The sequence below is a fragment of the Halpernia frigidisoli genome (genome assembly GCF_900113805.1).
Lineage (GTDB): Bacteria > Bacteroidota > Bacteroidia > Flavobacteriales > Weeksellaceae > Halpernia > Halpernia frigidisoli.
This window is the reverse complement of the sequence record NZ_FOQT01000001.1, coordinates 173,015-288,357: the sequence shown is the minus strand read 5'-3', so window position 1 is coordinate 288,357 and position 115,343 is coordinate 173,015. Positions and strand designations below refer to the sequence as shown.

Genomic DNA, 115,343 nt, shown 5'->3' with positions numbered 1-115,343 from the left:
TAATTAATTGTATTTAAAAGATAGCCGTTTAAAGCAAAATCAGATTTTCCATAAGTTGCATTAAATTTCCTGAACCACATTTTCTCATTCTCAAACTGAAAATTTCCTTCTTTTATGTAAAATGATTTCGGTAGATATTCTGTGGTGGCTTTTATATCTTTTAAAATTAATGTCCCTTTGTTATTAAGTTTGCTGTATTGACCGGTTGTTGCATAACTTTGTTTACCATCTAAAAATAAATTTGCCATAATTAAACCCGAAACATCGAGGCCTTTTTTGGCAAAAACCTTATAAATTCTTCCCACGTTTAGAGTTCCTTTCGCAGTAACTTTATATAAAAGATCTTCAAAATTTTGCAAATCTGCGGTTACAAAGACGGGATTTCCTTCAAAATCAAACTTAAAGGGATTTAGATTTACACCCAGACTTTTAAAAGTGCCATCCGTGTTATTAATTTTCGCATCGATATTGATATTCTGAACGGGATTTGGATAATATTTTGTTTTAAGAAAACCTTCTTTTAATGTTATAAATCCTTTTGTAATGGGAAACAATTTTTTATCTAAATTAAAAATACCATTTGATTGGATATTCGTATTTATAAAACCTTTCATCTGAATATTTTCTAAACCTAAAGTCTGCTGCAATGTTTGTAAATTTAAGGCACCTTTTATATCTGCATTGATCTGCATTTCTTTTAAACCCTTTGTTTTTACAACCGCACGGAAATTATTATTTTTTCCCAGATCGAACATTAAATTCTTTAAGTTTAAACCTAAATTGTCAGTATTTAAAGACGGCAAATCGACAGAAAGATCCATATTCAGATTTTTCATCGGAACCTGCGCACCTCCGCTGGAAACAAAACCATCTTTAACTAAAAGACTGGCTTTCAAATTCGGTTTAAGATTTTTTGATGGGATAAATTTTCCTTTCAAACTAAAGAAAAAATCACTGTTACCTTCAATTTTCGAATTTTTTCCCCAATCTAAGTATTGCGGCGGCAAAACGGAAATCATGTCACGAATGGTCGTTTTCTCGGAAGCTGCGTTGATATTAAGATCATATCCTTCTTTTAAAATACTAAAAAAGCCGGTAAATTTTAAAGGTAATTCGTTGATCCTCAATTCATTTTTTCTTAAAACAAATGTCAACGCGTTGGTATTAATTCTTGTAATTAAATCAGCGTGAATTTTTTTCTGCTGAGAATAATAAATTCTGTCTAAGCTGAAATCTAAAGTATTAATATCCAGATTTGTATCAAGATCAAAAACATCTTTACTAAAACCGCCTTTTCCGGTATAATTTAAACCTTTTGCATCGACTAAAATTTTTGCGGCTTGGTCGATGTATTTAAGATGGATATTTTCAAATTTGATAAGGTCGAGTTTAATGGAAGCGCCTTTGCCTGTGGAATCTGCCGGTTTATTGCTCGGTGTAGAAACGTAAACATTATAATTAGCCTGGCCTTTTGAATTTACAAAAACATTGGCGTAAGAATCTGTAATGTATATTTCATCGATCTTAACTGTTCTGTTAAAAATAAGATCTTTTAAGTTAATTCCTGCAGAAACTTCTTTTGCCGTTAATAAAGTGTCCTGCTGAAAAGGCGCGGAACCTTTTAAAAGCAAATCATCAATGGTGACCGTAAGCGAGGGAAAATGTTTAAAAAAAGTGAGATGCGTTTTCTTATAATCTAATTTTGCTGCAAGATGTTTATTGGCGATCAATTTTACCTGCTGAGAAATAGTTCCCGGAAATAAAAGAGGAATTATAAACATTAAAAATAAAACTGAAACCACAGAAATACCGATCCATTTCAGAACTTTTAATGTTAAATTTTTAAATTTATCCATAAAAAACTTTGGCTTTTAATTTTAGTTTGAGACTTTATAAAAAGCGAAAAGCATCTAAAATTAAGCCATTAAAATCATGAATTTTTTACTTATAGATTAAATGATAAATAAAACTATTACCTGATATTTTTTGTTTTAAATAAGTTCATTAAAATGGATCGGCAGGTTGTTCATTCTTTTACCAGTCGCGTGGTATATGGCGTTTGCAATTGCCGGCGACATAGAACAAAGACCAATTTCTCCCACTCCCTTTATACCAAGTTCATTTATGATCTCATCCTTTTCCTCCACAAAAATTACATCTAATTGATGAACATCGGCATGCGTGGGAATATGATACTCACCTAAATTAGTATTAAGATGTCTTCCAAAATTATGATCCGTAAGTGTTTCTTCAAATAAAACCTTGCTTATTCCCCAGATCATACCGCCCTTTATTTGGCTTGCAGCAGTTTTAGGATTTATTATTTTCCCCGCTGCGACCGCTGTTAAAGCACGCGTCACAGTAATAACACCCAATTCTTCATCCACTTCTACTTCTACAAAAGCGGCACTGTGAGCAGCACTGGTATATTTTTTTTTCTTTGAATTATTAAGTGAATTAAACTTTTTTTCTTTAATATTTTTTCCGCCATTAAAAGCGACAATATCTACAAATGCGATTTTTTTAGAATTGTCATTTTTTAAAAATATTTCAGCACCTTGAAATTCCACATCCTGAAACTTGCTGGATAAAAATGGTGAGTTGTCCATTTTTTTTGCAATTTTAAATAAGGTTTTCTGTAATTTATTACAAGCAGCTTTTACAGCCGAACCTAAAATTCCGGTTGTGTAAGAACCGCCTTGTATAGGCGATAACGGAAGCGAGCTGTCTCCGTAAATAAAATTTACATCTTCAATATCAACGCCCATACTGTCAGAGGCAATCTGTGTCATTACCGTTAAGGTACCCGTTCCAATGTCGGTCACAGCACTTTTTACCGTTAATTTTCCCTCAGCATCAATTTCTGCGGAAGCACGGGTTGGGATCGTCATAACTTCCCAAATTCCAGAGCTCATACCTGTTCCTACAAGTCTTTTCCCTCTTTTAGTAGATCTTGGTGCTGGATTTCTGTCATTCCACCCAAATTTGTCAGCGCCCTGAAGATAACATTGCATTAGTTCCTTGCTGGAGAAAGGCTTATCTGTACTTACATCACGTTCAGAATAATTAAGAATTCTAAATTCCAGAGGATCAATATTATTTTGATAAGATAGCTGATCAATAGTGGATTCGATGGCATGCATCGCCGTACTTCCGCCAGGAGCCCGCATATCCAATGGTGAAGAATTATCTAAAGGAACTAATTGATAATCTGTTTTGGTATTTTCTGCCGGATAAAGAATATTTCCCCAATTCACAATATTCTCTGAATAATCTTCATACTGAGAAGTTTCACATAACGCCTGATGATAAAGCGCCACCACTTTTCCATCTTTATCAGTCGCAAACTTTGTATTCTGAACAGATTTAGGACGATAACCAAATGTAAACATCTGCGCACGATCCATTGTAACGCGTACGTTTCTTTTTAATGCAATAGATGCCATTACGCTCATAAAAACCTGATATTGTGGGCGCAAACCAGAACCAAATCCCCCACCTACATAAGTTGAGATTACGCGTACATCTTTATAATGCAAACCAAAAACATTGCCGATATAAACCTGACAGTTATTTGTTCCCTGTGTTTTATCGTAAACGGTAATTTTACCATCTCCTTCATAAACTGTTGTCGTTGCAAATAATTCCAAAGGGTTATGATGTTGCTCCTGATGGATAAACTGACCCTGATATTGTGAATTTGAATTACTGTAAGACTTATCAAAATCTCCTCTTTTGATTTCCGGCGTAGGCATAATTAGTTGAAGAAGTCCCTTTTTTGGAGGTCTTGCCAAATCTAAATTTGTTATAAGATCAGTTTTAAAAGTCTCTTCTTCATATTTTACAACAATTAATGATGCTGCATAACGCGCGATTTCAAAAGTTTCTGCAACGACTAAAGCAATTGGTTGTCCATTATAAAAAATTTCATCGTTGTACAACGGTTTAAGTGGAACACCTTGTGGCGCATCCATATCAGAATACATAATATCAAACCATGCTAATTTTGGTCTTTTTTTGTGGGAAAATATTTCTATTACACCTTTCAGCGATCTTGCAGCTTTTTCATCAATTTCGATAATTTTTCCCTTAGTTATGGTGCTGTTAACAATGTAACCCTGCAATAAATTTGGCACATTATATTCGCCGGAATATTTTGCAGAACCTGTTACTTTTTGCACGCCTTCCAGTCTGCTTAGGGGATTTCCTATTTGCTTTAATTTTTCCATGGTAATTATAATGCAGGTTTAGCGCCCGGTCTTTGAGATTCTGTTGGATCTAATGCCATTAAACAGTTTCTAACAATAGCTTTTTTTGACAATTCTATTTTGAAATCATTATCACCGAAACCTTTTGCTCCTTTGATGATCATTTCTGCTGCTGTCCGGAAATTTTCTTCATCAGGTTTTTTATCGATAAGAAAATCTTCTGCTTCTTTCACTCTCCAGGGTTTATGAGCAATGCCACCTAAGGCAATTCTCGCTTTTTTTATAAGTCCGTTTTCCAGTTTTAAACCAGTTGCTACGCTTATTAGAGCAAATGCGTACGAAGAACGATCTCTTAACTTTAAATAAGAAAAATTTTCCGCAAAACCCTCTTTTGGTAAAATGATACCCGTAATTAGTTCATCTTCTGCCAATGTATTATCTATTTCCGGCGTTTCTCCTGGTAGAGTATGAAAATCTTCAAATTTTATAAGTCGTTCACCATTTAAACCTTTTACCTGAATTACCGCCTCCAAAGCAGCCAAACCAACACACATATCTGAAGGAAAAACAGCAATACATTTTTCACTGGTTCCTAAAATAGCGTGCATTCTGTTAGAGCCTTCTATTGCGGGACAACCAGAGCCCGGATTTCTTTTATTACATGGCAAAGCAGCATCATAAAAATAATAACACCTTGTTTTTTGGAGTAAATTTCCACCGTTTGTGGCACTGTTTCTTATTTGTGCGGAAGCACCAGCTAAAATAGATCTGGATAACAAAGGGTATTTTTCTTCAACTACAGGATGATGAGCTGTTTCTGCATTTGTAAGCAAAGCTCCAAGAAAAAAACTACCATCTGCAGTTTCATTTTCCGTGGTCAAGTCCTGCAATTCATTAATGTCTATTAAAGTATCAGGATTCAAAAGATCATATTTCCAAAGGTCTATCAAATTTGTACCGCCAGCTAAAAATTTTGAATTTTGCAGATTAGAAATATTATGAAGCGCTTCTTCAGAATTAGAAATCTTTAGATATTTAAAGTTGTTCATAATGATTTTTTTTAACGTCCATTATTGCATCGATGATATTACTGTTAGCTCCGCATCTGCAGAGGTTTCCGCTCATTGAATCCTGAATTTCTTCACGCGTTTGTGCCTTTCCTTCCTCAAGCATTGCAACTGCGCTGCAGATCTGACCTGGTGTACAATAACCGCATTGAAAAGCATCGTGCTCTATAAAAGCTTTTTGCACAGGATGAAGATCTTCTCCATTCGCGATTCCTTCTATCGTTTTTATTTCAGAACCATGCTTGCTAACAGCTAAAGTCAGACAGGAAAGAACCCTTTTTCCATCCACAATTACGGTACAAGCACCACATTGCCCATGATCACAGCCTTTCTTTGTACCTGTTAAATCACAGTGATCACGCAAAACATCTAAAAGACAAACCCACGGTTCTATCTCAATATTTTGTGGTTTTCCGTTTATCTTTAAATTTATATTATGGACTAATTGTTCGGTCTGCATAATTGAATTGAATTTTTATTAAATAAATCCTAAAGTTATCTACACAAAAATATTAAAAAAAATTATTTCTTAAAACGAATTTTTTCAACAAAATGAAAAAAAATTAGATTTTGAAAATGCAGTACAATTTTTAAAAATAAAATTTTTAAAACATAGTTTTATGACACTGACTATTTATCGGAAGAAGATAAAAATCTTAACAATCGATTTTTGAAATAGAATTTAAAGCAAAAAAAATCCTGAAAATTAAATTTCAGGATCTTCTTTTATTTTTTTAAAATTTTAAATTTTATATAAGAAGCAATCGACAGAGCGAGCATAAATCCAAGTCCGAGATAAACCCAAACCGGAACCGGAATCGGATCTCCCGTCGCATAAGAATGCAAACCAGACAAATAATAATTTACACCAAAATAAGTCATCACCATCGAGCAAAACGCAAACATTGCTGCTACGTGAAAAGCCCATCTGCTCCGCAAACCTGGAACTAAACGCATATGCAAAACGAAAGCATAAACCATAATTGAGATAAATGCCCAGGTTTCTTTCGGATCCCAGCTCCAATATCTTCCCCAGGATTCATTTGCCCAAATTCCACCTAAGAAATTTCCGACAGTTAAAGCAAAAAGTCCAACGGTAAGTGACATTTCAGAAACAATGGTTAATTCTTTTAAAGTCGTATCGTGGTGGAAATCGTAAAGTTTTTTGTTTGAAATAATATAAAAAACCAAAGTGATCACTGCAATGATCATTGACAAAGCAAAAAAGCCATAGCTTGAAGTAATAATTGCCACGTGAATGATCAGCCAGTAAGATTTTAAAACCGGAACAAGTGGCGTAATCTGCGGATCCAAAGCCGAACCGCCATGCGCAAATCCCATCATAATAACCGCAACCATAAATCCTGCTGCAGGAATTAAAGCATTTGAAGCGTTCGAAGTATCAATCAATTTTGCTGAATTTGCTGCGCTTATTTCCTTTAAATTTGGTCTTCCCAAACCGAAATAAAAGACCAAACCTACAGTAATTCCTACCCACGAAATAAATATAATAGCTTCGTAACCATTACTCCAAGGTGCATGTCCCGAAATATACCATCTTGCAATTAATCCCAAAAAGTGTAAAATATAACCTGCAACACCCAGATAAATAAATCCTTTTATTACTTTATTTAAAATTTTATTTGGTTTAAATAACTCTACAAAACCTAGAATCAAAAGCAAACTTCCAATAAGGGTATAGAAAATTAAAAGTTTAAAATTCAGATTCACTTTGTTCATAAAAACTTCCAGCTTAACTTTAGAAGCAGACGGCGAAACATTTTTACCCCATAACTGCTGATAATCTGAAAGCGTTTTTAATTCTGAATCTGCTTTACTCCAGTCTCCGGTCTGTTCGGCATCTAAAACCGAAGAAAAATAGGGTCCCATCACTTTTTGTGAAACTTCATCAGGTTCCATGGTTTTATCCAACCAGGAATGCCAGGTGTTATTTGGATCATTTTGAACCGGTACAATTCGCATGAACTGACCGCTAAAAAATTCATTAAATGCCTGAACGCGGTCATTTACTGCAATTACTTCTTTATCATAATTAGTTTGATCGCCCGGTTTTTTCCTAAAAGCTGCATTATAATCTTCTTCTAAAACATAGTGTAGATTTCCTGCGCCATCAGAAGGAAACATTGACATCAATGTCGTATAACCTTCTTCGTTGGCTTTTGTTTTTTTCTGCAAAAGATCGCCACCTTTAGGACCAACAAAAATCATCGGAACCATTGTCCAACTCGGTGTATCTGTATTTATGGAAAGAAACCATTGGTTTGCTGTCAAAGATTTACCGTCGCTCCCTTTAAATTCGTCTTTTTTGTATAATTTTCTTAAAACATCGAGTGCCTGAGTATTGATCGGAACAATTCGGCCTTCATAATTTTGAACTAATAAATAACCAAATTTATCCGCGTGGGCTTTATCAATGTGATTTTTGGAAATAATAGCATCTGCTGTAATGACCTGAGCTGTTTTTAATGGACCAACTACCCTTTGTTCAACATCTGGATTTTGAGAAGTTAATAGATCCGCTTCGCCATGATTATGTCCGTCTGCGCTTGAATGAATATTTTCACTGCTTCCATCGGTGGTGGAATGTGTTTCAATTTTCTGAGCATTTAAGCCAAAAGAAAAAAGTAACAGCACTAACATTGTCATTTTTTTTCTTTTTACCGCTTTAAGGTTTTTATGTAATTTCCAGAAGTGTGTTCCTTTCCAGAATAATGTTAAAAATAAACTTAAAAATAAAAGATTATATCCTAAATAAGTGACCTGAGTTCCCCAAAAATCATGATTTGCGGAAAGAATTGTTCCCTTTCTGTCAGGATCAAAACTGGACTGGTAAAAACGGTAACCGTCATTGTTTAAAACATGATTCATATAAATTTTATAGGGCTCAGATTTGCCTTTATCAACAACCTGAACGTGTGATTCATACGCTGAAGGTGAGGAACTTCCCGGATAAGTTTCCATTACAAATTTATCCAGTTTTAAGGAAAACGGCGTGTTGTAAATTTTTGGTCCATAACCTAAAATAATATTTAAACCGTCAATGGTAATTTGTTTGTAAGCATTAGGATTTCCCTTTTCCACAGAAAGCTGCACATTCTGTTTGGTTTTTGGCCCCTGAACTTCTACACTTAGCATATCGTTCAGGTTTTTATCTTTCATTTTATCACCTTCAAGCTGAATAAGTTTCCCTTTTCTTACCGGTTCTGGCAATACTAATTTAAGATCTTTTATGGTATATAAGCTTCGTAATACAAGTGGTTGAAATTCATTTTTCTTAGTAGAACCTGTTTTTTGCGTAAGCATCGTCATAAATGCCGCATCTTCAGGTGTTTTTATAAGCATCGTTCCGCTTGTATCATTAAATTCAATCGCACCGTCAATTGCTCTGTTGTAGGTAACTAATGTCCCATTTAAACTTTGTGCGTCACCAGATTTTAAGTATAAATTTTGTCTTCCGGTTTCACCAGCTGTGACGATATGAAGATAATCTGCTCCATTTGGAGAAATTAGCAAACTGTCTTTTTTCCGTTGTATGTATGAAAGCTGCTTTACTGAAACTTTTTTACCGTGGTAATCATAAGAGGCCTTAAAATTATGTGGCGAAATTTTACCAATATAAGAATTTTCACGCGCTGCATCCGGGATCATCATATAAGGAACTTCGGGATAACTTAAATCTTCGCCAAGCTCACCGATCTGTATCTTAAAAAAATTTTTATCTGTTATAATTTCATTGCTGGTTGCACCTTCACGAATATGCATTTGTCCTTCAAAACTCACATATCTCGTTAATGCACCGCCAATAAAGATAAAAACAAAAGCCAGGTGAAATCCTAAAACAGACCATTTTTCTCTGCGAAAAAGTCTGTATCGGAACATATTACCAATGAAATTTAAAATCAAAAGTACCATGATCAACTCAAACCACTTCGCCTCATATATCAAAGCCTTTGCTGCAGGCGTTCCGTAATTATTTTCAAGAAATGTAGCGTAAGCCATTGAAAAGGCATACAATAATAAAAGAACGGCCATTGTTCTGGTAGAAATCAGAATACTCTGGATTTTATTCATAAGAAAAATAATTGACAACAAAAATAAGCATGATAATTAAGATAGACTAATAATTTGCCTTTTTTAAGCTTGATATTAATCAGATAATTTAAGGATTTTCAGTAAAAAATATTAAATTTGCCCCACTTGCATTATGGAAAAAAAAACTAAAATCACCGGCCAAACCAATTCTCAATCTTCAAAGATCCTTTCAAAACCACGGATTTTTTTCGGTGTTTTATTTAGTGTAATCTCCATAGTTCTTACATTTTCATTCATTTCTTATTTAATGAAATGGAAAAGTGATCAAAGTCAGGCGGGAACTTTACTCGATAAAACGATAAAATCTACCAATGTTTTTGGTAAAATAGGTGACTGGCTCGGCAACTTTTTCATTTTCGAAAGTCTTGGTATTGCCGCTTTTATTGTGGCATTTCTCTGTTTGGTTACCGGACTTTTAATAATGAAAAAAAATTATTTTAAACCCTGGAAAACATTTGGCCATTCTTTATTTTTCATTTGCTGGATACCCGTTTTTATGGGTGCTGTAACCGGCGGTTCAGGTGTTTTAAGTGGTGTTTATGGTTTTCAGATCATGGATTTTTTAAATTCAATCATAGGAACTTTCGGTTTATGGATGGTACTTTTAGTGAGCATCGGTCTTTATTTTGTGCTTGAATTTAACCTGAATCCGACAAACGTTAAATCTAAACTTAATGATTTAAATGACAATACTTTGGGTCGGGTTAAAAGTATGATGCCAAAATCCTCAGAAAAATTTGAAGCAGACGAAGAACTAGAAATAGAAAATGAAGAGGAAAAATTAGTTGAGAAAGAATTTGCTGTTCAAAACACATCTTTTCAGACACCTTTAAATTTAAACGTAACGAGTGATATTGAACCAATTCAAACACCTAATCAAACTTCATTTACTTCTGCACCGGTTACTTTTGAAAAACCACAGATAACAGAAAAAGAAGACAATTTTAAATTTGAAGTGGAAATTCCAAAAGAAGATTTAAATGAATACGATAGAAAAGCGCAGGATTTAGTTCAAAAACATGGCGAATACGACCACCGTTTAGAACTAGCGAAATTTCAAATGCCAACTATTGATCTTTTAAAAGATTATGGACCGGAAGAAATCCACGTTAATCAGGAAGAATTAGAGGAAAATAAAAATAAAATTGTCGGTTTACTTAAAACTTTTAACGTCGGAATTGCTGAAATAAAAGCGACAATTGGACCAACTGTTACTTTATATGAAATCGTTCCGGAAGCGGGAATTCGCGTTTCTGCCGTGAAAAAATTACAGGATGATATTGCTTTAAATCTTTCCGCTTTGGGAATTAGAATTATTGCACCAATGCCCGGAAAAGGAACAATTGGAATTGAAGTCCCACGAAAAAATCCGACGATGGTTTCTATACGTTCCGTGATTGCTTCGGCGAAATTTCAAAATACGGATATGGATCTGCCGGTTGTTTTTGGCAAAACAATTTCCAATGAAGTTTTTATGGCAGATTTATCAAAAATGCCGCATTTGTTAATGGCAGGTGCAACAGGACAAGGAAAATCTGTGGGAATCAACGCGATTTTAACGTCGCTTTTATTTAAAAAACACCCGAGCGAATTAAAATTTGTAATGGTCGATCCGAAAAAAGTGGAACTGTCGCTTTATTCTAAAATTGAACGCCATTATTTAGCAAAACTTCCAGACGGTGAAGATGCAATTATTACTGATACACATAAAGTTATTAACACTTTAAACTCACTTTGCGTTGAAATGGATCAACGTTACGATCTGCTTAAAAATGCTTTTTGTAAAAATATAAAAGAATATAACAGTAAATTTTCCCAACGCAAATTAAATCCTGAAAATGGACACCGTTATTTGCCTTACATCGTTTTGGTAGTGGATGAATTTGCAGATTTAATTATGACCGCAGGAAAAGAAGTGGAACAACCAATCGCCCGTTTGGCGCAACTCGCAAGAGCCGTCGGAATTCACTTAATTGTGGCCACACAAAGACCTTCCGTGAATGTAATTACCGGAATGATAAAAGCAAATTTCCCGGCCAGAGCTGCGTTTCGTGTAATTTCAAGTGTTGATTCCAGAACGATTTTAGATTCTCCAGGCGCAGATCAATTGATTGGAAAAGGCGATATGCTTTATTTTAATGGAAATGAGATTTTGCGTTTGCAATGTGCGTTTGTAGATACACCTGAAGTTGAAAGATTGGCAGATTTTATAGGCGAGCAAAAAGGTTACGCAAGTGCTTTTATGTTGCCGGAATATTCTGCGGATGAAACTATTTCTACCGTTGGCGCATTTGATCCAAATGAAAAAGATGTGCTTTTTGAAGACGCAGCAAGAATTGTTGTTTCGACTCAACAAGGTTCAACTTCTATGTTGCAGAGACAATTAAAACTGGGCTATAACCGCGCAGGAAGAATTATGGATCAGTTGGAAGCGTGTGGAATAGTTGGTGGATTTAATGGTGCAAAAGCCAGAGAAGTTCAAATTTCTGATCTGCATTCGCTGGATAATTTCTTGGAAGAATTGAGGAAATAGGTTTAGATTTTAGGAAATTAAATTTTTTCTTAATTTCAAACTTAAAAATAATCTTCAAAAATAGCCCCGATTGAAGTGGAAATCCTTCTATAAATTTTGAAAAATTTTATAAAAGATTGCAACGGAAAGCGGGACGGACTTTCGGAAAATGCAAAATTGTGTTGCTTCTAAATAATGTCCTGATTTTCAAATTCATGATTTCTTGGCGTACTTTTTGAAATTGGACTGACAGATTTCACTAACATTAAACAATGGTTTAACTTATTGAAACTTTCCTAATCTAAATTATGAAACCAAAAATTATGAGATTTTTAAATAAAATAACGCTTTCAATCTTCGCGCTAAGTTTTGCAGGATTTGCTACGGCACAGAAAATTGATGCAAAGTCAAAATCACTTTTAGATGCTGTAACCAAAAATTACAAATCTGATCAAAATTCTTATTTTAAGTTTATTTACGGATCAGGCAACGGCAAGGTCACGAAAACTGAACCAGGGATTTTTTATAGCCAGAGCGATAAATATAAACTGAAAATAATGGGATCTGAACAGATTTTTGACGGAAGTAAAATCTATAATATCAGCGAAGCAGACCATGAAGTGACGATTGCGAAACCAAATGGCGACGAAGCAATGTTTTCTCCGCTAAATTATCTGGAATCTTACAACAAAAATTATAACGTGAAATATGTTGGAAAAATCGCAGTAAATGGAATCAGTGCGGATAAGATACAATTGACACCAACAAAAAACAATGGTTTAAAATACGTTTATCTTTATGTAAATTCAGGTAAAAATCAATTGGTGAAGCTTGAGCAATTTTCAAAAGATAACAATATTTCTGTAATCGCGATCACTGATTATAAAGAAAATCAGAAACTTGCTTCCGACATGTTTTCTTTCAATAAGAACAATTATAAAAATTATATCATTACAGAACTTTAAATTTTATAAATTCTGTTAAAAAATAAGCCTTAAAGTAAAACTTTGAGGCTTTTTGTTTAAATTTGGCGCATGTTTAAAAAACTGGATTGGTATATCATTAAAACTTTTTTCGGGCCCTTTATTTTTATTTTCAGTGTGCTGTTTTTTATCTTCATTGTCAATATTATATGGATTCAACTCGGTCAGTTTTTGGGTAAAGGTTTAAGCTACTGGGAAATTTTAAAACTCCTTTTTTATATGGGAGTTAGTGTAATAACGCTTGTTTTGCCTTTGACAATACTACTTTCTTCGATAATGACTTTTGGGACTTTGGGTGAACAGTATGAGCTTGCTGCGATGAAAGCTGCGGGTATTTCTCTGACCAGAATTATGCTTCCCCTATTTTTTACGGTCTCATTTTTAGCTGTTTTACTCTTCTTTTTTTCAAACAATATTATCCCCGATTTTCAGCGAAAGGCGAAAAATATGTTTTATAATATTGCTGCTACAAAACCTGCTTTAAACTTCACGCCGGGACAGTTCATCGATCAAATACCCGGTTTTCAAGTGAAATTTGACAAAATTACCGGTGAAAAAGGAGAAAGAATTGAAGGAGTTTTCGTTCATAAAAAAGCCAATTCATACGAAGATCAACAATCAATTGTTGCAAAACGCGGAAAATTCACACCTGGAAAAGATAAAAATTATCTGAAACTGGTGCTTTACGACGGTTATATTTTTGATGATAATATCAGCAATAAAGATTACCGTGAACGACAAAAACAGCCTGACCAGTCTATAAAATTTGACACTTTGGTTTCACATTTTGATATCAGCGAATTAATAAAAAATGCACTGGAAGATCAAAAAATTACAGATGATTATCGTTTTGAAAATTTTACCCAACTTAACAAAACAATTGTTCAAAACAGGAAAGACAATAAGGTGAATTTTAGCGGAATTGGCGATGAATTTGTTAGTCAGACAAATAATTATATCAGCTATGTTGATGTAGTAAAAAGTAAAAAACCTGTAGTTCAGCAAATAAAACTTGACACTGTAAAAGAAAAAAATAAGCTTGATGTCTTGCTTTCTGCTTATACCAAAATCCAGAATTTAAAAAATGTAAATGTTGGAAAACAGGATCAAATATTACAAACAATAAAATATTACAGCCGTGTTGTGATGTATCAGCAAAGAATTTTTGCCTATTCTTTTACCTGCATAATATTCTTTTTAATTGGCGCCAGTTTAGGTTCGATAATAAGAAAAGGTGGTTTGGGATTACCGGTTGTAATGGCGATTATAGTTTTTATAATCTTTTACGTAATAAATCTTACGGTAGAAAACCTCGCCTGGACAGGGAAATTTAACCCTTACACAGCGGCGTGGCTTCCAAATATAGTCTTATTTCCTTTCGGAGTTTGGCTTACTTATAAAGCTTTAACAGATTCACAGGTATTTGATGCAGAGAAGTATAAAAGTTTTTTCAAACCTCTTATTTCGTTTCTCTCCAAAAGAAAAGAACACGAGAGATACCAGTAAAATTTTTAAAAATAAAAAAAAACGCTCAAAATAATTTGAGCGTTTTTTTTTATTTTTGAATTTTAAGAATGCAAGTGATCTTTTGGCGCTGGTGGAAGTTTACCCCTGTCGAGTTCATCAACTTTCGTAGCTGAGATCATTGCTGTCATCATATCATTTAACATCGAAGTTCCGGTCGTCGGTGTGTTTGGAAGGAGAACTAAACTACTTCTGTTACTCGATCCGATCGAATGCAACGTATCATAATGCTGTGTAACCACTATTAATGCAGATGCTTCATGAGAACCAATGTTTACGCCGTTCAGCATTCTTACCGACTCTTCCAAACCTCTCGCAATCTCTCTTCTTTGATCTGCAATACCTTGTCCTTGCAATTTTTTAGATTCTGCCTCAGCTTTTGCAACAGCAACAATTCTAATTCTTTGTGCTTCAGATTCATATTCTGCGGCGGTTTTTTCACGTTCCGCGGCATTAATTCTGTTCATTGCGTGTTTCACCTGTTCATCAGGATCGATATCCGTTACTAAAGCTTTAATTATATCATAACCATAACTTTGCATCGCTTCCTGCAATTCATTTTTAACGGCGTTCGCAATATCATCTTTTCTTACAAAAACATCATCCAGACGGGTTTTTGGCACTTCCGCACGAACAACATCAAAAACATAAGATGTAATTTGATTTTCAGGATTTTCTAATTTATAGTAAGCATCTTTTACATTGGTTCTAATAACCTGATACTGAACAGAAACTTTCATTTTAACGAAAACATTGTCCAAAGTTTTAGTGTCGATCATCACATCTAATTGCTGAATACGAAGATTCAATCTTTTAGAAATTTGATCAATGTAAGGGATTTTCAAGTGCAAACCTGAATCGCAAACTTTTAAAAATTTACCTAAACGTTCCACAACTGCTGCAGATTCCTGTTTTACGGTAAAAAAAGAAGCGAAAAGTGTGATTAAAAGGAAAAAGCCAATTATTGGTAAAGCGTACATGGTGTTTTATTTTAAATATTAATTCTAAAGATATGGAATTTTAAACTGATAATCTAATTTTACATCGTCATTCCAATATCGATTCCTTTTATCTTTCGATAAAGATCCGTTGCATAATTATCCGTCATGCCAGAGACAAAATCTAAAACGCCCAAAACTTTTTCATAATCTTTACCTTCATTGTAAACAAACTGTTCAGGCAAAAGCTTTAAAGCCATTTTATCATAAGATTTTTGTTTATCTTTTGATTTTAAAACCGTCGGAATAAAATGATTTAAAAGCTCATACATCACATTATAACCAGCATTTTCAATTTCAATAACTGCTTTGTGATTATAAATTTTTTTAATAGAAAACCGTTCAATTTCCTGTAAAGTTGGATTTTCTTTTCGGTAAATATCCAATAATGCTTCGTTTAAAGTGCCATCTAAAATTTCATTAAAATTTGACTTAAACAAATGCAAAGACTGATTTATTAAAGCATTAATGACCTTTGCGCGCAAATAAGAAATCCGTTCATTGGAGTTGGTGATAAATTTTAATTTTTCCTCTACTCTATCGGTATTTTGATTTTCAGATTTTATTAAATCAAAAAATAGATTTTCACAATCTGAGGTCGAAACAATGCCCAATCTGTGCGCATCCTCCATATCAATAATATTATAGCAAATATCGTCCGCCGCTTCTACGAGCCAAACGAAGGGATGTCTTTTATAAATTAAAGGTTCATTATTTTCTTCTAAAATTCCGGTCGATTTTGCCATTTCCTGAAAAGTTTCTTTTTCATTTTGAAAAAAGCCAAATTTCTTTCGGTTTACAAATCCTTTTTTCCTGGCGATTGCCTCACAAGGGTATTTTGCGATACTCGCTAAAGTTGTAAAAGTCAATTGAGTTCCACCAACATCTTTTCCTTTTTGTTGGTGTGTTAAAACACGGATTGCATTGGCATTTCCTTCAAAATTAATAAGATCTGCCCATTCTTTTTCGTTAAATTTTTGCTTTAAATCTTTCTCATTTTTTTCAAAATAACTGGCAATGGCGTCTTCGCCGGAATGTCCAAAAGCAGGATTTCCAACATCATGGCACAAACAAGCAGCGGCAATTACGTTGCTTAAATTATGCTGGTAAAAAGTTTTAGAATTTTCATTTAAATCTCCAGAAAAATTTCCAGTTATAAATTCGCCCGCTAAACTTCCCAAACTTCGTCCCACAGATGAAACTTCCAGAGAATGCGTCAATCGGTTATGCACAAAAACGCTTCCAGGCAAAGGAAAAACCTGTGTTTTATTTTGCAGTCTTCTAAATGCAGAAGAAAATATAATCCGGTCAAAATCCCTTTGAAAATCTGTTCTTGAAGCCGAAACCACAGAATGATTCCCTGTTCTTTGATGGGTAAAAAGTTGATTGAGTGAAGTCATTTTAAAAATAATCTGAGCTAAAAATTTAAATAAAAGAAATAATTAAAGCAAACATTTAATCACCGCTATTCTCAGATTTACTTAAAAAAGCGACCGGCATTTCCGTCATCGTTGTACCGCCTTTTATTCCAAAATCCAAAGTACGGATCGGAAACGGAATCATGATATCATTTGCATCATACGCTGCTTTTATCTTCATGATCGCTTCGCTTCTTGCCTTTACGAAAACTGGTTGTTCTGAGGAATTTAACCAAATTCTACAGGATAAATTGATCGAGCTGTCGCCAAATTCTACAAAGAAAACGGTAATTTCATCTTCCATAGCGCGATTTTCCAGATCAGAAACTGCTTTTTTAGTAATTTCCTGAACTTTTGCCAGATCATCACCATAAGAAACGCCAAGTTTTAAATCTAAGCGACGTTTAGCGATGAAAGAATAATTATCAATTGCGTTTTGGTAAACCTCTTTATTAGGAATTATAATCGTTTGCCCTTCAAAAGTCTGAATCACCGTATCTCTCAAATTGATCTCGATCACTTTTCCCATATAATCTTTCAATTTCACGATGTCTCCTACTTTTATAGGTTTTCTGAAAGAAATAAAAATTCCCGACATGAAATTTGAAGCAATATCCTGAAAAGCGAAAGCCAAAGCCAAACCTAAAATTCCCGCACCCGCCAAAATCGAAGTTACCGCTTTATCCAACTGTAAAACAGTGAGAACAGTGAAGATAACAACGCCCATTACCACTAGATAAATGATGGAGCTGAAAAGATTATTCAAAGTGACGTTGTAGGAAACTTTACCAATAATTTTCCTAGATATTTTGCGTACAAACTTAGAAATGTAAATGCCAAGCACCAATATGACAGCTGCCAAAATGATGTTTGGAAGCAATTTGATAAGTGCTTCAGTCCAGTTTGTGAGTTTTCCTGATATTAAACCAGACATCGTGTTCAGATCCATCTTTTATATTTTGTAGTTGACAATATAATGAAATTAAAATTTAATAATGTAATAATATTAACTGAATTGATATAGAAGGTATTATTTTAGATTTTCCATCATAAAATTTAAATTTTCAATGTTTTAAAACAATTTTTAAGTTCTTTTCCTTTCTTAAAGTTTGACTTGTATTTTTAGTACTTTAGCAAAATATTGACTGTTTTTAAATCCAATCCAATGACGAAAAGTTTCAAATTATCACTGCTTTTTATTTCTTCCTTATTTTCAAATTCCATTTTATTTGCGCAGGAAAAAGACCTGGTAAAATACGTCAATCCATTAATGGGCACATTTTCTAAACCAGATCTGTCTAACGGAAACACTTATCCCGCAATTTCCACACCTTGGGGAATGAATATGTGGACGCCGCAGACCGGGAAAAATGGCGATGGATGGCAATACAGATATTCTGAAGAAAAAATCCGTGGATTTAAACAAACTCATCAACCAAGTCCGTGGATGAACGATTATGGTGTTTTTTCCTTAATGCCAATTTCAGGAAAATTAAAATTTAAAGAAGAAGAAAGACAAAGTTGGTTCAGCCACAAATCTGAAATTTCCAAACCAGATTATTACAGCGTTTATCTCGCTGATTACAATATTACCACAGAAATTACACCGACTGAAAGAGCGGCAATTTTTAAATTTACTTTCGGCACAAAAGCAGATTCTTATGTGGTTTTGGACGCTTTTAACAAAGGAAGTCATGTTAAAATAATTCCTTCAGAAAATAAAATTATCGGTTACAATAAATATTACAGACGAGGAAAACTGGAAAATTTTGCCAATTATTTTGTCATCACTTTTGACACGCCTTTTTCCGAAATGAAAACCTGGCAAAAAGAAGAATTATTAGGTCAACTTGAAACTACGGGCGAGCATTCCGGCGCGGTGGTTGGTTTTAATATTACTAAAAAAAATCAAATTGTGACCGCAAAGGTGGCGTCATCTTTCATCAGTTTAGAACAAGCGGAACTCAATTTAAAAAGGGAAGTCGGCAATAAAACTTTTACAGAAGTTCAAAAAGAAACACATCAGTTATGGAATGATATTTTAGGAAAAGCTTTGGTAGAAGGCGGAACAGACGAACAGACCAGAACATTTTACAGTTGCCTTTACAGAACTGCTTTATTTCCAAACAAATTATATGAAAAAGATGCAACCGGGAAAATTGTACATTACTCACCTTATAATGGGAAAATTGAGAACGGCTATATGTTTGGCGGAACCGGTTTTTGGGATACTTTTCGCGCTTTATATCCTTTAATTAATTTATTAAATCCGAAAATAAGTTCAGAAATGCAGCAAGGTTTGGCTAATGATTATCGGGAAGGCGGATTTTTGCCGGAATGGAGCAGTCCGGGTTTTTCGGATATTATGATAGGTAATAATTCTGCGTCGGTCGTGGCGGATGCTTTTATTAAAAAAATTCCGGATCAGGACACTGAAATTTTATGGAATGCTCTTGAAAATGGTGCCAATAAGGAAGGCCCGATGAGCGCAGTTGGAAGATTTGGCGTTGATTATTATAATAAAATTGGCTACGTTCCTTATGATGTGAATATCAATGAAAATGCTGCACGAACATTAGAATATGCTTACGATGATTTCAGTATTTATCAGTTTATAAAAGATAAAAACATTAATAAAAGCATTAAATTAAAATATGCACAACGGGCGCTGAATTATAAAAACGTTTTCGATAAATCAACTAATTTAATGCGCGGAAGAAATTTTGACGGCACTTTTCAGAGTCCATTTAATCCGCTAAAATGGGGCGATGCTTTTACGGAAGGAAACGCGTGGCATTACACATGGAGCGTTTTTCATGATATCAATGGATTACAAAATTTAATGGGCGGAAAAAAAGTTTTTGCAAAAATGCTGGACTCCGTTTTTTCTATGGCGCCGGATTTTGACGACAGTTATTACGGCGGAACCATTCACGAAATTCGGGAAATGCAGATCGCAAATATGGGACAGTATGCCCACGGCAATCAGCCCATTCAACACATGATCTATCTTTATAATTATGCGGAACAGTCTTACAAAGCGCAATACTGGCTGCGGGAAACAATGAACAGAATGTATCAACCCACGCCGGATGGCTATTGCGGCGACGAAGATAATGGCCAAACAAGCGCCTGGTATGTTTTTTCTGCGATGGGATTTTATCCAGTTTGTCCCGCTACACCCGAATACGTAATTGGTGCGCCACTATTTAAAAAAATAACTTTGACTTTTGAAAATGGTAAAAAGTTTGTCATTAACGCGCCAAAAAACAGTGCTGAAAATAAATACATTTCTTCTCAAAAATTTAATGGAAAAAATTATTCTAAGACATTTTTAAATCATTTCGAAATGCTAAAAGGTGGAACTTTAGATTTTGAAATGGGCGTAAAACCCAATGAAAATAGAAAATATTCGGACAGCGATCTGCCTTATTCTTTCTCTAAAAATGAACCAATTTATAAAGAACTAAATCAAAAGACGACAACTTCAGATCGTTCGATGTTTAAAAATCAAATCATTAATGAAACAAAAGGCGATCTTTCATTAATGTTGATCGATAATCATTCGGTTTTTACAAATGCTTATAAGCAAAGATTTGTAGATATGTATTTTCTGCAATATCCAAAACTTATACATAAATACAACAAAAATTCTTTGAAAAAAGTCACCTTCGTTATTGATAAAAATTATAAAGGCGTGGCGGAAACTGACAACGGCATCATCACATTTAACCCGGAATGGTTTGCAAAAAACCCCTAAGATTTGGATGTAATCACACACGAATTGATGCACATCGTTCAAAATTATAAAGATGAAAAAATCCCAAATTGGCTTACAGAAGGCGTTGCAGATTATGTCCGCGCGACGGAAGGCGTGAATAACGAAAAAGCAAATTGGAAAATGCCCGATCTAAAACCAGAAAATAATTTTGATAATTCTTACCGAATTACCGCAAGATTCTTTGTTTGGCTCACTCAAAATTATGACAAAAATTTAATTATAAAATTAGATAGTGATGCGAGGAATAATAATTACACGCCAGATTTCTGGAAGAAAAATACGGGGAAAAGTCTTGAAGTGCTTTGGGAAGAATATAAAATGAAACCGGCTTTAAAGTAAATAAAGAATGCATTATAAAGAAAACATTTTTTTCAAAACTTCAAAAACGTCAGATTGTTCATTTTCGGATAATTTTGCCAGTTTATTTTTCAATCTCGATTTATCAACACAGCGAAGTTGGTCTAATGCAATTTGACCGTCTTTTCCCTTCACTTTACAGTTTACCCGCGACGGATAATTTTTTAAAGAAGTAGTCAAAGGTGACATGATAACTGTATTTAATGCGTCGTTCATTTCATTTGGCGAGAGAATTACGCCCGGTCTGGTTTTATTTATTTCTGAACCTTTTGTGGGATCAAATTCTACGAAATAAATTTCAAATCTTTTTACCACGTCCATTCTTCTTCGTCAAATTTGTTTGAGAAAGTCATTTCATTATCAAAATCTTTCAAAGAACCGGCTTTTAAGAATTGTTCTTTCCAGTTTTGTCTTGGCTCGGTTATTTTTTGAATTAAAATTTTGCCGTCCTCAACAATCAATTCTAATTCATCTTTAGGTTCAATATTCAGTTCTTCTAAAATTATTTTACTTAAAATAATACCGGAAGAATTTCCTATTTTTCTCAATTTTGTGGTCATAAAATTAATTTTTAGTAAAGTTATAACAAAATTATAACAGTTAGTTATTCATTTGCTGTAATTATTTTTAATTCTAAACTTTTAAATATTAAGATTATTACTATATTTGAGTTATAAAAAATTAAAAAACGTGAGACAAAACTTTACAAAAATCGGTGTATTTATTTCATTAATAGAGCACATAAACTAGTTGTTGGAAATTTTTATACTTCACCTCAAAAAACAGTAATATGATACTCGATACGATATAGTTATTCCAATTATATTATTTTGCGCAATTTATTTTGCGGTCGCAGAATTAATTGGTAGATCAAAACATATTGGACGTTGGTGGACTTTTTTGACTAAAGAAGAACAGAAGGATTTGAAAGATACGCGCTGGAAAATGGGATAACACTTCTCGAATTAGTGACATTTTTAAAGATAATCGCTATTTAAACTTGGCAACCTTAAAAACCACAATCATCACTTGTATTTCAAATAGATCAAGTTTTGATTCACCATTTTAATCTAAAATAAAAATCAATCAATCGTTCAGATATAGTTTGTGCTCACTTTGGGCGGTTCTTCTTAATTTACTTTTTATGAATTCAAAAAAATGCAAAATTCTAAAAATTATATTTTTATTATTCTTCTCATTATCTTTTTCCCAGACTTCTAAAAATGACTCTCTACGGGGTAAATTCACTTATTTGCTTCAATGTAAACCCAATAGTTTAAGTCCAGATTACGTCTACAAGGAACTTTTTTCACTTCAAATAAGTGACAGACGCGCATTTTTCATCAGTGAAAACAAGTTAAAATTTGATTCGCTTTTTACTACAGAATATAACAAAGGAAATGCAAAGATTGATTTGACAAATCTTTCATCCCTGAAATCATCAAGTTATGTAATCATCCAAACAAATGATGACTTTAAATATTACACGACAGTAGGAATGACTTTATTAACATATACGACCCCAATAATCGATAAATGGAATCTGATTGATGAAACTAAAGTCATTAATTCAATTGTTTGTGAAAAAGCAGAAGTAAGATATAAAGGAAGAGATTGGATTGCCTGGTATTCAACCCAAATCCCCTTTCCCTATGGTCCTTATAAATTTAGCGGCCTACCAGGTTTGATTGTCAAAATAACTGATAGAACTGGAGATTACGATTTTGAATTGGTAAGATCAATACCAAGTTCCAAATTGAAGGGCAAACTTGTATCAGTAAGTGGAATATATTATAAAAATGCGAAAATAACCACAAGCAAAGACTTAATTGAAGCAAAGGAAAATTTTAAAGCGAATGCTAAACACGAATTTGAGTCTATGGGCACTCAATTTTTCAACGACCAAAAAGAAAAACCGAGAAAAAATGAAACGAGGAAGAATGGATTTAATCCGATTGAATTAGAGGACTAGAAGAAACATCTTATAACATCGGTTTTGCAATATTAAGATATTTTCGCAAGTTTAAATATTTTAGATTCTAAGCGACACCATCGCAAAGCCACAAAACATAATGCAACATTTTATGAAGACACATCTAATATTAATATTTTTCGTTTTAAACACATTTTTCGTAAATGCACAACTTTCTAAGTTTTTGCTGATTGACGGCATTGATAAAACACCGGTCATTTATGCTAACATAAAATCTCAAAATAGTGATTTCGGAACGTCATCTGATTCTTTAGGAAATTTCTTTTTTGAAAAGAAATCTCAAGTTTTAATAAACGCTGTGGGATATGAAAAAATCAGACTTGATTTAACGCAAAACAATTCTACAATAGAACTTATTCCGAAAGAAAAACTATTGCAAGAAGTTATTCTATTTAAAAGAAAAAACCAAAATGAAATACTGCTTGACGAATTTAAAGCATCCAAAATCAATCAATACTATGGATTATCTGCGACACAAAATTCATCGTGGATAATCGGAAAATTCTTTGGAAACAAATCTTACAAAAATAAATTTTTGAAAAAGATAAAAATTTTAACCAAAAGCAATGTGGAAAATGCAATATTCAACGTTAGAGTTTATTCGGTTGATAATTATGGTAATCCTTCGAATGAATTATATAACAAAAACATTATTGGAATTGCAAAAAAAGGTAAACATAAAACTGAGGTAGATTTATCATTCACAAATGTCACAATTCCTCAAAGTGGAATTTTTATCGCTGTAGATTGGATCAAAAATCAAAAAAATTTATATGAATATAAATATACCACTAAAAATAGTAGCGAAAAACTGTTAGGCAAATCATACTCTCCTTCGTTCGGAACTATCCTAAATCAGGATGAAAATAAGACAAAAATTTTTAGAGGTAACAATTGGGAGCCAGTGATTAAAGATATAACGACTAATACAAATAGTTACTGTATTCTTGCTATGGAACTAACATTAACCGATTAAAAACATAACATCCCTTGCTTGTGCGGGCGTCACGCTCGTATTCACCAATGAGCACAAGCAAGATGCTTGCGCCAGCGTAAAATAAAAATTTTGACAAAAAGAAAAAAATCCCCTTCGTCACCGAAAGGGATTTTCTATAAAATTTAATTTCTAATTTATTCCATATAACTTTCAATCGGCGCGCAGGTGCAAACCAAATTTCTATCACCAAAAGCATCATCAACTCTGGAAACCGAGGCGAAGAATTTTCTACTGCGAACCCAATCTAATGGATAAGCCGCTTTTTCACGGGAATAAGGTTTGTCCCAATTGTCGGAAATTACCAGTTCCATTGTGTGTGGTGCATTTTTTAGGACGTTATTTTTCTCGTCTGCATCGCCATTTGCTACCTCATCAATTTCTTTTTTAATGGAAATTAAAGCCGCTGCAAAACGATCCATTTCTTCTTTGCTTTCAGATTCTGTTGGCTCGATCATCATGGTTCCGGCAACAGGAAAACTCATTGTCGGTGCGTGATAACCATAATCCATCAAACGTTTTGCTACATCAACTACTTCAATTCCGATGGCTTTAAACTGTCGGAAATCTAAGATACATTCATGCGCAACTCTACCTTTTTTATTAACGTAAAGAATTGGAAAATGTTCGCCTAAAACTTCTTTTAAATAATTAGCATTTAAAATCGCATGTTCTGTGGCTTTCATTAAACCTGAAGTTCCAAGCATTTTAATATAAGCATAAGAAATATTTAAAATTAAACCCGAACCATAAGGTGCACCGGATATACCGTCAATTGATTGTTTTGTCCCCACTTTAATATTTGCATTGGTCGGTAAAAAAGGAACCAAATGTGCCGCAACGCAAATTGGACCAACACCCGGACCGCCGCCACCATGAGGAATTGCGAAGGTTTTATGTAAATTTAAGTGGCAAACATCCGCGCCAATATTCCCCGGACTTGTGAAACCAACCTGAGCATTCATATTCGCGCCGTCCATGTAAACCTGACCGCCGTTATCGTGAATTATTTTGGTGATTTCCTTAATGTTTTCGTCGAAAACACCATAAGTTGAGGGATAAGTGATCATTGCTGCAGAAAGATTTTCTTTATGCATTTCTGCTTTTGCTTTCAGATCTTCAGAATCAATTTCTCCGCTTTCCAAATTTTTCACAACTACCACTTTTCCGCCGGCAATAACCGCGGAAGCCGGATTTGTGCCGTGGGCAGATTGTGGAATTAATACAATATTTCTATGACCTTCGCCAATTGATTTTTGATATTCTCTAATCACCATTAAACCTGCATATTCACCTTGCGCACCAGAATTTGGCTGTAAAGAAGTTCCTGCAAAACCAGTAATTTCTGAGAGATCTTTTTCAAGTTCTTTAATCATTTCCTGATAACCTCCTGCTTGTTCGGTAGGTACAAAAGGATGCACACTTCCCCATTCTGCCCAGGAAATTGGCAACATTTCTGTCGCTGCATTCAGTTTCATGGTACAAGAACCAAGCGAGATCATAGAATCCGTTAAGGATAGATCTTTACGTTCCAGTCTTTTGATGTAACGCATTAATTCTGTTTCGGTATGGTAAGAATTAAATACATCTTCCGTTAAAATTTCGTCTTTACGCAAAATTTCAGCCGGAATCTGAACTTCTTCACGCAACTTTAATTTAAAACTTTGCTTATCTACGAATTGCGCAAAAGCGTCAAACAAGCGCTGAAGTTTCGCCATTGTAGAAGTTTCATTTAAAGAAACACTTACGAAACCTTCTGAAAAATAATTTAAATTGATTTTACTGTCGCGCATTAAAAACATCAATGCATTTTTATCTTCCGGATGCATTCTGAATTTTACCGTGTCAAAAATTGGCTCTTCGACCAAGTCATATCCTAAAGCCAATAAACCTTCTTTTAAAGCAATTGTTTTAAAATGAATTTGGTCGGCGATAAAATTTAAACCTTTTGGTCCATGATAAACAGCATACATTGAGGCCATAACCGCCAAAAGAACCTGCGCGGTACAAATATTTGAAGTTGCTTTTTCTCTTTTAATGTGTTGTTCGCGCGTTTGCAAAGCCATTCTCAGCGCACGTTTTCCGTACATATCCTGAGAAACACCAATAATTCTTCCCGGAATATCTCTTTTGTAAGATTCTTTACATGCAAAAAATGCTGCGTGAGGACCGCCGTAACCCATCGGAATTCCGAAACGTTGCGAAGTTCCCACCGCGCAATCTGCGCCCATATCTGCGGGCGATTTTGCTTTAATTAAAAACATCGGGTCACAAGCCACAACGACTTGTAAATTGTGTTCTTTATAAGATTTTATATTTTCCGTGTAATCTAAAATGCCACCATTCTTTCCTGGATACTGAAGTAAAACTCCGAAATAGGATTCGTTAAACTGGTGATTTTTATGGTTGCCAATGATCACATCAATTCCTAAACCTTTTGCTTTAGTTTTTAAAACTGAAATTGTCTGTGGCAAAACCAAATCTGACACAAAAAATTTAATTGCTTCCCCTTTTTTCTGATCTTTACTTCTACTTTCAAAAAACATGTGCATCGCTTCTGCAGCCGCCGTAGATTCATCTAAAAGTGATGCATTTGCAATTGGCAAACCTGTTAAACTAACTACCATAGTCTGGTAATTTAAAAGTGCCTCCAGTCTTCCTTGTGCAATTTCCGCCTGATAAGGCGTGTAAGCAGTGTACCAACTTGGGTTTTCTAAAATATTTCTTTGAATAGCAGAAGGCAAAATAACGTTGTGGTAACCAAAACCAATATAATTATCAAATATCAGATTTTTTGACGCCAATTCTTTAGAATGTGCCAGCATTTCATATTCTGAAAGCGGCTCAGAAATATTGAGATCTTTCTCTAATCTGATAGAATCCGGAATGGTTTGAGAAATTAATTCTGAAATATCAGAAACGCCAATTTTTTTGAGCATTTCCTGTGTATCACTTTCGTTTAGACTAATGTGGCGATTAACAAACTGCTGTGTGTTCATATTATTTTACGATATTTTTTGTTGAATGTAGGTTCGTAAAATTACGAATTTTCAAGTGAGTCGGCAACATCTGATTATTTAAATAGATGATATTTATCAATAGTATAGAAGAAAATTTAAAGGTAAATTATTGCTATTAAAAATTGTTTAAAACAAAAAATAAAAGCATAATTAAGATAAAAACTATCAGCAAATACCTGAAAATTTTTGGTGAACCTGATGGATTTCGAGCAGATTTTTTTTGAGGTTTAAGTAAATCCTGAACCTCAGATTTTATTTTTTCTCTGTCGTTTTCAAAAACTTCAATGATCGTTATTCCTTTCACAACGGTTTTTTGAACGGAAGAATTCATTGCGTGAAGCAAGATCTGAAACTTGCCGTCAACAAATTCTGTTATTTTAAAAGTTCTTTCGCCGTAAGATTTTTCTAGGCCAAAAGGTAAAATTTTAACGACATCTGCATTTTGGGTTTGCCACGTAATGATCACCTCTTCGCCTTTTTTTACCCGAATTTTGTTTGCCGAAAAAGTTTTAATATAAGGTGGCAAATTGTTACGCGTATTTTGTTTAGGCAAAGAAAAATTAGCATCATAAATTTTTCGTGAATCATGATTGCTTAAAGTTTCATAGGCTTCCTGCACTTCTCTAAAACGGTTTTCGAAGAATTCGTCGTTGTCCGTTTTGTCAGGATGGTATTTTAAAGATAATTTCCGGTAAGCTTTTTTGATTTCTTCGTCTGAAGAATTTGCAGAAACACCGAGAAAATAATAATAATCTTTCAAAACTTTTAATTGAGTAGCAAAAGTAAGGAAATTTAGTTGTTGGTTAATAGTTGATAATTGTCAGTTATACCTTTTAGTTTTTAGTTTTTAGTTTTTAGCAAAATTTAATTTAAAAATTTAAATCTTAACTCTTTGTTCTTCATTCTTTGTTCTTGATTTAAAATGTCTAATTTTAGCGCATGAAAAGAAAAGTACTTCTCATCTACACTGGTGGCACGATCGGCATGGAAAAAGATTATGAAACGGGTAGTTTGCGCGCATTTAATTTTGAAAATATTTTCGAGAAAATACCTGAAATGAAACTTTTGGAATGTGAAGTTTCCGTTCATCCTTTCAAAATCCCTTTGGATTCTTCAGATATGGGACCGGAAGAATGGAAAATTATCGCCAATTATATTTCGAAAAATTATGAGAAATTTGATGGTTTTTTAATTCTTCACGGAACTGACACCATGTCTTACACGGCTTCAGCATTGAGTTTTATGTTAAAAGGTTTAAGAAAACCCGTCATTTTAACAGGTTCACAACTACCGATCGGTGATCTGCGAACGGACGCTAAAGAAAATCTTTTAACAAGCTTATATTACACCAGTTTATATGAAAATGATGAAGCCGTTTTGCAAGAAGTAGCGCTTTATTTTGAATATAAACTTTTACGAGGCAATCGAAGTTTAAAATATTCCGCAGAGTTTTTTGATGCGTATCAAAGTCCAAACTATCCGATTTTAGGGCAATCAGGTGTTCATTTAAATATAGAAAAAGAGCAACTTTTCCGGGCTGATAAAGATGAAAAATTTTCGGCAGATCTCAATATTTCACAAGATGTTTTATTTTGGCGAATTTTCCCAGGAATGCAGGTTTCTCATTTTCATGTGTTGCCTCAAATGAAAGTTTTAATACTTCAGGTTTTCGGATCAGGAACTATTTTTAACACCGAAAAAACTAAAAAAACGCTTCAACAACTTCGCGAAAATGGAACTGAAATAGTGGTTGTTTCGCAATGTATTTCGGGCGGCGTCACCATCGGAAAATATAACAATAGTAATGTTTTCACAGAAGTTGGCGCCATCAGCGGAACCGATATTACGGCGGAAAGCGCCATTACTAAAGCAATGCATTTACTTGATAATCCTAATTATAGTGGAACATTTAGTGAAAATTTTGAAAGAAATCTTCGCGGTGAAATTTCTGAATAATTTCCATTTTTAGATTAAATTTTGATTTTTTAATTTAAACCTAATATCAATTTTTAGGTTTCAATAAAATATCCTACTTTTGCAGTCTTCAAATCAGAGAGGTGTCCGAGTGGTTGAAGGAGCTAGCCTGGAAAGCTAGTGTACGGGCAACTGTACCGTGGGTTCGAATCCCATCCTCTCTACAAATAGTACTGTTTATCAGTAAGTTATATTAATACCACCCAATTTTACACCCAATTCTCTGGGTGTTTTTAGTTATAAACTAATAATTCTTATATCAAACTCACTATTCTCCTCATCTATTTCTGTTCCGTAGTTTCTTTGTTTGAATTTCATAGTTCTAAAAATTTTCGTGTGTTGGTAAAGAGTATTTATACCAATATTTTTTAATCGGCTTATACCGTCATTTGTAATCGTAACATACCATCCGTATCCAGATTCAGAATGTAGATTTCTACTTTTATTTGATAAATCATTACTTTTCCAAAATATAGATTCAATAACAGTTATTCCATTCTCGTCCAACCATCTAAAATTTCCAGTAGCACTTAATTTAAGACCCAAATCGTGAGCAATCATTGGGTTAAATGCTAACCAGTTTATTTTTTTATTAAAGGAATACCATGACCAATTAAAAAAACAAAGTGATTGAATTTGTATCGATTCGTAATCTAATATGTGGCGTTTATTTGAAGAATTAAAAATCAAGGTATATTGCAAATTATTCTTAAATTCATTAAAATCAACAAAGGCTTGTCTTCTTTCTAATGTTAGACCATCACCCTGTCCTTCAATAAAAGTGTTTTCTTCCAGGATAAATAAATTTTCAGAAACATTAAATATTGTATTTTTAGTTAAGTATTCATTATCAAGTTTATCTACCCATCCTACTTCTGCATAAGGTGCATAATCATCTTTTTTTAATATAGATGGTATAAATAGTGGTTTTGGTTGAACTTGAATTTGAGAAATACTTTCATCAAAATTATCTCCTATTACGAATGCTAACTCGTAACTAATTATTTCAAGGTCTAGTAATTCCTTTAAAACCATCATTAGACCACACCAAACTTTTTGATATTGTGGTCTTTTGTAAGAAATTTTTAGATCAAATTTATATTCATAAATATCTCTTATTTCTTTTTCAGATAATCCCCTATACCAAGAAGGTTGAGTAAAATTTGAATTACCCAAATTCATTATTCTATATGCAATATTAACTTTTTCAAACCCTGATTCTCTAGATATCTTACTGATTTCATTAAGATATAGATGACAGTATTCCAATGGATCATTGGTATTTCTTAAATATCCTGTTTGGTCAAGCCTTTTCATTCTAATCTTATCGGAGATTACCAATTCTGGTTTATAATTAAGTTCTATGGTATAGGTTAGAGGAATTTTTAAGGTATTTGGCCTATTTAGACTAGCATAATCAAAATTAAGCCTATCTAAAATCCTTTCTGCAATTAAATGTAAATCAAATCTTGGATGATTGTAAATATTAAGTATGCCGTTTTGATAATTTCGGGTAAATTCCACATCCACTAAACTAATTGTCGCTAATAAACTTATATATTGCCACTCCATTTTACTTTTGTTTAAAAAGGCAAGTATTTGTGTGACAATTGATTTAATTTGTACTAATTCTTCTGCTAATATCTCAATTAATATTTCATCAAAATAGGAAGGGAACTCGAATAAAAACTGAATAGTTTTTAAAAGGAAATCTTCAGGTTCCAAATTTCCTTCAAGATCAGGAATGTCAGTATTACGATAACTATTTTTTAAAAGTTCTTTTAGATACTCACTTATAACAGGATGGTATTTATTATAAGTAAAATCATTATCAAAAATTTTGAAAATATCATCTATATTATTTGAAAACCCATTTCCAAAATTCACAAATTCTATATTTTCTGCAAATTTTTTGAATGCAATATGTGCTTCTGAATCATCAACTATTTTTAGTAATTCTAAAGGTTTAATTATACTACCTCCATCATAATAAACTTGCCATCCTGAAGTTTTTGATTTGTCTAATGCCTTTTGAATTAAACTTTTAACATATATTTTATCCCCAAAATGATTATAAATTCCTTGGGCTATTGAAGTTAATTCAACACTATCAAAAGATTTTTTCTCTATTATTATTTCAATCTGCTGTAATGTAAGAACTGGTAAAACACCATTTAAAATTTCAGACCATTTAAAATAACTGTTAGAATTTTCATTTTCCATTAAGTTAATTAGTTCATCAAAAGAAATTGCAATGTCGGAAACCTCACTTTTTTGTAATGATCTTCCATCTTTAAGTTTTAAATTTTGATAATCATCATTAGAAGAATATCTATCTTTTGCTTTTTCACTATAATCTAATTCAAGATTTTCTAAAGGCATATTCCTATCATTACAATATTTCTTTAATTCAATTAAATAGTCAGTTCTTTTTTCAACTATAGAATAAATTTTAATTTCATTAATTAAAGTTTTAACAATGTTTTCATCTATTTCATTATTAAACATTGTTTTAATAAAATCTGAAGTTGCAGAATTTCCATCATCAAAATTTAAAATAATTCTAGAGAAAATTTTTACAATTAAAGTTTTTTGACTTGGTAGTTTGTTTAGTAAGTAGTTAAGTGAAATATTTAAAGAAGTTCCAAAATTAACCTGCCCTTCAAACAACAAATACTTAAAAACTTCAAAACCATTTCCAAAACTACATAAAGATTTTAAAATTTCTTCAGCGGGTGTTTTATTTGCATAATTAGTACTATAACTTATTGATTTTAAAGATTTTATTATAAATCCAATTTCTTGAATTTCAATCATTTCATTCTTTAAATTCCAATTTAACAAATAATCCAACTGATAATCCTTCTCATATTTGATACTAAATGAAACTTCCATTAATTGTTCTAGAATTTTATAAGCCTCATTTATCATCTCTAATTTACTCCACAATTCTATTTGCTTAACACCATTTTCTATTTGTGCATAATTATCAACGCTATCAAAAATATAATCATCAATTTTATTTAATTCATTTACGCACCAAATATTTTCTGTGTCAAAGTCAATCACAACATCAATTATCTTTTGCTTCTCATCATCTTTCCAAAATTTATTATTATTTGCCCATTCGTTTGAAACTAGTTCTAAAATATCTTGTAAAAAATTTTGCGAAATCCATTCACTATTTCTTATAATTAAACTTACAAGATTAACTTTATTTTCTTGTATTGTATATTCGTATTCGTAATCTGTTATTTGATGATGAAAATATCCAAGAATCTGATTTATACGAAAAATAAATCCTTTCGATGCATCTGGATTATCATAATATAAATAAGCATAACATTTTCCTAATTCAGCAAACTCATTGTAAAATGACGATACTATTGACTTTTCATTTTTTGGTATTAAAACTTTCGACTCAACCGAAAATTCTTTAGTTCCAATATAATAAAGTCTAGAGTAATCATAGATATATAACAAATAATCTCTTGATAAATATTCAGTATTTACTTTATCTGCAATTATTTCTAAAGGAGTTATAAGTTTATTAAAATATTCTAAACTTTTTGCAATATCCTTATTAATTATTGCCTCTATTATTGATAATCTTCTATTTTTAGAATTGTTTTGTGTTTCATCCCAGTTTATTAATTTACTCAAACTAGTTTGATATAACTCCTCTTCTGGCTCTAGTTCAAAAACAACATCATAGTAGAAATAAAACATATCTAAATCAGTAATTCTTTCCAATGACTGATTTAGTTCTTTCAATTTTTGTTTATCTCCAATTTCAAAAATTAAATTTTTTAACTGGTCTAAAGTTTCGTGTACAATATTTCTTCTCTCCTTTCTACCATATTCTTCTACTTCAACTTGGATTACCTTTATTCTATCCAAAATTTCATCTATGGGAAAATATATACAAGAAAGTACTGCCCATTTTACAACCAACTCAACTTCATCTGTGTCAGTTAATTCATTTCTGTCATTACGATTTGGTGAAACCCTTTTAGATATATTTAAAATGTAATCTGGTTCTGCTTTTTTAAGCAAGTATTGGGATAACTCAATATTTCCAACTTTAAATAACTCAATTGCATAATCAAGCGCTTTAGTTTTGGAAACAAGCAATTCAAAATTATTAAATATGAAAGAATTTGCAATATCTATTTTTCCAACTTTGAGAAAAATTGAGTAATAATTACTAATATGAAAGTTGTTTCCTCGCTGGCTAATTTCAGAATAAGAAAGAAAATAATCCATTAATGCTACTGTATCATTTACAAAATAACTTGATTCAGCAGAAAGTTTTATGTCTTCCAAAATTTTCTTGTAGTTTCTAAACTCAAACCATTGTTCTCTAAAAAAAGATTGATTTGAACTTTCAACAAGTAATTGATAATCCTTTGCATGGTAAAGATGAAACAGTATATTATACTTGTAATCAGAGTTTATATTTTTTGTTACTTCATATATTTTTTTGTGAAAGTCTATGTTTATTTTTTCATCATATTCTTCTAGCAGGAAATTTTCCGAAGTTTTTTCTTTTAAAAATTCTTTAAAACTATTATGGAAAAATTGCCAAATATTTCCATTTTTATAAAAATAATGTTCTGATAAGTTTTTTATTTTTTGTAAAACACTTTTATCATTTTGAAATAAGGGTAATAAATTTATATCAATGTAAGAATATCTAAATCTTGAAATGATTCCTAAAATATCAGTAAATTTTTCTTCTAAATTATATTTATTCCAAAAAATATTATATTCATCATAGATATCTCCAGAAAAACTTTTTTGCGAAATAAACTCCTCATATTTTTCTACTGGAATTTTAATTAATTCTTCAATTGTATATCTTAAAAATAATGGGTGTCCTAGAGTATTATCTTTTAGTTCAGTTAATTGATATTCTTCTAATTCTATGTCATAGGAATCTGTAATGTTTTTAATTTGCTGAATAGTTAATGGCTTAATAAATACAATTGAATTATTGTTTTTCAGTGAAAGTTTAATTTTATCCGGTAGATTATCTAAATTAACTATAGTTCTACTACCAAGAATAAAATATACATTGTCAGGAATATTTTCAGGATTTGGAAGTATTTCAAGCAAACTTTTAGTAACGTTCTGTTCTCTTTCAATATGGTCTAATCCATCAACTATGATATATGTTTTCTTTCCATCATTCTGTAAATTTTTCAATTCATTAGACAGTTGTTTTTGAAGTTCTTCTAAATTTTCTGCAGGCAATTCCTTTTGGATGGAAAAAGAGTTTTCTCTTATTTGAATTAGTAAATCTTTGAGAAATATTTTTGCCTCCCCTCTATATCCAAAGTCGTAATCCATTTCGCTATTAACATAAGCATAGTATTTTAAAACTCTATCCCTATCAACATCTATCCATTTTGTCAATAATGTAGATTTACCTGAACCAGCGTTACCAATGATTGCTATATATCCCTTTGTATTTTTATCAATAACATCATTTAATTCTCGAAGTGTTTCGGTTATTGGTTGATAATGTTCCTCATCTACAAAAAAAGAATGTTGAAAATAAGTTTCATATCTTTCTAACAAATTGAATTCAGAAAGTAATTCTCTTTTATTATATTTTTTATTTCCTTTAGTGCCAATGAGTTTGAAAATATTTTTTGAAATTTTATCAATATCTTTTTCTCGCTGAAAAGAATTATAATCATATATCTTTTCTTGAACATTATACTCATTGTCTGTTACAAATGTGAAAGATTTTATAAAATGAATAAATTCTTCATCTTCCGCATGGCACATATCTTTTAAATTATTAAACACAGGTATCCAATTTTCCTCCAAAGTGTCCAATGGATAACTTTTTAAATAGTTCCAAAAACAATCTAAAAAATTAGAAAATGAAGGTTTTATATCTCCTTTGTATAAATCAATTTTATCCTTAGTAGATGCTTTTTCGTTAGATATGTATTTTGCCAAAATAACTTCCGAATATTCTCCTTTTAAATTTTTCCATCCTTCAAAACATCCTTCAATAATGCTTTTGCCCGCATTTTTTTTGGGTGTTGTTAAATTACTATACGTTAGATTTGAACTTACATCTTTAACTTGAAATGCCTTGATGTAATCTTTGCATCCTATTAGTACATCATCAATTTTACCTGCAGTTGCACTTGCAAATTCTATCCATTCGAGATTATTGTTTAATAATTCTTCATATATTTCAATGGCACAAACCTCAAATTGTTTATTGTAACCAACGATTGCAGATATTTCTCCGAGTTGTTTCATTTAAGTAGAAGTTTTTATTAAAAAATTTATTTTAGAATTTCATCAATATCTAATTCAATCCACTCATTACTTCTAAAAAGTTTGATAGTAAGTTTATCCAATAGTACTTTAAATTCTCTATCCTCCCTTTCTTGTTCTTCTTTTGGTGTTGGTGATAAAACTTTAATATTTATATCACCATCAAAATAGAAGTTTATTTTTTCTTGCCCACTAAAATAATCGTCTGTAAGTACGGTTTCAAATATTGCACATTTGTTGTCAAAATCTAGATTTTCAAATTCTTGTTTTGTATATTTTTTTTTCATAATTAATTAGTATTGATAGTAATTACAAATTAAACTTTCGCTCCTTTAGACAAATTATGATGAGAACATAACAACTCTCCATTTTCGATTTCAGTTTTTCCACCTTTTGAATGTGGTGAAACATGGTCTGCTTGATATTTAGACCAACTTACTGATGCTTCTTTTTCTGAAAGTCCATCTCTCAGACATTGCTGACAAAGTCCTTTGCCTTTTCTGTAAATCAATATTCTTTGTAATTCTGAAAAAGCTCTACTAGTATCATTTTCTATTAGTTCAAACTTATTATCTGAAAAATACTTGAAAAATATTTGGCGTAAAATTATATCTCTTGATTCTAAATCCGTTTCCCCCTGTTGTCTTCTATTACTAAAAGTTAGCAAATCCATATCTGTGCCTTCATCATAAGTTTTCCATCTCTCTTAAAAATAATAAACAAAAATCTTTAACTCGTTCTTGAGTTTTTTTCATCTAAAACATAAAACATTCTTAAATGGCGTATCAGCATATATATTGAAATAATGAAATACTCCGTAGAAAATTCTTTTATACCATTATTTTCATCTATCATAAAATCATTCTTAAAAATATTATAGAATGTACTTAGATTTTTCCTTACAGCAATTGCTATTTTGGTATCTTCGAAAGAATAGTCTCCAATTCCCTTTATATTTTTATGTTCATTGATAAATTCTGTTATTTTCTTATCACTTAAATCTGCATAACCACCTTCATTTTCAATCAGTAGGAACCTGGCTAAAAATTGTAAATGTTTCATTCTATCATTATCAACATCTAATAATTTGAAAAATGGCAACTTGTCTGGATTTTCGTCTATTGGTTTATATTCATCATAATCAAAAGTCAAATCATCTGAATATTTTACGATAAAATTTCTACTTAAACTTGATATTTGGGCATGTGCAATTTCCATATAGTTTAAAGATTCTCCTTGTTGAAGTCTCCAAAAAATATCTGTTGCTATTATCTGATGCTCAACGTTATCCGGTATTTCAATGTTTTGAATTTTATCCGCTTGAAATTTTAATGCTTTGTCAATAAATTTTTTTTTAATGTCTGTATCCAAATCTTTATAAAACTTCCCTGCCAAATTATCTCCTAAATCGGCTAAACTCTTTGGCAGCGAATATTTATTGTCAAAGAAGTCTTGCACAGTGGTTATTATTTGTTGACCATCAACAATTTCACTTACTGTAGTTGATTCATTTTTACGTACTTCTCTTATTACCAACTTGGGAATATAATATCTTCTAAAAAGGCTATCAATCAAGGCTTAATTTTTTTTTCTTGTTCCACACCGCTTTTCTTTGATATGATGGTCTTGTAACATAATCTTCTTTATATTCAAAGAAATCTTTTATGCTTATTTCAGTTGGAACTATTGTGTATTCAGTTTTGGGATTAAATGGCATTTTATTATTTTTTGTTTTTTAAACTTATCTAATTAATAGTTTTATTTCTTTTTGTCTTACATACTGCAAAAAAAATTGGGGGAATAAAATATTGGAATATTTTAATTTCTAAAGTTTCTTCAAATATCACTTTTTAAAATTAATCTAATTATCTCCAAAATATCCTCGACAATTTTCTTAAAATCTGATTTATTATCCGGAATGAATGTTATATAGTAAAATGTTTTGTGCGTTGAAAGTCTTTCTAAAGAATAATTTTTAAAATTAAATGTTTCGAATTTACTTAGTGTTTTCTCAAAATTCATTGAACTATTTCTAAATTTAATTGTTAATTCATTATCTATCATAACATCTGCAAAACTTAAAATATCACCGCAAAAAACGTATGTTGAAGTTTTTTTAAATTTGCAATAAGGATATTTTGTACGTAAGCGATTATAGAGGTATTCTACTTCGATTTCACCTAATTCAATTTTCTCCACAATATCTTTTTGCGCGATTTTTTCAGCAATCGAATCTTTTTTTTCAGGATCAATACTTCCCACATACTTCTTTATGAAATCTATCAATTCCTTCCTTTCACTAATATTTTCAGTCACATAACCTATGTCAATTGAATTAGTATCTGAATATTGACTTATATTTTGAGAGGTTATGATGCCGCAATTCTCATTCAAATATAATTTTGCGTGCAAATCCATTACAAGAATTAGATTTATTCCTATTTGCTTTATAAAACTTAAATCTTGCTTTGCATTTTCCCTTGCAAAAAATGTGATTTTTACATTTCTTTTAACTGCTCTTTCTAAGCATTTTTTCATTTTTGTCCAACCAGAAATTGAAACATAAGGCGAAACTAAAATGATTTCTTCCTCTGCATCTTCTATCAAAGTCATTATTTTGGAGGAAATCTCTAAAGGTGTATAAACTTCATAATTAATTTTGTTCAGTAATTTGTTTTTCTTTTCGCTGTAAGATAAAATAGAAAATAATTAATTAGTATCGAAAGATAAAGTAAATTTAAACCTCTATATCGAATTATAGAAAGAGTTTAAAACCATTTGATATTTAAACCTAGTACTATCTCAACCTTCACGGCTTGTAACAAATATATAAAGTTCAAGTGATATATATCGCATTACAGAAATGTGATTTGTCTTATTTGCGGACTACTTTCTATATATTACAGATCTTTTTTTTTTCAAATCCGGCACCGGGTACTTTAAATGCTGCTAATCTTTTGATTAGCAGTATTTTATTTTTTGAAGGGTGGCTAAAATGGTGGCTATTATTTCTTTCGCAATAATAATATTTTTTTGAACACATTGTACAATAGTTTTAAGAATCGAATTCTCAAAAAAACTAAGATTAGTCTTAAAAATTTTATTAGCCAAACTTCTAAATAGTATTTATTTAGCGATATATCCTTGAAACTAGATTTTATGCTTTTACGAATAATTAAAAAAAATCATAATAGTAATATTTGCATTAAAATTAAAAACTAATAATTTTTGATAAAAATTATTGAAATTATTTACAAGCAAGGTTTTAAAATTTAATCATAATATTACTGTACAATCAAACAGAAATTATATGCCACAGACCTATACTTCCTACCACACCAACATCAAACTTTGCTTTTCCTTGGGGATTGAAAAGCAGATTTTCCCAGAAACGTATTTAGAAAAAATACCCAGAAGTACTTCGGTTTATTGGAAAAATAAAGATACTGCTCATTATTCCGGGACGGAATTTGAAGAAGTGGCTCAATGCACATTAGAAGACCTGAAAATAATTGCAGATATGCGGTTGCAAAAAAGCAGACAACTATTTCTTTCATTTGGCAGGCTGTACTTGAGCATTATAAATCTCTTTGGTGAGAAAAAATTTCAAAATTTCATTAAAACCAATTATAGAATTTTAACCCCTTTTATTGCAAAATTTATAGAGATTTCGGAAAACAAAAGTGTGGTTTTAAAATTTTTAAAAATCTCATCAAATCAATTTGGGCAATGGCAAAAAATGAAGAAATATGAATGTAAGGAATCTCTGATTTGGATGTGTTACAAAAGAGTTAGCCGACAAATTAGCCAAAAGGAAATCCATATAATGAAATTGTTATTGGCGGATAAAAAGTATCTTCATTGGAGCAGCGGCTCTGTTTGGGGAAAAGGCGTGAAAGACGGCAAAATTTCTATGTCCAGACAAAGTTGGTATCATTATGCAAAACTTTTGGGGTTCGGATTGAAGCGTAAGAAATTTTACCAAAAGCGAAAGCGAATTTCTATAAGAGCAGAAAAGCCGAATGAAATTTGGCACATGGATGTTACGAGATACAAAACCACGGACAATAAAATGATGTTCATTTACACTTTGATGGACAATTTCTCGAGAAAGGTTTTGGATTGGGATGTGAGTGAAAAACTTTCTGGAGCGATAAGATTAAAGAGTTTAAAACGTGCGATTGATGAGCAATTTTTACAGAAAAAAGATTTAAAAATTGACACGCAAAAATTAGATTTGATTGTAGATGGCGGAAGTGAAAACAACAATATTACAATTCATGAATTTATTATTGACTGTAAGGTAGGCATTCACAAAAAAGTTGCATTAAAAGACGTGCTTTTTTCAAATAGTTTGATCGAAGGAAATAACCGAATTTTGAAACAAACTTTTTTGAAACAGAATAAAGTAGTTTCATTTGAATTGAAAAATCATGTGGATAAATCTTATTTAGAATATAACGGTGTAAAGCCCCACTATTTTCACAAAATATACACACCAGACGAGATTTATGAAAACCCGAAATTAAAAGACACTAAAATCTTCTTTGCGAAATTAAATAAAGAACGAATTGCAACCAATAAAAATTTTGTTTGTAGTAAAGGATGCCCATAAACAAACGAAGTGGACAATTTTATCAATTTCTATTCTAAAAATTAAATATTTACAGGAACTTTCAAAAATTACGTTTAGTTTTTTACTATAAATGAAGATTTAAAATTAAAATCTCTAATTTTGACTAAAAATTATCAAAAACGAATTTTCGTTTTATCTTTTAAAGAAATTACCTGTTACTAAACCCTTATTAATATTGCGTTTTATGAAATTTAAAAAAAAAGATTAAAATTCATTGCTATTAGACGGAGCCCCTTTTTTAAAAATCTAGAATCAGATTAGGTGTTATTTATTCCATTTAATAAGTATTTATTAATAGATAATTAACTGATTTTAATTAAAATAAGCCTCTATTGAGTTCTACGAAGATATACTCAAAGCACCTTCATTTCTACAAAAAAAAAGCGTTGATTACCAACGCTTTTTTTGTCATTAATACAATTTTAAGTTTGCATTAAAATATTATAATGTCGTACAACTTACACTAATTTATCTGGTGTAAATGGCAGATCCCGAAGTCTTTTTCCTGTCGCATTGAATATCGCATTTCCAATTGCTGCAGAAACGCCGGTAATACCAATTTCGCCAATTCCTCTTGCGCCAATTGGCGAAATATGCGGGTCTTTTTTACCGATAAAATAAACATCAATTTCCGGCACATCTAAATTCACCGGAACGTGATAATCTGCTAAAGTACGCGTCACCGGATTTCCATAACGTTGATCATAAACTGTTTCCTCCATTAAAGCTGAACCAAATCCATAAATTACACCACCAAGAATCTGTGAACGTGCGGTTTTTTCATTCATGATCGTTCCTACATCATGAACACTTACAAATCTTTTAACGCGAACAGTTCCAAAATCTTCATCCACCCAAACTTCCGCAAACTGCGCCCCGAAAGAGTGAAAGGAATATTTCTCAGCATCTCCATTTTCATCCAGTTCAATCTCTGCGTTGCTGCACATTGATTTTTGAGAACCTAATCCACTTCCGGAAGCAGGCATTGCTGTCACGCAACCTTCCATCAAAGTTTTTTTATGTCTTAACATAATCGCGACGTAGGCATCTTTTTTCGCTGGGTCATTTTTTAAATAAAATAAGCCATCTGAAAAGTTAATATCTTCTGTTTTTTTACCATAAAGCGGAGATTGAGAATCTGCCCTGGCTAAAATCAAGAGGTCATTTCGAAGTTTTTTTGCAGCTTCATAAACAGCTGGATTTACACTGGCAGTTGTTGTAGAACCTCCGGAAACTGGTCCCGGTGGAAGGCTTGAATCTCCTAATTTTACGGTAATATTTTTAACATCAACTCCTAAAGCTTCAGCAGCAGTTTGCGCCATGATCGTGTAAGTTCCTGTGCCAATATCCTGTGTTGCGCACATTACCACAAAGGAACCGTCACTTTTTAGTTGAACCTTTGCCGATGCAGAACTTCGTATGGCAGGATAAGTCGCAGTCGCCATTCCGTAGCCAATTAATTGATTTCCAACTTTATTTTTGCCTGGTTTCATGTCTCTTTTATTCCAGCCAAATTTTTCTGCACCAATTGTATAACAATCGAGCAGATATTCACTGCTAAAAGGATGATTTTTCATTGGATCTACAGCGGTGTGATTAATACGCCGCAATTCTATCGGATCCATTTTTAATTCGTAAGCCAACTCGTCCATTGCCGTTTCCAAAGCGAAAACGCCCGGAGTTTCTCCCGGAGCACGCATAAATGTTGGTGTTCCAATATTTAGTTTTGCCACTTTATGGGTAATTTCCCTTAGAGGTGATGCGTATAAAACCGCGGATTGCTTTCCACTTGGTTCAAAATATTCTGAAAGATTGGCGTAAGTGCCGTTTTCATGACGAATTGCCTGTAATTTTCCGTTTCTATCACTTGCCAATGCTACTTTCTGAATTGTTTCACTTCTGCGGCCAACATTGGTTTGCATCATTTGACGCGTAATAACCAACTTCACAGGTCTTTTCACCACTTTTGCAGCCATTGTCGCTAAAATTCCCTGACCCCATTCTGAACCTTTAGATCCGAAACCACCACCAACAAAAGGATTGATGATCTGAACATTTTCCGGTTTTAATTTAAAAAAATAGGCAACTGTTGCACTTAATGCAATAACGCCTTGTGAAGAACTATATAATGTAACTTTACTTTCCCCGTTCCAGACTGCAACGGAAGCATGAGGTTCCATAGGATGGTGATTTTCCGTGGATGTTGAATAAGAATGATCAACCTTAACAGCAGCTGAATCAATTATCGATTGTGTTTTTCCAGCGTTGATCTGGGCAGGCTGTCCATTGGATTTCTCCGGTCTGAAACCGCCCGGAAGCGCTTTTTCTAAATTGACTGAAACAATTCCTTTTGTATAATTAACTTTAACCATTGCCGCAGCCATACGAGCTTCCTCATAAGTTTCTGCAATCACAAGCGCGATATATTGTCCCCAGTAATGAACCTGATTATCCTGCATAGGAATAAAATTTTCCCCTACGCTTGCTCCACTTTTTTTGAACTCTTCCCCACTTGCAGGCGCTAATTTTGGCGCATTTTCATGTGTAAGAATATTGACCACTCCGGGCGCTTTTTTTGCTTCGGAAATGTCAATGCTTGAAATCGAACCACTGGCAATTGTTGACCGAACCGGAAAAGCATAAGCCATATTTTTTTGATTGAATTCCGCCGCATATTTTGCAGTACCGCTTACTTTCAGTGGCCCATCAATTCTGTCCAGCGGTTTCCCTATTACGGTTTCTTTTTCCATGAGTAAATTTTTTATTTGATTTAATAAATTCTACCAAAACAAATCTCTATTTATAAGAAGACTTAATTTTAGCCATTCATTAATAATTTTATTTAATTAAGATATTTTTAGAAAGTCTGAAGTTTTCACTACGCTGTTCCGCCATCTAAAGCTTGAGATAAAGCTCTGACAATTGCTTTTTTGCCCATTTCAATTTTAAATTGATTGTGTTCAAAAGCTTTAGCTGATTTCATTTCTTCCTCGGCCGCAATTTTAAAGTTTGCCATATTTGCTGTTTTTCCCTTTAAAAATTTTTCAGCTGCCAAAGCACGCCAAGGTTTATGTGAAACGCCGCCCATAGCCAAACGAACATCTTTTATGGATTTGCCATCAAGCTCCAAAGCTGCTGCAACTGATATTAAAGCAAATGCATAACTGGATCGGTCTCTTATTTTTAAATAACAGGAATTATTTGCAAAATTATTTTTTGGAATATCGATGGACGTGATTAGTTCACCATGAACTAAGTTATTATCTTTTTGAGGATCATTTCCCGGAAGTCTGTGGTAATCTGAGAAAGGAATATTTTTCATCTCACCATTTACACCTTGAATTTTAACAACTGCATCCAAAGCGACTAAAGGAATACACATATCAGACGGATGAACAGCGATACAACTTTCTGACCAGCCAAAAATAGCGTGCATTCTGTTTACGCCTTCCAAAGCACCACAACCAGAACCAGGTTCTCTTTTATTACAAGGCATTGCCGTTTCAAAAAAGTAGGAACAACGTGTTCTTTGGTTTAAATTTCCACCATTCGTCGCCATATTTCGGATCTGAGCGGAGGCGCCTGCTAAAATCGCCTGCGTCAACATCGGAAAATTATTTCTTATTAAAGGATGATTTGCAGTTGCCGTATTTTTGCCAAGTCCGCCAATGGAAATCAGATTGCCACTTTCGGTCACATCAGTCAACTGAATTTTGGAAATGTCAACAAGCTCAGTTGGTCTTTCCACATCTTCTTTCATTAGATCCAAAACATTTGTACCTCCCGCTAAAAACTGCGCTTTTTCATTTGCAGAGACTAATTTTGAAGCACTTTTAGGCTCGGTTGCTCTTGAGTATTTAAAGGCTCTCATATCGTTTTTTCTTCTTTTAAATTTGTAATACTACTTTGAGCAACACTTTCCTTATCATCTAAAAACTGCCAAAACTGGGCAACTTCTTTTCCACCATAAACCTCGCGTATTGCCGCAATGATGTTAGGATAAGCGCCGCAGCGACAAATATTTCCAGACATTCTTTCTCTGATTTCATCGTCAGAAATTACTGGTTTCATATTTTTAACATCAGGTGTTACAAAACTGACATCGCCCCTTTTAATTTCACCAAGCAAAGCAACTGAGGAACAGATTTGTCCCGGCGTACAATAACCACACTGGAAACCATCATGTTTTATAAACGAAGATTGAATAGGATGCAAAACATCATTATTTGCAATTCCCTCAATTGTAGTTACGGAACTTCCTTCACAACTTGCTGCTAAAGTTAAACACGAAAGAAGCCGATGATCATCCACAATTACCGTACACGCACCACATTGACCATGATCACAACCTTTTTTGGAACCTGTCAATTGCAAACGCTCCCGCAAAGCATCGAGCAAAGTCATTCTAGAGTCTATCGTTAATGATTTTGACACGCCGTTTACTTTAAAATTAACTTTTAAAGGATTTTCCAGCGAAGTTGGTTCTTCAGCGGTGAAACCTTTAGTAACAGCCTGCGCACCGCCAACCATTTGTAAAGCCATTACGCCCGCACCAGCAGTCATCATTAGTTTTATAAAATGGCGGCGACTTTCACCTAAAGGAGTCACCCCAGCTGCATCTTCAGCCAAAATTTCTTCTAGTAATTTTTGTTCAGCCTCGGTAAGACCTGATTTATTTATAGATTTATTCATAAAAAATGATTAAAGTTGATTTGAAATAAATACGCTTATTTCGTTTACTAAATTAAAAAAAAAATCTGAAAATAAAAATGCTTTTTAGAAAATCTTACTATTTATCAAAATATCGACAAAAATCATAGTTTAAATCTTTTACTGTCATATTAAATTTAATTTTTGCGATGCTTTAAAAATTACTAATTTTGATTCGAATCAATTTTTCATAAGTCTACACTGATAATTTTAATGACACACGAACTAAAAAAAATCTTTGAAAATGTCCTTTTAAATCAACAAAACAGCATAAAAAGCGTTTTGGCGACAGTGGTTTTTTTAGAAGGTTCATCTTATAGAAAACCTGGCGTTACAATGTTGATCTCAGAAGATGGAAAGTTGACGGGCGCCGTAAGTGGCGGTTGCGTAGAAAAAGAAATAAAATACCGCGCAGAAAGTGTTTTTAAAACTGGCGAAGCAAAAGTAATGACTTACGATGGCCGCTACAGATTAGGTTGTGAAGGCATTCTCTATATTTTAATTGAACCGTTTAAAATTTCAGAAGCGCTTAATTTAAAATTTCAGGAAGTTTTACATAAAAGAGAAAGTTTTCAGATCAGTTCTTTGTTTAAAAAAGAAGATGATGTGATAGGAAATTTTGGAAGTCAAATTAAATTTAATGATAATTCTGCTTATAAATTTAACGATCAATTTGATCTAGAAAAAACAGATAATTTAGAGCTTTTTACTCAAAATCTAGAACCAGCTTTTAAATTAATTATTATTGGTGGCGAACATGATTCCGTAAAACTGTGTACAATGGCAAGTTTTCTCGGTTGGGACGTTGAAATCATTACTTCGATAAAAGATCCAAAAGAACTTTCAGATTTTCCGGGGGCTAAAAATGTTTCTGCGCAAACGCCGGAGATCGCAGATTTTCATCTAGATGCACAAACTGCCGTAATTTTAATGACGCATAATTACGCACTTGATCTCAAATATCTTCTAAAATTACAGCTTTTCGATCTAAAATATATCGGAATTTTAGGTTCTAAAAAACGCCGGGAATTGATATTAAATGAATTGATTGAATTAAATCCAGATCTTGACGAAGAATTTTTAGATAAAATCCACAGTCCCGCAGGTTTAAATATTGGCGCTGTAACACCTGAAGAGATTGCGCTGTCAATTCTTTCAGAAATTTTAGTTGTGACCCGAAAAACTGATTTGATGGAGATGCAAAACAATATTGGAAAAATTCATTCTGATCAATGAAAATTGCCCTTTTAATTCTCGCTGCCGGAAATTCTTCCCGGATGAAAACCGCCAAACAATTATTGCCAGTAGGTGATAAAACACTTTTAGGTTTGACCATTGAAAATGCTTTGAAAACACACGTCGAAGATATTTTTTGCGTTTTAGGTGCAAATTCAACTGAAATTAGGTCTAACATTAAAGATTATAATATTGATATTATTGAGAACTTAAATTATACTGAAGGAGTGAGTTCCAGTATTTCCTGCGCGATAAAATATTTAGAAAAATCGTCATTTGATGCAGCTTTGATCATGCTCGGCGATCAACCAAATATAAAAGCAGATTATCTGAACGCTTTAATTTTAAATTTTAAAAAAAAACCTGATCATATTTTCGCCTCTAAATACTCAAAAAAAAATGGAGTTCCCGCAATTTTTCCGCTAAAATATTTTCCGGATTTACGTAAATTGCAAGGAGAAAAAGGCGCCTCAGATCTGCTGAATAATGATGTTTTGGATGTGAAAACAATTGACATGAAAGTTGATTTAACAGACATTGATACGCCCGAAGACTATAAAAATTTTATTAAATGATTTCAGTTTCAAAAGCACTTTCCATCGTAGAAAAATATTGTTTTCCTTTAAAATCCGTGACGAAAAATGTTGCAGATTCTTACGGTTATATTTTAGCAGAAGATGTGATCTCACCTTTAAATATGCCGCCTTTCAGGCAGTCTTCGATGGATGGTTATGCGTTTATTCATTCAGAAGAAAATTCTTTTAAAGTGATTGCCGAAATTCAAACCGGTATTTCGAAGAATATTGAAATAAAAAAAGGCGGAGCAATCCGTATTTTTACCGGAGCAAGAGTTCCTGATGATGCAGATACAGTCGTGATGCAAGAACATGTTGCAAGAACTGAAGATCAAATATTTATTGATAAAATTCCCGAAAAAGGCAGCAATGTGCGACCGGAAGGTGAACAGATCAAGGTTGGAGAAGTGGCTTTAGAAAAAGGAAATTTTTTAAATGAAGCTGCCGTCGGTTTTTTAGCCGGACTTGGAATTAAAAATATTGAGGTTTACGCAAAACCAAAAGTAGGGATTTTAATTACTGGGAATGAAATCAAAAAAAGCGGAGATACTTTAGCGGAAGGTGAAATTTTTGACAGCAATTCTTTGACTTTGAAGTTGGCTCTAAAAAAACTCAGCATCGAAGAAGTAGAAATTTTATTTGCAAAAGATATTTTAGAGGAAACCACAATTTGCCTTAAAAAATTACTGGAAAATAACGATGTTGTTTTAATTTCAGGTGGAATTTCTGTTGGTGATTATGACTTTGTAGAAGAAGCTTTAAAAGAAAATGGCGCAGATCAACTTTTTTATAAAGTCAATCAAAAACCAGGAAAACCGCTGTGGTTTGGTAAAAAAGAAGAAAAAATGATTTTCGCTTTACCTGGAAATCCTGCCGCAAGTTTAACGTGTTTTTACATTTATGCGTTGCCACTTTTAAAAGCGCAAATGGGTTTTAAAACTTTACAGTTGCCAAAATTACAGGCAAAATCCGAAAATGATATAAAAAATAATTTTGCAAAAACTTTATTTTTAAAAGGAAATGTGGAAAATGATATTGCGACAGAATTTTCCGGGCAGGCTTCTTCCATGTTGAAATCTTTTGCGGTTTCAAATGCTTTGCTTATTGTGCCGGAAAATGTAAAAATCATAAAAAAAGGAGAATCGGTTTCTTATTTGAAACTCGATTAATTACCTTTAAAAATATTTAAGAAAAAATGGAAATCTCATATTTTGGCGAAATAGCTGAAAAGACCAACAAAACTTCAGAAAATTTGCAGGAAATTTCTGACGTTAATTCTCTGATCACTTTTTTAAAAATAACTTATCATTTGAATGAAAGTGATTTTCAAATTGCGGTCAATCATTCAATTATAGAAATTTCAGAGGAGAAAAATTTAGAAGAAATAGACGAAATTGCAGTTCTTTCTGCGTTTGCAGGAGGATAAATACTATGGAAAAAAACAGATATTTACGTCAAATAACTTTGCCACAAATTGGTCAAAAAGGTCAGGAAAAGTTAACTAATGCTTCCGTTTTGGTAGTTGGAGCCGGAGGTTTGGGAAATGCTGTTTTGCCTTATCTTGCTTCCTCTGGAATAGGAAAAATTGGGATTATTGACGGCGACGTGGTTACGAACAGTAATCTTCACCGCCAGATTTTATTTTCTGAAAAAGATTTAAATCAATCAAAATCAAAAACCGCAGCAGAAAAGTTACAAATGCAGTTTCCGGATATTTTAATTAAAAATTATGACGACTATTTAAATGTCGATAATGCTTTACAAATCTTCACGGAATTTGATCTAATTGTTGATGCGACGGACAATATTAACATCAGATATTTAATTAACGACGCTTGTATTTTAACGAAAAAACCGTTTGTTCATGCGTCTGTTTATCGTTTTCAGTTTCAAATTGCGACATTTAATGTTGAAAACAGCGGAAATTACAGATGTCTTTATCCGAATCCACCGCAGGAAGTTCAAAGTTGCGCGGAAGCTGGTGTGATGCCCGTCACTGTTGCAATGGCAGGAATTTATCAGGCGAACGAAGTTTTTAAATATTTTTTAAATATCGGAAAATTATTGACTGACAAGATGCTTTTAGTCAATTCTTTAAATAACGAACAGCATTTATTTAATTACAAAAAAAAGGAAGCTCATTATATCACCGAAGATTTTTTCGTTAATGAATATTCTCAAAAAATCAATAAAATTTCATTTAAAGAAGCAAAAGAACTAAACGGCACTTTTTTAGATGTGAGAAATCCTGAGGAAAAACCGAAAATTTCACTTGAAAACTACCTTCAAATTCCAATTCTTAATTTAGAGGAAAATTTAGATAAAATTCCAACCGAAAATCCTCTATTTATATTTTGCCAAAGTGGAAAAAGAAGTGAAGTTGCAGCAAAAATTTTAATCGAGAAAAACTTTAATAACATTTATTGTTTAATGGAAAATGCACCAGAAATTAATGACAAAGAAAACAAAACAGGTCTTTTTGCAGGGTAAAATTACCCCGGAATTTATTGCAGAAATGATTCAAAATCACCAGACCAAAAGCGAAATTGGCGCACATAATATTTTTATGGGTCAGGTTCGGAAGGATGTTATTGAGGGTAAAAACGTTACTGCATTACATTTTAGCTGTTATGAAGAAATGGCAAATAAGAAACTGGAAATCATCAGGGAAGAAACTTTTGAGAAATACCATCTGACCTGCATGCATATTTATCACAGTTTGGGAAGAATAAATGTGGGCGAGATTTGCCTGTTGGTTTTTGTTTCTGCAGGACACCGGCCGGAAGTTTACGAGGCGACAGAATACATCGTGAATCGTGTAAAAAGTGAAGTGCCGATCTTTGGAAAAGAAATTTTTGAAGATGAATCTCACCAATGGAAAAAGAATATTTAAATGGTAGATATTACACATAAATCAAATACTTTACGGAGTGCGACAGCTCAGGCGACGGTTTCCGTTAGCACTATAGAAACGATAAAAGCTATTGAAAATAATAAAGTTCCGAAGGGAAATATTTTTGAAATGAGCAAAGCCGCCGGATTATTAGCGGTAAAAAAAACGCCTGAATTATTACCCGACTGTCATCCGATGCCAATCGAATTTACAGGCGTTGAATACGAAATTAAAGATCTTGAAATTATCATAAAAGTAACTGTAAAAACTATTTATAAAACAGGCGTGGAAGTTGAAGCAATGCACGGCGCAAGTGTTGTCGCACTCAATATTTACGATATGCTAAAACCTATTGATAAAGGAATTGAGATAAAAACCATCAAACTTTTAGAAAAAAAGGGCGGAAAAAGTTCTTTCCCTATTGCTGATATTTCTGGTTTAAAAGTGGGAATTATTGTTTGTTCTGACAGTTTATTTAAAGGTGAAGGAATTGATAAATCGGGCTTAGTTATTAAAGAAAAAATGCAGAAATTTGGTTTGAAAACATCAGAAATATTTATCGTTTCCGATGATTTAGATAAAATTCAAAATGCTGTGAAGGACCTGAAAAAAATTTACAATATTATTGTTTTAACCGGCGGAACAGGTTTGTCACCGAGAGACAACACACCGGAAGCCATTCTGCCACTTCTGGATAAAAGATTATCCGGCGCAGAGGAAACGATAAGAAGATACGGTCAGGACAGAATGCCGTTTGCAATGCTTTCCAGAAGCATTGTCGGGACACTTGATGAGACTCTAATTTTATCACTTCCCGGTTCCAGCAAAGGCGTGGAAGAAAGTTTAGATGCCGTTTTTCCGGCACTTTTTCACAGTTTTAAAATGATGAACGGAGACAAACATTAAATGAGTAAAACGACAGAAATATTAACCGATACATTCGGACGTCAACATAATTATTTGCGGATCTCGCTCATAGAAAAGTGCAATTTGCGCTGTACTTATTGTATGCCGGAACACGGCGTACCATTGACGCCGAAAGAAAATTTAATGACCTCATCTGAAGTGGTAGAGATCGCAAAAGTTTTCGTGAAAAACGGGGTAAATAAAATAAGATTAACAGGTGGCGAACCACTTTTAAGAAAAGATTTTTCGGAAATTTTAGCCGGATTAGCTGAATTTCCCGTTCAGATCTCAATTACGACTAATGCAATCTTAGTTGATCGTTTTATTGATGATTTTAAAAAATACGATTTAAGAGATATCAATGTTAGTTTGGATACTTTAAACCCGGAAAAATTTAATACGATCACAAAACGAAATCAATTTGACAAAGCTTTTGAAAATGTTCTCTTGCTGATTAAAGAAGGTTTCAACGTAAAAGTAAACGTAGTTCTACTCAATGATTTTAATGAAAATGAGATAATTAATTTTATAGAATTTACCAAAAATAATGCTGTGAATATCAGGTTTATTGAGTTTATGCCTTTTAGCGGAAACAGTTGGGATAAATCTAAACTGGTCAGTTACCAACAAATTTTGGATAGAGTTTCTGACAAATACAAGTCAGAAGATATTATTTCTATAAAAAATGAACAGAATTTTACCGCGAGAAATTTTAAAATAAAAGATTACGCGGGAAGTTTTGGAATTATTTCTTCAGTAACAAATCCGTTTTGTGATGTTTGTAACAGAATTCGTTTAACGGCAAACGGTAAAATTAAAAACTGTTTATTTTCAACTTCCGAGACTGATCTTTTAACAGCATTAAGAAATGGCGATAATATTGAGGACGTTATTTATACGGCTGTGACAAAGAAAAAAGCAGTTCGCGCCGGAATGGATGAAAATGCGGATTTTGAAGATTTAAGCAATCATCATAATCGAAGTATGATCACAATTGGCGGATAGAATCTTATTTTTTGTTTAAAAAATATCTTATTTAGAAGTTTTTAAAAAATAAAAATGGAATGGAGATTTAAGTCTAACATCTATATTTAATCGTATCTTTTACAATTATATAACACGATAACTAAAAACTAACATTTTGATACGATTTATACTCATCATCATTCTCTTCGTACTGTCTCTAGTTAATTATTTTCCGGTTCCCAGTCAAAGTACCTGGTATGCCGGGATCGCAGTGCCAGAATTTCCGTGGATATTTATGCTTGTTTCACTTGCGCTTTTTATCTGGAGTTGGTATTCTTTAAAGCTTAGAAAATTTTCTTTGATTATAAGTGCGGTGACTTTTGTAATATTGACCTCACCAATTGTTCGTGCATATAATGTTGGCAGTAATTTAGACAAAGAACTTGAAAATGCCTACGGACTGAAAGATTCAGAGGTAAAAGGCTTTCATCAGGACAAACCTTTTAGTTTTTTGCAAATGTTTACAGGAAACGGCGCAAAAGATATTCCTTATAAAACCTACACTTTTGCAAAACCTGATGGTGTAGATTTACAATTAAATTTTACACATTCTGCCCTTCCCGGCGTTCGCCCTTGTTTAGTTGTCGTTCATGGCGGCTCATGGAAACAGGGAAATTTTCATGAAATTGAGCATGAAAATACTTATTTTGCAAATGTTGGTTATCAAGTCGCAACTATAAGTTACCGGCTTGCTCCAAAATATCCAAGTCCGGCGCAGCAGGAAGATCTGCATTCGGCATTTAAATGGCTGCGGGCTCATGCAACCGAATTAAAAATTGATACTACGAATTTTGTAATGTTAGGCCGCTCTGCTGGCGCATCGATAGTTTTAACAATGGCCTATACTGGTCATGAAAATGGCGTAAAAGGCGTGGCAGGTTTTTACGGTGCGATTGCATTGCCGTGGAGCTACAAAAACCCGGATAATCCATGGATAATGGATTCAAAAAAAGTAGAACGTGACTTTTTGGGCGGAACTCCTGAAGAGGTACCTGAAAGATATAACGCAGAATCTGCTCTGTTCCATGTCAATTCACAATCACCACCGACATTTTTAGCACACGGAATTAATGATGCTCACGTTTGGCATGTACAAAGTGTAGCTCTTAAAAGAGAACTTGATAAAAATAAAGTTAAAAATTATCTGCTGACAATTCCTTGGGGAACCCATGGGTTTGAATACAATCTGAATGGTCCTGCGGGCCAACTTTCTATGTATTCACTTTGTCGTTTTTTCCAGTCTGTGACGGAACAAAAAAGACAGAAGAAAATTTAAAAAATGTTTATTGTAGAAAATTAGTTATACACCAGTTTCAAACGAATAGCCATTTAATTCCAATGACATTGTAGTTGTTAATAACTCTTTGGAAGTGATGATTCGATAAATATTTTTGAAATCTATTTCATTTTGAATCGCTGCGACCCAGAAACATTCTCCATCAACTCCACTTTTTTTCCCTACCTGCAAATTGCCATTTAAGAACCAGCATCTAAATAGTGCACTGTCCTCATGTTGATAATAGTTTCCGAATCTCCCCGTTTTTTTTGTAAAATTATTTATAAATAGATAATTTTCATTTAATATAGAGTTACGGTCGTAACCATTCTGTTCGTAAACGGAATTAGTATTTTTCATAAGATTCATTTGTGTATGTAAATATAAAGATTTCAAATAACTTCTAATAAGAAATCTTTTCTACTATACACAAATCGTGCAAAAGATTTTTTTTGTAGAATTTTACTTTTATTGCTGTATTTTTTAATTTTATAATGTCTTTTATTAATTTTTGATATAAGCGTTTCCGATACAATATTTAAATTAATCCAAAAAAAAAGCCTGCCGAAGCAAACTTTTTTTGTTTTTAAAATTAGAAGTGTTTTAATTCACAACTTCATATTCAATTGGCATTATTCCACGATCCAGATTTCCAATTTCATCAAACGCTGCTTTTGAAAGATCAATTGCTCGAGATGTATGATAAGGTCCTCTATCGTTGATTTTAACAACTACACTTTTATTTGTGCGAAGATTAGTAACTTTTACTAATGTACCGAACGGAAGGCTTTTATTTGCTGCGGTCATTTTAGTATTACTAAAAATCTCACCGCTTGCTGTTTTTTTACCGTTAAACTTGCTGTGGTAATAAGATGCGAAACTTGTTTTTACGCTATCTAAATTGGCACCGCTTTTGAAAGAATAAATACCGAAAACTGATATTATCATTATCGCTATTAATATAAGTCTTTTTTCCATTTTATATATTTTGGGTTTTTTGACGGGTCAAAGGTATTTAGTTTTTGAACTATGCAATAACTTCATTAACTAATTGTGTTAAAGTTTTGTTAAATTACATAAAGACTTTCTATTTTTCCCTTTGTTAAAGGGTTTTTCCAAAGATTGTTAATTTGTGTTAAAAATCTTCATTAAAAGTTAATGCAATTAACTAAAATTAGATATTTATTTGTTAAAATCATACACAATGCATTATATATCAATTAGTTAAAATAAAAAATCCCTTCACAAAATGAAGGGATTTTTTATTTTTAAATATGGTAAATAATTTAAACTAACTCACCAATTAAATCAAATTCTTCTGCTGAAGTAATTTTTACGTTTGCGAAATCTCCAACAGATATATAAATATTTTCAGTTGGTACTAATACAGTATTATCAACATCGGGAGAATCAAATTCAGTTCTTCCGACAAAATAATTACCTTCTTTTCGATCAAATAAGCAATTGAAAACTTTACCGATCTTTTCCTGGTTTTTCTCCCAGGAGATCTGCGACTGTACCTCCATAATTTCTTCCACACGTGCATCTTTTACCTCCTGCGGCACATCATCGTTTAAAACAAAAGCTGTGGTATTTTCCTCGTGAGAATATGTGAAACATCCTAAACGGTCAAAACGCTGCGTTCTCACCCATTCTTTCATCTCCTGAAAGTCTTCTTCGCTTTCGCCGGGAAAACCGACTATTAAAGTTGTTCTTATCGCCATATTTGGCACCTTTTCCCGAAATTTATCTAAAAGAGCATTTGTTTTTTCGTGGCTAGTTCCACGTTTCATGTCTTTTAAAACTTTAGAATTAATATGTTGTAACGGAATATCAATATAATTACATATTTTTTCTTCCTCTCTTATAATATCTAAAACATCTTCAGGAAAACCTGTAGGAAAAGCATAATGCAAACGAATCCATTCAATACCGTCCACTTTTACCAATTCTTTTAGCAAATCGCCAAGCGCGCGTTTCTTATAAATGTCCAGACCATAAAATGTAAGATCCTGTGCAATTAAAATTAATTCTTTTACCCCTTTTTTAGCCAGCTTTTTAGTTTCTAAAACTAAATTTTCTATCGGTGTTGAAATATGTTTTCCCCGCATTAAAGGAATTGCGCAAAAAGAACACGGCCTGTCGCAACCTTCGGAAATTTTTAAATAGGCGTAATGTTTTGGCGTTGTGATCATTCTTTCACCAACTAACTCGTGCTTATAATCAGCGCCAAGTTGTTTTAACAGAAGTGGAAGATCTCTCGTACCAAAATATTGATCAACATCTGGAATCTCACGTAATAAATCCGGTTTATATCTTTCGGACAAACATCCTGTAACAAATACTTTTTCTACTTCGCCGCGTTTTTTTGCATCAACGTAATCTAAAATAGTGTTGATGCTTTCTTCCTTGGCGTTGTCTATAAACCCGCAGGTATTTATAACGACAATATCACCACGGTCTTCATGCACAACTTCTTTTCCGTTGGCTTGCAATTGTCCCATTAAAACTTCAGAATCATAAACATTCTTCGAGCAGCCGAGTGTGACGATATTTATCTTTTTTTGACCGGTTGATTTTGTACGCATTTTTTTAAAAATATTGAATATTTCGGAATAAATTCCGCTCACAAATTGAATGACCAAACGGCCGATTATTGAGGGTGCAAATTTAATAAAAATTAGCCACAAAAGTGTTGAGAAAGAATATTTTAAACATGAACTTTATTTCTCCGCTCATTTATTTTTCCCTTAATTTTTAATATTTATTATATTTGACCTAAATAATTTTAAAAATTTAACCAATTTAATTTAAAGCTATAAAATGACGATCAAAAAAGCAGAAGAAAAAGATATACCTCTAATTAAATCTTTAGCAGAAAAAAGCTGGCGCGCCAATTATCCAGGCATTATTTCTGATGAACAAATCGATTATATGCTTGAAATTATGTACAGTGAAAAAGCTTTAAGTAAAGATTTTGAGAATAAAAATTATAAATATTATTTAATTAATTCAGCAGAAAATACTGCAGTCGGCATTTTGGGTTTTGAAACTTGTTATGAAAAAAATACGACCAAACTTCACAGAATTTATCTTTTAAAGGAAACAAAAGGAAAAGGATTCGGAAAATTTGCAGTTGAATTTTTAAAATCTGAAATAAAAAAAACTGATAATAGCAGAATAATTTTAAATGTGAACAAGGAAAATCCAGCTATCAAATTCTACGAATCACAAGGATTTGAGACATATAGAGAAGGAACTTTTGATATAGGAAACGGCTTCGTTATGGATGATTTTTTAATGGAATTTAAATTTTAAATAAAAAATGCCGCACCCTTTTTAGAGTGCGGCATCTTAACATAACATAAAAAAACTATGAAAACTATGGCATTAATACCTTGTCAATAACGTGTATTACTCCATTAGATTGGTTTACATCTGCAATTGTTACCATTGCTTTGTTGCCTTTCATATCAGCAACATAAATATTTTTTCCTGACATTGTAAAAGTTAATTCTTCACCTTGTACAGTTTTTGCCATGTAGGATCCGTTACCTTTCATGATCCATGAAGCAAGATCTTTGGAAGAAATTTTTCCCGGAACAACGTGGTAAGTTAAAACTGAAGTAAGCATTGCTTTATTTTCAGGTTTTAAAACTGTATCTACAGTTCCTGCAGGTAATTTATCGAAAGCTTCATTCGTAGGTGCGAAAACCGTGAATGGTCCTTTACTTGATAAAGTTTCTACTAAACCTGCTGCTTTTACAGCTGCAACTAGAGTTGTATGGTCTTTTGAATTTACAGCGTTTTCAACGATGTTTTTTGTAGGATACATTGCTGCTCCACCAACCATTACTGTTTTATCCATATCCATGGATTTGTTTCCCATCATTGATGAGCAAGATTGAGTTGAAAATGCAATCCCTGCAGTTAATGCAAGTGTTGCTACGGTCATTTTTAAATAGTTCATAATTTTACTTTTTTAATTATTATTTTAGTGAAAGTTTATAATGTTACTTACGACAGCTTAAATTTTTTAGATTTAATGTTCGTTTTTTTATTTTAAAACAATGTGTTAAAATTGTGTTAATAAATTAACTCTCAATTTATTTTACCTGTTTTTAGTTAAAAGAGACGCTAAATATATACAAAATCTTCATTTTCATTTAATATTAAATTTTATACATAATTAAAAGCTTTTTTTCTATATAATCTAAGGATAAAATTCTCAAATTATTTTCAAAATAATTAAATTTTGTACTTTTTGGCTACTACAATTAATGAACCAAAGTAGTTTTATTTTTTAATAAATAAAAATTTTTAGTAATATTAAATACTAAAATTAAAACAAATTCTTTTAAATAAAAAATGCCGCAATTATCTCCAATTGCGGCACCTTCACATAACATTAAAAAACTATGAAAACTATGGCATTAATACCGTGTCTATAACGTGTATAACACCATTTGACTGGTTAACATCTGCGATGGTAACTTTTGCTTTGTTCCCTTTCATATCAGAAACATAGATATTTTTTCCGCTAGCTGTAAATGTTAATTTCTCTCCCTGAACAGTTTTCGCTGTGTACTTTCCTTTTCCTTTCGCAATCCAGGCGGCTAAATCTTTAGAAGAAATTTTTCGTGCTATTACGTGATAAGTTAGGATCGAAGTCAATGTTGCTTTATTTTCAGGCTGCAAAACTGATTCTACAGTTCCAGCTGGTAATTTTTCGAAAGCTGCATTTGTTGGAGCAAAAACGGTGAAAGGCCCTTTACCTGATAAAGTTTCTACCAAACCTGCTGCTTTTACTGCCGCAACCAAAGTTGTGTGGTCTTTAGAATTAACCGCGTTTTCTATGATGTTTTTAGTAGGGTACATTGCTGCTCCACCAACCATTACGGTCTTTTGCTTTGTCATCATCTTCTGTGCAGAAGCCTGATTTGCTAAACCGAAAGTCATTAGGACTGCTAATGCTGAGGTTGTGATTTTTGAATAGTTCATAAATAATGAATTTTAATAGTTGAAAAAATACATAGTGACATTGTGTTGGTATAATTTACGAACACAAATTATTTTTAGATTTATTTTTTCGCCATTTTTTTATCCGGTACAAATTCCAGAGAGATGGAGTTCATGCAGTATCTTTTTTTATTTGCAGTAGGACCATCATCAAACAAATGCCCCAAATGCGCATCACATCTGCCACATCGGACTTCAGTTCTTACCATATTATAGGATGCATCTTTTTTATAGATAACAGATTTAGGTCTCATTGTTTCAAAAAAGCTAGGCCAACCGCAAGTTGAAGCAAATTTTGCATCTGAACGAAAAAGCGCATTGCCGCAAGCTGCACAATAATAAGTGCCCAAACCATCAAACTCATTGTATTTTCCCGTAAAAGCTGCTTCCGTATCATTTTTGCGCGCAGTGGCATATAAATCTTTACTTAAGACTTTTTTCCATTGAGCATCGGTTAATCGTAATATTGAAGTATTTGTACGGGAATAAAAAGGATTAACAATCTTTTTTCCGTTAACGATCTGAATTTTTTGAGCTGCTACATTTGAACTCATAGCAATTGCAAATAGGCAAATTGCTGCTAATTTTAAGACTTTAAATTTCATTATTATTTTTATTTACTAATTATGTGAATATTTCACGATAATTTACGAAAAAATTTTAAAAAAAGTTTCTGTTCTTTAAAAATTGATTTATATTTACAACGAATTAAGATTTTGAATAAACTAAAGCTCACAACAGAACAATTGGTCACTTTGCTGAAAAGCAGAGATGAATCTGGCTTTAATTATTTGTATGAAAATTATTCCGGTGCACTTTATGGAATAATTATTAAAATCATTACCTACAAAGAAGAGACGAACGAAGTTTTGCAGGATGTCTTCGTGAAAGTATGGAATTCCATCAATTCTTTTGACGAAAATAAAGGCAGCCTTTACACGTGGATGCTCAATATAGCACGCAACTCAGCGATCGACCGTCTTAAATCTAAATCCTTTCGAAACGATCTTAAAAACCAAAGTATTCCTGACTTCGTAAATGACAGTACAACACTTTCAACGGAGCAGAAACATGAGTTTAATGAAGTACAGTCTTTTGTAGATAAACTTCGTGACGACTATAAAATCATAATTAATAAAGCTTATTTTGGCGGTTTCACCCACGAGGAAATTTCAGAAGATCTTGGAATTCCTTTGGGAACAGTGAAAACGCGCTGCAGGGCAGCAATAAGAGAACTGCGCGAATTGTTGAAAGGTTTTAAACACAATTTATAAAAGTGGATACAAAAACTTACATATCAACCGGTATTATTGAAGAATACGCATTAGGAGTTCTACCTCAGGAAGACGCTTCTATTTTGGAATGTGTAATGAAAAATAATCTGGAAGTGCGGGAAGCAGTTTTAGAAGCGCAAAAAACTTTTGAGCTTTTGGCAGACATAGATGCTGTAGAACCTCCTTCTCATCTAAAAGCCGAGATTTTTGGCAAATTAGATTTTAGCAAAAATTCCGACAATACTTCAGATATTAACGTTACTAATAAATATATTGCGCCTGTAATTCCTTTGAATTCAAATAAGCAGGAAAGTAACAATTTTTCTAAATTTGCTTTAATAGCAGCATCACTGCTTTTATTATTAAGTTTGGGCTACAATTTTTATAACAGTCAAAACCAAGAGCAAGAGATTTCTAAAATGTCTGCGAGCAATGACCAGCTAAAAATTCAAAATACAGATCTTCAAAGTCAAAATGCTTTGATGCTAAATTCAAGAAATATTAAACTTGAGGGTGTAAAAACGCATCCTGGAATGCTGGCAAATATTTATTGGGATTCTTCTAAAAAAGTTTATTTAAAAGTAAATAATTTACCCGCGGCACCAAAAGGTGAGCAGTATCAACTTTGGGCAATTGTTGACGGTAAGCCAGTAAGCGCTGGGATGTTTGATGATAGTCAACCCGAAAAAATACAGTCTATGGCGGTGATAGACAAAGCGCAGGCTTTCGCAATTACATTAGAAAAAACTGGCGGCGTTGCTTCACCAACTATGGAAGCAATGTACGTTATGGGAACTACTTAATTAAGAAATTTTTCCCCATTTGTTTTTTGCTTTGTATTGTTTTACATAAAAATTCTTTAAAGATATATGATCCGCAGCCGAAAGTTCCGGATCTTTTTTTAATATTTTTTCGACAATGTCCTTTGATGCTTTGATAATATTTCCATCCTTGACAAGATCCAGCTTTTTAAAATCAACCACACCACTTTGCTGAGTTCCTAAAATATCTCCCGGACCGCGCAATTCCATATCAACCTCTGAAATTTTAAAACCATCATTGGTTTCACACATCGTTTTGATCCTTTTTCGGCTCTCGTTGGTTAATTTATCTGAAGTCATCAAGATGCAATAACTTTGTTCTGCGCCACGTCCTACTCTTCCACGGAGTTGATGAAGTTGAGAAAGTCCAAATCTTTCCGCACTTTCAATCACCATCACTGAAGCATTTGGGACATTTACTCCAACTTCAATCACTGTTGTTGCCACCATTAAATTAGCATTGCCACCAGCAAAATATTGCATCGCCGCATCCTTTTCAATTGGCTTCATTTTACCGTGAAGCATCGTCGTATTAAAATCTGGATTAGGAAAATATTCTGAAATTTTTTCAAAACCTTCCATTAAATTTTTATAATCTAAAGTTTCAGATTCTTCAATTAAAGGATAAACAAAATAAATCTGCCGTCCTTTTTTAATTTCGTCTTTGCAAAAATTATAGACAAAACCCCTGTCTTTCTCGCGTCTGTGAGCCGTTATTATTTCCTTTCTTCCAACAGGCATTTCATCAATAACAGAAACTTCAAGATCGCTGTAAAAACTCATCGCTAAAGTCCGCGGGATAGGTGTTGCAGTCATGACCAAAATATGCGGCGGTATTTGATTTTTAGCCCAAAGTTTTGCTCTTTGCGCCACACCAAATCTATGTTGCTCATCAATAATTGCCAAACCAAGATTTTTAAACTGAACAATATCTTCCAAAACGGCGTGAGTACCTATTAATATTGATAATTCTCCAGTTAATAAATCTTCATGAATTATTTTTCTTTCTGATTTTTTGGTCGAACCTGTGAGCAATTTTACTTTAATAATTGTTTCACTTAAAAGTTCTGAAATACCATTAAAATGTTGTTGTGCGAGAATTTCCGTCGGTGCCATCAAACAAGATTGAAACCCATTATCTAAAACCAAAAGCATCGCTAATAAAGCCACCATTGTTTTCCCCGAACCAACATCACCCTGCAATAGACGATTCATCTGAATCGGTTTTGCCAAGTCTTTTTTTATTTCTTTTAAAACTTTTTTTTGCGCACCCGTTAGTTCAAAAGGTAAATATTTGGTGTAAAAATCATTAAAGTTCTCGCCAACCTTTGGCATTGGATTGCCAATAGAATTTACCTTATGATACTGCTTTTTAAGTCCAAAACTAAGTTGAAAAAAGAATGCTTCCTCAAACTTTAAACGCCGTTCTGCAGCTTCAAAATGTACCAAATCTTTCGGGAAATGAATATTATAATAAGCGTTTTGACGAGGCATCAGTTTTAAATCCGTGATCAGGTAGGCTGGTAAATTTTCACTAATGATGTTAGGCATTTCTACCATTAAATTTCTCATCGTTTGCAAAAAAAACTTCTGATTTAAACCACGTTTTACCAATTTTTCAGAACCTGGATAAATAGGTCTTAACCGAACTTCCGTTTCCTTATTTTCTTCAGTTTCAATTTCCGGATGCGCAATAGAAAAAACGTTGTTAAACAAAGTCGCTTTACCAAAAATAAAAAGTTCAACATTGAGGGGAATTTGTTCTTTTTGCCATTTTGAATAACGAAACCAAACCAAATCAAGCGTTCCGGAATTGTCGTGAAATTTCGCAGCTAATCTTTTTACCTTTCCAGAAGTAATCTCCTGAATATCGGTGATTCTACCTTTTAAAAGTATATCCGGTAAATCTTCAGACAAATCTTTAATTAGATAAATTTTACTTTTATCTAAATATCTGTTTGGGTAAAAAGTAAGAAAATCTTCAACAGTCGAAAGACCCAGAATTGATTTAATGATCTTTGCACGTTCTGCACCGATACCTTTTAAAAATTCTATGGAAGTGTCGAGATTTAACAAAAAAAATAATTTGATATGAAAGTAAGAGATTTTTTTTAATAAAAAAAACTTTGACAAAATTTGACAAAGTTTAATTTAAATTTATTCCCGGATCTTTGATCTTAACTTACTAGTGTAGGTTTCCCAATCTGATCTGGATTTTATCTTTTTGTAATCATCAGTGGCGATCATGTGAAGATAAGGCTCTAATTCTTTTGCGGTTAAAAATCCATTCAAATTAGTCACAGGATTAGAATTTTCATCAAGAAATACAGTTGAAGGAATTGTACTTACATTCATGAATCTTGTAAATTCATTTAAAGCTTCTTTTTTACTTTTGCCGTCCTTTTTGCCAAAATCTTTACCCAAATAACTTACAGTAGCATTTCCATCAGCTTCAAATTTTACGGGATAAAAATTCTCGTTTATATAATTTGAAATTTCAGAATTTCCATATGTTCTTGCATCCATCTCTTTGCAGGGTTTGCACCATTCTGCGTAAAAGTCTATAATAATTTTTTTAGGCTGTACTTTTTGCGCGGCTATTGCATCTGCAAAAGTCATCCATTTCACCTGAGATTTAAGGAAAAACGAATTAACAAGTAATAAAAGATTGATAATTTTTTTCATGATAAAATTTTAAAAAAACTATTTCACGCCGTGCATGAGCTTTTTCACAAGTGGCGATATCAATATTAATACCACTCCCGCAATGATGGCATATAATCCTAAATCTTTATAACCGGAAGTATAGGCATTCAATTTTTCAAGATTTGAGGAATTTTCTCTTGCTGTTGCGAGGTTTGCACCAATTAATCCAGCAACATATTGGCCGTAAGCTGAGGCTAAAAACCACATTCCCATCATCATTCCCTGAAGTTTTTCAGTGGAAAGTTTTGTCATTATTGAAAGTCCGATCGGGGAAAGACACATTTCTCCCAAAGTTATTATGAATAAAGCAATAGTAAAAATACTTAAAGATGTAACTCCCATCGCATTTGCAAAAAATTTAGTGGCAAAAATTGCGTAAAATCCTAAACCTAAAAATAAAAATCCCAGTCCGAATTTTATGATCGTATTAGGCTCCAGTTTCTTTTTGCTAAGCCAGATCCACAGCAAACCAATTGGTACAGCGACTAATAAAATGAAGAATGCGCCGCCAGAATTATTAACACCATTTGGATCTAATCCCAACAAATCCTGATTTAAATTTTGTGCAGCGAAAATACTTAATGAACCCCCACTCTGCTCATAAATCCCCCAAAATACGATAGAAAATAAAATGAAAATTAATGCAGCAAAGAGTTTACTTCGTTCAACCGCGGAGACTTTCGTCATTTCATAAAATAAATAAAGCAGCGTTAAGGGTCCGACCGTGTACATAAAATAATCTGTGTACTCCGTTTTTGCAACCATGATCATTATTAGAGGGACAAAAATCAGGGACAAAACGTAAACACCATATTCTTTCCACTTTTCAATGGCAACTTCGCTACCGTCTTTTAAAATTTTTAAAGGCTGCAATCCGATCGGGCCTAATCTTCTTTGGGTAAAAATAAAATTAATTAAACTTATTACCATTACTACAGCGGCTAATCCAAATGCAACATTCCATCTTTTATCTTCAGGAATTAAATTAGCGAACATTTCACCTTTTCCTATGGCAACACAAAAATAACCGCCCAAAAGAGCGCCCAGATTAATGCCTGCATAAAAAAGGGAAAATCCAGCATCCGTTCTGTTATCTCCGGATTTGTAAAGTTTACCAACCATTGTCGAAATATTTGGTTTAAAAAAACCCGTTCCTACAACGGTAAAAGAAATACCAAGAAAAAAATAAGTGTGTGGATTTATAGACAGAATTACGCTCCCAATAATCATTAAAAAACCACCCCAAAAGAGAGATTTTCTAAAACCTAAAATTTTATCGGCAAAAATTCCGCCCACAAAAGTAAAGGCGTAAACGAAAGCCTGGGTTGCCCCATATTGTAAATTAGCATCTTTTTCATCTAAATGAAGTTGAGAGATCATAAAGAAAACCAACATTCCACGCATACCATAAAAGCAAAATCTTTCCCACATTTCTGAGAAAAAGAGACTCCAGATCTGTCTGGGATATTTACCTTTAAAATCCTGTATCTGGTCTAATGTAAGGTTCATGCTTTGAAAATTAATTTATGTACGAATTTATACAAAAAAAACCTCTGAATGATCAGAGGTTTTGATATTATTTATAAAAATGAATTTAGTTAACGCCGTGCATCATTTTCTTCAAAATCGGAGAAATAAGTGCCAAAATTGCACCCGCAATTCCACAAAGGATAACAAATACCATAAAAAATTCAAATAAATTATGGATTTCAAAGCCTACAAAACTATTATAAACCGTTGGAATCTGTTCTTTACTAAATATTGCTAATTGATCCGTAGTCAATGAAACTTTTTTATCCAAGATATCCTGAAGGTTAAAACCTAATTCTTTTGCTTTTAAAAATTTATCACCTGTTGCAGGTAAGATTGAACCTAAAATTCCGGATAATGCATAACCAGCAGCATTTGCTATGAAAAACACTCCAAATAAAAGTGATGCAAATCTTTTCGGCGCTAATTTTCCTACTAAAGATAAACCGATTGGCGAAAGACAAAGCTCACCCATCGTTTGAATTAAATAAAGTAAAATCAGCCATTTAACAGCTAAAAGTCCTGAATTCCCAAGATCTTTTACGTTATAAGCGATGATTAAATAACTTAAAGCAATTAAACCAAGACCAATTGCCTGTTTTAAAGGAGAAACCGGTTCTTTTTTAGCTGCTCTCATCTTATCCCAAAGCATACTGAACGGAACGGCCAAAATCACAATAAATAAACCATTAAAGATCTGTACCATTGATGGTGGCATATTCCAGCCAAAAATATGTCTGTCAGTTTGATTATCCGCTATAAAAGTAAGTGATGAACCTGCCTGTTCAAAAGCGGCCCAAAAGAAAATAATGAAAAACGAAACGATATATATTACCCAAATTCTGTCTCTTTCGATTTTATTTTCGGTAGCAGACATAATTAAATAAGCCAAAGCAAGGCCCATTGAATAAATAAAAGGATAAATAACCGCTTTCACGAATTCTCCCATTCCAACAGAGCCGAAGCCAATACGATCTACAAAAAGATACTGAAATCCTAAAAATGTACCTATGAAAACAACAACAGCGATACCAATGGATTTTCCAGAAAAATTAGCTGTTTGAGCTTCCCCTTCCTCAAAATCTTCTGCTGTGTTTTGACTTGGCAAACCACCAATTGCTCTGCCTTCAGGCGTTACAACATATTTATTTTTAAGCATTATAAAAGTGATCGTACCGATAACCATTGCTATGGAAGCCGCTAAAAATCCCCATTTAAAAGCATGAATATCTCTAATACCCGCTGAATCTTTCACATCGCCTAAAAAAGGACAAATAAACTGACCTAAAAAAGCACCCAGATTGATACCCATATAGAAAATTGTGAAAGCCGAATCAAGTTTTGATTTTTCCTGTTTTGGATAAAGACTTCCAACCATTGAGGAAATATTTGGTTTAAAAAAACCATTTCCAAAAATAATTACACCCAAAGCAACCCACATCAACATTTGAGCGGAACCTAAATTTGTTCCAAAAGTGGAGGCACTCATGAACATTAAAAACTGCCCGACCGCCATTAATGAACCACCGATAATGATACAATATCTGTTTCCTAAAAAACGATCTGCTATAAAACCACCCAACATTGGTGTAAGATAACACAATGCCAAAAATCCACCGTAGATAATAGTAACATCTCCTTCATTCATTAAAAGAGAGTTTACCATGAAAAGCGTTAATAACGCACGCATTCCGTAGAAATTAAATCTCTCCCACATTTCGGTACCAAAAAGTACCCATAATCCTTTCGGATGTTTGCTTTTAGGCTGGTTTATAAACTCCTCATTTGCATCTAAGGCTTGAACGTCATTCATTTTTATGTTAATTTTTTGTTAATCTTAGCAAATATAGTTTTTTTTAAATTTTTGACAAGAAAATATTTAGTCTTTACTTTAATTTATAAAATTATTCGAAACCCACTCCATCATTAAAGCAGAAAAAAGCGCACCCACAGTTCCTACAATATATCCTAAAATTGCAAGCAAAGCACCAACTGGCGCTAAACTTGGATCAAATGCACCCGCAACAACCGGTGCAGAAGCAGCACCGCCAATATTGGCCTGACTTCCCACAGCGATAAAAAACAGTGGCGCTCTAATTAATTTTGCCACTAAAAATAACAAGGCCACATGAATTGTGATCCACAAAATTCCCAGAAAAATTAAGAATGGATTATCAAAGATCTGCATAATGTCCATTCTCATTCCAATAACTGCCACAAGTATATAAATAAAAATACTACCGATTTTACTCGCACCAACGCCTTCTAATGCGCGCAATTTCGTTGTCGATACTATAACACCGATAACTGTTGAAAATAAAATTAACCACAAAAAACTGGAAGTAAAGGAATTGAAAAAAGATTTTGGATCTGCAAATGAAGGAATTCCGGATAAATATTTAGAAATTAATTCCGCGAAGTAAAATGATACTGCCAAACCGCCAAAAGTAATTCCAAACATGACCATATAATCTTTCAAGGTGGGCTGTTTCTGGACACTTAGAGAATAATTCTCTACCCTTTCAATTAAGTTTTCAACGGAAGAATTATCGGCTTTTAACCATTTGTTTATTTTTTCATTTTTTGAGATAAGAAATAGTAAAATCGCCATCCAAATATTAGCAACTACAATGTCTACGAGGATCATTCCGCCATAAAGTTTTTTATCAAAGCTGAAAATCTCCAGCATGGCCGTTTGATTTGCGCCACCGCCGATCCAACTTCCGGCAATGGTAGAGAGCCCTCGCCAAATTTCCTGATTTCCTGTGCCTGAAACTGTTGCAGGATGAATTTGACTAAATAAAAAGAGAGCAATTGGCCCGCCGAAAATTACGCCCAGACTTCCCGCGAAAAACATCGCGATCGGTTTCCAACCTAGATTAATTAATCCTTTAAGATCGATTCCTAAACATAGTAAAAATAGTGAAGCTGGCAAAAGATAGCGCGTTGAAACATAATATAAGTCTTCGTATTCTTTTGTTTCGCTTGAGATTACGTTTGCTGTATTTAATAGAGCCGGAATAAGATAGCAAAGTAATAAAGCGGGAAAAATAGTATAAAATTTCTTCCAGCTTTTTAATGATGAAGTATAAAAAATTAAAGAAAGTGAGAAGGCTAAAATGCCAAAAACAATAATGTTATTTTGAAAAAGCGGCGCTGCCTTTAGAACTTCTGTCATTTTATTAAGTTAAAATATTGATCCGATGAAAATAGTAAAATTTATTTAAAGAAAAACCTTCCTTCAATAAATTTTTATTTGGCAATGTTATTGAATGATACAAAACAGGTAGTTTTGAGCAATTCTATCATTTTTAATTATAAAAACAAAATCATGAATCAGGAATCAAAAGAAAAATTAAACAAATATGAATTTGATGACGAAGTAATCTACACGGGATTTTCAAATTATAATGACGCTGAAAATTTTTCAATCGCAGAAAATGGAACATTATCAGAGGTTGCGTTCAGAAATGGAAATGACAATCCTGAAATGACGAGTGAAGCAAATCTATTAGCAGATAAAAACCATTTCGCAGCTTTTGCAGGTGAAGAATATAGATTCATTCATTCAGGTGATCCACAATTTAAAGATTATGCCGCCAATTTAATGGAAAAAAAATCAGATCTTGATAATGAAGATATTCAGGAAAAGTATTTTGCACCGGGGAAAACACAGTTAGAAGAAGATCCTGTTATTGTTTTAAAAAACGGCGAGTTAGAATCTGTGACTTCGATAGAGCGCGCTAAATATTTGAAACATGCCAATGTTTACCAGATCGGCGTGGTTATCAAAAAATAAATTTTGTCAAATAAAAAAAGGTCTCAAAATTTGAGACCTTTTTTATTTTAAATTTCTGATTTTATTTGAAAATTTTATCGAAGAAATCTTTCATTGCTGTCCAGGATTTTTCATCAGCTTCTTTATTATAAGCAACTTTCATGTTATATTTTTTACCAACAGCTGTAGAATTTGGATTCGTGAAAGAATGAACTGCGCCTGGATAATTGACAAACTGATAATCGATCTGGGCAGAATCCATTTGCTTTTTAAAGGCGTCTCTTTCTTTTTGAGGAACATAAGAATCGTCCTCACCATTTAATACTAAATAAGGAACATCATTATTACTTGGTTTTACACAAGTCATCAAATTTCCGTGAAAACTAACAACGCCTTTTAAATCAGCTTCTTGTCGCGCCATATTTAAGGCTTGTGCGCCACCAAAACAATATCCAATAACGGCTGTTTGCGTCGTATCTGCACTTGGAAATTTTGATAATGAGTTTTTTGCCGCATCAAAAGTTTCCTTTGCCAATTTAGAATTGGTGTAGAATGGTGCTGATAATGTAGTCGCTTCATCAGGTGTTTCTACAAACTGTCCATCGCCGTAAAAATCAACTGCCAAAGCAAAATATCCAAGATCAGCTAGTTTTTTCGCACGGCTTTTTGCATAATCATTTAAACCCCACCACTCAGGTATGACAATAACTACCGGTTTTTTTTCATCCGTGTTTTGGAAAGCCGCAAAACTTTTATATGTTTTTCCGTTAAGTTGGTATTCCACAACTTCAGTTTTGACAGGAACTGGTGCTTTTTCGCCAATTTCTTCCAGCATTACTTTTTCACTTTTTTTAAAGCAGGATGAAAGTGAAAGTGTGAAAGCGAAAAGAATGATCGATAAGGAAATTTTCATATGTGGATTTGTTGGTTTAATTAAAATTTTAATCTTTAAAAACATTTTATTAAAAACAAATATACAGAACTTTAAAAACACAAAAATTCATTTTCAAGTTAAAAAAAACTTAAATAATTATAAAAATTTTCTGTTTTTTAAATTTTTATTTTCATCCAAACGAACAAAAAAAGGAATGTGAAAAATAGCCCCGATTGAAATGGAAATCCTTTTTTGTTATTGCGAAGCTATTTTTTCTTTGGTCGCAATAATCTAGAAGCGCAATGACAAAAAAGATTGAAATGGAAAGCGGGAAGTCCTTTGAAAGAAGAGAAAACTTTTTGCTCCTAAAAAAAATTGCCAAAGGTTTTAAACTTTGGCAAATTATTAGAAATTTAATCTTGATTTTAAAATCTTAACTTGGTTCTTATTTAATGGATGTGTTTTTCTGCGTGGTAAGAACTTCTCACCAAAGGCGAACTTTCGACGTGGCGAAAACCTAAATCTAAAGCAAAAAGTCTGTATTCTTCGAACTCTTCTAAAGAAACGAAACGTTTTACAGGCAAGTGATTTTTGGTCGGCTGCAAATATTGACCGATCGTAATCACATCAACCTGCGCATTTCTAATGTCTTCAATTGTTCTTAAAACCTCATCTTTTTCCTCACCCAAACCGAGCATTAATCCTGTTTTTGTGCGTTTTTGTCCGGCGTTTTTCATGTAATTTAAAACTTCCAGACTGCGCTCATATTTTGCCTGAATTCTCACTTCACGCGTTAAACGTTTCACAGTTTCCATATTGTGAGAAATAACTTCTGGCGCAACTTCAAGAATTCTGTCGATGTGTTTTTCAATGCCTTGAAAATCCGGGATCAAAGTTTCCATCGTCGTTCCAAGTGAAATTCTGCGCACAGCATTTACAGTTTCTGCCCACAAAATTGAACCCATATCTTTTAAATCATCACGATCAACGGAAGTTAAAACGGCGTGTTTTATTTTCATTAATTTTATGGAACGTGCTACTTTTTCGGGTTCGTCCCAATTAACGTCTAAAGGTTTACCGGTTTTTACGCCACAAAATCCACAACTTCTGGTACAAATATTTCCCAAGATCATAAACGTCGCCGTTCCTTCGCCCCAACATTCGCCCATGTTTGGGCAACTTCCACTTTGGCAAATGGTGTTTAATTTATATTTATCAACCAAGGTTCTGAGTTCGCGGTAATTTTTTCCTGTTGGAAGTTTTACGCGGATCCATTTTGGTTTTTGTAAAGTTTCTGGTAATGTTGCAGTTTCTTGCATTAAATTTACTTTTTAAAAAACAAATTTACGGCTAATTTTTTAGAATAATTTTATGAGAATATTGAATTTGTCGATGAAATATATCACATTAAAGTTCACTAAAATCTTCATTTTGCAAGAGTTTGGCTAACAATTTCTTTGCGCGCATAATTCTCACTTTTGTATTTGAAACTGAGATCTGCAATTCTTCCGAGATTTCTTTGATACTTTTTTCTTCAAAAAAACGAAGTTGAATTATTGTTTGATAATTAGCATCCAAAGTTTCGATGATTTTTGCGATTTTTTTCTGTTCTTCTTCAGAAATCATCAACTCTTCGGGCGATCTTGCGAACTGGTTTTCGACCATTTCCAAACCATCTGTTGCGTCTTCATTTTCACGCGATTTTTTCCGCCAATAATCGATAATCGTGTTTTGAGTAACTGTTAAGATCCAGGTTTTAAACTGAAAAGCAGGATCGTAGAGATTTAATTTAGATAAAACTTTAGCAAAAACGGCCACTGTAATTTCATCAGCAACATTATAATCGCCCAACTTTTGAAGACTGAAAGAAAAAACGTCATTCCAGTAGTAATTGATCAACTGCGTTTGCGCTTTTTGATTTTTTTCTAAAGCGAGTTGCAAAAGCGGTAAAAGTTTTTCTTTGGTCATAATTTCAGTGCTTTAACAAAGATAAAATTTTAGAAGATATAAATTTCAAAATAATTTAACTTTGAGACTTTAAAATTTAAATGAATAAAATCATTTCGCAAATCATCTTCTTCGGTATCGGAATTTTGGCTCTTTTAGGAATTATAAATAGTCCAGCTGCACTTTTACTCGGTTTTATTTTCGCTTTTATTTTCGCACATCCATATGAGGAACAAAGTCAAAAAACAATTTCTTATTTACTGAAAATTGCAGTTGTAGGTTTGGGTTTTGGAATGTTTATCAAGCAAACTTTAGAAACCGGAAAAGAAGGTTTAAGCCTGACTTTTTTCTCAATAATCATAACCGTTTCGCTGGGAATTTTACTTTCCCGACTTTTTAAAATTGATTTAAAATTGGGACATTTAATTACGTCGGGAACGGCAATTTGTGGTGGAAGTGCGATTGCGACAGTTGCACCGGTTATAAAAGCAGACGCAAAAACAATTAGTATTGCTTTGGGAATTGTGTTTTTGCTAAATTCTATTGCACTTTTTGTTTTTCCGCCGCTTGGACATTATTTTGATTTAAGTCAAAACCAGTTTGGATTGTGGTGTGCGGTTGCAATTCACGACACAAGTTCGGTTGTTGGTGCGGCTTTGGGATATGGCGACGAAGCGTTAAGAATTGCAACAACAGTAAAACTTTCCAGAACTTTGTGGATCATTCCACTATCGATTTTATCAATGTTTGTATTTAAAACAAAAGGCGAAAAAATTAAAATTCCTTATTTTATTGGCTTATTTATTTTGGCCATTTTGTTGAATTCTTCTCATATTCTGCCAACTTTTATTACTGACAACATTGTTTTGATTTCTAAAAGACTTTTGGTTTTAACGCTCTTTTTAGTAGGAACAACGATAAGTTTTAAAGATTTAAAAGCAACAGGTTACAAACCGATTTTACTGGCGGTCATTCTTTGGGTGACGATTTCGGTTTTCGCGTTAGTTTATATCACGAATTTTAGTATTTAAAGAAATCTAACTTTTTATTTCTTTTTTACCAGTAAAAAACTTGATGATAATTGGAAGAGTTGTCACTAGTACGATTATCAGAATAATGATTTCCAGATGAGCCTTTAGATCTATACCAAATTGATTTTTGAATAGTTCATTTAAATAATGACCGGCAAAAATTAATATAAATGACCAAAGAAATGCGCCGATTACATTGTCTACGAAGAATTTCTTTTTGTCCATTTTCACAATTCCCGCAACAATTGGAATAAACGTACGAACGATAGGAAGAAAGCGCGCCATAATTACGGCAACATTTCCATGTTCTTCAAAAAAATCATGGGCTTTAAAAAGATATTTTTTCTTGAATAAAAACGAATCTTTCTTTTCATAAAGAATTGGTCCCGTTTTTAAACCAAAAAAATAACCAACTTCGTTACCAATAATTGCAGCAACTGAAACACATGTCGCTAAAATTGCAGTATCTAAAAAATCACTTCCTGTTGAAGTAAATGTTTCGCTAATAATATTCACTGCGAAAATGCCGGAAACAAAAAGTAAACTATCACCAGGCAGAAAAAAACCGACAAATAAGCCCGTTTCTGCGAAAATAATAAATAAAATAAGCCAAAAACCACCGTTGTCAATATAAAACTGCGGGTTTAATAGGTCTTTCCAACTTTCAAAGTGATCCATTTTCGTATGTTATGTCACAAAAATAGTTTATTTAATGGGGTTTAAAAAATTATTGTGACTTTTTTAACAAATTGATAATTTTAAAATTTTTCTGAATTATTTTGTGAATTTTAATTAAAATTTTAATTCCGCCAAAACCGGGAAATGATCTGATGGATAAAGTAGATTTTCCCGTCTGTCGTTGATGTGACGGTGCGATAATACTTTAAAATCTTTTACGAAAATATAATCGATTCGGTCTTTTGGAATTACATTTATATGAAAAGCAGTGAAAGTTCCCAAAGGGCCGTAATGTTTAGTTTTCGAATGATAAAAACTGTCATCAAGGTTTTTTGACAATATTTTTATGGGTTCAGAATCTTCTGTTAAATTAAAATCGCCGGTCAGGACTAAAGGCAGGTTTTTAGGATTTAATTCTTTTGCTTTTTTTAAAATTAATTCAGAAGATTTTACACGCGCAACATTTCCAATGTGATCGAAATGGACGTTCATCGCCAGAAATTTTTTCCCTGTTTTCTTATCTTTAAAAAAAGCATAAGTGCAGATTCTATTTAGTGCTGCGTCCCAACCTTTTGACGGCTTTTCCGGCGTTTCTGACAACCAAAAAGTAGCAGATTTTTCAACGGTCAGTTTTTCTGTATTGTAAAAAATTGCTGAAAACTCTCCTTTTTCTTTACCATCGTCTCTTCCGCCGCCAACATATTTATACTTCGGCAAACCATTGCCAAGATCCTGCATTTGAGAAAATAAGGATTCCTGAACGCCAAAAAAATCAGGTTGATAATAAATCAATAAAGCAACTACTTCGGGTTTTCGGTTGATCCAGGCATTTTCATTATCAGAATCTAATGATAAACGAATATTGTAAGTCATCACTTTCAGATTCTGCGCAGAAAATAAACCGATGATAAAACAAAGTAAGAGAGAAAATTTAAAATTCATGCGTAACAATTTTTATCAAATTTAGAGTTTTTTAATGGCAAAAATATAAACAGACTTTTTAGCAGTTTGTGAATTTTATTGATTAAAAATTTTCCACTTAAAATTCTCACGAAATTATAATGATAATCTTCGGAAAAAGAAAAAATCTTCTTTATAGCCGCGATGGAAACGGCATCCTTTTTTGCCTGAAATTTATTGTCTAATTAAAAATAAATTTTAAAAAGCAAAAAAGATATAGTGGACAGCGGGAAGAATTTTCGGAAGATGAAATACTTTTGTTGCTCTTAAAAAACATCATCTTCGTCAGAAACAGAAGTTCCATCTGCCATCAAAAATGCTTTTAGAAAAGGTGTGATATCGCCGTTCATGACTCCGTCTACGTCGGAAGTTTCGTGCCCGGAACGCACGTCTTTTACCAATTTATATGGTTGCATTACGTAATTTCTGATCTGGCTGCCCCACTCGATTTTCATCTTATTGGCTTCAATTTCGTTACGCGCTTTGAGTTTTTCGGCAAGTTCCATTTCGTATAATCTGGACTTCAAAAGTTGCATCGCTTTTTCCTTATTTTGAAGTTGGGAACGGCTTTCTGAATTTTCAATAATGATCCCGGAAGGTGCGTGACGAAGGCGAACCGCGGTTTCTACCTTATTCACATTTTGTCCACCGGCGCCGGAACTTCGCATAGTTTCAAAGGAAATATCAGCGGGATTTATGTTAATTTCAATGGAATCATCGACGAGCGGATACACGTAAACGGACACGAAACTGGTGTGTCTTTTAGCGTTGGAATCGAAGGGCGAAATACGTACGAGCCTGTGAACGCCGTTTTCGCCTTTTAAATATCCAAAGGCAAATTCTCCTTCGATCTCGATGGTTACGGTTTTTACGCCTGCAACATCGCCCGCTTGAAAGTTGAGTTCACGTAGTTTATAACCTTGTTTTTCCGCCCACATTGTGTACATCCGCATCAACATTTGCGCCCAATCGCAGGATTCCGTTCCGCCTGCGCCGGCGGTAATTTGCAAAACGGCAGATAATTCATCGCCTTCATTTGAAAGCATATTTTTGAATTCTAAATTCTCAACTTTCTCAAGAATTTTTGGGAAATTTTCGTCTAAATCTTTTTCAGAATCTGGATCTTCTTTCGCAAATTCAATTAAAACCTGAAGGTCTTCAAAATCTGTAAAAATCGTTTCATATCCTTCGACCCATTTTTTTTTTGAGCGTAAAATCCTTAAAAATACTTCGGCTTCTTTTGCATTATCCCAAAAATCTGGCGCCAAAGTTTTCTCGTCATCATTATGGATCTCGAGTTTCTTTTTGTCAATTTGAAGGTATTTGTGAAGATCTTCAATTCGGTTTTGAAGGTCTTTAATTTGGTCGTTATTAATCATAGCGATGGCAAATTTAAGGAAAAAAATTTGCTATAAAATTTAAAGGAATAAAAAATAGTGTCTCGAAGATTTGGCAGATGACGCAGATCTTTTTCAAGGCAAAGATTAAAATCTGATCAATTTGTCAAACCTGCGAGAAATAATTCTGCAAATTTTAAATGAATATTTCAGTTATTCATTGTGATGGAAGCCAATCGGATTTTCAGATTTGGGCTGGATTTTATAGGTTTCCAATTCTGCCTCAAGGGATAAGATTCTATCTTCAAAATCATCAGAATTATTCTTTTTCACGTCTTCTACAAACTGATCCACTTTATTTAAATAATCAGGCGTCAACTTTGACGAGGCTTCTTTCAGCGCACTTTCCAGTAATTTTTCACCAATCAATTTGTTATCTTTATTTTTTAGAAATTCTTTTCGCAATTTCTTTTTTAAACTTTGGGTAAAATCAATGATCATCGTGTTTGAAAAGGCTTTCATTTTCTCTGAAATAGGCTTCCAAAAATCAATAGAATCTGCTTTACTTTCCTTTAAAATTGTTAAAAGATCTGCTTTATCATTTAAATCTTTTATCATATTAAAAAGTAACAATTCTGCGCGTTCATCAGCATTTGGGGGAAAGATCGGAATTAAAACATCAAATCTTCCGGGTGCTAAAATTTCAGGATCAATACCTTGTAAAAAATCGGCAGAACCTATGACTAAAACACCTTCTTTTTCAAATTTACTGATGTAATGAAGCACAATTTCTTTGGTTTCCTGATCCTCATAATTTGCAGATTCCGGACTATTTTTTTCTTGCATCAATGTATTGAAATCTTCTAAAAAAAGCAAAACATTTTCTTCTTTTATGGCATTAACCAAAAAATGATTGAAATCTTCATGTTTCCCATTCACGAAAGTAGCGCCCAAATAATGCTGTTTTACTTCCTTAAATTGATACTTTGTGATTTCTGCAATTTTATTCGCCCAAAATATTTTCCCGGAACCAGGCGGACCATATAAAATAATTCCCGCAGGTTTTTGAATGCCCCAATTGTCACTTTCTTCCTTCCCAATAAAAGGTTCAACCGCATCGGAAATATAATCGAATAAATCTTTATAACCGATGAAATCATCACAATCTACATTTTTAAAAACAGCCATTAAATCTTATTTAGAATATCAAATTTAAAAATTTTAACCAATTTAGAACTATTATAAAATAAATACCATTTAAATTTTAAGATTTGACTTTTTCAACTTTAACTGAAAATTGTAACAATATAACTTTTAAAACTACTAAATAAGCAAACAAATAATTAATGGAAAATGTACTTTCGGTGAAAAATCTCACCAAAAAATTTAAACATATGGCCGTTGATAATATTTCATTTGATGTAGAAAAAGGCAATGTTTACGGACTTCTCGGTCCAAACGGTAGCGGAAAATCGACGACTTTTGGTATGTTATTAACGACCATAAACCCAACTTCCGGCGATTGGTACTGGTTTGGCGAAAAAGGAACTTCGACTGATACTTTAAAAAAAATCGGTGCAATTATCGAACAACCCAATTTTTATCCTTATTTAAGTGCTGAAAAAAACTTACAAATTGTTGCTGAAATCAAAGGTGTTCCCTTTACTAAAATTGACGAAGTTTTAGAAATCGTTGGCTTATTAGGCAGAAAAAAAGATCCTTTTAAAACCTATTCGCTGGGAATGAAACAGCGTTTAGCGATTGCTTCTGCGATGTTGAATTCACCGCAAGTTTTAATTTTAGACGAACCAACAAACGGTTTGGATCCGGAAGGAATTATTCAGATCCGTGAAATTATTTCAAATATCGCAAAAACCGGAACTACAATTATAATTGCAAGCCATTTACTTGACGAGATTGAAAAAATTTGCAGTCACGTGATCGTTCTAAAAAATGGAACGTCGCTCTATTCAGGAAGTGTCGAAGGTATGAGCAACAGCAAAGGTTTTTTCGAATTAAATGCAGAAAATCCTGAAAATTTGATGAAAATTTTAACTGATTTAAATTTATTTTCATCGGTGAAAATGAAAGAAAATTTAATCGTTGCGCAGATTTCTGATGATATTTCCGCGAAAGATCTAAACCAGATTTTAGTAAAAAAAGATATTTTCCTTTCTCATTTAGTGAAGAAAAAAGAAAGCCTTGAAACCCAATTTTTAGAACTTGTAAAAAAATAACATGAACAGATTAATAAAAATAGAATGGCTGAAAAACTACAATTACAAGCCCTTCAAAATCTTCACGATCCTCTACTTTTCTATTGTAATCCTCTTACTTTTCGTCGGTTTAATTGATTTTGATTTATTCGGAAAGAATATCAATTTAAGGGAAGAAGGCATTTACAACTTTCCCGAAATCTGGAATTTCACGACTTACATTGTAGGTTTGCTTAAAATATTTTTGGGCTGTATTATTATTTTTTCCATCTGCCAGGAATTCTCAAACCGAATGTTTAAACAGAATTTAATTGACGGTTTAAGTCGGAAAGAATTTATCATTTCCAAACTTTCCACTATTTTAATATTTTCTTTAGCATCAACAGTTTTGGTGTTTTTGATCACGCTTTATTTAGGCAAAACTTATTCTGAAAACCAGGACAGCGAAGCAGTCTTCAAGGAAATTTTCTTCATCGGAAACTATTTTCTAAAACTTTTCACCTTCTTTTCTTTCCTCATGTTTTTGTCAATTTTACTTCGTAAATCAATTTTTGTATTTTTAGGATTTTTTGTTTTGTGGTTTGTAGAAGGCATCGCAAGCGGAATTGAAAAGTTTGCTAACGTAAGAGGTTTAAATCCAAAAGAAGTGATGAAAGTAATGGAAGAAAAAACATTTTTTTCAGATTATTTACCTTTAAGCAGCATGTCAAAATTGATCGAAGCACCTTTTAACAGACTAAAACTGGCGAAAATATTAGGAATGGAATATCAATTTCACTATCCAACAGGCGCATTAATTGCGTGTGTAGTTTGGTCAATTATCTTTATCGCAGGTTCTTATTTAATCTTGAAAAAGAGAGATTGGTAATTAGGTATTAGGTTATGGTTTTTAGGTTTTAGTTTAAAAATCAACTGAATAATATCAATATTTATAAAAATCCGCAAAGTTATTTTGCGGATTTTTTTTGGGGCAGCAATTTCCGCCTTCCGTTTCCAATCTTTTTTTTCAAATGCAAAAAAAGGATTTCCACTCAAGTCGGGCTGCAAATTTTCGCTATTTTCAAAGAATTTAATAAAAACAAAATACATTTCATTAACTTTAATTTTTCAATGAAAACTTTAAAGAAAATATATTACGTTCCCGGAATGATCAGCGCAATTCTTATTCCGCTGGTATTTTGGTATTTGGGAAATCGAGAACTTCAAAAGCCAATTCCAAATGTGATGGATATCGGTCTGCCAGCAAAAGTAGAATCTGCTAAAAACTTGGTTTCACAATATGATTTAAATCCTTCAAAGGATTTAAATAGTAAAAAAATTATTGTTCCAAGCAAATTAGCAAAAAGCAATTCTAAATTTTATGTTTCAGAAATTAAAAAATTAACTGAAAATAATATTAAATATGCTGGACTTGAATTTGTTTTAAACAAAAACAGCACTTATGGTGATTTCGCTTCTATCCTAAACGATTTTCATATTGCCAAAAACGCTAACTACTTTATTGACTTGAATGGAACTGGAAATGTTTTTGCAGTTGTAAATTATAAAGATCCTAATAAGATTGACGAACCTTGTTATCTTTGCAATGATCAGATTTCACAAACTTTCTATCAGTTTAAATATGAACAAATTCTTTCAGAAAATAGATATTCAAAATGGTTTCTTGATTTTTTCTATTCAATAAAACCTTCACTTTTAGATTTTTTTAAACTTCCAAACTCAGCATTTTTGATTGTTTTTGGTTATTTTATTTTATTCTGCATTTCTATTTTTAGTTTAAGAAAACGGCAATTTTGACCTTGTCAACGTTTGAAACCTTGACAAGGTTTTTCTCACAAATCGTATAAATTGTCAACTTTTAACACTCAAAATTTTCTTAAATTTGCAGATTATTAAAAAGCAAAATGACTTCACAAAATATCCGTCAGCAATTTTTAGATTATTTTAAAAGTAAACAGCATCAAATCGTGCCTTCTGCACCAATTGTTTTAAAGGATGATCCCACTTTGATGTTTTCCAACTCTGGAATGACGCAGTTTAAAGATTACTTTTTAGGCTACAAAACGCCAAGTTCGCCAAGAATTGCAGACACTCAAAAATGTTTGCGCGTTTCCGGGAAACACAATGATTTGGACGATGTTGGCCGCGATACATACCACCACACGATGTTTGAAATGCTCGGAAACTGGTCTTTCGGTGATTATTTTAAAAAAGAAGCCATTGATTTTGCGTGGGAATTATTAACTGAAGTTTATAAAATTCCAAAAGAAAATTTATACGTTACCGTTTTTGAAGGCGACAAAAACGAAAATTTAGGACGAGATCAGGAAGCCTTTGATTACTGGAAAAAACACATTTCAGAAGACCGAATTATTAATGGAAATAAAAAAGATAATTTCTGGGAAATGGGTGAATCCGGACCGTGCGGACCGTGTTCAGAAATTCACATTGATATCAGAAGCGACGAAGAAAAAGCAAAAGTTTCCGGTTTAGATTTGGTTAATAACGATCATCCGCAAGTTGTAGAAGTTTGGAATCTGGTTTTCATGGAATTTAACCGAAAAGCCGACGGAAGTTTAGAAAAATTACCCAACAAACATGTCGATACAGGAATGGGTTTTGAGCGTTTGTGTATGGCTTTGCAAGGGAAAACTTCAAATTATGACACCGATGTTTTCACGCCTTTAATTTCAAAAGTTGAAGAACTTTCCGGTCAAAAATACACCGGGATTTTAGAAGATGAAAAAGACATTGCCATCCGTGTTTTAGTCGATCATATTCGCGCAGTTTCTTTTGCGATTGCAGACGGACAATTACCTTCAAATACAGGCGCAGGTTATGTTATACGAAGGATTTTGCGTAGAGCAATTTCTTATTCTTACCGTTTTTTAAATATGAAAGAAGCCTTTCTTTTTGAATTGGTTGCAGTTTTAAAAAATGAAATGGGCGATTTTTTCCCGGAATTAATTAAACAGGAAAAACTGATAACTGAAGTTATAAAAGAAGAAGAAAATTCTTTCTTAAAAACCATTGAAACCGGTTTGCTTCGACTTGATCATATTATTACAGAAACGATTTTTAAAAACGAAAAAATTCTTCCTGGAAATCAGGTTTTTGAATTGTACGACACGTTTGGTTTTCCCGCAGATTTATCAAGAATTATTGCAGAAGAAAAAGGTTTAAGCATCGATGAAAAAGCGTTTGACGAAGAAATGCTAAATCAAAAAACGCGTTCTAAAAAATCTTCTGCACAGAAAGTTTACGACTGGGAAATTTTAGATGAAAGTCCACAAGAATTTGTTGGTTACGATGAATCTGAAACGGAAACTTCTATTAACAGATTTAGAAAAATAGAAAATAAAGATGGAATTTTTCACCAAATTGTTTTAGCAAAAACACCTTTTTATCCAGAAGGTGGCGGACAAATTGGCGATAAAGGTTTTCTGATTCCGTCTTATGCGAAAGATTTTGATATTTCAAATCCTAATTTATTTAATATTGAAAATAATCCAGAAATAATTGAAATTCTGGAAACTAAAAAAGAAAATAATCTTAATATTTCTTTAATTAAAGATTTGCCAAAAGATGCCGGTGCCTTGTTTTTTGCTAAAATTAAGAATGACGACCGCCAAAATTCCCAAGCCAATCATTCTGCGACACATTTGTTGCACGAGGCTTTGCGAGATGTATTAGGAACGCACGTCGAACAAAAAGGGTCTTTTGTAAGTCCAAATTACCTTCGTTTTGATTTTTCACATTTTGGGAAAATCGGCGAAGAAGATCTGGCTTTGGTTGAAAGTAAAGTCAACCAAAAAATTAAAGAAAATTTAGCATTACAAGAATTTAGAAACATTCCAATTGCTGAAGCCATGGAAAAAGGCGCAATGGCTCTTTTTGGGGAGAAATACGGCGATAATGTTCGATTAATTCAGTTTGGAAGTTCCAAAGAATTGTGTGGCGGAACGCATGTGAAAAATACAGGCGAAATTGGTCATTTTAAAATTCAGCAAGAAACTTCAGCGGCGGCTGGAATCAGACGTATTGAAGCGATTTCTGGTGAAAAAAGTTCTGAATATTTTAAAAATTTAGAAATAGAAATTAAAGAACTTTCTGAACTTTTAAAAACTAAAGATCTTAAAAAATCTGTTGAAAAATTATTAGAAGAAAACTCAAATTTAAAATCGGAAATCGATTCTTTAAATAAAGAAAAAGCAAATAGCGAAGTTTCTGACTGGAAAAATAATTACCAAGAAAAAGACGGGAAAATGCTTTTAGTAAAGAAAACTTCGCTTGATGCAGGTTCTGTGAAAGATCTGGTTTTCCAATTAAAGAAAGAAATTCCCAATTCTGTAACCATTATTTTATCTGATTCGCAAGGAAAACCAATGATCACCGTTGGCGTTTCTGCAGATCTGGAAGGAAAATTTCAAGCGGGAAATATCATTAAAAATATGGCAAAAGAAATCCAAGGCGGCGGCGGTGGAAACCCTGGTTTTGCAACGGCAGGTGGAAAAAACCTTGAAGGTTTAGAAAAAGCGTATCAAATGGCTTTAGAAATTTAAAAATTTTTTAATATACAATTAAGAAAAGGGTTCAATTTTTGACACCCTTTTTTCTTTTGCAGAAAAAGTAAAAAATCTTAATAATTACTATAAATTTGTTAAAAATATTTTATGAAAAATATATCTCTTTTTTTCCTCCTCATCATTTCCACTTTTTTTTCAGCACAATCAAAGCTTACAGTTGTCTCTGACGCAAATGGCACTCCAGTTTCGGGTGCTAAAATAAGCTGTAATAATAAAGTAATCGGCTATACTGATGCACAAGGAAATTTAAATTTTAAATCCAAATGTTCAAAAGTGAGCATTTACAAAGTCGGTTTTATTCAGGATGACGCGGTTGTTGATAAAAAAATGGAAGTTTCTTTAGCTAAAGAAGATCAAAATGAAAAAAATATCGAAGGTGTTGTTGTTAACGACATTAGCGATCCGCGGGCATTGCGGATTTTGAATCTCGTAAATGAAAAATATAGCGAAAACTCTCCAAAAAGTTTAGAATCTTACAGTTATAAATCATATAATAAAATCGCCTACGATATCAACACAGACAGTCTTTCGACTTACAGAGATTATGTTTCAAAAAGAAATGATTCCTTAAAAAATGTATCTCCAAATAATCTTTCAGAGAAGAAAAAAGAAGATTCTGTAAAATTAGTCAACGTTTCCAAAATCGTAAAAACGAGTAAATATTTTCTTTGGGAACGCGTTCAGGAACATCTTTATTCACAAAAATATGGGGATAAGGTTAATGTGTTGGACAATCGTGTTTCAGGTTTGCAAAATCCGGTTTATGAATTGATGGCTTTTCGCTCAAATCTTAAGGAAATTCCCAAAGAAATAAAAAGAGAAAACAGAAATCTTTACCGATTTTTCTTAACAGATTCTATACAAATTGACGGTCGTGAAAATTACGTGATTCGTTTTCGTCCGGTTGGCAAACAGGAAGCGACGAACCGTAGAAAATTCAGCGGACTTCTCTATGTTGACAAACAAACTTACGGATTAAAGAAAATAGAAAGTAATAGCAAAATAAAAAGCGAAGGCAGTATTACCTCAATCTGGAATCTCCACGACAACAAATGGTTTTTAGAAAAAGAAAATGTAAAAATAAAAGCCGGTGACACTTCTTTTAAAGATAATTCTCCGAAAGAAAAAAAGGATGAAAAAGAGACGAAATTCGGTAATTATATTTATGTAAATTCTGACTATTTCGATTTTAAATCTCCTTCTGTGGCTACTTCGAAGGATTTCGGTGGTTACACGATGAGTGTAGAAAAATCAGACGGTTCTACCCTTGCGCAATACCGCACGCTGCCGCTTGATGAACGCGAGCAAAATACATATGTGAAAATTGACAGTTTGGGACAAAAAGAAAATTTTGACCGAAAAGCTAGTTTTTATAGCAATCTTTTAAAAGGAAGAGTTCGCTACGGAATTGTCGATTTTAACGCTGCAAAGTTACTTGGTTACGATCAGTATGAAGGATTGCGCGTTGGATTAGGTATAAAATTAAACGAAAATTTTAACAAATATATTTCCCCGGACGCTTACATAGCTTATGGTTTTAAAGATAGAGGTTTTAAATACGGAGTCGGTGTTGATTTTAAAACCACACTTCAAAAAAATTCCTTTTTTCGTGTAGAATATTATGATGATGTGCAGGCTGCTGGACGTTTTAGTGAAAACCAGTGGGATTTCCGCATGAAGTTGAGTAATGCAGGCGTAGATTTAAAAAATGACCGTTTTTATGGTTTTCAAGGATTAAAACTTTCCTACGAAAACGATATTACGAACGGAATTACCATCAATGTTTCTGCAAAAAAAGACAAAGAAGAATCGCTTTTTCCATATACTTATAAAAATTTAGGCAATCAATTTGATAATTTTGCGACTCTGGTTTCTATTAAATTTTCGCCAAATTCTAAAAATATCATGACGCCTTCGGGGAAATATACTTATGAGCAGAAATATCCGGAATTGTATTTAAATTACGAACAAGGTATAAAAACTTTGGGCGGCGATCTTCAGTACAGCAGAGTTGACGCTATGTTAAACCATGTTTTTAAATCAAAATTAGGTGACACAGGCGTTCGCCTATTTGGTGGTTTTTCTACTTCGGATACACCGATCTGGCATCAGTTTTCCGCAAATGGTTTGGGCGGAAGAGAGATCACAGGTTTGCTTTCTCACTTCAATTTGAGTAGTTATTTGGGATTTGCAACAATGCAGGGCGGCAAATACTACAATGATAAATTTGCCGGTTACTACGTTTCACAAAGAATTCCGCTTTACTTTAAAAGTTTTGGCAAAAACATTTCCAGTTTTGATGTCATTTATCGCGGGATCATCGGTGATATGAAGCATCCTGAGTACCATAACTTTGAATTCCAGCCGTTAGATCACCTTTACCAGGAATTTGGTTTGCAGTATAATAATTTTCTTTCTACTAGATTTAATTTAGGCTTTTTCTACCGCGTTGGTTACTATAATACGCCGGTTTTCAAAGAAAATTTTGCATTACAGTTGAAATTTAGCTTCTTAGGTTTCTAAATTTTGGGCGTATGCTTTAAATAAAAAAAAGGATTATTTATTTCAAAATAATCCTTTTTTTTATTTGAAGCACCGCGCTTTCCACTATATCTTTTTTTTCATTTTTTTAAAAAAAAATAATAGAAAAGGATGCCGTTCCAATCGCTTACGCAATGATCGCGTAGAAGAAAAGTCAGAAATAATTTAGTACTTTTAGAATCCCAATAATATAGATTTTGTCAAAAAAAATATTTTTAATAAGTGGACTTGGCGCAGATGAAAGAATGTTTCATCGTTTAAATTTCTACAATTGCACGCCGGTTTTCATAAAGTGGCTCCCAACAAAAAAGAATGAAAACATTGCAGATTATGCTTCCCGATTATTAACTCAAATTACTGAAGAAAATCCCGTGATTATCGGTCTATCCTTTGGCGGAATAATAGCTGTAGAAATTGCGAAACAAATAAAAACTGAAAAAATAATTTTAATTTCCAGTGCGAAAGACAAATCTGAAATTCCCTTTTTATACAAATTTGCAGCTTATTTTAAATTAAATAAATTAATTCCAAAACAACTTTTTAAACAAACCAATTTCTTTGTTTATTGGCTTTTTGGTGTGAAAAACGAAGAAGATAAAAACTTATTAAAAGAAGTTTTAAAAGACACCGATTTAGATTTTGCGGTTTGGGCCATCGAACAAATTATCAACTGGAAAAACGATTATTTACCACAAAATTTACACAGAATCCATGGAAGTAACGATCATCTTTTACCTTTAAAAGTTTTGCCACCAGATTTTGAAATAGAAAATGGAAGTCATTTAATGGTTTTGAATAACGCTGAAGAAGTTTCTACGGCTTTACAAGAAATTTTAAATTAATTTTGCCAAAGAATGAAAACAATAGAAATAAAAGCAGGTAGTTTTTTTGAATTATTAAAACTAAAAGGCGAATCCATGTGGGACGTTTTCGCATTAATGATTGACGGCGAAGAAAAACTCATCCTTTTTTTGGACGAAGAAGAAAAAGCATTGTTCGAATATTTGTTGCCCAAAGAAATCGGGCAATTAAAAATTGATCAAAAAAGGTTTGCTGAAGAATACGCTGAGAAAATTGCTAATTTAAATTAGTTTCAAAAAACCCAATTGTCTTTTTTGCTTCCGCCACATCATGAACCCTCAAAATTTTCGCGCCTTTTTTCAAACATTTTAAATGTAATTTTTGCGTTTCGTCATTAATTTCCAAAGGCGATTTATTTAAAGGTTTGTAAATAAAAGATTTCCGCGAAATACCGATTAACAATGGGTTTTTGCCAAAATTCAAATATTCCAGCTCATCAATTAATTGAAATTGCTGTTCCGCAGTTTTCCCAAAACCAAAACCCGGATCTAAAATATAATCTGTAATTCCATGATATTCCAACTCTAAAAGTTTCTCTGAAAAGAAATAATTTAAAGTCAAAACCAGATCTTCATGTTCGATTTTTTCATGCATTTTGGAATATTCGGAATGATTGTGCATCAAAATGTAAGGCAATTTTAAATTTCCAACAGTTTCCAAAAGTTGAGGATCAAATTGTCCTGCAGATATGTCATTAACCAAATCAATTCCTTGATCAAAACCAAATTTTACCACTTCCGAATAAAAAGTATCCAAAGAAATTAAAACTTCCGGGAATTCTTTTTTTATTGTCGAAATAATGTTTCCTAATCGTTCAATTTCAGTTTCCGCAGAAAGAAATTCGGCTTTTGGACGCGTCGATTGTGCGCCAATATCAATAAAATCTGCACCTTCAGAAACCATTTTTTCAACTTGTTTTAAAGCCGATTTTTCGTCAAAAAATTGTCCGCCATCTGAAAAAGAATCGGGCGTGAGGTTTAAAATTCCCATGATTTTGGGTTTATTTAAATCGACTAATTTTCCTTTGCAATTAATAGAATGACATGGTTTTTGAAAGTCTGAAATCATAGTTCAAAATTAAGAATTAAATTATAAATGTCGGCGTCCCAACTTTGCAACTAAACGACTTTACAACTTCTAAAAATTCAAATTTTCACTATATTTGAGGCGCAAAGAAATTTTATGCAAAATACCCAATTACAATTCTCGCAAATCATCAATACTTGCCGCGAACTTTTTGAAAAAAAACTCAAAGATTACGGCGCTGCGTGGCGTGTTTTGCGGCCAAGTTCGATCACTGATCAAATTTATATTAAAGTAAACAGAATCCGGACGATTCAGATCACAGGAAAACAGTTGATCGACGAAAGCGAAGAAAGCGAATTTATCGCGATTGTCAATTATTCAATCATTGGTTTGATTCAATTAAAGAAAGGTTTTAGCGAAACTTTAGACGAAAATCAAACTGAAATTTTAAAATTATATGATTTCTATGCGAAAGAAGCAACGGAATTAATGCAGAAAAAAAATCATGATTACGGTGAAGCGTGGCGCGAAATGCGGATTTCTTCCATCACGGATTTAATTTACCAAAAAGTTTTAAGAACAAAACAAATTGAAGATAACAACGGCAAAACCTTGGTTTCGGAAGGTTTGGACGCTAATTATTTTGACATTTTAAATTACGCCGTTTTTTGTCTCATAAAATTTTCAGAGGAAAACAAAACTGCTGAAACTCATTTTATTTAAAAATATGCTTAAAAATATATTACGAATTTTTGTCGGCTTAATTTTCATTGCTTCAGGTTTTGTAAAATCGATTGACGTCATTGGTTTTTCCTTTAAAATGGAAGAATATTTTTCTGCTTCTGTTTTTAATATGCCGTTTTTAGAGAAGTCTGCATTGCCACTTTCCATTTTTATGGTGCTTTTAGAATTGATTTTAGGATTGATGTTAGTTTTAAAAATTAAATTAAAATGGACGCTAAATTTATTGATCTTACTATGTATTTTCTTTGCTTTCTTAACTTTCTATTCTGCTTATTTTAAAGTCGTTACAGATTGTGGTTGCTTCGGCGATGCTATTAAATTTACACCGTGGCAAAGTTTCGGAAAAGATCTTATTTTTCTGGTATTACTTTTCATTCTTTATTATTTGTACAGAAAAGATTACTCAGATTCATCTTCAAAAATTTTGAGATATTCTGTTTTTGTTATTTTAATTTTAGACTTTCTGTTTAATATTTATTACGGTATAAAACATGAGCCATTAATCGACTTTAGAGATTACAAAATTGGTACAGATATAAAAGCAGAACAGTTGAAAATCGAAGCAAATCCGTCAGAATTTAAAACTTTTTATTCTTTAAAAAATAAAAAAACGGGTGAAATTATTAAGGTAAATCAGGACGATTATATTTCAAAAAATTATTGGCAGGACAAAAATCTTGAACTTCAATCGGATAAAACCACGTCAGAAATGGTAAATCCCGGTTACACGTCGGAAATTTCAAAATTTAAGATCGAGGACGAAAGAGGAAATGTTTTTACAGATGAAATAATTATGGTTTCTAAAGCCATTCTAATATTTTCTTATGATCCTTCAAATATGGACAAAAAAAATATTACAACTGCCATTGAAAAAATGAAAAGCAATAAAGATGCTTTACTGTTGGGCGTTTCGAACGCGCCAAATACTTTTTTTGGTATTAATAACGCAATGATGGACGGCACAGCAATTAAAACTATTGCACGAAGTAATCCATTTATATTAACTTTACAAAACGGAAAAATCATCGCAAAATCTTCTATGGAAGATTACTTAAAAAAATAAAAAATTATGCAAAAATCTAATAAATCAATCGCAGGTTATCATCTTTTAATGATATTGTCATCTGTTGATTTTGAGTTTACACCAGAAGAAGGAATTTTAGTTCAAAATTACATGGCAACTGAATTTCCTTTTAATATTGATCTTGATAATGAACTTGACGTTATCGCCACGCTGAAAACGGAAGAATGGAAAGCACATTTTGAATTTCACGCCAAATGTTTCCTTGACGATTCAACCAAAGAAGAGAGAAAAGAATTTCTGAAATTTGCCAAGACTCTTATAAAAGCTGATAATGATGTTTCCGAAGAAGAACACAATTATTATACGACCATGAAAAAAATCTGGAAAATAAACTAAAATGAGAAAAAATATTGTCGCAGGAAACTGGAAAATGAATCTAAATTATTCTGAAGCAAAACAATTAATGTTAAAACTTTTAGAATATAAAAAAAATAATAAAACAAATTGCGAAGTTTGGATCGCGCCACCAAGTTTGTACTTGACAACGGCAAAAGATACATTTGACAACGGAGAAATTGGTGTTTTTTCCCAAGATATTTCGGAATTTAGATCTGGTGCTTATACTGGTGAAACTTCCGTAGAAATGATCAGTTCAATTGGTATAAATGGAAGTTTGGTTTCTCATTCAGAAAGACGCCAATTTCATGGCGAAACTGATTCTCAGGCCAATGTAAAGATCAAAAATCTTCTTGATAAAAATCTTACGCCTATTTACTGCAATGGTGAAAATTTAGAACAAAGAAAATCCGGTAAATATTTAGACGTTGTAAAAAATCAAACTGAAACGGCTTTATTCAATCTTTCGGCAGATGAAATACAAAAAGTAGTGATCGCGTACGAACCAGTTTGGGCAATTGGAACAGGTGAAACAGCAAGTGCAGATCAGGCGCAGGAAGTTCATGCTTTCATCAGAAATTTAATCGCTGAAAAATACGAAAAAGAAGTCGCAGATGAGATTTCAATTTTATACGGCGGTTCTGTGAAACCGGACAATGCAAAAGAAATTTTTTCAAAACCAGATGTTGACGGCGGTTTAATTGGCGGCGCTGCATTGAAAATCGAAGATTTCTCTAAAATTATTGAGGGATTTAATTAAAAAATTAGATTGTAGGTTTTAGTTTTTGGGTACTAGTTTAAAAATCAAACCTTTACCTTCGTTAATAACAGTTTTAATTGTTTAAAAATACTTATGGAAAACGCATTAGAAAAAGCAAAAGTAACACTTCCAATTCACGGATTTTTGAATTTGAAAGAATTTGAAATTCCAAAAGGTGAGGCATTAGTTCAGGCAATATTAGATTTAAAAAAAGAAAAAAACGCCATTATTTTGGCGCATTATTACCAGACGGCGGATATTCAGGTTATTTCAGATTTTTTGGGTGATTCTCTTCAATTGGCGCGTGAGGCAAAAAATACCGACGCCGATATGATCGTTTTTTGTGGTGTTCATTTTATGGCGGAAGCAGCAAAAATTTTGAATCCTACAAAAAAAGTGGTGTTGCCGGATTTACAGGCCGGTTGTTCTCTTGCAGATGGTTGCAGCGGAGAGGGTTTACGTGAAATGCGCGCCAAACATCCAAATGCTTTGATCGCCACTTACATCAATTGCAACGCTGAAACCAAAGCAGAATCAGACATCATTGTAACTAGTTCAAATGCCGAAGTTATCATCGAATCTTTACCAAAAGACAGACCGATAATTTTTGCGCCTGATAAAAATTTAGGTAAATATCTGTCTAAAAAAACGGGCCGCGAGATGATATTATGGGACGGAAGTTGCATCGTGCACGAAGCCTTTTCTATGGAAAGAATCGCAAAACAATTGGCGGAAAATCCTGGTGCAAAATTGATCGCGCATCCAGAGTCTGAAACAGCTGTTTTAGATCTGGCGCATTTTATCGGCTCCACTTCTGCCCTTTTAAGTTATGTCGAAAATGATGATTGTCAGAAGTTTATCGTTGCTACGGAAGAAGGAATTTTGCACGAAATGAAAAAACGTGCGCCGCAAAAAGAATTAATTCCCGCGCTTGTTTTTGATGAAAGTTGTAATTGCAGTGAGTGCTTTTATATGAAAAGAAACACTTTAGAAAAATTGTATCTCTGCATGAAATATGAATTGCCAGAAATCACGATGAACGAAGAATTGCGTTTAAAAGCCTTAAAACCGATAGAAGCGATGTTGGAAATGAGTAAAAGTATAAAATAGATTAAGCATTTTTTGGGCAGCAATTTCCGCCTTCCGTTCCCAATCTTTTTTTTCCGCTTTGCTACACAAAAAGGATTTCCACTCAAGTCGGGCTGCAATATTTCGCTGAATATAAATTTATCTAATCTATTTGACAAAGTTTGAATAAATTTAAAATGAAAAATAAAATTTTGCTTTTTTTAATAATTGGTTTATTTTCTTGTAAAGAAAGTCATAAAAATCATCTGCAAAATTATATAGGACAAGATTATTTAGATGAAGTTTGCAAAAGACATATTAAAAGTTTCTCGATAAATTCAAATTTTCAAAAATTAAGAATTTTGACAAATGATTCTATAAAAAATCAAAAAAAAAGATATTCTGAAGAAATTCTTAAAAGTTGTTTTTTAGATAAACAATTTCAAGAATTAATTAATGAAAAAATTATAACTAAAAGGGATTTAAACTATTTTCTTCACTCAAAAAACAATGTTTACACCAAAGATTTTTTTTCGCTAAAAACAAATTGTAATAAAAGTTTTTATAATCATAATGACGGAAGAGATGTAAATACTTCGTTTTATTCTCAACCTTTTTATTCTGAAGATAAAAAAGTTTTTATATTTCAAGAGGGTTTAGATTTTCCTGAAAAAGAGGAAATTAATTTAATTTGTGTAAATAATAGAATTGGAAAGAGTAAAGTTATTCATATTACAACTTTTTATTATCCTCTTCCACCAAAGCCAACAATTTATAAATGACCTCAAAAATCCTCTTCGAAAACCTAAAAATCTACGCTTATCACGGTGTTTTACCAGAAGAAAAAATTCTGGGAACTTACTATATTTTAAATGTGGAAATCAGCGCAGATTTATCAAAAGCCGCAGAATCTGATGATTTAAAAGACACGATAAATTACGCCGAAATTAATGATATTCTTCATTCTGAAATGGCAATTTCATCTCAACTTTTAGAACACGTGATTGGAAGAATTATTAATAATATTAAAAATACTTTCCCAATAATTTCATTTGTAAAAGTGAAACTAACGAAAACAAATCCGCCGATGAAAGGCGAAATCGACGGCGTAAGTGTAGAAATTGAAGAAAGCTTTAAATAAATTTAAAAGTAAATTATAATGTTCCGAGTTTTAGAAAAACCAAAAGAAAGCAAATTAAAAATTAGTAAAATATTAAATTTTACAATCATTTCTCTGACTATTTTTTTAATAGTTTTTTTTCTTGCGACAATATTTTTTTGGTATGTCGATTTTCATAAAGAAATAGTTTTTAAAATTGCTGGCGTTTTATTAGGCTTTTTTATCGTTGTCAAAATTTTACAGCACAATTTTTTTCAACAGAAAAAAGGTGTTTTCATGGGAACGCTAATTTTTAAAGAAAATGAAATTGAAGTTTTAGATAACATTTATTCATTAGAAAATATCGCAACAGTAAGAATAAAAGGAAATGATATTAAAGGTGAATTTCGCGGTTTAAAATCTTTGGGAACGAATAACGAGTTGTTTATAAATTTACAAAACGAAGAAAAACTTGTTTATTTTTTTGAACAAACCGAAGAAAATTCTATCAAAAATCTTTCAGTTTTAAAAAGTTACGCTGAGAAAGGAAAATTAGCAGAATCAAATTACGAAAGTATAATTGCGAATTCTAACTATTATTAATTTTAAAAATTGATCATTTTGAAATTATTTAAATTCCTTATTTTATTTTTATTTTTCTCAATTTCTGCACAAGAAACGCCGATAATTTCGCCAACTTATGCTTTTCCAAAAATAAAATCGAGCATTACGATGCCGGTGAAAATTCCTTTAAGTGAAATTTCCTCAATGGTTAATTCTTCAGTAAAAGATCTGATTTACGAAGATAATTCGTTCGAGGACAATAATAACGATCAGTTTAAAGTAAAAGTCTGGAAAACAAAACCGATCAGAATTGTCGGCGGCACGCATGATAATTTATTGATCGCAGTTTCATTAAAAATTTATGCCGAAAAAGGCATAGGCACTTTGGGCGTTTACACGTATCAAAATACAACTTTTGAAACAACGATGTTTTTCAACACGCAATTGACAGCCAATAATAACTGGATAATTTCTACAAAAACAACGGCAAATGGATTCAAATGGGTTACAAAACCAGTTTTAGATTACGGTAGAATTAAAGTGCCAATTACGTCTTTGGTTGAAAACAGTTTGAAAGAACAACAGGCGAAATTTTGCACGACCATCGATGAACAGATGAAAACGCAACTTAATTTCCAGCAACTTGCAATTACCGCGTGGAATCTTTTCGTAGAACCATTTAATGTTTCGGAAGATTTTAAAACTTGGTTGAAAATTACGCCGTTAAATGTAAATCTTACACCGCTGAAATTCTTTGGAAATGAAATTCAAACAAATATTGGTTTGGATATTTATTCTGAAACTTTCACAGGCTTAAAACCTCAAACTTCGCCTGTTGTTGGAGCGATCGGAAATTTTAATTTTGTACCGCAGCTTCAAAATGCGTTTACTTTAAATACAACTTCAAATATTCCCTACGAATCAGCAACGGAAATTGCGAAACAAACTTTTTTGAATAAAAAATATAATTTTAAAGACGGAAATTATTCGGTAACAATTACGGGAATTAAAGTGTACGGCGAAGAAAACCGATTAATGATCGAAGCGGAAACTTCGGGGACAATTAATGGAACTTCATATATTTCAGGCATTCCGGTTTATGATGAAGTGAAACATAAAATCGTATTAAGTGACATAAAATTTAAATTAAAAACCAGCAATTTTTTTCAAAAAACATTAACGATTTTATTTAAAAACAAGATCGTAAAAATGATTGCCGAAGATTACGGTATTCCAACTGCAGATCTTGAATTAAGTTCAAAAAGCAGTATTGAAGAGGCTTTTAACAAAGATTATTACAAAGGTCTAAAAATCAGTGGGAAAGTTTTTAAACTTAAGCCCCATCAAATTCTTTTAACTCCAAACGGAATTACCGCTGTCATCTTAACCCAAGCTACCTTACAAATAAAATTGCAGGGAATTTAATTTTTAAATAAATTTAGAAAAAAATGGCAAAAATTTTAAAAATTGTTTACGAAAACAAGGCAGACAAAGGTCTTCGTTTTTTAAATTACATCATTGATCTTGTTTTTATTTATGTAGTTGTGATCATCTTTTTTAACCTTGTTGGAATTGTCTTAGAAATATTTTTTCCAGATTCTGTTGATGCTATTATTAATAGTTTTGAAGACAATAATAAAATTTTTGATCGGTTATTGTCGCTTATTTTTTATGGTCTTTTTATATTTTTAACAGAATGGGCAACTAATGGAAGAAGTGTCGGCAAATATATCACCGGAACAATTGCTGTAAAAAATAACGGGAAACCACTTTCGCTCAAAGATTATTTTTTAAGAAATATTTCAAGGGCAATTCCTTTGGATCAACTAAGTTTTTTAGGAAGTGGCGGATGGCACGATTCTTTAACGCATACAAGCGTTATAGTCAAGAAAAAATATGACGCGGCGACCACTCTTCAAAATGATTTGGACAATCTGGGAAAATAGTATTAATAAACTTTTCCAGAAAAAGATAAAACCTTATATTTGCACTTCTTAAAAAACGGTTTCGTGGCCGAGTGGCTAGGCAGTGGTCTGCAACACCATCTACAGCGGTTCGAATCCGCTCGAAACCTCAGGAAAAACCCCTTAAATTACTTTGAAATAATTTTAGGGGTTTCTTGTTTTTAAAATATTTATTACTTCCCAAGGAAATTTTAAATTATGAAATGTTGATTTAAAATTACCTCTCTTTATTTTGTCTAACTATTCAAATTAGGCGACACTTGGCAAAATGTTTGATTAAAAAAATGGAACAAATTTGAGTAAAATGAACTCTTTGTAACACTTTTTATGAATTTTTCTAAAATTTCCCACGACCAATTATTTTCCAGATTTTCCACAAAAATTAGTGTTAAGATCTGCATCGTTATTCCGGTGAAAGATGAAGAAGAACACATAGAAAAATCGCTTCAGGCTTTCGCACAACAAACAGATGAATTTGGTGATCCCATCAATTTTGATCAGTTTGAAATACTAATTTTAGCAAATAATTGCTCTGATAATTCTTTTAGGTTAATTGAAAATTTTCGCCGCAAAAATCCTTTTTTAAATATTTATTGTCAAGAAATTAAACTTGATAGTGAAAAAGCAAATATTGGTTACGTTCGAAAACTTTTAATGAATACAGCGTTTAAACGACTGTCAAAAAATGGTGGCGGAATTATAATGACGACTGACAGCGATTCTATCGTGGCAAATGATTGGATCAACCAAAATAAAACAGAAATTGAACACGGTGCGGACGCGGTTGGCGGAAGAATTTCACTTTACCAAAATGAGATTGATGAAATGGATGAATTTACGAGATCTCTGCATTTTACAGACGAAAGGTACCAGTTGTTAATTGCGGAAGCTGAAGAAAAAATCGTTGAAAATCCACAACATCCTAATCAGACTCATCACCAGCATTTTAATGGAAGTTTTGCGGTTACGACAGAATGTTTTGAGAAGTCAGGCGGAATTCCTGATGTAAAATTTCTGGAAGATTGTGCGTTTTTTGAACGTTTAAAAAATATTGATGCTAAAATTGTTCACAGTCATAATGTAAAAGTTCAAACTTCGGCAAGATTTAATGGGCGAACGCAGATTGGCCTTTCCTACCAACTTAATGAGTGGAATAATTTAGAAAAAAACAACCCAGAAATTTTCGTAGAATCTGCAGCATCAATCATAAGCAGATTTAAAGAAAAAAAACATTTAAATGATCTTTGGCTTAAACGAAACGCGCTTTCAGATTCAGAATCTAATGTACTTTCAAAAGTAATTTGTTATAATGAAGAGCTTTTAAAATCATTTAAAAACTCAAAATTCTTTGGTTTCTGGTACGGAGATTTTTTTAGTTTTAAACAACTCAATAGTTTGCAAAATCATCAACCGGAAATTATTGGTAATGCCATTAAAAATTTGGAAAAAGAACTTTCAAAACTCTAATTACAACTTTTCCCAAACGTCAATCCTGTATTTCTCCGCTCTGGTGCTGAAAACATTTTTCATCTTATTACTAAATATTTTTGCAAACTGATCGTGAACCTCATCTCCAGTCTGTGGATAATCGTGAACAATTGGAAGCCAATGAACAAGTATGACATTAGCTTTTTCACTCAGATTACTATATAAATTCTCCATAGCGAACTCCCAATCAGCAGCTGAAAGATAGTAAGCGACTTCAGATATCATTATAAGATCAAACTTTTCATCTGGAAATTCTGAGGGAAAATTCATCTGTTTAAAAGTTACATTTCCCAAATCTGAGCAATATTCTTTTGCCTGATCCAATGCCTTCTCTGAAATATCAATTGCTAAAAGCTGATCACATCTTCCGGATAATAATTTCGTAAGAATGCCTATGGAACAGCCAATTTCAAGTGCATTTTTGTATCTGCTTTTTGGCAAAGCATCTAAAGTTTCCTGGTATTTTAAAGTTTCATATTCGCTGGATTTGAAATTCCAGGGATCATCATTGGCTTCATAAACCTTTTTAAAATAATGTGAATTAAGAGATTGTTCTTTCATTATTTAGATATAAAAAATGTTTCGTAAGGCACATTAAATTGTTCGAGCATTTCTTTTGAAAGCCTAAAACCTGCTTCGTCATCAGAAATCAAATCAGAAATCTGAGATTGATGACAGGCAATTGCACTTTGCTTTTGCGATAAAACGCTGGAAATATTAATTCTAAAAGGCATTACCTCTTCCGATTTTGGCGAATCATCATTTTCCCCCAATTCTTTAAGCCAAATTGGATATTCGTAAATGGTTGCATTAATATTATTAGCTGCGGTAATTAATTCAAAAGCGGCGCGGTGATCAGGATGCGGATCTCGTCGCCAAGGCACAAAAATACTTTTTGGCTTTAACTGTAGTAAAAACTTTGAAATTTTTTGTACTTCCTCGTCAAAATTTGGATGTAATTTATTTGGAACATTTCGGTCTTTGTGTCGGCAAAAAATAATGTGATCCGTATTTACATTTAAATGATTTGCCGCTGAAACCAACTCATTTTCTCGTAAATCGCGTAATTTTTCAGCAGGATATTCTTTGCTGTTTGGATGTGATAAAGTACCGTCGCTCAGCAATAAAATATAAACTTCCTGATGGTATTTTCCAAGTAAGGAAATAACACCTCCACAACCTAAGCTTTCGTCGTCAGCATGTGGCGCAACTATTAAAGTAGTCCCAAAACCAGTGACACATTGCTCTGGCGCAAGTGGAATATTTTCAGTTTCCATTTTATTTAAAATTTATTTTTATCAGTTAGATCCCAAAGATCTTCGGTTTTATTTTCTTTATTTAAAATATATTTCCCGACATCAGCAAGCGAAGCATCCGGCGCAGGTTGACGCAAATAAGTGTTTAAATCACGAATAATGCGTTCAAAATGATAGGGATTATTTAAACCACGAGCACCGACGCATTTTTGGCAAAGCATCATAACTTCCGTGCAAATCTTCTCTATCGCCGTTCGCGTCATATTTGCAGAAGCAAGAAGAAGCTGAGAATTTATTTTTGACGGATCATTCATAAAAACATCCATGTGTTCGGCGGCAACTTTCAACCATTGATTTCCCGAAACTACCGCGATTGCCATTTCGCCAACACGCATTTTTTGGAAAGGATCTTCAGTTCTGCCTAAACTCAAAAGGTATTTTTTTGTTTCTTCTAAAAGTCTTTCTGCTGCGCCTAGCTGAACAGCTGCAAAACGCACGGAACCTCCGCTGAATGATGGTTGAAGATAATAGGAATCAGGTTTTCCTATTAAATTATTTCTATCAACATTGGCATTTTTAAAACTTATTTTAAAACTTCTGCTTGCTTTCATTCCCATCGGATTCCACCAACTGGAATCTGTTTTTGCTTTAATTTTATCTAAATTAACGATGCACATTTGCCAGGATTCGTTTTTTAAACCAGCTGTAATTAAAGGTCTGGTCACATAATCTATACCTGTGGCAAAAGTTTTTGAACCGTTCAAATGAAAATTATTATTTTTTACAGGCGTTAAAAAAGTGCCGTCATGAGCCTGAGTGTTCCAAACTGCGAATAATTTTCCTTTGATCGCATCTTCGGAAAAATTTCTAATTTGAGATTTTTTACCAAATTGATTGATAAGTAATTGTGCATTGATGTGACCTTCTAAAACTCTGCCCATAACGAGATTTCCGCTACCGATATATTTTAAAATCATCAAAAGCGTCTCATTTGTACCGGGAAGCAAACCCAGATCTGAACCGCCAAATTTTGCGGGAATACAAGCTTTTAACAAACCTGCGTTAATAATTTTAGCCAAAGTGTCTTTCGGAAAACTTTCGACGGAATCCGTTTTTGATGCTTCTACCAAAGCGTATTTTGATATTTTTTTAGAAGAAATAATTAATTCTGCTAATTTTTTATCATTAAGTTTAGAAAATTCTATGTGCAAACCTTTAAGATTTTAAAATTAATTTTTTAGGCAATTGAGAGATTTTTTTTAAAATTTGATATTTTTTACATCGCTCATTGCGTTCTGATTTCTGCTTTCATTTTTACTGATTACCGTAATATCGCCGTTTGACTCCAAAACAATTGATTCAACAAAGGAAAAACTTGAAAACCCAGCTTCCCTGATAGATTTTTGAATATCACCTAGCGTTATCCGTTCTTTTTTTAATATCGGGTACAAAATTTCACCATTGTAAAATAAAATTGTAGGACAGCTACTTACAAAATTATTAAAACTTTTGTTTCTTACAGAGATAAAAGTAATACAAAACTGCAAAAAAATTAGTACAGCAATTGCGCAAAATCCTTCTAATAACGGAATACTTTTATTTAAAATCACTGAACCTAATATCGAACCTAAAGCAATCGTAACAATAAAATCAAAAGCGTTCATTTTAGCTAAAGTTCGCTTTCCTGATACGCGAAGTAAGATAAAAACCAAAAAGTAAGCTGAAACTGTTGTAAATATTATTTTACAAATTCCGTCCCAACTTTCAAATAAAACGTTTTTCATTAAGTTTTTTTATTTTGAGATAAATTTTACAGCATCTTAATTAAGTTGGAATCTGCATTTTTTTGAATACTTTTTTCTCTTTTACAAGTTTCATTTTCAAAAACTTCATTTCTTAAATTTGTACTGGAAAAACGATGTTTTCTTTCGTTATAATAAAGCTCAATATTATTGGTTTCGCAAAAAACTTTTCCTGTAAAAGATTTGTTTCGGTATTCGTCGCCAATAATTCTAACCTGAATACTGTATAATTTTAAAATATCTTCAAGATCCCGTTCTGAGGTGTATGGAATAATTTCATCAACATATCTGCAACCCTTTAACTGAATATATCTTTCCACAACTGTTTGAGAAGGTTTATTTTTTTCAGGACGGTCAATTGTCGGATCAGTTTGTAAACCCACAATTAAGTAATCACAATGCTCTTTTGCATCTGCCAACATTTGTACGTGACCTGCATGAAACAGATCAAAGGCGCTAAATGTGATGCCGTTTTTTTTTAAATTTTCCAAATTTTTAGCCTTAATTTTTATTGAATGACTTTTTAAAAAGTAAGTTGTGCGCGCTTGATCTGCTGCATTTTTATTGATTGTATATATTCAAGATGCGGAATTCTGTTTTTCTTTTCATCCAGATCAAAAATGCCACAATTGCTGTAACTTTCAAGGTTATCCCAATCGGGACGGTCAGTCACCGGATAAATACAGATGCCAAAAAAAGGAATTCCCTGATGTAAAACTTTTAAACATTCTTCAGAAATTTCTTCGATCCAGTCAACGCGTCCAATTCCAAAATGACCGGTTTCTGATAGGAAAATAGGTTTTTTATACCTTAAATAAACATCTGATATTAATTTATTTAAAGCCACTCTTTTTTGCGCAGCGTCCGGCCAATACACAGTTTCGCCACCTTCAAGCCATTGGCAGTTCCAGTAGTAATTTAAACCAATAATCTCAAGAAAAGATTCATCACCGCCAAGTTCCGGACATAATCTTCCGGCGATAATATCTGCCGCCTCAAACTGATATTCGTTAATTTTAAACAATTCTTCCTCCGATAAATTTCCATTGTTGTGGACGCTGACGCGCGGCTCAACCAAAACTATGGTACAAAATGGATCTTTTTGTTTTAAAATTTTTATACCTAAAATTGCGGCTTTGCATAAATGATATTTAATATCCCATCCGCTTCCGTGTGCAAATGGCGCTGTGCCGCGCGCTTCACCTGAAAACCAACTTAGAAAACTGATCTCGTTAATTGGAACTACAAAAAGCGGTTGTGAAGAATTTTCTTTATAAAATTTAACAAAAGCAAAACATAATGCTTCAAAACGTTCGCAAAATTTGGGATGAGTTGGATAGAGATCTTCCGGATAACCGAAATGGATCAAATCCCAGATCTGTTGAATCCCCAACTTTTCCGCGATTTTTATACGGTTTAAAACTTCAGAAAAATCAAAGTTATATTTATCAGTTTCAACTTCACTCCAGCAAATACCTTCACGAACTGACGTTATACCTAATTCAAGTAGCAATCGATAATCTTCTTCTGCCCGGATATCGTGCTGTGTTTCCTTCAAAAGATTAACTCTTTCGCCTGATCTGTTAATTTGGTCTGCACATTCAAAACCACCAATAAAATAGGATTTAAACGGATTTTGCATGCACTCTATTTTCAACGTTTTCTACTTCCAGTTCTTCAAAAAGATCCAGTGCATTTTTAAATGCCTGATCCATATTAAAGTATTTGTAATTGGCCAGTCTTCCTACAAAATATACGTCAGTTAATTTATCTGCCTCCAGTTTATATTGTGCATAAATCTCCTGATTTTTTTGGTTAGGAACGGGATAATAAGGTTCGCCTTTGTCGACAGTGTATTCTTTTACAATACTGGTTTTGCCGGATTTTTGATCGCCAAAATGTTTATATTCAACTATTCTCGTAAAATCAACTTCTTTTCCAGGATAATTGACCACTGAACTTTCCTGAAAATATTCCTGATCAATTTCTTCCCGAACAAAATTGATAGATCGGTATTCTAATTTTTCCTTTAAATTTTCATTAAATTGAAAAAAACGATCAATCGGTCCCGTGTAAAATAATTTTTCAAAACATCCCAATCGCTCCTGAACTTCAAAATAATCCGTGTTTAATAAAATCTGAATATTCGGATGGTCTAAAATATTTTCGAACAATTTGGTGTAACCTCCTCTCGGCAAGGCCTGGTGTTTATCAGAAAAATAACGGTCATCGTAATTATCACGAACAGGAATTCTTTCCAAAACTGAAGCGTGAAGCTCCTCAGGATATTTGTCCCACTGTTTTTTCGTATAATGTCTGAACATTTTGTCGTAAAGCACTTCTCCAACTCTGTTTAAAACTGCTTCCTGACCATTTTTAGGATTATCAAAAGCAACTCTGTTTCTTTGAAGCCAATCTTGCATTTCTCTTTCCGTAGTAATATTTTCTCCAAATAAAGTATTTACGGTGGTGATATTAACGGGAATAGGAACCGTTTTATCATCAACGCGCGCAATCACTTTGTGCTGCCAAGGATACCATGTTGAAAATTTATTGACGTATTCCCAAACTTCTTCATCATTGGTATGAAAAAGATGTGCGCCATATTTTGACGTTAAAATACCGTTTTTATCATAATAGTCAAAACAGTTTCCAGCAATATGATCACGTTTTTCAATGATTAAAACGCTTTTTCCAAGTTCTGCATATTGTCTCGCTAAAACGGAACCGGATATTCCGGCGCCAATTATTAATATATCAAAATCTATCATTATTTAATGTTGGTTATTTGTGATTTCATTTCCTGCACCGTTTTATCCCAGGACGTATTTTCCAAAATTTCATCATAACGGCTTTCGAAATTTTGCTTTGGATTTTTTATTGATGCTACAAAATCGTCATCACTTTCTATTATATTAATGCAGTCACTGTAATCACGAACCACGTCTTTAATTTTAGTTGAAATTATTGGTTTATGAGCACACATATATTCCAGGGTTTTGGTAGGGCTGATAAATTTTGTGGAATCATTTAAAGCAAATGGCATCATTGCAAAATCAAAACTTTTAAGATAAACCGGTAATTCTTCGTAAGATTTCATTCCTAAATAATAAATATTATCATTTTTAGGGAGATCACTTTCTTCGATTTTACAAATTGGACCGATCATTACGAAGGAAACATCAGGCATTTTCATTGCTGTCATTTCTATTAAATCAAGATCAATTCGTTCGTCAATAACGCCATAATAACCAACAATCGGTTTGGGAATATCCTGCAAATCATGGCTATTAATTGTATCGCTAAAATTAATATTCGCAAAATGTGCAACATCTACCGAACTTGGAAAACAATGAACATTACTGTGTTTTAATTTTTTAGATTCATATAAAGATTTCCCACCTGTGAAAACAACATCTACCGCAGATAATAAATAATTTTCCTGCTCGATTAATTTTTCTGAAGCGCCTTTAAATAAAGTGAGTTCGTCCATACAATCGTAAATGACGATTTCAAAATCCAAAATATCTAAAACCTGAACAAAAGCAGCGGAATAAAACCAAGCAATAGGAAAATTTTTATGGTTTAAAAGTTTTTTTAGAAAAATCCCGATCTCTTCAATATTGGATACCTCAGGCTTTAAAACATGAAGATGCGGATTGATCTCAATGATTTTTGGTGTGGAAAAACCATCATGTGCATGCACAGGTTCTTCTACAACTAAAATGCGGTAATCTTTTGAAAGCCGACTTAAGATATGCTGCGGTCTTTGGTAAACAAAATCCCAGCGAAGATGGCAGAACACAATTATATCATAGTCTGCATTGTCAATGATTTTTAAATCATTCATATTGATCTGTATTTAATGTTGTGATATTTAAATGCTAAAAATTACATTTTCGGAATAATGAAAACTATTTTTCATGTAAAATTAAATATTTGTTTTATTTAATTTTTTTTAAATTAAATAGCAGAATTTATCAACTTTCAAACTAGTAAGAGTTCGTTAAACTTCCTAAAATTTAGTACTGTAAAAGTAAAAATTTGCATAAAATAAAAATGACCGTATTAAAATAATTAAAGATGCATACAACCTTTTCTGAATTAGAATTTTGAATAGTCAAAAGAAAGAGCCTAATTTAGATTTATCATTTAAAAAAAAAATATATTATGGCAAAAACAAAAGAATCCGGAAAAATTAAACCCGAAAAAGATGCAGCAGAAGATCTTCGTGATTTTTTGATTGATGGTTTAAAAGACCTTTATTGGGCGGAACAGGCTTTGGTAAAAAATTTACCAAAAATGGCTAAAAACGCAACTTCATCAAAATTGAAAGCAGCGATAGAAAAACATTTAGGTGAAACTAAAAATCAAGTAAGTCGTTTGGAAAGTGCTTTTAAAGCGATGAATGAAAAACCAAAAGCAGTAAAATGTGACGCAATGGACGGTCTTTTAAAAGAAGCGGAAAGCATTATGAAAGAAACAGAACCCGGCGCAGTACGGGATGCGGCTATTATTGCAGCTTCACAAAAAGTGGAACATTACGAAATTGCTTCCTACGGAACTATGGCAACTTATGCGAAACTTTTAGGTGAAAAAGAAGTTAAAAATTTACTCGGTGAAACTTTAACTGAAGAAAAAACCTGTGATAAAGATCTTACGAAACTTGCTGTTTCAGAAATCAACATCAAAGCTAAATAAGAATGAAAGCGGCTGAAAAAGGCCGCTTTTTAATTTTTTTACTTAATTTATTTAAAATTAAGAAAACATTTTTTTGTAATTTTTTGGCGTGATACCGTATTTATTTTTATAAATTTTAGAAAAATAACTGCTGCTTTCCAAACCGATCGATGTCACAACGTCTCTCACATTATATTCCTTATTACGAAGTAAAACATTTGATTGTTCTAATCTAACATTTGTAATAAATTCATTAATCGTTGTAGAAAACATATATTTAAAACCGATCTGTAGTTTATTAGGATTTAATCCCGTCTGGCGGGAAAGATTTTTTATGGAAAGATCGCCAGACAAATTATCTTTAATAAAAACACCAACTTCTTCCACTCTTTTCAATTCCTGAATTCTTAAAACACTACTTTTTTCGGAATTCAAACTATCGTCATCGTACTGCACGAGCTGATGAATAAACATTTCTATAGTAATTGATTGTAAATTTAATTTTTGAGCAAGTATAAAAGTTTTATATTTTGATATTTCCTTCACGACATCTTTAAAGAAAACCCCGCAATTACCAACATGATAAAATTGTTTTATACCTTCCACATCAGTAAGCACCTTTTTTAACTTTGAATTCCACTGTTTCAACTCACAGTTTTCTTTTTTGCTAAATTTAATTCTGTCAATTTCAACGCTTGTTACTTCATGAAGAATATCTTTTTCAAATTCTATGATGTGACCGTTTTTCTGCTCACTTGCTACAATCGCACATCGAAATTCTTCAATTGAATGCTTAATATTTTCATTGGCAAATTCATGTGTTAATGGTCCGTGTATCGAATTGATAAATTTTACCGGGTGAACTTCATTTAATGTAAATTCCAGCCGAATATCTTCTTTAAAGATGGCATTATAAATAATTAAACCTAATCCATTCTCAAAATTAATACCCCGAATAGAACCTTTCCCAATATGCTCAGGGATTTTTAAAGAATATTCCCCGCAATTGTTACTATAAGAAACTTCAAAAGATTTCGACAAACTGATGATCACATCTTTTAAAGGAGTTGAATTAACCTGCAAAGTTATCATAGCTTGTTAGTTTTTTAGTTTTCTGAATTATGTTGTGAATTTGCAATAATAAAATAATAATTTTGAAGATAAAAATAAAAAATAAGTGTAAAATTAATTAGATTATTTGTAAAAATAAGTAAATTTTTAAAGCTAAAAAAAATGTGGATAGTTTTATTTCAAATTTATCAATATATTTTTATATAGTAACTGACTATAAAAACAGCAAATAAATGGTCTTAAAAATCATTGAGAAACTTGTTGACAAGTTTTAGAAAAATCTTAAATAACATTTTTAAAGCGCTAAATTTTAGATTTTTACATTTCAAAAAATAGGAACGTAAAAAATAATTTTTAGAATTTTTATCTTTAAATAAAAAAATCCTCTATGCTGATTTAAGCATAATTTAAAAATCGAGATAAAAACTTTAACATTTCTTTAACAGTGCTTTGGTTTCAGTATTGAGAGGTCAAGTTTATATCAATCGAAAATTACGTATTATGAAAAATATAATGTTAATTGGTTTTGTATCTTTATTAAGTTTCACAGCGTGTAACAAAGACAAAACTGACAGTGCAGCGAGTTTAGAAAGTCAAAAAGTTGAATTTCAACAAAGACAACTTGAGATCGAACAGCAAAAACTGGCAATCGAGAAAGAAAGAATGGTTTATGACCAGCAAAAGAAAACTGATTCATTAAATGCAGTTGCTACAAAACGTGCAAATGCAGCACCGGAAAGAGTGAGAACAAGAACAGTTTATGTTGATAATACACCACGTAGCAGCTCAAGCTCAAATTCAGGATCATCACAATCTTCCGGGACAACCGCATCAAGAAAACAAGGTTGGAGTGGTGCAGCCAAAGGAACCGTGATTGGAACAGTTGGCGGAGCAGCAGCAGGAGCGATAATATCCAAGAAAAATCCTGGTTTAGGTGCAGTGATTGGAGGTGTAGTTGGTGGTGCAACAGGTTACACAATCGGAAGATCGAATGATAGAAAATCAGGACGTGTAACGCCAAGATAAATTTTAAACATCATATTAAATAAAAAGATTGCTTATTTTTAAGCAATCTTTTTTTATGCTTTATATTTTATTTTCGATCATTGTACTGCTTCCCGTTTTTTCGGGTTTTGGTGCTTTATGTGGAAAAATATTGAGCGCAAAAATTATTAAACTTTCGTCAAAACTTATAGCCGGAATTAGTTCACTATCACTTCTTCTTATAACTCTTGCGTTTTTCATTCCTTTAAATATATATGTTGAAATTCCAGTTTTAGGAATCGGTTTTATTTCTTTTTTTTACTTTAAAATTTACAAGGAATTCTACGATTTATTGAAATGGAATTATAAAATATTTTTCATTTTCTTAATTATTATAATTTTCTCAGCGTCCTTTTATCCTTTTATTTTAGACCATTTTGGGTATTATGTTCCAACCATAAAATGGCTTTCCGAAATTGGATTGGTGAAGGGAATTTCAAATCTGGATCTGCTTTTGGGTCAAATGTCATTCTGGCATTTTTTGCAGGCAGGTTTTTCAAATTTTTCTGATATATATTTAAGATTAAATGCCGTTTTAATGGTTGTTTACTTGATCTATATTTTGGAAAATAAATCGTGGTTTCATCTTCTGTTTTTTCCTGTTTTATTACTTTTCACACAATCTCCGAGTCCAGATTTACCTGCGATTGTATTTTCTTTAATTATTTTAAATAAAATTCTGGAGGTAAATAAAAATGCAAATTTAATTTTTGCATTTTCAATTTTTGTTTTCGCGATAAAACCCACGATGATCTGGGTGCCAATAATTACTTTGCTCTACTCTATTTTTATTTTAAAATCTAATGTTAAATTTCTCTTTTTTGGTTTAATGATTTTTTGTCTTTTTATCTTAAAAAACCTTTACACATTTGGATTTCCAATTTTTCCGGTATCAGTTTTTGATTTAAATTTATCCTGGAGACCAAACGCACAATTATTGAAAATATCATCAGAAGTGGCCATTCAGAAAACTTTTGACATGCAATTTTCGATATCTCAAATCAATCAATTTTCAACTTTTGATCATATAAAAAACTGGCTTTTTTTAGATGGAATAAAATCTTTTATTCATTTATGTCTAATAGCATTATTAACAATTTTTACGTTTTTTGTTTTTAAAAAAAATAAAAAAATTATTTACTTTATTTGGATTTCTATTTTAGTTAAAATAATTTTAATTCTTCTTTTTTCAGCACAATACAGATTTTTCATTGATGTTTTTTTTGTCATATTTTTTATAATATTTTACCAAATATTTAGCAAAAAACTAATTTTACTTACAACCTCAATTCTGGTGATTTTTTCTTTTCTGTTTTTAAGTTTCCCGCAAATTATTAAAAACAATGTTCCGAGTTTTAAATTAGGAAATTACATGCTTGGAATTTCGAAAGATCAGTGGATTAAACCTGCGTATTTTAAATTAAACAATTATAAAACTTATAAAATTGGAAATCTAAAATTTAATATTGTTAAAAACTATCCTTTTTCTTTTGATACACCGATTCCCTCAATCTCACCAGAATATTTAAAGGAAGATCTGAATGCCGGAATTTTTCCCCAAATGATAACTAACAATATAAAAGATGGATTTATCTGGAAAAAGCTTTCCGTTGAAAACGAGCGAAAATTGAGAAAAATAGTGAAAGATCCCGGGTATTAAAAGTCAGTTATTTATCAATTTATACATCAAATTTTGCTAAAAATATTAGTAAATTTGTAGCATGTTCACATTAGGAAATTTTCTCACACTTTCTACCTTTGGAGAAAGTCACGGCGAGGCGTACGGCGGTATTTTAACCAATTTTCCGGCAGGTTTAGATCTAGATTTAGAAGAAGTTCAAAAACAATTGGATCGTAGAAAACCAGGTCAATCCTCTATCGTGACGCAACGTAAAGAAAGCGACACAGTAAAATTTTTATCAGGTATTTTTGAGGGGAAATCAACTGGAACGCCTATTGGTTTTTTAGTACCAAATGAAAATCAAAAATCAAAAGATTACGATCATATTGCAGAATATTACAGACCTTCCCACGCAGATTTCACTTACGATAAAAAATTTGGGATTCGCGACTTTCGCGGTGGTGGAAAATCATCTGCGCGTGAAACTTTAAACTGGGTAATAGCAGGAAGTTTAGCTAAACAATTTTTAACAAAAGACATTAAAATAAATGCTTATGTTTCTTCCGTCGGCGATATTTTTTGCGAAAAGCCTTATCAGGATTTAGATTTTTCTAAGATTGAATCCAACGATATTCGTTGTCCGGACGCAGAAACTGCAGAAAAAATGATAGCCAGAATTAAAGAAATAAAAAAAGAAGGAAACACGATTGGCGGTACAATTACCTGTGTTTTACAGAACGTTCCCATTGGAATTGGCGAACCTGTTTTCGGGAAATTACAAGCCGAACTGGCAAAAGGAATGATGAACATCAACGCTGCAAAAGGCTTCGAATACGGAAGTGGATTTTGTGGCGCAAGAATGACAGGATCAGAACACAATGATATTTTTAACGAAGACGGAACAACACAAAGCAACCTTTCCGGCGGAATTCAAGGTGGAATTTCAAACGGGATGGATATTTATTTTCGTGTAGCTTTTAAACCAGTCGCCACAATTTTAAGACCGCAGGATAGCATTGACAAAGAGGGAAATAAAATAACCGTTGAAGGAAAAGGACGCCACGATCCTTGCGTTTTACCTCGCGCAGTGCCTATCGTGGAAAATTTAGCTGCCTTTATATTGGCAGATTTATATTTAATTAATAAAATAAGAACCATTTAATGGAAAATTATTGGCAAAACGCCTTAAATCTAGAAGAATATCTTCAGATTTCAGAGCAGAGAATTCATAATAATCCGAATAAAAATGATGAATTTCAGGAATATTATGAACTTGGACTTACCAGAGTAAACCGTACTTTAAAGACTTACAAAATTGATAGTGAGCAATTATCAAAAGCAAACGAAAAAAATTTTAATGGAAAAATATTAATTATTTCTGAGCCTTGGTGTGGCGACGCAAGTGCAACTGTTCCAGCTGTCTCCAAGTTTTTTGAAGCTACTGGAAATGAAGTTAAGATATTTTTAAGGGATTCCGACACAACTTTAATTGACCAGTTTTTAACGAACGGCGCAAGAGGAATTCCTATTGTGATCATTTTAAATGAAGATTTTTCTGTTAAAAATTCCTGGGGACCGCGGCCAAAATATGGACAGGAATTATTAAAAGAATTTAAAGCAAACCCTGAAACTTATTCTGTAGATGAATTCCACAATGATCTGCAGGTTTATTATGCAAAAAATCGCGGCAAAGATGCGATCGAAGAAATTTTAAATTTATTGTAAATAATAACACTCCCTAAAAATCCAAAAATTACGTAACGTGGAAAAGAGATTGTATTTTGGCAAATAAAAATCAGATAATAATTTATAAATGAAATTTCTTAAAAAAAATATTTTCTATTTTGTACTAACTGCTTTCATGATCGCAGTTTTTACAATTCCAAAATTTGGTGATTTTATCCGTTCTCAAATTTTAATGAGTCCTTCCGTTAATAAAGTTCAGAGTGAAATTACGGTTTCTGATGCAGAATACAATGTGATTTTAAAAGGCATTAATGTTCCCGACGCCAATCTTAAAGACTTTAAAAATGAGACTCTTTTTTTAAATTTCTGGGGAACCTGGTGTCCGCCCTGTCGCGCAGAATGGCCAACGATTCAAAAATTATACGACTCAAAAAAGGGAAAAATGAAATTTGTTTTAGTTGCGATGCAGGAGAAAGAAGCCGACGTCAGAAAATTTTTAAAGGAAAATAATTATTCCGTGCCTGTTTATGTTGCGCAAAGTCCGCTTTCTGAAAAATTACTTGTGCAGATTTTCCCCACCACTTTCATCTTGGGAAAAGGCGGACGGATTTATCAAAAAGAAGAAGGATCAAAAGACTGGAATTCTAAAAGCGTTAGCGAATTTATTGATAACGTGACGAAATAATTTTAAAATTAAATGGAACAGATTTTGTAATTGTGATTAAAATATTTAAAAAATGGCCTCAAAAATAAATTTAGCAATAGAAGCTTTTAAGCATAAAGGTTTTGTTCAAAAAATCCCAACTATTTATCGGATGATCAATTCGATCCGCAAAAAACAATACAAACCAGAGATTAAAAATCTTTTAATTCCTGGTGCAGTTTTGCTTTACGTTTTATCCCCAATTGATGTTATCCCGGATTGGATTCCAGTTTTAGGACAAATGGATGATTTAGCTCTGGTTCTTTTGGCAATTCCATTACTAATAAAAGAAACCGAACGATTTCTAGAATGGGAAAATGAGAAATTGAGTAATAAATTCATCGAAACAAAAGCACTATAAAACTGATTTTTAAAAATCATAAAGCATCTTAATTAATTTTGAGATGCTTTTTTTTGTTAAAATCTTCACCGTATTATTTATAAAATTCATATTAAAAAAGATAAAATTTGAATAGTTTTGCAAAGTGAAAAGTCAACTTTATAAATCAGCAGTTTTTAGGCTTCATCTCATTGTTTTTTTATGGGGTTTTACGGCAATTTTAGGTAAGTTAATTCATGCTGAGGCAATGGCTTTGGTTTTTTACCGAATGTTATTCGCGTCAGTTTTTCTTTTTCTATATTTACGAGTTATTAAAAAAAGAAGCATTCATGTCTCAAAAAAAATCCTGCTTCAACTCTTTGGGATCGGTGGTTTAATGGCTTTTCACTGGCTTTGTTTTTTTTATTCCATTAAGGTTTCAAATGTTTCCATCGCACTCTCATGTCTCGCGACTTCCACACTTTTTGCCTCATTTATAGAACCCATTATTTTCCGTAGAAAAATAGATTTTTATGAAGTTTTGATCGGCGTGGTGATCGTTATATGTATCGCTGTCATCTTTCACGCAGAACTGAATTATAAGATCGGGATAATCGCCGGAATTTTATGCGCCTTTTTTGGGACGTTATTTTCAGTTTTAAATGGGAAAATGTTTGGGAAAACGAGTTCAGGCAATATTATTTTTTATGAAATATTCGGCGGATGGTTATTAATTACACTATTTTTTCTGGCAACAGGAAGTATTTTTAGCTTTAATGAAATAAGTTTCAGGGATTTAGCGTTACTAACAATATTAGCAAGTGTTTTCACCGCTTTTCCGATGTTTGAATCTGTTAATTTAATGAAATACATTTCGCCGTTTACATTGATCTTGACAGTAAATTTAGAGCCTGTTTACGGGATTATTTTTGCTTATTTTATCTTTGGAGAATCTGAGCATATGAGTCCAATATTTTACATTGCATCTCTCATTATGATTTTGGCAATAGTAGCAAACGGAATTATAAAGGCTAAACGGAAAAAAGCTGAGATAATAGCACAAATATAATTGATGAAAATAAAATTACTTTTTACTTTTTTACTTTTTTGCTGCTTTTCTCAGTCGCAAATTATTCGTAAATATTCCAATGAATTTTTAAATATTGGAGCTGGCGCCCGCGGTCTTGCGATGGGTGGCGCAGTGATTTCCAGTCAAAACGATGTTTATTCCCCAATGTGGAATCCCGCAGGCTTGTTAGGAATTGAAAGAGATTATCAGGTCGCTGCGATGCACGCAGAATATTTTGAGAGTATTGCAAAATACGATTACATTGCTTTTGCTAAACCTTTGGACAGTAAGAACGGTGTTTTTGCAGTTTCGCTGGTTCGTTTGGGTGTTGATAATATTTTAAATACTACCCAATTGATTGATAGTGAAGGCAATATTGATTACGATAAAATAACCAGTTTTTCGGCCTCAGATTATGCCGGATTGATTTCTTTTGCTTTTCATCCTGGTGGAAATCAAAAACTGGATCTTGGCGTAAATGCTAAAATTGTTTACCGAAATATTGGGAAATTTGCAACCGGTTACGGTTTCGGTTTTGATCTGGGCGCTATTTATCACGGCGATACAGGTTATAATTTTGGTGGAACTTTGCGCGATGCCACTTCAACAGTCAACTTTTGGACAGTCAATCAAAAGGAACTTTCCACCGTTGTAAATGGACAGGAATTTAATCCGGCACCGACGGATAAACTAGAAATTACCTTACCTAAATTAAATGTTGGTGTAAGCAAAAATTTCGATCTAAATCGGGACCTTTCTTTATTGCCTGAGGTTGGTTTAAATGTCGATTTCGCAAAAACGGCTGCATTGGTTTCTACAAGTTTTGCAAGCATCACGCCTTATGCAGGCGCTGAATTAAAATATCAGGATTTGATCTTTGTAAGAGTTGGTATAAATCAGTTTCAAAATATTACCGATATAGAAAATTTGAAGCGAAAAGTTTCCTTTCAGCCAAGCGGTGGAATTGGTGTAAAATACCGCGGTATCACCTTAGATTACGCCATTACAAATTCCGGAATTGGCGGCAGTAATTTTTACTCAAATTTCTTTTCTTTGAAGTTTGATATGGGCGATTTTAGGAATTAAGAATATCTTAATTTAATGATTTTCTTTTTTTTACCTAACTTTACGTAAATATAAATCTGCAATCATGCGTTACGTTCAGGAAGGAAAAATTCCACCAAAAAGACATACTATTTTTAAATCCGAAGAAGGCGATTTTTACTATGAACAACTTTTCGGGACGGAAGGATTTCACGGTATTTCTTCCCTACTTTACCATTTACAAAGACCGACGCAAATAAAATCAATCGGCGAACCAAAAGACGTTTCTCCAAAAATAGCGGTTGCTAAAAATGTGACGCCAAGAATGTTTAAAGGAATGAATGTTTCACCAGAAGCAGATTTTCTTGAAAGTCGAAAAGTGCTTTTGGTAAATAATGACGTAAAAATGGGTTTGGCAAAACCACAAAATTCTACGGATTATTTCTACAAAAACGCAGAATGTGATGAATTACTTTTCATCCATGACGGAACTGGAATTTTAAAAACCTTTGTTGGCGATTTAAGTTTTTCTAAAGGCGATTATTTAATTATTCCGCGCGGTACGATTTATAAAATAAAGTTTGACACTAAAGAAAACGTTTTATTTTTTCTTGAAAGTCATTCGCCAATATCTTCACCAAAACGCTATAGAAATGAATTCGGTCAACATTTAGAACATTCGCCATTTTGTGAAAGAGACATTGAAGTTCCGACTTTGCAAAAACCAACAAATGAAAAAGGTGATTTTTTAATTAAAGTAAAGAAGGAAAATCAGATCACGGATTTCATTTACGCAACACATCCTTTTGACGTCGTTGGTTGGGATGGTTATTTTTATCCTTATAAATTTAACATCAAAAATTTCGAACCAATAACTGGCAGAATTCACCAACCACCGCCGGTTCATCAGACTTTTGAAGCACACAATTTTGTAGTTTGCTCTTTTGTCGCGAGAATGTACGATTATCATCCACAATCAATTCCTGCGCCTTATAACCACTCAAACATTGATTCTGACGAGGTTTTATTTTACACGGAAGGCGATTTTATGAGCCGAAATCACATAGATTTAATGGATTTCACTTTGCATCCCGGCGGAATTGTTCACGGTCCTCATCCCGGCGCAATGGAACGAAGTATCGGCAAAAAATTTACTGAAGAATATGCTGTAATGGTCGATCCGTTCAGACCATTTCAAATAACAGAAGAAGCGATGAAAGTGGAAGATCCGACTTATAAAATTTCGTGGCTCGACATTCCTGAAAACGATATTAAAGATAGATTAATGGAATAATAGATTTTAATTCGTTAAAAGTATTCTTTACCACAAAGTCACAAAGAATCATTTTTTAATTTATTTTAAAAATTCACAAATTGAAAATCTCTAGATTTTCAAAATCTTGGTATTGTCTTAAATTACATCAAAAATATTTCCCCAACCCTAAAAGGAGTATTTTTGATGAAATTACTTGAAAAATTGTCCTCCCTTTAGCGTCGAGGAAAGAAAATTTCTTTATAAACTTTCTAAACTAAATCAATCTTTGTGACTTTGTGGTTAAATTTTACTCTCAATTTCATTAAACAGATTGACTAAAATCACAAATTAAAATTTTCATTGATTTTTTATAATTAGTACATTTACTTTTAAATAAAATATTAAATGATGCAAATTTACGTAAGTGCCGAAGAAGCTATTTCAGTAATAAAAAGTGGCGACAGAATTTTCTCTCATGGCAGCGCTTGCACACCGAATTTTCTAATTGACGAATTGGCAAGACAATCTTATCGATTAAAAAATGTCGAAATTGTTTCTATCACTCAACAAGGCAATGTAGAAGTGGCGAAACCACAGTACAAAGATTCATTTTTCATCAATTCACTTTTCGTTTCTACGCCCGTTCGCGATGCTGTAAATTCTGAGCGTGGCGATTTCGTTCCCGTTTTTTTGAGTGAAATTCCCACTTTATTTAGATCCGGAATTCTCGCCTTAGATGTCGCGATGATTACCGTTTCTACGCCAGACATTCACGGTTATTGCACACTCGGAACTTCCGTAGATGTCGCCAGAAGTGCTATTGACAATGCAAAATTAATTATAGCTCAGGTCAATCCAAAAATGCCCAGAACGCACGGCGAAGGAATGATCCATGTTTCCCGAATCCACAAAATGGTTTGGCATGAAGAAGAACTTTTGACAGTAAATTATGGCGCAAAAGTAACCGAAACCGAAATGATTATCGGCAAAAATATCGCAGAATTAATTGACGACAAAAGCACTCTGCAAATGGGAATCGGCACTATTCCGGATGCCGTTTTAAGTTGCCTTCACAACCACAAAGATTTGGGCGTTCACACCGAAATGATAAGCGATGGAATTGTAGATTTGGTCGCAAAAGACATCATCAACAATAAATTTAAAGGCACGCATCTTAACCGAACCATCACAAGTTTTGCGTTCGGCACCAAAAAATTATACGATTATATCAATGACAATCCTTCCTTTGAATTTATGGATGTAGAACACGTCAATTACCCCATTAATATTATGAAAAATAAGAAAATGGTCGCTATTAATTCTGCCATAGAAATAGATTTAACGGGGCAGGTTTGCGCAGATTCCATCGGCACTTACCAATTTTCCGGCATTGGCGGACAAATGGATTTTATGCGTGGCGCGGCACTCAGCGAAGGTGGAAAACCAATCATCGCCATTTCTTCCCGCACCAAAAAAGGCGTTCCCAGAATTGTCCCTTTCTTAAAACCCGGCGCCGGCGTTGTTACCACACGCGGCCATATTCATTGGGTGGTCACGGAGTTTGGTGTCGCCAATCTTTACGGCAAAAACCTGCTTCAGCGCGCAAAAGCACTCATAGAAATTTCCCATCCAGACGACAGAGAAATGCTTGAAAAAGCCACTTTCGAACGTTTTAAAATTGGCCAGTAAACTATTTAGGAGCAACACGGTTTTGCTTTTTTTCAATATTGTACCCGCTTTCCATTACAATCTTTTTCGTCATTGCGAGGAACGAAGCAATCCGTTGAAAATGATCGCAATCGCAATAACAAAAAAGGATTTCCATTGCAATCGGGGCTAAAAATACGGGTATTTTTTTGTTTCACTGGAAGTAAATTATGAATATTAAAGAAAAAAAGGACTGCGTTTTTTGTATTATTTAACTTGCGTATACTTACTAATTAATCTTTCGTATTCTGTATATTTATAAACATAATACTACATTAGCGCTACATTTACTCGCAATTACAAATTTTTACTTTTAGAAAAGTTGCGTATATTTGATAGTTAGCAGAAATTATATGAAAATTAGTACGTTTGTATTCTTCGCCTTAATTATAATCGGATGCAAAGAAAAACCGCTTTCAGAAATTAAAAAGGAGAACGAATATTATCTATTCAAAAAACAAATTTCGCCGAATGAGAAATTTGACATATTCAAATATTGTCGAAATGGCACATTTGCATTTAGTGGTGATATTTGCGGAACTTTTATAAGGGAAAAAGGAGAAAGTTTTTCAGAAAATAATAATTATAAAATAGAGGGTAATATTAAATTTTGGGAAAATGATACACTTTCAATAAATAGATTTGACAGTTCTCTAAATCAGCCTAGAGACACAACCGGAAAAATTTCGTACGAAAAATTCAAAGATTTGACTTTAAAAATATATACTTATGGTTCAATAAATTCGAGCGGAATAAAAAAATACAGTTTCGATAATTTTAAAATTACCAAAAAACAATTGTGCTTTGAAAATATCAAAAGTATTATGGGAGAACCGCTAAAAGACAATTGTTTTGACCTTGGAAATATTGAAATTATTAATAGTACAAATGGATTAAAGGAAATTATTATTGAACGTATTTCAAAATCAATGGATTTTAAGTATCGAAATTCAGATGGAACAATAACAGAAAATTTACCTGAAATTAAGGTTTTGGATTTGCATTTGATTCCTACAAAAAAAATCAAAATTATGAACATCGAAAAATTGAAAGGTGTTTTTATAGATGTTGAATAATAACTTCTGCTAACACGGTATTTCTATTAGCGGGGCGGAAGTTTATATCATCAATATTTTCGCTAATTGTACAATTTGTTATATTTACAAAGACTTGTTATAAAAAGTCCCCGCCAACAGAAATACCCAACCGTTATCTGCAACAACTTACAAATTTTGTTCATAAATAAGTTACTTACATGAAAGTTAAAATTTACTTGATCTTGTGCTTTTAT

General features: G+C 32.8%; 101 protein-coding genes and 2 tRNA genes (1 of these 103 cut by a window edge). 55 read left to right on the top strand and 48 right to left on the bottom strand.

Going from position 1 to position 115,343, the window contains the following annotated elements; all coding sequences use genetic code 11:
• The 5 genes from BM238_RS01355 to ccsA form a co-directional block, all read right to left on the bottom strand.
• Positions 1–1,856 carry the 5' portion of an AsmA-like C-terminal region-containing protein gene (locus BM238_RS01355; RefSeq protein WP_090078392.1) on the bottom strand. Its footprint begins 1,036 nt before the window's first position, so 1,856 of the gene's 2,892 nt are visible here — the first part of the coding sequence; the start codon lies at positions 1,854–1,856; its stop codon lies beyond the left edge, outside the window.
• Positions 1,857–1,991: 135 nt separating this feature from the next.
• The gene (locus BM238_RS01350; protein ID WP_090078391.1) at positions 1,992–4,229 is read right to left on the bottom strand and encodes a xanthine dehydrogenase family protein molybdopterin-binding subunit; all 2,238 of its coding nucleotides are present in this window, start codon (positions 4,227–4,229) and stop codon (positions 1,992–1,994) included.
• Between the two features lie 5 nt (positions 4,230–4,234).
• Complete coding sequence (locus BM238_RS01345) at positions 4,235–5,257, bottom strand: FAD binding domain-containing protein (protein WP_090078390.1); 1,023 nt, start codon at positions 5,255–5,257, stop codon at positions 4,235–4,237.
• Complete coding sequence (locus BM238_RS01340; protein ID WP_090078389.1) at positions 5,244–5,735, bottom strand: (2Fe-2S)-binding protein; 492 nt, start codon at positions 5,733–5,735, stop codon at positions 5,244–5,246. Before BM238_RS01340 ends, BM238_RS01345 begins: the two co-directional genes overlap by 14 nt.
• Before the next feature lie 266 nt (positions 5,736–6,001).
• Positions 6,002–9,367 carry a cytochrome c biogenesis protein gene (gene ccsA / locus BM238_RS01335; protein WP_090078388.1) on the bottom strand — a complete coding sequence of 1,122 codons (3,366 nt, stop codon included), beginning with the start codon at positions 9,365–9,367 and terminating at the stop codon, positions 6,002–6,004.
• Positions 9,368–9,500: 133 nt separating this feature from the next.
• Between ccsA and BM238_RS01330 the strand changes: the two genes are divergently transcribed.
• The 3 genes from BM238_RS01330 (at position 9,501) to BM238_RS01320 (ending at position 14,389) form a co-directional block, all read left to right on the top strand.
• On the top strand, positions 9,501–11,921 hold the full coding sequence (locus tag BM238_RS01330; protein ID WP_090078387.1) for an FtsK/SpoIIIE family DNA translocase: 2,421 nt from the start codon (positions 9,501–9,503) through the stop codon (positions 11,919–11,921).
• Between the two features lie 287 nt (positions 11,922–12,208).
• Complete coding sequence (locus tag BM238_RS01325; RefSeq protein WP_394333969.1) at positions 12,209–12,865, top strand: outer membrane lipoprotein periplasmic chaperone LolA1; 657 nt, start codon at positions 12,209–12,211, stop codon at positions 12,863–12,865.
• Between the two features lie 69 nt (positions 12,866–12,934).
• Positions 12,935–14,389, top strand: coding sequence for an LptF/LptG family permease (locus BM238_RS01320; protein ID WP_090078386.1), 1,455 nt, complete (start codon positions 12,935–12,937; stop codon positions 14,387–14,389).
• Between the two features lie 62 nt (positions 14,390–14,451).
• Here BM238_RS01320 and BM238_RS01315 read toward each other — a convergent pair whose 3' ends face one another.
• Genes BM238_RS01315 through BM238_RS01305 form a run of 3 tightly spaced genes read right to left on the bottom strand, consistent with a single transcriptional unit; the run spans position 14,452 to position 17,772 of the window.
• A complete protein-coding gene (locus tag BM238_RS01315; protein ID WP_090078385.1) occupies positions 14,452–15,387 on the bottom strand; it encodes an SPFH domain-containing protein in 936 nt (311 codons plus the stop codon).
• 59 nt (positions 15,388–15,446) lie between these two features.
• The gene (locus tag BM238_RS01310) at positions 15,447–16,805 is read right to left on the bottom strand and encodes a deoxyguanosinetriphosphate triphosphohydrolase (protein ID WP_090078384.1); all 1,359 of its coding nucleotides are present in this window, start codon (positions 16,803–16,805) and stop codon (positions 15,447–15,449) included.
• 55 nt (positions 16,806–16,860) lie between these two features.
• Complete coding sequence (locus tag BM238_RS01305; RefSeq protein WP_090078383.1) at positions 16,861–17,772, bottom strand: mechanosensitive ion channel family protein; 912 nt, start codon at positions 17,770–17,772, stop codon at positions 16,861–16,863.
• Positions 17,773–17,988: 216 nt separating this feature from the next.
• On the opposite strand from BM238_RS01305, the gene BM238_RS01300 reads away from it, so the two are divergent.
• Together BM238_RS01300 and BM238_RS01295 are read left to right on the top strand one after the other, a co-directional pair.
• Positions 17,989–20,583, top strand: a complete 2,595-nt coding sequence (locus BM238_RS01300) for a GH92 family glycosyl hydrolase (protein WP_090079075.1) — start codon at positions 17,989–17,991, stop codon at positions 20,581–20,583.
• 3 nt (positions 20,584–20,586) lie between these two features.
• Positions 20,587–20,943 carry a basic secretory protein-like protein gene (locus BM238_RS01295; RefSeq protein ID WP_090078382.1) on the top strand — a complete coding sequence of 119 codons (357 nt, stop codon included), beginning with the start codon at positions 20,587–20,589 and terminating at the stop codon, positions 20,941–20,943.
• A gap of 12 nt (positions 20,944–20,955) precedes the next feature.
• Here the strand turns inward: BM238_RS01295 and BM238_RS01290 are convergent, their stop codons facing one another.
• Both BM238_RS01290 and BM238_RS01285 read right to left on the bottom strand, forming a co-directional pair.
• The gene (locus BM238_RS01290; protein WP_090078381.1) at positions 20,956–21,282 is read right to left on the bottom strand and encodes a type II toxin-antitoxin system PemK/MazF family toxin; all 327 of its coding nucleotides are present in this window, start codon (positions 21,280–21,282) and stop codon (positions 20,956–20,958) included.
• Positions 21,270–21,521: an AbrB/MazE/SpoVT family DNA-binding domain-containing protein gene (locus BM238_RS01285; protein WP_090078380.1), complete on the bottom strand. Its 252-nt coding sequence runs from the start codon at positions 21,519–21,521 to the stop codon at positions 21,270–21,272. Before BM238_RS01285 ends, BM238_RS01290 begins: the two co-directional genes overlap by 13 nt.
• A 584-nt stretch (positions 21,522–22,105) precedes the next feature.
• Between BM238_RS01285 and BM238_RS01280 the strand changes: the two genes are divergently transcribed.
• Both BM238_RS01280 and BM238_RS01275 read left to right on the top strand, forming a co-directional pair.
• Positions 22,106–22,933 carry a GLPGLI family protein gene (locus BM238_RS01280; RefSeq protein WP_090078379.1) on the top strand — a complete coding sequence of 276 codons (828 nt, stop codon included), beginning with the start codon at positions 22,106–22,108 and terminating at the stop codon, positions 22,931–22,933.
• 112 nt (positions 22,934–23,045) lie between these two features.
• A complete protein-coding gene (locus BM238_RS01275; protein ID WP_143093331.1) occupies positions 23,046–23,930 on the top strand; it encodes a peptidase associated/transthyretin-like domain-containing protein in 885 nt (294 codons plus the stop codon).
• Positions 23,931–24,085: 155 nt separating this feature from the next.
• Here the strand turns inward: BM238_RS01275 and gcvP are convergent, their stop codons facing one another.
• Both gcvP and BM238_RS01260 read right to left on the bottom strand, forming a co-directional pair.
• Complete coding sequence (gene gcvP / locus BM238_RS01265; RefSeq protein WP_090078376.1) at positions 24,086–26,947, bottom strand: aminomethyl-transferring glycine dehydrogenase; 2,862 nt, start codon at positions 26,945–26,947, stop codon at positions 24,086–24,088.
• Positions 26,948–27,083: 136 nt separating this feature from the next.
• Positions 27,084–27,728 carry a J domain-containing protein gene (locus BM238_RS01260; RefSeq protein WP_090078375.1) on the bottom strand — a complete coding sequence of 215 codons (645 nt, stop codon included), beginning with the start codon at positions 27,726–27,728 and terminating at the stop codon, positions 27,084–27,086.
• Positions 27,729–27,907: 179 nt separating this feature from the next.
• Between BM238_RS01260 and BM238_RS01255 the strand changes: the two genes are divergently transcribed.
• Together BM238_RS01255 and BM238_RS01250 are read left to right on the top strand one after the other, a co-directional pair.
• Positions 27,908–28,924, top strand: a complete 1,017-nt coding sequence (locus tag BM238_RS01255; protein WP_090078374.1) for an asparaginase — start codon at positions 27,908–27,910, stop codon at positions 28,922–28,924.
• Positions 28,925–29,019: 95 nt separating this feature from the next.
• Positions 29,020–29,106: transfer RNA gene (locus BM238_RS01250), tRNA-Ser, on the top strand.
• A 73-nt stretch (positions 29,107–29,179) separates the two neighbouring features.
• Here BM238_RS01250 and BM238_RS01245 read toward each other — a convergent pair.
• The 5 genes from BM238_RS01245 to BM238_RS01225 all read right to left on the bottom strand — a co-directional run bounded on the left by BM238_RS01245 (position 29,180) and on the right by BM238_RS01225 (position 37,858).
• Positions 29,180–35,227, bottom strand: coding sequence for a P-loop domain-containing protein (locus BM238_RS01245; protein ID WP_090078373.1), 6,048 nt, complete (start codon positions 35,225–35,227; stop codon positions 29,180–29,182).
• A gap of 26 nt (positions 35,228–35,253) precedes the next feature.
• Positions 35,254–35,532 (bottom strand): hypothetical protein, encoded by a 279-nt coding sequence (locus BM238_RS01240; protein ID WP_090078372.1) that lies wholly within the window; start codon positions 35,530–35,532, stop codon positions 35,254–35,256.
• Positions 35,533–35,561: 29 nt separating this feature from the next.
• Positions 35,562–35,918 (bottom strand): HNH endonuclease, encoded by a 357-nt coding sequence (locus tag BM238_RS01235; protein WP_090078371.1) that lies wholly within the window; start codon positions 35,916–35,918, stop codon positions 35,562–35,564.
• 56 nt (positions 35,919–35,974) lie between these two features.
• The gene (locus tag BM238_RS01230) at positions 35,975–36,820 is read right to left on the bottom strand and encodes a GmrSD restriction endonuclease domain-containing protein (RefSeq protein ID WP_143093330.1); all 846 of its coding nucleotides are present in this window, start codon (positions 36,818–36,820) and stop codon (positions 35,975–35,977) included.
• Between the two features lie 261 nt (positions 36,821–37,081).
• The gene (locus tag BM238_RS01225) at positions 37,082–37,858 is read right to left on the bottom strand and encodes a phospholipase D-like domain-containing protein (RefSeq protein WP_090078369.1); all 777 of its coding nucleotides are present in this window, start codon (positions 37,856–37,858) and stop codon (positions 37,082–37,084) included.
• Positions 37,859–38,555: 697 nt separating this feature from the next.
• Between BM238_RS01225 and BM238_RS01220 the strand changes: the two genes are divergently transcribed.
• A complete protein-coding gene (locus tag BM238_RS01220) occupies positions 38,556–39,860 on the top strand; it encodes a DDE-type integrase/transposase/recombinase (protein WP_143093329.1) in 1,305 nt (434 codons plus the stop codon).
• A 479-nt stretch (positions 39,861–40,339) separates the two neighbouring features.
• Here the strand turns inward: BM238_RS01220 and BM238_RS01215 are convergent, their stop codons facing one another.
• The 3 genes from BM238_RS01215 to BM238_RS01205 form a co-directional block, all read right to left on the bottom strand.
• On the bottom strand, positions 40,340–42,631 hold the full coding sequence (locus tag BM238_RS01215) for a xanthine dehydrogenase family protein molybdopterin-binding subunit (RefSeq protein WP_090078367.1): 2,292 nt from the start codon (positions 42,629–42,631) through the stop codon (positions 40,340–40,342).
• Positions 42,632–42,759: 128 nt separating this feature from the next.
• A complete protein-coding gene (locus BM238_RS01210) occupies positions 42,760–43,752 on the bottom strand; it encodes an FAD binding domain-containing protein (protein ID WP_090078366.1) in 993 nt (330 codons plus the stop codon).
• Positions 43,749–44,573, bottom strand: a complete 825-nt coding sequence (locus BM238_RS01205) for a 2Fe-2S iron-sulfur cluster-binding protein (RefSeq protein ID WP_090078365.1) — start codon at positions 44,571–44,573, stop codon at positions 43,749–43,751. Before BM238_RS01205 ends, BM238_RS01210 begins: the two co-directional genes overlap by 4 nt.
• A gap of 231 nt (positions 44,574–44,804) precedes the next feature.
• On the opposite strand from BM238_RS01205, the gene BM238_RS01200 reads away from it, so the two are divergent.
• The 9 genes from BM238_RS01200 (at position 44,805) to BM238_RS01160 (ending at position 52,503) form a co-directional block, all read left to right on the top strand.
• Entirely contained in the window at positions 44,805–45,827 is a 1,023-nt protein-coding gene (locus BM238_RS01200; protein WP_090078364.1) for an XdhC family protein, read from the top strand.
• Entirely contained in the window at positions 45,824–46,402 is a 579-nt protein-coding gene (locus BM238_RS01195; RefSeq protein WP_090078363.1) for a nucleotidyltransferase family protein, read from the top strand. The genes BM238_RS01200 and BM238_RS01195 overlap by 4 nt, the downstream gene beginning before the upstream one ends.
• Positions 46,399–47,571 (top strand): molybdopterin molybdotransferase MoeA, encoded by a 1,173-nt coding sequence (locus tag BM238_RS01190; protein ID WP_090078362.1) that lies wholly within the window; start codon positions 46,399–46,401, stop codon positions 47,569–47,571. The genes BM238_RS01195 and BM238_RS01190 overlap by 4 nt, the downstream gene beginning before the upstream one ends.
• A 26-nt stretch (positions 47,572–47,597) precedes the next feature.
• The gene (locus tag BM238_RS01185) at positions 47,598–47,828 is read left to right on the top strand and encodes a MoaD/ThiS family protein (protein ID WP_090078361.1); all 231 of its coding nucleotides are present in this window, start codon (positions 47,598–47,600) and stop codon (positions 47,826–47,828) included.
• 5 nt (positions 47,829–47,833) lie between these two features.
• Positions 47,834–48,892 carry a HesA/MoeB/ThiF family protein gene (locus BM238_RS01180; protein ID WP_090078360.1) on the top strand — a complete coding sequence of 353 codons (1,059 nt, stop codon included), beginning with the start codon at positions 47,834–47,836 and terminating at the stop codon, positions 48,890–48,892.
• Complete coding sequence (locus BM238_RS01175; protein WP_090078359.1) at positions 48,855–49,295, top strand: molybdenum cofactor biosynthesis protein MoaE; 441 nt, start codon at positions 48,855–48,857, stop codon at positions 49,293–49,295. The genes BM238_RS01180 and BM238_RS01175 overlap by 38 nt, the downstream gene beginning before the upstream one ends.
• Positions 49,296–50,201, top strand: a complete 906-nt coding sequence (moaCB, locus tag BM238_RS01170; protein ID WP_090078358.1) for a bifunctional molybdenum cofactor biosynthesis protein MoaC/MoaB — start codon at positions 49,296–49,298, stop codon at positions 50,199–50,201.
• Positions 50,202–51,206, top strand: coding sequence for a GTP 3',8-cyclase MoaA (gene moaA, locus BM238_RS01165; protein ID WP_090078357.1), 1,005 nt, complete (start codon positions 50,202–50,204; stop codon positions 51,204–51,206). It begins immediately after the preceding gene.
• A 136-nt stretch (positions 51,207–51,342) separates the two neighbouring features.
• Positions 51,343–52,503 (top strand): alpha/beta hydrolase, encoded by a 1,161-nt coding sequence (locus tag BM238_RS01160; protein WP_143093328.1) that lies wholly within the window; start codon positions 51,343–51,345, stop codon positions 52,501–52,503.
• A 24-nt stretch (positions 52,504–52,527) separates the two neighbouring features.
• Here BM238_RS01160 and BM238_RS01155 read toward each other — a convergent pair whose 3' ends face one another.
• The 3 genes from BM238_RS01155 to rimO form a co-directional block, all read right to left on the bottom strand.
• Complete coding sequence (locus BM238_RS01155; RefSeq protein WP_143093327.1) at positions 52,528–52,863, bottom strand: hypothetical protein; 336 nt, start codon at positions 52,861–52,863, stop codon at positions 52,528–52,530.
• Between the two features lie 243 nt (positions 52,864–53,106).
• Positions 53,107–53,481 carry a septal ring lytic transglycosylase RlpA family protein gene (locus tag BM238_RS01150; RefSeq protein WP_090078354.1) on the bottom strand — a complete coding sequence of 125 codons (375 nt, stop codon included), beginning with the start codon at positions 53,479–53,481 and terminating at the stop codon, positions 53,107–53,109.
• Positions 53,482–53,789: 308 nt separating this feature from the next.
• The gene (gene rimO, locus BM238_RS01145; protein WP_090079074.1) at positions 53,790–55,091 is read right to left on the bottom strand and encodes a 30S ribosomal protein S12 methylthiotransferase RimO; all 1,302 of its coding nucleotides are present in this window, start codon (positions 55,089–55,091) and stop codon (positions 53,790–53,792) included.
• A 235-nt stretch (positions 55,092–55,326) separates the two neighbouring features.
• Here rimO and BM238_RS01140 point away from each other — a divergent pair, with 235 nt between their 5' ends.
• A complete protein-coding gene (locus BM238_RS01140; RefSeq protein WP_090078353.1) occupies positions 55,327–55,821 on the top strand; it encodes a GNAT family N-acetyltransferase in 495 nt (164 codons plus the stop codon).
• Between the two features lie 64 nt (positions 55,822–55,885).
• Here the strand turns inward: BM238_RS01140 and BM238_RS01135 are convergent, their stop codons facing one another.
• From BM238_RS01135 to msrB, 3 genes are all read right to left on the bottom strand, one after another.
• On the bottom strand, positions 55,886–56,473 hold the full coding sequence (locus BM238_RS01135) for a fasciclin domain-containing protein (protein ID WP_090078352.1): 588 nt from the start codon (positions 56,471–56,473) through the stop codon (positions 55,886–55,888).
• Between the two features lie 455 nt (positions 56,474–56,928).
• A complete protein-coding gene (locus BM238_RS01130; protein ID WP_233741910.1) occupies positions 56,929–57,462 on the bottom strand; it encodes a fasciclin domain-containing protein in 534 nt (177 codons plus the stop codon).
• Positions 57,463–57,584: 122 nt separating this feature from the next.
• Positions 57,585–58,127: a peptide-methionine (R)-S-oxide reductase MsrB gene (gene msrB, locus BM238_RS01125; protein WP_090078350.1), complete on the bottom strand. Its 543-nt coding sequence runs from the start codon at positions 58,125–58,127 to the stop codon at positions 57,585–57,587.
• A 111-nt stretch (positions 58,128–58,238) separates the two neighbouring features.
• Between msrB and BM238_RS01120 the strand changes: the two genes are divergently transcribed.
• Positions 58,239–58,796 (top strand): RNA polymerase sigma factor, encoded by a 558-nt coding sequence (locus BM238_RS01120; protein WP_233741888.1) that lies wholly within the window; start codon positions 58,239–58,241, stop codon positions 58,794–58,796.
• Positions 58,797–58,798: 2 nt separating this feature from the next.
• Entirely contained in the window at positions 58,799–59,599 is an 801-nt protein-coding gene (locus BM238_RS01115) for an anti-sigma factor (protein WP_090078349.1), read from the top strand.
• Here BM238_RS01115 and recG read toward each other — a convergent pair whose 3' ends face one another.
• From recG to BM238_RS01090, 5 genes are all read right to left on the bottom strand, one after another.
• Positions 59,600–61,693: an ATP-dependent DNA helicase RecG gene (gene recG, locus BM238_RS01110; RefSeq protein ID WP_090079072.1), complete on the bottom strand. Its 2,094-nt coding sequence runs from the start codon at positions 61,691–61,693 to the stop codon at positions 59,600–59,602.
• An 81-nt stretch (positions 61,694–61,774) separates the two neighbouring features.
• On the bottom strand, positions 61,775–62,302 hold the full coding sequence (locus BM238_RS01105; RefSeq protein ID WP_090078348.1) for a thioredoxin family protein: 528 nt from the start codon (positions 62,300–62,302) through the stop codon (positions 61,775–61,777).
• Positions 62,303–62,320: 18 nt separating this feature from the next.
• A complete protein-coding gene (locus BM238_RS01100; RefSeq protein ID WP_090078347.1) occupies positions 62,321–63,832 on the bottom strand; it encodes a peptide MFS transporter in 1,512 nt (503 codons plus the stop codon).
• An 85-nt stretch (positions 63,833–63,917) separates the two neighbouring features.
• The gene (locus BM238_RS01095) at positions 63,918–65,666 is read right to left on the bottom strand and encodes a peptide MFS transporter (RefSeq protein ID WP_090078346.1); all 1,749 of its coding nucleotides are present in this window, start codon (positions 65,664–65,666) and stop codon (positions 63,918–63,920) included.
• 78 nt (positions 65,667–65,744) lie between these two features.
• Positions 65,745–67,031, bottom strand: a complete 1,287-nt coding sequence (locus BM238_RS01090) for a DUF819 family protein (protein ID WP_090078345.1) — start codon at positions 67,029–67,031, stop codon at positions 65,745–65,747.
• Between the two features lie 153 nt (positions 67,032–67,184).
• Here BM238_RS01090 and BM238_RS01085 point away from each other — a divergent pair, with 153 nt between their 5' ends.
• Positions 67,185–67,652: a hypothetical protein gene (locus BM238_RS01085; RefSeq protein WP_143093326.1), complete on the top strand. Its 468-nt coding sequence runs from the start codon at positions 67,185–67,187 to the stop codon at positions 67,650–67,652.
• Positions 67,653–67,713: 61 nt separating this feature from the next.
• On the opposite strand, the gene BM238_RS01080 is transcribed toward BM238_RS01085, so the two are convergent.
• The 3 genes from BM238_RS01080 to BM238_RS01065 all read right to left on the bottom strand — a co-directional run bounded on the left by BM238_RS01080 (position 67,714) and on the right by BM238_RS01065 (position 70,473).
• Complete coding sequence (locus BM238_RS01080) at positions 67,714–68,544, bottom strand: dienelactone hydrolase family protein (RefSeq protein WP_090078343.1); 831 nt, start codon at positions 68,542–68,544, stop codon at positions 67,714–67,716.
• A 410-nt stretch (positions 68,545–68,954) separates the two neighbouring features.
• Positions 68,955–69,824, bottom strand: coding sequence for a lipoyl synthase (gene lipA / locus BM238_RS01070; protein ID WP_090078341.1), 870 nt, complete (start codon positions 69,822–69,824; stop codon positions 68,955–68,957).
• 88 nt (positions 69,825–69,912) lie between these two features.
• Positions 69,913–70,473, bottom strand: a complete 561-nt coding sequence (locus BM238_RS01065) for an RNA polymerase sigma factor (RefSeq protein ID WP_090078340.1) — start codon at positions 70,471–70,473, stop codon at positions 69,913–69,915.
• A gap of 80 nt (positions 70,474–70,553) precedes the next feature.
• Here BM238_RS01065 and BM238_RS01060 point away from each other — a divergent pair, with 80 nt between their 5' ends.
• Positions 70,554–71,483, top strand: coding sequence for a YeiH family protein (locus BM238_RS01060; RefSeq protein ID WP_090078339.1), 930 nt, complete (start codon positions 70,554–70,556; stop codon positions 71,481–71,483).
• A 6-nt stretch (positions 71,484–71,489) separates the two neighbouring features.
• Here the strand turns inward: BM238_RS01060 and BM238_RS01055 are convergent, their stop codons facing one another.
• The 4 genes from BM238_RS01055 to BM238_RS01040 form a co-directional block, all read right to left on the bottom strand.
• Entirely contained in the window at positions 71,490–72,161 is a 672-nt protein-coding gene (locus tag BM238_RS01055) for a DedA family protein (protein WP_090078338.1), read from the bottom strand.
• A 114-nt stretch (positions 72,162–72,275) separates the two neighbouring features.
• Positions 72,276–73,103 (bottom strand): endonuclease/exonuclease/phosphatase family protein, encoded by an 828-nt coding sequence (locus BM238_RS01050; protein WP_090078337.1) that lies wholly within the window; start codon positions 73,101–73,103, stop codon positions 72,276–72,278.
• 284 nt (positions 73,104–73,387) lie between these two features.
• The gene (gene prfB / locus BM238_RS01045) at positions 73,388–74,500 is read right to left on the bottom strand and encodes a peptide chain release factor 2 (protein ID WP_090078336.1); all 1,113 of its coding nucleotides are present in this window, start codon (positions 74,498–74,500) and stop codon (positions 73,388–73,390) included.
• Between the two features lie 171 nt (positions 74,501–74,671).
• A complete protein-coding gene (locus BM238_RS01040) occupies positions 74,672–75,646 on the bottom strand; it encodes an ATP-binding protein (protein ID WP_090078335.1) in 975 nt (324 codons plus the stop codon).
• Between the two features lie 158 nt (positions 75,647–75,804).
• Here BM238_RS01040 and BM238_RS01035 point away from each other — a divergent pair, with 158 nt between their 5' ends.
• The 7 genes from BM238_RS01035 to BM238_RS01000 all read left to right on the top strand — a co-directional run bounded on the left by BM238_RS01035 (position 75,805) and on the right by BM238_RS01000 (position 84,892).
• A complete protein-coding gene (locus tag BM238_RS01035) occupies positions 75,805–76,695 on the top strand; it encodes an ABC transporter ATP-binding protein (RefSeq protein WP_090078334.1) in 891 nt (296 codons plus the stop codon).
• A gap of 1 nt (position 76,696) precedes the next feature.
• The gene (locus tag BM238_RS01030; protein ID WP_090078333.1) at positions 76,697–77,542 is read left to right on the top strand and encodes an ABC transporter permease; all 846 of its coding nucleotides are present in this window, start codon (positions 76,697–76,699) and stop codon (positions 77,540–77,542) included.
• Between the two features lie 242 nt (positions 77,543–77,784).
• Positions 77,785–78,471, top strand: coding sequence for a hypothetical protein (locus BM238_RS01020; protein WP_090078331.1), 687 nt, complete (start codon positions 77,785–77,787; stop codon positions 78,469–78,471).
• Positions 78,472–78,578: 107 nt separating this feature from the next.
• Positions 78,579–81,236 carry an alanine--tRNA ligase gene (alaS, locus tag BM238_RS01015; protein ID WP_090078330.1) on the top strand — a complete coding sequence of 886 codons (2,658 nt, stop codon included), beginning with the start codon at positions 78,579–78,581 and terminating at the stop codon, positions 81,234–81,236.
• Between the two features lie 111 nt (positions 81,237–81,347).
• Complete coding sequence (locus BM238_RS01010; RefSeq protein ID WP_090078329.1) at positions 81,348–83,783, top strand: DUF5686 family protein; 2,436 nt, start codon at positions 81,348–81,350, stop codon at positions 83,781–83,783.
• 215 nt (positions 83,784–83,998) lie between these two features.
• Entirely contained in the window at positions 83,999–84,643 is a 645-nt protein-coding gene (locus BM238_RS01005; protein ID WP_090078328.1) for an alpha/beta hydrolase, read from the top strand.
• A 12-nt stretch (positions 84,644–84,655) separates the two neighbouring features.
• Positions 84,656–84,892, top strand: a complete 237-nt coding sequence (locus BM238_RS01000; protein WP_090078327.1) for a hypothetical protein — start codon at positions 84,656–84,658, stop codon at positions 84,890–84,892.
• Here BM238_RS01000 and folP read toward each other — a convergent pair.
• Positions 84,879–85,730 (bottom strand): dihydropteroate synthase, encoded by an 852-nt coding sequence (gene folP / locus BM238_RS00995; protein ID WP_233741887.1) that lies wholly within the window; start codon positions 85,728–85,730, stop codon positions 84,879–84,881. The two genes, BM238_RS01000 and folP, sit on opposite strands and share 14 nt — an antisense overlap.
• 114 nt (positions 85,731–85,844) lie before the next feature.
• On the opposite strand from folP, the gene BM238_RS00990 reads away from it, so the two are divergent.
• The 12 genes from BM238_RS00990 (at position 85,845) to BM238_RS00935 (ending at position 94,774) form a co-directional block, all read left to right on the top strand.
• Positions 85,845–86,411, top strand: a complete 567-nt coding sequence (locus BM238_RS00990; protein WP_090078326.1) for a DUF1599 domain-containing protein — start codon at positions 85,845–85,847, stop codon at positions 86,409–86,411.
• 4 nt (positions 86,412–86,415) lie between these two features.
• The gene (locus BM238_RS00985; protein WP_090078325.1) at positions 86,416–87,495 is read left to right on the top strand and encodes a BT_3928 family protein; all 1,080 of its coding nucleotides are present in this window, start codon (positions 86,416–86,418) and stop codon (positions 87,493–87,495) included.
• Positions 87,496–87,501: 6 nt separating this feature from the next.
• Positions 87,502–87,852 (top strand): tellurite resistance TerB family protein, encoded by a 351-nt coding sequence (locus tag BM238_RS00980; RefSeq protein WP_090078324.1) that lies wholly within the window; start codon positions 87,502–87,504, stop codon positions 87,850–87,852.
• Between the two features lies 1 nt (position 87,853).
• Positions 87,854–88,612 carry a triose-phosphate isomerase gene (gene tpiA, locus BM238_RS00975; protein WP_090078323.1) on the top strand — a complete coding sequence of 253 codons (759 nt, stop codon included), beginning with the start codon at positions 87,854–87,856 and terminating at the stop codon, positions 88,610–88,612.
• Between the two features lie 93 nt (positions 88,613–88,705).
• On the top strand, positions 88,706–89,722 hold the full coding sequence (gene nadA / locus BM238_RS00970; RefSeq protein ID WP_090078322.1) for a quinolinate synthase NadA: 1,017 nt from the start codon (positions 88,706–88,708) through the stop codon (positions 89,720–89,722).
• 155 nt (positions 89,723–89,877) lie between these two features.
• Positions 89,878–90,462, top strand: a complete 585-nt coding sequence (locus tag BM238_RS00965) for a hypothetical protein (RefSeq protein WP_090078321.1) — start codon at positions 89,878–89,880, stop codon at positions 90,460–90,462.
• Positions 90,459–90,821 carry a dihydroneopterin aldolase gene (gene folB, locus BM238_RS00960; protein ID WP_090078320.1) on the top strand — a complete coding sequence of 121 codons (363 nt, stop codon included), beginning with the start codon at positions 90,459–90,461 and terminating at the stop codon, positions 90,819–90,821. The genes BM238_RS00965 and folB overlap by 4 nt, the downstream gene beginning before the upstream one ends.
• Positions 90,822–90,839: 18 nt before the next feature.
• Positions 90,840–91,382, top strand: a complete 543-nt coding sequence (locus BM238_RS14455; protein ID WP_090078319.1) for a hypothetical protein — start codon at positions 90,840–90,842, stop codon at positions 91,380–91,382.
• Positions 91,383–91,400: 18 nt separating this feature from the next.
• Positions 91,401–92,768, top strand: a complete 1,368-nt coding sequence (locus BM238_RS00950; RefSeq protein ID WP_233741886.1) for a DUF4403 family protein — start codon at positions 91,401–91,403, stop codon at positions 92,766–92,768.
• Positions 92,769–92,791: 23 nt separating this feature from the next.
• Entirely contained in the window at positions 92,792–93,289 is a 498-nt protein-coding gene (locus tag BM238_RS00945; RefSeq protein WP_090078318.1) for an RDD family protein, read from the top strand.
• Positions 93,290–93,346: 57 nt separating this feature from the next.
• Positions 93,347–93,417: transfer RNA gene (locus BM238_RS00940), tRNA-Cys, on the top strand.
• Between the two features lie 217 nt (positions 93,418–93,634).
• Positions 93,635–94,774, top strand: coding sequence for a glycosyltransferase family 2 protein (locus BM238_RS00935; RefSeq protein ID WP_090078317.1), 1,140 nt, complete (start codon positions 93,635–93,637; stop codon positions 94,772–94,774).
• Here the strand turns inward: BM238_RS00935 and BM238_RS00930 are convergent, their stop codons facing one another.
• From BM238_RS00930 to BM238_RS00895, 8 genes are read right to left on the bottom strand one after another with little or no spacing between them, the layout of a single operon-like run.
• A complete protein-coding gene (locus BM238_RS00930; protein WP_090078316.1) occupies positions 94,775–95,356 on the bottom strand; it encodes a class I SAM-dependent DNA methyltransferase in 582 nt (193 codons plus the stop codon).
• Positions 95,356–96,072 carry a PIG-L deacetylase family protein gene (locus BM238_RS00925; RefSeq protein ID WP_090078315.1) on the bottom strand — a complete coding sequence of 239 codons (717 nt, stop codon included), beginning with the start codon at positions 96,070–96,072 and terminating at the stop codon, positions 95,356–95,358. The genes BM238_RS00930 and BM238_RS00925 overlap by 1 nt, the downstream gene beginning before the upstream one ends.
• Positions 96,073–96,077: 5 nt before the next feature.
• Positions 96,078–97,262 carry an acyl-CoA dehydrogenase family protein gene (locus BM238_RS00920; RefSeq protein ID WP_090078314.1) on the bottom strand — a complete coding sequence of 395 codons (1,185 nt, stop codon included), beginning with the start codon at positions 97,260–97,262 and terminating at the stop codon, positions 96,078–96,080.
• Positions 97,263–97,310: 48 nt separating this feature from the next.
• Complete coding sequence (locus tag BM238_RS00915) at positions 97,311–97,835, bottom strand: DUF421 domain-containing protein (protein WP_090078313.1); 525 nt, start codon at positions 97,833–97,835, stop codon at positions 97,311–97,313.
• A gap of 26 nt (positions 97,836–97,861) precedes the next feature.
• On the bottom strand, positions 97,862–98,344 hold the full coding sequence (locus BM238_RS00910) for an adenylyltransferase/cytidyltransferase family protein (RefSeq protein WP_090078312.1): 483 nt from the start codon (positions 98,342–98,344) through the stop codon (positions 97,862–97,864).
• A 32-nt stretch (positions 98,345–98,376) separates the two neighbouring features.
• A complete protein-coding gene (locus tag BM238_RS00905) occupies positions 98,377–99,495 on the bottom strand; it encodes a hypothetical protein (RefSeq protein WP_090078311.1) in 1,119 nt (372 codons plus the stop codon).
• Entirely contained in the window at positions 99,479–100,624 is a 1,146-nt protein-coding gene (gene glf, locus BM238_RS00900) for a UDP-galactopyranose mutase (RefSeq protein ID WP_090078310.1), read from the bottom strand. Before glf ends, BM238_RS00905 begins: the two co-directional genes overlap by 17 nt.
• Complete coding sequence (locus BM238_RS00895; RefSeq protein WP_090078309.1) at positions 100,624–101,703, bottom strand: glycosyltransferase; 1,080 nt, start codon at positions 101,701–101,703, stop codon at positions 100,624–100,626. Before BM238_RS00895 ends, glf begins: the two co-directional genes overlap by 1 nt.
• A 320-nt stretch (positions 101,704–102,023) precedes the next feature.
• Between BM238_RS00895 and BM238_RS00890 the strand changes: the two genes are divergently transcribed.
• Entirely contained in the window at positions 102,024–102,554 is a 531-nt protein-coding gene (locus BM238_RS00890) for a YciE/YciF ferroxidase family protein (protein WP_090078308.1), read from the top strand.
• A 57-nt stretch (positions 102,555–102,611) separates the two neighbouring features.
• On the opposite strand, the gene BM238_RS00885 is transcribed toward BM238_RS00890, so the two are convergent.
• Positions 102,612–103,625, bottom strand: a complete 1,014-nt coding sequence (locus BM238_RS00885) for a helix-turn-helix transcriptional regulator (RefSeq protein ID WP_090078307.1) — start codon at positions 103,623–103,625, stop codon at positions 102,612–102,614.
• A 480-nt stretch (positions 103,626–104,105) separates the two neighbouring features.
• On the opposite strand from BM238_RS00885, the gene BM238_RS00880 reads away from it, so the two are divergent.
• The 11 genes from BM238_RS00880 (at position 104,106) to BM238_RS00830 (ending at position 115,128) form a co-directional block, all read left to right on the top strand.
• The gene (locus tag BM238_RS00880; RefSeq protein WP_090078306.1) at positions 104,106–104,630 is read left to right on the top strand and encodes a YMGG-like glycine zipper-containing protein; all 525 of its coding nucleotides are present in this window, start codon (positions 104,106–104,108) and stop codon (positions 104,628–104,630) included.
• 55 nt (positions 104,631–104,685) lie between these two features.
• A complete protein-coding gene (locus tag BM238_RS00875; RefSeq protein ID WP_090078305.1) occupies positions 104,686–106,308 on the top strand; it encodes an LIC_10190 family membrane protein in 1,623 nt (540 codons plus the stop codon).
• Positions 106,309–106,369: 61 nt separating this feature from the next.
• A complete protein-coding gene (gene aroC, locus BM238_RS00870) occupies positions 106,370–107,431 on the top strand; it encodes a chorismate synthase (protein ID WP_090078304.1) in 1,062 nt (353 codons plus the stop codon).
• The gene (locus BM238_RS00865; RefSeq protein WP_090078303.1) at positions 107,431–107,994 is read left to right on the top strand and encodes a thioredoxin family protein; all 564 of its coding nucleotides are present in this window, start codon (positions 107,431–107,433) and stop codon (positions 107,992–107,994) included. The genes aroC and BM238_RS00865 overlap by 1 nt, the downstream gene beginning before the upstream one ends.
• An 88-nt stretch (positions 107,995–108,082) precedes the next feature.
• Complete coding sequence (locus tag BM238_RS00860) at positions 108,083–108,640, top strand: TlpA family protein disulfide reductase (RefSeq protein WP_090078302.1); 558 nt, start codon at positions 108,083–108,085, stop codon at positions 108,638–108,640.
• Positions 108,641–108,692: 52 nt separating this feature from the next.
• Positions 108,693–109,019 carry a YkvA family protein gene (locus BM238_RS00855; protein WP_090078301.1) on the top strand — a complete coding sequence of 109 codons (327 nt, stop codon included), beginning with the start codon at positions 108,693–108,695 and terminating at the stop codon, positions 109,017–109,019.
• A 124-nt stretch (positions 109,020–109,143) separates the two neighbouring features.
• The gene (locus tag BM238_RS00850; protein WP_233741885.1) at positions 109,144–110,046 is read left to right on the top strand and encodes a DMT family transporter; all 903 of its coding nucleotides are present in this window, start codon (positions 109,144–109,146) and stop codon (positions 110,044–110,046) included.
• 3 nt (positions 110,047–110,049) lie between these two features.
• Positions 110,050–111,132 carry a putative type IX sorting system protein PorV2 gene (locus BM238_RS00845; protein WP_090078300.1) on the top strand — a complete coding sequence of 361 codons (1,083 nt, stop codon included), beginning with the start codon at positions 110,050–110,052 and terminating at the stop codon, positions 111,130–111,132.
• A gap of 64 nt (positions 111,133–111,196) precedes the next feature.
• Positions 111,197–112,384 carry a homogentisate 1,2-dioxygenase gene (locus BM238_RS00840; RefSeq protein ID WP_090078299.1) on the top strand — a complete coding sequence of 396 codons (1,188 nt, stop codon included), beginning with the start codon at positions 111,197–111,199 and terminating at the stop codon, positions 112,382–112,384.
• A 369-nt stretch (positions 112,385–112,753) separates the two neighbouring features.
• Entirely contained in the window at positions 112,754–114,034 is a 1,281-nt protein-coding gene (locus BM238_RS00835; RefSeq protein ID WP_090079069.1) for an acetyl-CoA hydrolase/transferase family protein, read from the top strand.
• A gap of 371 nt (positions 114,035–114,405) precedes the next feature.
• Entirely contained in the window at positions 114,406–115,128 is a 723-nt protein-coding gene (locus tag BM238_RS00830; protein ID WP_090078298.1) for a hypothetical protein, read from the top strand.
• The last annotated feature ends 215 nt before the right edge of the window (positions 115,129–115,343 follow it).

Excerpts from the sequence above, each read along its gene's own strand:
- BM238_RS01350 (WP_090078391.1), bottom strand. The coding sequence starts at position 4,229 with ATGGAAAAATTAAAGCAAATAGGAAATCCCCTAAGCAGACTGGAAGGC.
- BM238_RS01345 (WP_090078390.1), bottom strand. The coding sequence starts at position 5,257 with ATGAACAACTTTAAATATCTAAAGATTTCTAATTCTGAAGAAGCGCTT.
- BM238_RS01340 (WP_090078389.1), bottom strand. The coding sequence starts at position 5,735 with ATGCAGACCGAACAATTAGTCCATAATATAAATTTAAAGATAAACGGA.
- ccsA (WP_090078388.1), bottom strand. The coding sequence starts at position 9,367 with ATGAATAAAATCCAGAGTATTCTGATTTCTACCAGAACAATGGCCGTT.
- BM238_RS01330 (WP_090078387.1), top strand. The coding sequence starts at position 9,501 with ATGGAAAAAAAAACTAAAATCACCGGCCAAACCAATTCTCAATCTTCA.
- BM238_RS01325 (WP_394333969.1), top strand. The coding sequence starts at position 12,209 with ATGAAACCAAAAATTATGAGATTTTTAAATAAAATAACGCTTTCAATC.
- BM238_RS01320 (WP_090078386.1), top strand. The coding sequence starts at position 12,935 with ATGTTTAAAAAACTGGATTGGTATATCATTAAAACTTTTTTCGGGCCC.
- BM238_RS01315 (WP_090078385.1), bottom strand. The coding sequence starts at position 15,387 with ATGTACGCTTTACCAATAATTGGCTTTTTCCTTTTAATCACACTTTTC.
- BM238_RS01310 (WP_090078384.1), bottom strand. The coding sequence starts at position 16,805 with ATGACTTCACTCAATCAACTTTTTACCCATCAAAGAACAGGGAATCAT.
- BM238_RS01305 (WP_090078383.1), bottom strand. The coding sequence starts at position 17,772 with ATGGATCTGAACACGATGTCTGGTTTAATATCAGGAAAACTCACAAAC.
- BM238_RS01300 (WP_090079075.1), top strand. The coding sequence starts at position 17,989 with ATGACGAAAAGTTTCAAATTATCACTGCTTTTTATTTCTTCCTTATTT.
- BM238_RS01290 (WP_090078381.1), bottom strand. The coding sequence starts at position 21,282 with ATGGACGTGGTAAAAAGATTTGAAATTTATTTCGTAGAATTTGATCCC.
- BM238_RS01285 (WP_090078380.1), bottom strand. The coding sequence starts at position 21,521 with ATGACCACAAAATTGAGAAAAATAGGAAATTCTTCCGGTATTATTTTA.
- BM238_RS01280 (WP_090078379.1), top strand. The coding sequence starts at position 22,106 with ATGAATTCAAAAAAATGCAAAATTCTAAAAATTATATTTTTATTATTC.
- BM238_RS01275 (WP_143093331.1), top strand. The coding sequence starts at position 23,046 with ATGAAGACACATCTAATATTAATATTTTTCGTTTTAAACACATTTTTC.
- gcvP (WP_090078376.1), bottom strand. The coding sequence starts at position 26,947 with ATGAACACACAGCAGTTTGTTAATCGCCACATTAGTCTAAACGAAAGT.
- BM238_RS01255 (WP_090078374.1), top strand. The coding sequence starts at position 27,908 with ATGAAAAGAAAAGTACTTCTCATCTACACTGGTGGCACGATCGGCATG.
- BM238_RS01245 (WP_090078373.1), bottom strand. The coding sequence starts at position 35,227 with ATGAAACAACTCGGAGAAATATCTGCAATCGTTGGTTACAATAAACAA.
- BM238_RS01240 (WP_090078372.1), bottom strand. The coding sequence starts at position 35,532 with ATGAAAAAAAAATATACAAAACAAGAATTTGAAAATCTAGATTTTGAC.
- BM238_RS01235 (WP_090078371.1), bottom strand. The coding sequence starts at position 35,918 with ATGGATTTGCTAACTTTTAGTAATAGAAGACAACAGGGGGAAACGGAT.
- BM238_RS01225 (WP_090078369.1), bottom strand. The coding sequence starts at position 37,858 with ATGACTTTGATAGAAGATGCAGAGGAAGAAATCATTTTAGTTTCGCCT.
- BM238_RS01220 (WP_143093329.1), top strand. The coding sequence starts at position 38,556 with ATGCCACAGACCTATACTTCCTACCACACCAACATCAAACTTTGCTTT.
- BM238_RS01215 (WP_090078367.1), bottom strand. The coding sequence starts at position 42,631 with ATGGAAAAAGAAACCGTAATAGGGAAACCGCTGGACAGAATTGATGGG.
- BM238_RS01210 (WP_090078366.1), bottom strand. The coding sequence starts at position 43,752 with ATGAGAGCCTTTAAATACTCAAGAGCAACCGAGCCTAAAAGTGCTTCA.
- BM238_RS01205 (WP_090078365.1), bottom strand. The coding sequence starts at position 44,573 with ATGAATAAATCTATAAATAAATCAGGTCTTACCGAGGCTGAACAAAAA.
- BM238_RS01200 (WP_090078364.1), top strand. The coding sequence starts at position 44,805 with ATGACACACGAACTAAAAAAAATCTTTGAAAATGTCCTTTTAAATCAA.
- BM238_RS01195 (WP_090078363.1), top strand. The coding sequence starts at position 45,824 with ATGAAAATTGCCCTTTTAATTCTCGCTGCCGGAAATTCTTCCCGGATG.
- BM238_RS01190 (WP_090078362.1), top strand. The coding sequence starts at position 46,399 with ATGATTTCAGTTTCAAAAGCACTTTCCATCGTAGAAAAATATTGTTTT.
- BM238_RS01185 (WP_090078361.1), top strand. The coding sequence starts at position 47,598 with ATGGAAATCTCATATTTTGGCGAAATAGCTGAAAAGACCAACAAAACT.
- BM238_RS01180 (WP_090078360.1), top strand. The coding sequence starts at position 47,834 with ATGGAAAAAAACAGATATTTACGTCAAATAACTTTGCCACAAATTGGT.
- BM238_RS01175 (WP_090078359.1), top strand. The coding sequence starts at position 48,855 with ATGACAAAGAAAACAAAACAGGTCTTTTTGCAGGGTAAAATTACCCCG.
- moaCB (WP_090078358.1), top strand. The coding sequence starts at position 49,296 with ATGGTAGATATTACACATAAATCAAATACTTTACGGAGTGCGACAGCT.
- moaA (WP_090078357.1), top strand. The coding sequence starts at position 50,202 with ATGAGTAAAACGACAGAAATATTAACCGATACATTCGGACGTCAACAT.
- BM238_RS01155 (WP_143093327.1), bottom strand. The coding sequence starts at position 52,863 with ATGAAAAATACTAATTCCGTTTACGAACAGAATGGTTACGACCGTAAC.
- BM238_RS01150 (WP_090078354.1), bottom strand. The coding sequence starts at position 53,481 with ATGGAAAAAAGACTTATATTAATAGCGATAATGATAATATCAGTTTTC.
- rimO (WP_090079074.1), bottom strand. The coding sequence starts at position 55,091 with ATGCGTACAAAATCAACCGGTCAAAAAAAGATAAATATCGTCACACTC.
- BM238_RS01140 (WP_090078353.1), top strand. The coding sequence starts at position 55,327 with ATGACGATCAAAAAAGCAGAAGAAAAAGATATACCTCTAATTAAATCT.
- BM238_RS01135 (WP_090078352.1), bottom strand. The coding sequence starts at position 56,473 with ATGAACTATTTAAAAATGACCGTAGCAACACTTGCATTAACTGCAGGG.
- BM238_RS01130 (WP_233741910.1), bottom strand. The coding sequence starts at position 57,462 with ATGACTTTCGGTTTAGCAAATCAGGCTTCTGCACAGAAGATGATGACA.
- msrB (WP_090078350.1), bottom strand. The coding sequence starts at position 58,127 with ATGAAATTTAAAGTCTTAAAATTAGCAGCAATTTGCCTATTTGCAATT.
- BM238_RS01105 (WP_090078348.1), bottom strand. The coding sequence starts at position 62,302 with ATGAAAAAAATTATCAATCTTTTATTACTTGTTAATTCGTTTTTCCTT.
- BM238_RS01100 (WP_090078347.1), bottom strand. The coding sequence starts at position 63,832 with ATGAACCTTACATTAGACCAGATACAGGATTTTAAAGGTAAATATCCC.
- BM238_RS01095 (WP_090078346.1), bottom strand. The coding sequence starts at position 65,666 with ATGAATGACGTTCAAGCCTTAGATGCAAATGAGGAGTTTATAAACCAG.
- BM238_RS01090 (WP_090078345.1), bottom strand. The coding sequence starts at position 67,031 with ATGACAGAAGTTCTAAAGGCAGCGCCGCTTTTTCAAAATAACATTATT.
- BM238_RS01085 (WP_143093326.1), top strand. The coding sequence starts at position 67,185 with ATGAATCAGGAATCAAAAGAAAAATTAAACAAATATGAATTTGATGAC.
- BM238_RS01080 (WP_090078343.1), bottom strand. The coding sequence starts at position 68,544 with ATGAAAATTTCCTTATCGATCATTCTTTTCGCTTTCACACTTTCACTT.
- lipA (WP_090078341.1), bottom strand. The coding sequence starts at position 69,824 with ATGCAAGAAACTGCAACATTACCAGAAACTTTACAAAAACCAAAATGG.
- BM238_RS01065 (WP_090078340.1), bottom strand. The coding sequence starts at position 70,473 with ATGACCAAAGAAAAACTTTTACCGCTTTTGCAACTCGCTTTAGAAAAA.
- BM238_RS01060 (WP_090078339.1), top strand. The coding sequence starts at position 70,554 with ATGAATAAAATCATTTCGCAAATCATCTTCTTCGGTATCGGAATTTTG.
- BM238_RS01055 (WP_090078338.1), bottom strand. The coding sequence starts at position 72,161 with ATGGATCACTTTGAAAGTTGGAAAGACCTATTAAACCCGCAGTTTTAT.
- BM238_RS01050 (WP_090078337.1), bottom strand. The coding sequence starts at position 73,103 with ATGAATTTTAAATTTTCTCTCTTACTTTGTTTTATCATCGGTTTATTT.
- prfB (WP_090078336.1), bottom strand. The coding sequence starts at position 74,500 with ATGATTAATAACGACCAAATTAAAGACCTTCAAAACCGAATTGAAGAT.
- BM238_RS01040 (WP_090078335.1), bottom strand. The coding sequence starts at position 75,646 with ATGGCTGTTTTTAAAAATGTAGATTGTGATGATTTCATCGGTTATAAA.
- BM238_RS01035 (WP_090078334.1), top strand. The coding sequence starts at position 75,805 with ATGGAAAATGTACTTTCGGTGAAAAATCTCACCAAAAAATTTAAACAT.
- BM238_RS01030 (WP_090078333.1), top strand. The coding sequence starts at position 76,697 with ATGAACAGATTAATAAAAATAGAATGGCTGAAAAACTACAATTACAAG.
- BM238_RS01020 (WP_090078331.1), top strand. The coding sequence starts at position 77,785 with ATGAAAACTTTAAAGAAAATATATTACGTTCCCGGAATGATCAGCGCA.
- alaS (WP_090078330.1), top strand. The coding sequence starts at position 78,579 with ATGACTTCACAAAATATCCGTCAGCAATTTTTAGATTATTTTAAAAGT.
- BM238_RS01010 (WP_090078329.1), top strand. The coding sequence starts at position 81,348 with ATGAAAAATATATCTCTTTTTTTCCTCCTCATCATTTCCACTTTTTTT.
- BM238_RS01000 (WP_090078327.1), top strand. The coding sequence starts at position 84,656 with ATGAAAACAATAGAAATAAAAGCAGGTAGTTTTTTTGAATTATTAAAA.
- folP (WP_233741887.1), bottom strand. The coding sequence starts at position 85,730 with ATGATTTCAGACTTTCAAAAACCATGTCATTCTATTAATTGCAAAGGA.
- BM238_RS00990 (WP_090078326.1), top strand. The coding sequence starts at position 85,845 with ATGCAAAATACCCAATTACAATTCTCGCAAATCATCAATACTTGCCGC.
- BM238_RS00985 (WP_090078325.1), top strand. The coding sequence starts at position 86,416 with ATGCTTAAAAATATATTACGAATTTTTGTCGGCTTAATTTTCATTGCT.
- BM238_RS00980 (WP_090078324.1), top strand. The coding sequence starts at position 87,502 with ATGCAAAAATCTAATAAATCAATCGCAGGTTATCATCTTTTAATGATA.
- tpiA (WP_090078323.1), top strand. The coding sequence starts at position 87,854 with ATGAGAAAAAATATTGTCGCAGGAAACTGGAAAATGAATCTAAATTAT.
- nadA (WP_090078322.1), top strand. The coding sequence starts at position 88,706 with ATGGAAAACGCATTAGAAAAAGCAAAAGTAACACTTCCAATTCACGGA.
- BM238_RS00965 (WP_090078321.1), top strand. The coding sequence starts at position 89,878 with ATGAAAAATAAAATTTTGCTTTTTTTAATAATTGGTTTATTTTCTTGT.
- folB (WP_090078320.1), top strand. The coding sequence starts at position 90,459 with ATGACCTCAAAAATCCTCTTCGAAAACCTAAAAATCTACGCTTATCAC.
- BM238_RS14455 (WP_090078319.1), top strand. The coding sequence starts at position 90,840 with ATGTTCCGAGTTTTAGAAAAACCAAAAGAAAGCAAATTAAAAATTAGT.
- BM238_RS00945 (WP_090078318.1), top strand. The coding sequence starts at position 92,792 with ATGGCAAAAATTTTAAAAATTGTTTACGAAAACAAGGCAGACAAAGGT.
- BM238_RS00935 (WP_090078317.1), top strand. The coding sequence starts at position 93,635 with ATGAATTTTTCTAAAATTTCCCACGACCAATTATTTTCCAGATTTTCC.
- BM238_RS00930 (WP_090078316.1), bottom strand. The coding sequence starts at position 95,356 with ATGAAAGAACAATCTCTTAATTCACATTATTTTAAAAAGGTTTATGAA.
- BM238_RS00925 (WP_090078315.1), bottom strand. The coding sequence starts at position 96,072 with ATGGAAACTGAAAATATTCCACTTGCGCCAGAGCAATGTGTCACTGGT.
- BM238_RS00915 (WP_090078313.1), bottom strand. The coding sequence starts at position 97,835 with ATGAAAAACGTTTTATTTGAAAGTTGGGACGGAATTTGTAAAATAATA.
- BM238_RS00905 (WP_090078311.1), bottom strand. The coding sequence starts at position 99,495 with ATGCAAAATCCGTTTAAATCCTATTTTATTGGTGGTTTTGAATGTGCA.
- glf (WP_090078310.1), bottom strand. The coding sequence starts at position 100,624 with ATGATAGATTTTGATATATTAATAATTGGCGCCGGAATATCCGGTTCC.
- BM238_RS00895 (WP_090078309.1), bottom strand. The coding sequence starts at position 101,703 with ATGAATGATTTAAAAATCATTGACAATGCAGACTATGATATAATTGTG.
- BM238_RS00890 (WP_090078308.1), top strand. The coding sequence starts at position 102,024 with ATGGCAAAAACAAAAGAATCCGGAAAAATTAAACCCGAAAAAGATGCA.
- BM238_RS00885 (WP_090078307.1), bottom strand. The coding sequence starts at position 103,625 with ATGATAACTTTGCAGGTTAATTCAACTCCTTTAAAAGATGTGATCATC.
- BM238_RS00880 (WP_090078306.1), top strand. The coding sequence starts at position 104,106 with ATGAAAAATATAATGTTAATTGGTTTTGTATCTTTATTAAGTTTCACA.
- BM238_RS00875 (WP_090078305.1), top strand. The coding sequence starts at position 104,686 with ATGCTTTATATTTTATTTTCGATCATTGTACTGCTTCCCGTTTTTTCG.
- aroC (WP_090078304.1), top strand. The coding sequence starts at position 106,370 with ATGTTCACATTAGGAAATTTTCTCACACTTTCTACCTTTGGAGAAAGT.
- BM238_RS00865 (WP_090078303.1), top strand. The coding sequence starts at position 107,431 with ATGGAAAATTATTGGCAAAACGCCTTAAATCTAGAAGAATATCTTCAG.
- BM238_RS00860 (WP_090078302.1), top strand. The coding sequence starts at position 108,083 with ATGAAATTTCTTAAAAAAAATATTTTCTATTTTGTACTAACTGCTTTC.
- BM238_RS00855 (WP_090078301.1), top strand. The coding sequence starts at position 108,693 with ATGGCCTCAAAAATAAATTTAGCAATAGAAGCTTTTAAGCATAAAGGT.
- BM238_RS00845 (WP_090078300.1), top strand. The coding sequence starts at position 110,050 with ATGAAAATAAAATTACTTTTTACTTTTTTACTTTTTTGCTGCTTTTCT.
- BM238_RS00840 (WP_090078299.1), top strand. The coding sequence starts at position 111,197 with ATGCGTTACGTTCAGGAAGGAAAAATTCCACCAAAAAGACATACTATT.
- BM238_RS00835 (WP_090079069.1), top strand. The coding sequence starts at position 112,754 with ATGCAAATTTACGTAAGTGCCGAAGAAGCTATTTCAGTAATAAAAAGT.
- BM238_RS00830 (WP_090078298.1), top strand. The coding sequence starts at position 114,406 with ATGAAAATTAGTACGTTTGTATTCTTCGCCTTAATTATAATCGGATGC.